The sequence below is a fragment of the Roseovarius sp. PS-C2 genome (assembly GCF_018862045.1).
Classification (GTDB): domain Bacteria; phylum Pseudomonadota; class Alphaproteobacteria; order Rhodobacterales; family Rhodobacteraceae; genus Roseovarius.
In genome coordinates, this window is sequence record NZ_JAHKSQ010000001.1 from 228,612 (window position 1) to 340,323 (window position 111,712).

Sequence of the window (111,712 nt, forward strand, 5' to 3'; positions counted from 1 at the left end):
GCTTTCAAGATAATAGAGCCCGCAAATCCGGTTGCCGACGCTTTCCGCCTTGCGCACCGCATCGGCCACGCAATCGGCCACCCAGCCCGCCGCGCCGTGGCGCACCAAGGCCGCCCTTGTCACCCGTTCGATCTCGTTCAGCGCAACGTCAACCATCCGTGCCCCCATCCGTTTCAAATGTCGCGGCACATTGATCAGGGCCATGCTTCAGGTCAATTCAAACCTTCTGAACGGAATTTCAGTTTCACAGAACCGCGCCCGGCCCTCTCAGCCCGCCACCACCTGCCCCTGATCCAGCCGCACCACGCGATCCATCCGCGCCGCCAGATCGAGGTTATGCGTGGCGATCAGCGCCGACAGCCCGGTTTCGCGCACCAGCACCATCAGCGCCCCGAACACCTGATCCGAAGTCGCCGGATCGAGATTGCCGGTCGGCTCGTCCGCCAGCAACAGGCGCGGCTCGTTGGCCAGCGCCCGGCAAAAGGCGACCCGCTGCTGCTCGCCGCCCGACATGGCCGAGGGCCGGTGATCGGCCCGCGCCCCGATCCCGACCCGCGCCAGCAGGTCGGCGGCACGGGTCTGCGCCTCGCCTTTCGATATGCCATTGGCAAGCTGCGGCAGCACGATGTTCTCCAGCGCCGTGAACTCGGGCAGCAGATGGTGGAACTGATAGACGAACCCCACCTCCTGCCGCCGCGCCACCGTGCGGCGGCGGTCGCTCAGCCCGGTATAATCCGTGCCGCCGATCCGCACCGTCCCGCTATCGGGCGTGTCCAGCAACCCGGCGATATGCAACAGCGTGGATTTCCCCGCCCCCGACGGCGCGACCAGCGCCACCATCTCGCCCGCGCGCACCTGCAACGCGGCCTCGTCCAGCACGCGCACCTCGTTTTCGCGACCCTTGTTGTAGGTCTTGGATACGCCCTCCAGCGCCAGCATCGCCTCACTCATAGCGCAGGGCCTCCACCGGGTTCATCCGCGCCGCGCGCCGCGCCGGAAAGATCGTCACCACGAAACTCAGCCCCAGCGACAGCACCACCGCCGACATCACGTCGCCGAACTGCAACTGCGCGGGCAAATGGTAAATGCCGCGAATGGACGGGTCCCACACCTGCCCCCCCATCATCATGTTGATGAAGCTGAAGATCGGGTCGATATAGATCGCGAACAGGCAGCCAAGGATCACCCCGCACACCGTGCCGATGATCCCGGTGAACGCCCCGCAAATGAAAAACACCCGCAGCACCGATCCTTCGGTCAGGCCCATTGTGCGCAAAATCCCGATATCGCGCCCCTTGTTCTTGACCAGCATGATCAGCCCGCTGGTGATGTTCATCGCCGCGATCAGAACGAGGATCGACAGGATCACGAACATCACGTTGTCCTCGACCTCCAGAGCGCGCAGGAACCCGCCGCTGGCGTCCTTCCACGTCCAGACCTGCGCCCGCTCGCCCGCCGCCTCTATCAGCGGCAGCGTCATGGCGTCCACGCCATCCGGGGCGGTCACCATCACCTCCAGCTCATCCGCACGCCCCTCACGGTTGAAAAACCCCTGCGCCTCCTCGAAGGGCAGGTAAACGCGCACCCGGTCGATATCGTAGCGCCCGGCGCTGAACACATAGACCACGTCATAGGCATTCACCCGCGGGCTGGTGCCAAAGGCCGTCTTGACCCCATTGGGCGAAATCAGCTTGATCCGGTCGCCCACGCTCACGCCCAGCTCCCGCGCCACCCCCGAGCCAATGGCGATCCCGCTCTCGAAGGCGTCGATATCGCCCTGCGACGTGTCCGGGTCGGCGATGCGCGGAATGCCCTTCAGGTCGTCGGCCCGGATGCCGAAGACCTGCACCCCCGCGTTTTCCTGCCGGGCATTGGCCATCACCTGCCCCTTGATCAGCGGCGCCACCCGCGTCACGCCCTCGACGGTGCGCACCCGCTCGGCCATGGCCTCGTAATCCGCGATGGTCCGGTCCAGCCGCCCGGTCTGCGTATCGACCTCGCCCATGCTGTAGACCGTGACATGCGCATTCGCCCCGAGGATCGTATCCACGAACTCGGCCCGGAACCCCGAGCGCACCGCCAGCGTCGCCACCAGCGCGAACACCGCCAGCGTGATTCCGATCAGGCTGATCCAGGTCATAACGCTGACCCCGCCCTCGGCCCGCTTGGCCCGCAGATAGCGCCAGGCGATCATCCATTCAAAAGGTGCGAAGGGCGCGGTGGTGCCTGCCATGTGTCAGCCTCTGCTCAATCTCTCGGGATCGGGTTCGCGCGGACAGTGGGGCTTGCGCCCGGCAAGGTCAAGCCGGGGGCGGCGATTGCCGCCGAACGCGCCCCGCCAATAGCACCTTTCATCCCCGACTTGAGTCCATGATGGACGCAAATTTCGGGGGGCGGTCCGGTTTTCGTACAAAACCCGCGTACGCTTCGTACGTTTTGTACGAAACTACGCGGCTGACGCCCTGCGCCTGCGTCCCAGCCGCGACAGCCCGCCGATCAGCCCCGCCAACAGGCCATACCCGGCGACGAACCCGAGCCCGGCCAAACCCAGCCCCTCACCCGTGACCGGCACGGCGGGCTTGAAATCTGCCCATGCCTTCCGGGCCAGATCGACATCCGTAAAACGGCCTGCATTCAACAGCTTAGCAAGCGGAGTTGAGTCCGTTATCGCAGCCAGATCGGCGCTCAGCCTCTGGTGACGCGCCAATACATGCCCCATGGAAATCGCCCGGGCCTCTCCCATCCGGCTGCCCTGCCGCAGGTCACGCAGCGCGGCCTCCCGGCTCAGACCAAGCCCCGCCGCATCCGCATCGAACTGCGCCACCACCGCCGAAAGCTCCTCGACCGCACCTGAAAGACGCTGCGTATATTGTTGAGAATACTCAGGAAATTGCGACAGCCCGACCGCACCGGCCAGGCCGCCCGCCATGGCGATTGCCTTGATAATCATCTGTCCTGCCTCGTTTTTTACGGGCAGTATAGCAACCTTACAGCCAGGTATGGAACGAGCGTTTCGCCATCGGCTCGGCACGCGCAGCGGCGTGATGAGCGGCATAGATTTTCGCAACCTTTTCAACGGCTTGCTCGGGCGGCAATTCTTCGCTTGCGCCGGTACGACGGCAGGTCAGTTCGACCACCCCGTTCTTAAGCCCCCGCGGCCCCACCGTGATCCGCCACGGCAACCCGATCAGATCCTGCGTCGCAAATTTCGCCCCCGCCCGGTCATCGGTATCGTCGTAAAGCGGCTCCAGCCCAAGGGCCTCGATGGACTTATAGATCGCCTCGCAGGCCGCGTCGGCCTCGCTATCCCCTTGTTTCAAATTGACAATTCCGACATGGAAGGGCGTCACGCCTTCGGGCCAGATGATGCCCTTGTCGTCATGGCTGGCCTCGATGATCGCCCCCACAAGGCGGCTCACCCCGATCCCGTGGCTGCCCATATGCACCGGCACCGGCTTGCCGTCCGGCCCCTGCACCGTCGCGCCCATCGGCTCGGAATACTTTGTTCCAAAATAGAAAATCTGCCCCACCTCGATTCCCCGCGCCACCCGGCGGCGCTCTTCGGGAACCTGGGCAAAGACAGCTTCGTCATGGGTTTCGTCCGTCCGGGCATAGCGCGAGGTGAACTCCTCCAGCACCGCCTGACACTGAGCGACATCGTCATAGTCGATCTCACGGTCGCCAAAACGCAGATCGGTGATCTCGCTGTCATAGAACACCTCGGACTCGCCGGTTTCGGCCAACACCAGGAATTCATGGGTATAATCGCCCCCGATCGGCCCGCCATCGGCCCGCATCGGGATCGCTTGCAGCCCCATCCGCTCATAGGTCCGCAGGTAGCTGACCAGATGACGGTTATAAGCGTGCAGCGCGTCTTCCTTGGTCAGGTCGAAATTATAGCCGTCCTTCATGAAAAACTCGCGCCCGCGCATCACACCGAACCGGGGGCGGATCTCGTCCCGGAATTTCCACTGGATATGATAGAGCGTCAGCGGCAGATCCTTGTAACTGCCCACATGCGAACGGAAAATATCGGTGATCAGTTCCTCGTTCGTCGGGCCATACAGCATGTCACGGTCATGCCGGTCGGTGATCCGCAGCATTTCCTCGCCATAATCGTCATAGCGCCCCGATTCACGCCACAGGTCCGCCGATTGCAGCGTTGGCATCAGCATCGGGATATGGCCCGCGCGCATTTGTTCCTCGTGAACGATGTTTTCCAGCTTGCGCAGCACCTTGAAGCCAAGCGGAAGCCAGGAATAGATGCCGGCGCTGGCCTGCTTGATCATGCCGGCCCGCAACATCAGGCGGTGGCTGGCGATCTGCGCCTCGGCAGGCGTTTCCTTGAGCACGGGCAGGAAGTAACGGGACAGGCGCATGTTGGACCCTCGCGGCAAATTTGCGTTTCGCCCCGTTTATGGCTTTGCGCCCTGGCAGACAAGCCATCGCAAGCCGTTTTCGCGCCGCCCGCCCTTGCAAGCCCGGCCCGCTTGGGCGATGTCTAAGGGCCAACAACCACCGAGGCGCGCATGGCTTTGCCAGTCAGGACACAGATGAAATACTGGGGCATCGCGTCGGCGGTGTTCCTGATCGTGCTGTGGTTTCTGGGCGACGTGATCCTGCCCTTCGTTCTGGGCGGCGCGATTGCTTATTTCCTTGACCCCGTCGCCGACCGGCTGGAGCGCATGGGCGCCACCCGCGCCGTCGCGGTGACCGTGATCACGCTGGTCGCGCTGATGATTTTCGCGATCATGGCGCTGCTCGTGGTGCCGACGCTGATCGAACAGACGGTCAGCCTGTTCGAAACCGCGCCCAAGCTGTTCAACAGGTTCCAGGAAGCCCTGACCCAACGGTTCCCCTCGATCGTCGATCAGGAATCGACCCTGCGCAAATCACTGATCGCCCTCGGGGAAACGATTCGGGATCGCGGGGGCGAGGTTCTGCAATCCGTGGTCAGTTCGGCGGCATCGCTGATCAACGTGATCCTGCTGTTCGTGATCGTGCCGGTCGTGGCATTCTACCTGCTTTATGACTGGGATCGCATGGTGGCGGTCATCGACGACCTGCTGCCGCGCGACCACGCGCCGGTGGTCCGCAAACTGGCCGGGGAAATCGACAACACGCTGGCCAGCTTCATCCGGGGCATGGGCACGGTGTGCCTGATCCTCGGCACCTATTACGCCGTCGCGCTGATGGCTGTGGGGCTGCAATTCGGCCTTGTGGTCGGGGCGCTGGCCGGGCTGATCACCTTCATTCCTTACGTGGGCGCGGTGGTGGGCGGCGCCCTGGCCATCGGGCTGGCGCTGTTCCAGTTCTGGGGCGACTGGCTGTCGATCGGCCTTGTCGCGGGTATCTTCGTGCTGGGGCAGGTGATCGAAGGCAACGTCCTGACCCCCAAGCTGGTCGGCAGTTCGGTCGGCCTGCACCCTGTCTGGCTGATCTTCGCGCTGTCGGTCTTCGGCGCGCTCTTCGGCTTCGTGGGGATGCTGGTGGCCGTGCCGGTGGCCGCTTCCATCGGGGTTCTGGCGCGCTTTGCGATCAGCCAATACACCAACAGCCGCCTCTATCGCGGCCTGTCGCAAACGGACGACTGATGGCCGAACAACTCAGCTTTGACCTGCCCGTGCGCGAGGCGCGGGGCCGCGAGGATTTCTTTGTCTCTCCCGCCAATGCCGAGGCCGTGGCGATGATCGAAGGCTGGCAGGGTTGGCCTTCGCACAAACTGGTCCTGACCGGCCCGCCGGGGTCGGGAAAGACGCATCTGGTCCATGTCTGGGCCGCGCTGTCCGGCGCGCGCATCGTCTCTGCGGCAGATCTGCCCGAGGCCGACATTCCCGATCTGGCCAGCGGCCCTATCGCCATCGAGGATTGCGACGCCATCGCCGGGAACCGCCCCGCCGAAGAGGCCCTGTTTCATCTCCACAACCTCGCGCTGGCCGAGGGGCGTTCGATCCTGTTCACCGCCGAAAAACCCGCCAACCTGTGGAACCTCACCCTGCCCGATCTGGCCAGCCGGATGCAGGGCACCCCCGCCAGCCCGCTGCACGAACCGGACGACACCCTGCTCGGGGTCGTCCTGATGAAACTGCTGGCCGACCGGCAGTTATCGCCCACCCCCAACACGGTGCCCTATCTGGTGCGCCGCATCGACCGCTCTTTCGCCGCTGCGCGCGACGTGGTGGCCCGGCTGGATTCTCTGTCCCTGTCCACGGGCCGACCGATCAACCGGGCGCTTGCGGCAAAGCTGCTGGACAATGCCTGAAACCGGCGGCAGACTCGGTCATCTTCCCGTTACATGACACCGCCATAAGGCCCGCATGACACAAGCAGATTTCCTCAAATCCCCGATGCCCGAAGCGACCGAAATGCCCGACCTCGATCAAGAGGGGCCGGGACGTTTCTATAACCGCGAACTCAGCTGGCTGGGGTTCAACTGGCGCGTATTGGAAGAAGCGCAGAATATGCGTGTTCCCCTGCTGGAACGGCTGCGTTTCCTGTCGATCTCGGCCACCAACCTGGACGAATTCTACAACGTGCGCGTGGCCGGTCTGCGCGAGCTGGCCCATGCGGGCAACACCACCCCCGCCGCCGACGGGCTGACCCCCGCCGAACAGCTTGTGCTGATCAACGAGGACGCGCGCAAACTGCTCGAAGCGCAACAGGACACCTACGAAACCTTGCGCCGCGAGATGGAGGACGAGAACATCTCGATCCTCGACAATACCGGCCTGACGGCGGATGACCGCACCTATCTGGCCGATGTCTTCCTGAACAACGTGTTTCCGGTCCTGTCGCCCCTGGCGATCGACCCGGCGCACCCCTTCCCCTTCATTCCCAACCTCGGCTACTCGCTCGCCCTTCAGCTCGAGCGCAAGTCCGACAAGCGCCCCTTGCAGGCGCTGCTGCCCATCCCGCAACAGATCGACCGTTTCGTCAGCCTGCCCGCCCCGCAGGGCATGCATCGGGTGATCCCGCTGGAGGAAATGCTACTGGTGCATCTCGACAGCCTGTTCCCCGGCTACAAGTACAAGGGGCACTGTTCCTTCCGGGTGCTGCGCGACAGCGATCTGGAAGTCGAGGAAGAGGCCGAGGATCTGGTGCGCGAATTCGAGGTCGCCCTGAAACGCCGCCGCCGCGGCGAAGTGGTGCGCATGAAGATTTCCTCAGACGCCCCCGAGGCCCTGCGCCGCGTCATCATGGACGAACTGCACGTCAACCCCGACGAGGTGGTCGAGGTCGAAGGCATGATCGGGCTGGCCGATCTCAAGGAACTGGTGCTGGACGAGCGCCCCGATCTCCTGTGGCCGTCCTTCACGCCGCGCGTCCCCGAACGGGTGCAGGACCATGACGGCGACATGTTCGCCGCGATCCGGCAAAAGGACATGCTGCTGCATCACCCTTACGAAACCTTCGACATGGTGGTGCGGTTCCTAGCGCAGGCCGCGCGCGACCCCGACGTTGTGGCGATCAAGCAGACGCTTTACCGCACGTCCAAGGACAGCCCCATCGTCAGCGCCCTGTGCGAAGCCGCCGAAGACGGCAAATCGGTGACCGCGCTGGTCGAACTGAAAGCCCGTTTTGACGAGGCCGCCAATATCCGCCAGTCCCGGCGGCTGGAGCGGTCGGGCGCGCATGTGGTCTATGGGTTCCTCGATCTGAAAACCCACGCCAAGATTTCCACCGTGGTCCGCCGCGAAGGCGATCAGTTGGTGACCTACACCCATTACGGCACCGGCAACTATCACCCGATCACCGCGCGCATCTATACCGATCTCAGCCTGTTCACCTGCGATGCCGCGCTCGGGCGGGACGCGACCAAGGTGTTCAACTACCTGTCGGGCTATGCGCAGCCCGAAAGGCTGGACAACCTTGCGATCTCGCCGATCACGCTCAAGCCGTGCCTGCTCGAAATGATCGCGAACGAGGCCGAGAACGCCCGCAACGGCAAACCCGCCGCGATCTGGGCCAAGATGAACGCGCTGATCGAACCCGATGTGATCGACGCGCTCTATGCCGCCAGCCAGGCGGGCGTGAAAATCAGCCTCGTGGTGCGCGGCATCTGCGGGCTGCGCCCCGGCGTCAAGGGGCTCAGCGACAATATCCGCGTCAAATCCATCGTCGGGCGGTTCCTTGAGCATTCGCGCATCGTCTGTTTCGGCAACGGGGCCGACCTGCCCTCGAAAAAGGCACGGGTCTATATCAGTTCGGCCGACTGGATGGGCCGCAACCTGAATCGCCGCGTCGAAACGCTGGTCGAAATCCAGAACCCGACCGTCAAGGCCCAGATCGTCAGTCAGGTGATGGCCGCCAACATGGCCGACATCGCGCAAAGCTGGGTCATGGCCCCCGATGGCAGTTTTACCCGCGCCGAACCACCCGAGGGCGCGTTCGCTTTCAACTGTCACCGCTTCTTCATGGAGAACCCTTCATTGTCCGGGCGCGGATCGGCCGGGGCGTCGGACGTCCCCAAACTGACCCACACCGAAGATTGACGGCCCCGCCCTGCTATCGCATACAGAACACCCGAAGCGACCTGAGGGGCAAATGGACGGCACCAACGATCCGGCGCAGGAAGATGGCGGGCCTTTTGGCCGCCCCCTGTTCGACAAACCCTCGGCCCGCGCGCTCAGCCGCGTGGGCGTGGTCGATGTCGGCTCCAACTCGGTCCGGCTGGTGGTGTTCGACGGTGCGGCGCGCAGCCCGGCCTATTTCTATAACGAGAAAATCATGTGCGCGCTTGGTGCCGGCATGTCCGAAACCGGACGCCTCAACCCCGAAGGGCGTGTTCGCGCACTGGAAGCGCTCAAGCGGTTCAAGCTGTTGGGCGACGGGATGGGCACCGGGCCGCTGGTCGCCGTCGCCACGGCTGCGGTGCGCGACGCCGAAGACGGCCCCGAATTCCGCGACGAGGTCGAACGCGAAACCGGCATCCGCCTCTGGGTGATAGACGGTCGCGAAGAGGCGCGCCTGTCGGCACAGGGCGTATTGCTGGGCTGGCCCGGCTCTTATGGCCTGGTCTGCGATATCGGCGGCTCTTCCATGGAACTGGCCGAAATCAACGGCGGCACGGTGGGCAAGCGCATGTCGTCCTCGCTCGGGCCGCTGAAACTGCGTGACCTCAAGGGCGGCAAGAAGGCCCGCAAGGCACAAATCCACGACACCATCGCGCGGATGCGTGAGGAACTGGGCGAACAGAAAAACCGCCTGTTCCTCGTGGGCGGCTCGTGGCGGGCCATCGCCAAGATCGACATGGAACGCCGGGGCTATCCGCTGCATGTGCTGCACGAATACCGCATGACCCCCAAGGCCGTGCGCGAGACCGCCAAGTATATCGAAAAGAACGATCTCGAAGAGCTGCGCAACCGCGCGGATGTGTCTTCGGCCCGCGCCGCCCTTGTGCCCTACGCCATCGAGGTCCTGCGCGAGGTGGTGCGCACCTTCAAACCCCATGACATCGCCGTATCCAGCTATGGCATCCGCGAGGGGCTGCTTTACGAACAGATGCCCCAGCAACTGCGCGATCGCGACCCCCTGATCGAATCCTGCCGCTTTGCCGAGGCCAAGGATGCCCGCATCCCCGGATTTGGCCGTGTGGTCTATGACTTCATCGAACCGCTTTTCAAATCCGCCAAACCCGACCGCCGCCGCATCATCAAGGCGGCCTGCCTGCTGCACGACGTCAGCTGGCGCTCGCACCCCGATTACCGCGCCGAGGATTGCTTCGACAACGCGACCCGCGCCAACCTTGGCGGGCTGAAACATTCCGAACGGGTCTATCTGGGGCTTGCCTTGCTACACCGCTATTCCAACAAGCGCGAAGGCACCCGCTTTGCGGATCTCTACGACCTGATCAGCGAGCGCGACGCCCAACAGGCCGAGGTTCTGGGCAAGGCGATGCGCTTTGCCGCCATGCTGTGGCTGCGCAAGGACGCGAAACTGGGGCAGATGCGCTGGTATCCCAAGAAAAAACAGCTCGAACTCAGCCTGTCCCCCGAAGCCGCGCCGCTGTTCGGCGAAGTGGCCGAAGCGCGGTTTCAGTCCCTCGCCGCCTCGCTCGGGGCCGAGCCTGCCATCAGGACTGCGCGAAAGTAGCCCTCAAATCTCGATCTCGCCATCTTCGAGCGGCGGCGCGGTGTCGGGCTCTTTCGGTGTCTTGCGGCGCAGGATGATATCGCCGTTGGGCAGCATTTCGGGTGGGTGATAGGCGTTCAGATCGTCGATCTTGCCCATCAACTCGCCAAAGGCCGGGCCCATGTCCTCGACAAAGCGGCGCAGTTCCGGCACCATGGTTTCGGCCAGCCCCTTCAGGTCGTTCACCGCCGGCTCCATCTCGCGCATGATCCCTTCCAGAAACATCTGTGCGCCGCGCTCCATCAACGAGGGGCCGGTCTCGTCCTCGTCGTTTTCCTGCGCATGAAGCGGCAGGGCAAGGCACAGGGCTGTCGCCGATATCAGGGCAAAACGTGTCATACCGCCAATATAGGCGCAGCCGGTGACGAATTTAAGTCACAACCCGATATCCATCGTCACCGGGAAATGATCCGACGCGGTGATCAGCGCCTCGCGCAGTTCCGGCACCTTCCAGCAGCCGGGATCGTCGAACGGATGCCAGATGCGCCAATCCGGGCCTCTGGCCGCCAGATCGGGCGACACCATGATGTAGTCCAGAAGCGCCTGCAGGTACCGTTTTTCGCTGGACAGGTAGAACCGCGCGGTCGTGTTCACCGCCCCGATCCGCCGCGTCAGCGCACGATGAGCATGCGGATCGCTCAGGCGATACGCGCCACCATCCCCCTCGCCCATGATGATCTCGACCGACGAGCGCCCGAACAGGTGTTCGTATTCGTCCAGCCCCGGACCGTCATTCAGATCGCCCAACACGATCAGCGGCTCGCCGGTCTTCAGGTGCTCCTCGATCCGGCGGCGCAGCCAGACCGCCTGCGCCTGTTGCTTGCGCCGGTTGGCGATGGCCATGCGCATGATCTGATCGCGGGTCCGTGCCCCGTGCGGCGCCTTGGATTTCAGATGCGCGCCGATCATGCGAAACGCGAAACCGTCAGCGGTTTCGCAGGCCAGTTCCAGCGGCGGCTTGGAAAACTCCACCCGGTCCTCGGTATCGTCGATATCCAGGTCGATCCGGAACACCCCGTCAAAGCGCGGCGCGTCACCACTCCTTTTCTCCGGCGTCAGCACGCCCAAGGGGTCGTGGCGGCAACTCAGAACATCGGGATCATAAAGCAGCGCAATCTCCTGCTGGGTGTCATTGGTGAACCCCACCACCGCCTTGCGCGCCCGGATTTGCGCAAACGCGGCAAAGGTCTCGAGTGCGGCAACGGTCGTCCGCTTGCCATTGTGATCGGGCGCTTCGATCACCATCACCGCGTCGGCATCGAGCGCGGTGAACACGATCCCGAGCGCCGCCAGCTGATCGGCCCGCGTCACATCGTGACGCCCCGACCACTCCCCATCGGCCAGCAACTGACCGGCATCATCGAACAGGGCATTGAACCACTCGACGTTATAGGTGGCGATCCGCATGATGCTCTTTCTGGCTGATCTCTTCCCAGGCCCGGTTGATATCGACCATGCGCTTCTCGGCCAGCTTGATCGCCTCCTCGGGAACCCCCCGCGCGATCATCCGGTCGGGGTGGCTCTCGCGCACATGCTTCTGCCAGACCTTCCGGATCTCGCGGAGATCCATATCCGGGCTGACGCCCAGAACGTCATAGGGGTCCGGCTCGGCATCCGTCACGAAGCGGCTGCGCAACCGGCGGAAATCGCCCTCTTGCAGGCCGAAAATCTCGGCCACCCGGCGCAGGAAATCGTCCTCGTTCGGATGATACTGACCATCGGCCATGGCGATATGAAACAGCCCCTCCATCAGATCGCACAAGGTGCCGTCCTGCCCGTCGAACATGCGCCGGATGCGCGTGGCATAGTCCTCGAACCCGGCCACGTCCTGCCGCGCCAGGTTGAACACCCGCGCCGCGCCCGCCTCGTCCTCGCGCGCGATCTGGAACACCTCGCGAAAGGCCGTCACCTCGTCACGGGTCACCAGACCGTCGGCTTTGGCCATCTTGGCCCCAAGCGCGATCACGGCAATGGTAAAGGCCACGCTGCGCTCGGGCGGGCTGCGCAGCCTGTCGAAAACAGCGCTCAGCCCCTCGCCCTTGGCAAGGGCCGACACGGCTTCGGTTATGCGGGTCCAGATCGACATGGGCGGCACCCTAGAGCGTTTCGCGGGGCTTGTCAGCGCAGGCTCAAAGACATTTCTGCAAAAGGATCAGGTCCATCCACCGGTCGAACTTCCACCCCACCTGCGGCAGAACGGCCACCCGCTTGTAGCCCAGCCTTTCATGAAACCCGACCCCGCCGGGGTTTTCACCGCTGACTCCCGCGATCATCGAATGCATCCCGCCCGCCTTTGCGTGATCCTCGAGCGCCCTCATCAATGCGCGCCCCACACCGCCCCCACGCGCGCCGGGGGCCAGCATGATGCTATGCTCGCCGGTGCGGGCATATCCCGGCCCGCCGCGAAACTGCTTATAACTGGCAAAGCCCAACACCCGCCCATCCTCTTCGGCCAGCAGATAGCCATGTCCCTCGGCCCGCCGTTCGGCGATCTCGGCCCTGACATCCAGTGCCGTCTTTTCCTGACTGTTGAAGGTGATCGCCGTGTCCCGGATCACCGGGTTCACGATATCCACAATCGCCTGCGCATCCGCATCCCTTGCCGCGCGCAGGATCATTCCAGCACCCGCATACCGCCGGGCGTGGCGATCTCGGCGCGCAGCCCCGGCACCCCCCGTTCGAACTGCACCCGATCTTCGCGCAACACCGGCCCCAGCAGATCGGCCAGTTCCCCCGCCTGCGGATGGCTGACAACCAGCCGCAACAGGCTACAGCCCGAGGCCGTCAACCGCTCGGCCGGATGGGCCGCGCAATCCCACTGGATCAGCGCCGGAAACAGGTTGTCATAGGGCAGGATACCGTCGTCGGGCACCGCCATGCGCCAGTTCAGATCGCCCCGCGACAGTGCCACGGGCTGCCCGGCCTGAGGAAACCGCACCACCTCACCGGTCAAGTCGTCCGACCGGCAAATCCACGTATTCAACCGCGGCGACCCGTCGAAACGGTCCAGATCGAACCACCGCGCATAGTCCGGTGGCGGTGCATCCGGGTCGATCGCGATCACCTCGAGGTAAAGACCGTCCTCCAGCCCCAGCAACAGGTTATGCGTGGCGAAATGCGGATGCCGCCCGCCCCCCTGCAAGCGCACGCCAAGCGCCCCTTCGACCGCTGCGCGCCCTTCTTCCAGCGTGCGCGCCGCCACCGCCAGATGATCCAGTTCCAACATGCCCGTTCTCCTAGCCAATTCCACCCGCCAGGCGCCAGAGCGCCCAGAGCGCCACCAGAACCGTCGGCCAGAACGTGGCCGCAAACCCCGCCACCCGCAACACTGGCGCGCGATGATATCCCACCCAGAACACCACCCGCGCCAGCGTAAATCCCGCTCCGAGCGTCACGATCACGCCCGGCCCGACCTCGGCCAGCAATACCGCCGCCGCAGGCCAGATGCACAGCGCCAGAACCAGTTGCTCCACCGTATTCTGCAACACCCGCTGATCCACCGCCGCCGCACCGTGCAACGCGCCACCGGCCAGCATCTCCTCGTCGCCCAGGCGCCGCGTGGCCACCCGCATCACCATCGCCGCCGTCACCAGCCCCGGCGCCAGAAACGCCGTCATGATCGTCGGCATCAGGGTAAACACCGGCAGGCGCACAAACTGGGCCGCGCCCCACAACAGCGCCAGCGCCCATAAAAACCCCACACCCGAGGCCGCCATCACACCTGTCCGGCTGCTCATGCCCGTCCCCTTCATCTTTCCCGAAATACTCTGGGGGTGAATTGGCCGCAGGCCAAGAGGGGGCAAGGCCCCCTCCCGCCCTCGTGATCAGCCCCGCGCCTCGCGGATCAGGCGCAGGATGTCCTGTGCCGCCTCAGGAATATTGGTGCCGGGGCCAAAGATCGCCTTGACGCCCGCTTTTTGCAGGAACTCGTAATCCTGCTGCGGGATCACCCCGCCGCAGATCACGATGATATCCCCGGCATCCCTGGCCTTCAGCGCCTCGATCAGTTGCGGCGCCAGCGTCTTGTGCCCGGCGGCCTGGCTGGAAATGCCGACCACATGCACGTCGTTGTCAACAGCGTCCTGCGCGGCCTCTTCCGGGGTCTGGAACAGCGGGCCCACGTCCACGTCGAAGCCGATATCGGCAAAGGCCGTGGCGATCACCTTGGCGCCGCGGTCATGCCCGTCCTGCCCCATCTTCACCACCAGCATCCGCGGGCGGCGGCCCTCGGCCTCGGCAAATTCGTCCACCGATTTCTGGATCGCGGCGAACCCCTCGTCGCCCTCATAGGCCGCGCCATAGACACCGGCCAGCGTTTTCACTTCGGCGCGGTGACGACCGAATTCCTTTTCCATCGCCATGCTGATCTCTCCCACCGATGCGCGTTGACGTGCGGCCTCGACCGCCGCTTCCAGAAGATTGCCGCCCTCTTTGGCGCGGCGTGTCAGTTCGCCCAGGGCCGCCTCACAAGCCGCCTCGTCACGTTCGCTGCGGATTTTCTCCAGCCGCGCGATCTGGCTTTCACGAACCTTGACGTTGTCCACGTCGAGAATGTCGATCGGGTCTTCCTTGTCCTTGCGGTACTTGTTGACGCCCACGATCACCTCGTCGCCCCGGTCGATCATCGCCTGACGGGTGGCGGCGGTTTCCTCGATGCGCAGTTTGGGCATGCCGGATTCGACCGCCTTGGTCATGCCGCCCATCTCCTCGACCTCTTCCATCAGGGCCCAGGCCCTGTCGGCCAGATCCGCGGTCAGTTTCTCGACGTAATAGGACCCCGCCAGCGGATCGACCACATGGGTCACGCCGGTTTCCTCCTGCAGGATCAGTTGCGTGTTGCGCGCGATGCGGGCGCTGAAATCGGTGGGCAGGGCGATCGCCTCGTCCAGGGCATTGGTGTGCAGCGACTGCGTGCCGCCCAGAACCGCGCTCATCGCCTCATAGGCCGTGCGGATCACGTTGTTATAAGGGTCCTGCTCCTGCAGGCTGACGCCGCTGGTCTGGCAATGGGTGCGCAGCATCTTCGAGCGCTCGTTCTTCGCGCCGAATTCGGTCATCACCCGGTGCCACAACAGGCGCGCCGCGCGCAGCTTGGCCGCCTCCATGAAGAAATTCATGCCGATGGCGAAAAAGAATGACAGCCGCCCGGCGAACTTGTCCACATCCATCCCCGCCTCGATGGCCGCGCGCACGTATTCGCGCCCGTCGGCCAGCGTATAGGCCAGCTCCTGCACCAGGTTCGCCCCGGCCTCCTGCATGTGGTAGCCCGAAATCGAGATCGAGTTGAAGCGCGGCATCTCGTTGCTGGTATATTCGATGATGTCGCTGATGATCCGCATCGACGGTTCGGGCGGATAGATATAGGTGTTGCGCACCATGAATTCCTTGAGGATGTCGTTCTGGATCGTGCCCGACAGAACGCCCTTGTCATGGCCCTGTTCCTCGCCCGCGACGATGAAACTGGCCAGCACCGGGATCACCGCGCCGTTCATCGTCATCGAAACCGACACCTTGTCCAGCGGGATACCGTCGAACAGGATCTTCATGTCCTCGACGCTGTCGATGGCGACGCCCGCCTTGCCGACATCGCCCACCACGCGGGGGTGGTCGCTGTCATAGCCCCGGTGCGTGGCCAAGTCGAAGGCCACCGACACGCCCTGCTGACCGGCGGCCAGGTTGCGGCGGTAAAAGGCGTTCGATTCCTCGGCGGTGGAAAACCCGGCATATTGCCGGATGGTCCAGGGACGGCCCGCATACATCGTGGCGCGCGGCCCGCGTGTGAACGGCGCCTGTCCGGGGATCGACCCCAGATGCTCCAGCCCCTCCACATCCTCGGCGGTGTAGAGCGGCTCGATCTCGATCCCCTCAAGAGTTTTCCAGTTCAGATCCTCCAGCGGGCGGCCCTTCAGCTCGCCCTCGGCAATCTTACGCCATTCGTCTTTCTTCGTCGTCATTTTCGTGTCCTCTTGTCGTCTGGCCGGTCGGCGGATGTTCCCCCGCCTGTCCCGGCCCGTTTTCCTCGATCAAAGTCGCCAGGCCATCCGCCCCGGCCCGCAGCCAGAACAGATCGTCCGCATAAGCCTCGCGCAGCGCGGCGGTTTGCGCGCTGTCGAATGGGTGCCAGCGCCCTTCGCCGCCGCCCAGCCGGTCGGCATCGCCGCCCCGTTCGGTCACGATCCCGCGCAATGCCTCCAGCGTCGGGGCCCGGTTCAGCCAGGCGCGCGCCTGTTTGCGCGGCAGGCCAGCGCGGCCCGTCATGACCTCCAGCTTGCGCTCCGGCAGGCCGCCGAACAGCTCGTAGGGCAACACCTGAAGGTCGGCGTGCGGAAAGGCGCAGGCCACATCGGCGATCACGTCGCGCCAATGGCGGTTGGAGGTCACCAGCCGGTCCAGATCGTCAGGGCGCGGCACACGATGCCCCCGCGCCACCGCAAATCCCGATACCGAGGTCCAGTAACTCTCCTGCCCGCGGATCGACAGCACCACCCGCGTCACCCGGCCGCCGAAGGCCTGCGCGAACCGGGCCATGCGCTCCCCCGCGTCGCCATACAGCGCGCTTTGGCGCAGGTTGCGGCGCGGGGCACCCAGCATGTTTTCATCGCTGACCAGCAGTTGCGTGAACCCGTTCTTCTGCGCCGTGACGGCGGCAATCGCGATCCGTCCCGCCGCGCGTTTCAACTGCTGCCCGGATGAACGCGCCCCCGGCACCGGAACAACCCCGGTCAACAGCCCATCCCGTGTCCGCAGCGGCCCCCATACCCCGATACCAAGCCCCGACAACGCATCGGAATTGCTCCGCAGGTAGTGCTGAAAACTGGTCGAGGCCGTTCTGTGCGCTCCGATATGCAGTATGATCTCCATCGTCTTGCTGGCCCTTCGCCGACTGGCCGCGCTGTGCGGGTTTGGAAATTGCGTCACGCTCATGCTGTCCCCCGAAAGCTGAGGAAGGGCTTAACGCTAAAATTTTCCCGGCCTCGCAGGCATTCAGCCTTCGCAATTGGCCCCGGCCCGCCTATATCTTGCCAGACAGGTGAGATGATGAAGAAGTTATTTGTCCTTTTTTTCATGGCTCTGGCCGCGTTTCCCGCATATGCGCAGGACAGCGCGGAACGTGATCCATCGGTTGATCCTCCGATTATTTTCGACGGGGTCCAGACGGATTTGAACGAATTTCTCTGGATAAAACGCCCGCTGATCGTCTTCGCCGACGCCCCGGCCGATCCCCGGTATGTCGAGCAGATGCAGGTCCTCACCGACCGGCTGGAGGCGCTGGATGCGCGCGATGTGGTGGTTCTGACCGATACCGATCCCGGCGCGCGCAGCGAGTTGCGCCAGCGGTTCCACCCGCGCGGCTTCATGCTGGTGTTGCTGGGCAAGGACGGCACCATATACCTGCGCAAACCGTTCCCGTGGGATGTGCGCGAAATCAGCCGCGTGATCGACAAACTGCCCACCCGCCAACGCGAGATGCGCGAAAATTCCGGCGGCAGTTGACCCGATACCGCCATCACCGCGCCCCCACCGACACGACCAACACCCCCGTGGCCGGATCGAGGATCATCAGGCTGCCGCTGTCGCGATCAAAGGCCAGCACGCTGCGCGGCTCCTCCAGTGCATAGCGAAAGGCGCTTTCCACGGTGTCGTCCATGCAGGCCCGCCCCTCCAGCGCGGCGCGGCGGATCTGCATGCCGGTGGCGCGGTCGCGGTTGATCAGCGCGACCAGCCCGGCATCGGGCGGTTGTGCGCGGTCATCCAGCGCGGCACGCCCGGACTGTCTTAGCCTCAGCAGCATCTCGCCAGCCCCCGAGGTCACTGGCATCGCGGCCTTGATCGACGGATCGACCAGCCGGAACACCCCGGCCGCACATTCCTGCGTGGCCGAAAACCCCACGCTCTCGCCCAGGGAAAACCACTGATCCAGCCGCGCCCGCATCGCGGGCTCGTCATCGCGGGCACAGGCCGCAGTCAGGCTCAGGGCGGCCAGCACCATCGGCACCCGCCCCCTGTTCCCGATATGCCCCGCGGCCCGTATCATTCCCTTATTCGAACTCCATGATCACTTCGTCCACGGCAAGGCTGTCGCCCGGCCCGGCATTCACCTTGGTCACGATGCCCTTGCGCTCGGCGCGCAGGATGTTTTCCATCTTCATCGCCTCCACGGTACACAGCGCCTGACCCTCCTGAACCTCGTCGCCCTCTTCCACGTTGATCGCGACGATCAGGCCGGGCATCGGGCACAGCAGCATCTTTGATGTATCAGGCGGAAGTTTCTCGGGCATTAATTCGGCCAGTTCCGCCTGGCGCGGGGTGCGCACATGCACCTTGAGGTCCGCCCCCCGGCTGCGGATGCGGAAGCCCCCCGACACCTTGCCGACCTTCAGAACCAGCGGCGCGCCATCCACCGTCAGATGCGCCAGTTGGTCGCCCGGCGTCCAGTTGCTGGTGACACGCTGCGTATCGCCATCCCCGAAGGTGACGGTCGATCCGTCCCTGTCCGCTGCGATCCGCACCGGGAAACGATGCCCCTGCAGGGTAACCACCCAATCCTCGCCGACATGGCGTTCGTGATTGTCCATCCGCCCCGACACACGGGTGCGCCGGATTTCCGCCACCCGGTGCATCGCCGCACAGCTGGCGGCGATCCGGCGCAGGGCGTCCTCGCCCAGCTCCACGCCTTCGAACCCTTCGGGGTATTCCTCGGCGATAAAGGCGGTGGTCATGTCGCCCGAGACGAACTTGGGATGATCCATCACCGCGCTCAGGAACGGCAGGTTATGCCCGATCCCCTCCACCTCGAACCCGTCCAGCGCGTTGCGCATCCCTTCGATGGCTTCGGCGCGGGTATGACCCCAGGTGCACAGCTTGGCGATCATCGGATCGTAATACATGGAAATCTCGCCGCCCTCGTAGACGCCGGTATCGTTGCGCACCACCGCGCCTTCGACATCCAGTTCCTGCGGCGGGCGATAGCGCGTCAGACGGCCGATCGACGGCAGGAAGTTGCGATACGGGTCTTCGGCATAGAGGCGGCTTTCCATCGCCCAGCCGTTCAGCTTGATGTCGTCCTGGCTCAGCGTCAGCTTTTCGCCATAGGCCACGCGGATCATCTGTTCGACCAGATCGACCCCGGTGATCAGCTCCGTCACCGGATGTTCCACCTGCAAACGGGTGTTCATTTCGAGGAAATAGAAATTCCGGTCGCCATCGACGATGAATTCCACCGTTCCCGCGCTGGCATAATTCACCGCATGCGCCAGCTTCAGCGATTGCTCGCCCATCGCCTTGCGGGTTTCCTCGTCCAGAAACGGGCTCGGGGCCTCTTCGATGACCTTCTGGTTGCGGCGCTGGATCGAGCATTCCCGCTCGCCCAGGTAAACGCCATTGCCATGCCCGTCGCACAGCACCTGGATTTCAATATGGCGCGGCTGCGTGACGAATTTCTCGATGAAGATCCGGTCATCGCCGAAACTGCTGGCCGCCTCGTTCTTCGAACTCTGGAATCCCTCGCGCGCCTCTTCGTCGTTCCAGGCGATGCGCATGCCCTTGCCGCCGCCCCCGGCGCTGGCCTTGATCATCACCGGATAGCCGATCTGCTGGCTGATCTTCACCGCCTCGTCGGCATCCGCGATCAACCCCATCACGCCGGGCACAGTGGACACGCCCGCATCCTGCGCGATCTTCTTGCTGGTGATCTTGTCGCCCATCGCCTCGATCGCGCCCTTGGGCGGCCCGATAAAGGCAACGCCCTCGGCCTCCAGCGCCTCGGCGAATTTGGGGTTTTCCGACAGGAAGCCATATCCGGGATGCACCGCCTCGGCGCCGGTCTGGCGGATCGCCTCCATCACCTTGTCGATCACGATATAGGATTCGTTCGCGGGTGGCGGGCCGATATGCACTGCCTCGTCGGCCATCTGCACATGCAGCGCCTGCGCGTCGGCATCCGAATAGATCGCCACCGTCTGGATGCCCATCTTGCGGGCGGTCTTGATCACCCGGCAGGCGATCTCGCCACGGTTCGCGATCAGGATCTTCTTGAACATGCTGTGTCCCTTCTTCCGGTTCCGGCCCCCGCGGGGGCCACATCAAAAAGACCACCGGCGCAAGGCGCACCGGTGGTCCTGTCAAAATCGTTCCGTATCCGCGCGACAGGCGCGGAGGTTTTCAGATCAGCGGCAACGGCCCGGATAGGCCTTGCAATAGGCGACATTGCCCGCCGCACCGACAAGCGCGCCCGCGCCGATGCTGCCATTGAGCACCGCCGCCGTGCCCGCCCCGGCCCCGGCGCCCAACAACGCCTGCTCGGGCAGGGTGTCTCCGCAAGCCGCAAGCCCAAGCAACCCGGCCCCGGCCAATAGTGTGATGAAACGCTTACGCATGATAATCCACCCTTCTCGATTTCCGTTTTCTCTCTACGGGATATCTGGGGCGGCTCCGCCGCCAGGTCAAAGCCCAGGGCGCATATGCGGCCATGATCGGCGACTTGCCGCCGGTCACGCATCCGCGCCAACATATCGTTTTTCCGAGAAAAAAAGGACGGCCCGCACGAAATGGTGCAAGGCCGTCCACTAGGGGAAGGGTAACGGATAAGACGTCGCGTCTCGACCCCGTGGGGGCGGGGTATCGTTACGAACAATTCAACCGTCGCGCGATAATCGCCCAAACCCAAGCCACCCCGCACGGACCGCCCGAAATCGGCTGTTCTTTGCGTAAAATCCGCCGCACTCGGCAAAAAGACGCCAGTCAGTCGCAGATTCCGCGCCATCACCATCCCTCGTCACCGTCGAAGACCTCGGGAAAGGCGGCGCGGGCGGCCTCGACATCCAGCATCAGCAATGCCTCGTAACTGGCCGGATCGAACGGATCTTCCGCGGGAATCACCTCGCGCCCGAACAGCCAGCTCAGGCGTCCGGCATCCAGATTGCCCCGCTCGAACGGCTGATCGCCGAACTGCTCCCACAGCGCGCGCAAAAAAGCGCTGTCGGCGCGGCGGTCGGCGGGCTTGCGGTCACGGTAGCGTTCGCGCCGGGTGATCGCCGTCACGCCGCGCGGATTGGCCCGGCGAATGGTGAACTGAAAATCCGTTCCCGGCATACGGCTGGGAAAGCCACGATGCTTCAGCATGGCGCACCTGCCGAATCCCGGCGCAGCGCAAGGGGCCGTAGCCCGCCGAAAACCAGTGTTTCAAGGGAAATGAGAGGCGCACCAGCCCTGTTCAGGCGGCGCGTGCAGACCTGGCGATGTCGGAATATGCGCCCTCTGGCGCGACAGGCCAGCCCGGACATCCTGTCCGCTGCGCTGGCAGGTGTCGGGACAGGCCAACCGGCCTGCCCCCGGTAAACCGCTGACGGCTTACTTGTACTTACCGGTGTAGACCGGCTCTTGGCTGACGGGCTCGGGCTCGACGACCACGAACTCTTCTTCAGCCTGCTGAGCGCAAGCAGCTGCGAAAGCGACCAGGCCGAAGGCCAGAATGCTCTTGATGCTGTTCGACATTGTATGTGTCTCCTGTCATTTTTCACGGGCAAACGCAGCGTAAACCGCCCCACCTGCCCCAGTTCCGAGGTATGGGTTACTTGGGTGCAACCGTTTGGCACCATAGCGGAAATTCCGGCGGTTGCATACGCGGCATACGCGAACAGCCGCCGATGTGGCGTCAAAGCCTCATACCCGCCACCGGCATGACCGTTCCGGGCTATATCTTGTGGCCACATCAGAACATCTCCCAGATACAGGTGCCGTTTTCGACACGATATGCCTCGAAAACCTGCGTTACCGTAGGGTCAATCACCCCGAATTCGGTTTCCCGGTCGGACAATGAAATCACGACCTGACGGGGCATCGGCCCGACATTCGACACATGCGGAATCGCATAACTGTTACACAGGAATTCCAGATCGCTCATGATCGTGTCGAACTCTTCCTCTCCGGTGAACCCGGCAGCCACGAATCGGAACCGGTAGGTCAGGCCCTGTCCGGGCTGATTCCACACCATTTCCTGCAACACCGCCTCCAGCCCCGAGGGCAGGGCAAGGCGCTCCTCCTTCGCCTCGCCCTGCTCTGCCGCGCCGGCCTGACCGATGGTCAGCGCCAGCAGCGCGGCGGGGATATGCAGGCCTCTCGCCCTCACAGCGCGCCGCGTCTCACAACGGGATATTGTCGTGCTTTTTCCACGGGTTGCTCAGCTTCTTGTTGCGCAGCGCGGCAAAGGCGCGACTGACGCGCTTGCGGGTGCTGCGCGGCTGGATCACCTCGTCGATAAAGCCGCGTTCGGCCGCCACGAAGGGATTGGCAAAGCGGTCTTCGTAATCCCTGGTATGCGCGGCAATCTTGTCGGCATCGCCCAGGTCGGCGCGGTGGATGATCTCTGTCGCGCCCTTGGCGCCCATCACCGCGATTTCCGCCGTCGGCCAGGCATAGTTGAAATCGCCGCGCAGGTGCTTGGAGGACATCACGTCATAGGCCCCGCCATAGGCCTTGCGGGTGATCACCGTGACCTTGGGCACCGTCGCCTCGCCATAGGCGAACAACAGCTTGGCGCCGTGCTTGATCACCCCGCCATATTCCTGGCTGGTCCCCGGCAGGAACCCAGGCACATCCACCAGCGTCAGGATCGGAATCTCGAAGCAGTCGCAGAACCGCACGAAGCGCGCCGCCTTGCGGCTGGAATCGATATCCAGACAGCCCGCCAGAACCATCGGCTGGTTCGCCACCACGCCCACGGTCTGCCCTTCCAGACGGATAAAGCCGGTGATGATGTTCTTGGCGTAATCTTCCTGAATTTCATAGAAATCGCCCTCGTCGGCGACCTTCTCGATCAGTTCCTTCATGTCATAGGGCGTGTTCGGGTTGGCCGGGATCAGGGTATCCAGGCTTTCCTCCACGCGGCCCGGCTCGTCGAAGAACGGGCGCACCGGGGGCTTTTCACGATTGTTCAGCGGCAGGAAATCGACCAGCCGGCGCACCTCGGCCAGCGCCTCGACATCGTTCTCGAACGCCCCGTCCGCGACCGAACTCTTGCGCGTATGGGTCACCGCGCCGCCCAGTTCCTCGGCGGTCACCTGTTCGTTGGTCACGGTTTTCACCACATCGGGGCCGGTCACGAACATGTACGAGCTGTCCTTGACCATGAAGATGAAGTCCGTCATCGCCGGGCTGTATACCGCACCGCCCGCGCACGGGCCCATGATCACGCTGATCTGCGGGATCACGCCCGAGGCTTCGATATTGCGCTGGAACACCTCGGCATAGCCCGCAAGGCTGTCCACGCCTTCCTGAATGCGCGCCCCGCCCGAATCGTTCAGGCCGATCACCGGCGCACCGTTCTGCATCGCCATATCCATGATCTTGCAGATCTTCTCGGCATGGGTTTCCGACAGTGACCCGCCGAACACGGTGAAATCCTGACTGAAGACATAGACCATCCGGCCATTGATCGTGCCCCAGCCGGTCACGACACCATCGCCATAGGGGCGCTCTTTCTCCATGCCGAAATCGGTGCAGCGATGCGCCTTGAACATGTCGAACTCTTCAAAGCTGTCCTCGTCCAGCAACAGTTCGATCCGCTCGCGGGCGGTCAGCTTGCCCTTGGAGTGCTGCGCGTCGATCCGTCTCTGCCCGCCGCCCAGCCGGGCCTCGTCGCGGCGATCCTCGAGTTCCTGAAGGATATCTTTCATGTCGGTCCCCTTGCGATTTTGCGCGACCATAGGCAATGCAGGCGCTGTCACAAAGAAGAATCCGGCAAATTTGCAAACCAAAGCAAAACACGTTCTGCATAACTGCAAAACTGCAAATTCCGCCACCGCGCCGCAATCACGACATCACGCGCTGACGACTCGGGGGTCACACCCAGGCATCACACAACCGGAACGCGGACGAGATCACTTCCTTTTCTCCCGCAGCGGTGCTACCACCGCCCGCAAAAGTTGCGTAGCGGGTACAGACAGAGGTCAAACATGGCAATCAATCTCGACACCCTTGCCGAGGAAATGCAGTTTTCCTTCATTGCGGACAAGGACCCGTACTCAACCGTATTACTGACATACTCGTTTGCCGAGTGGTCGCAGCCTGCCGACCTCCCCACCAGCGGAAGCTATACGGGATGGACGCCGTTCACCGAAGCGGAACAGGACGAAGTCCGCCTGATGCTTGAACATATCGAGACCTTCCTCGACGTCCACTTCATGGAAGTCCCAATCGGGACGGTAGAACCGGACCTCAATTTCGGCAAGGTGGACATGCCGTTCTACATCGCGGGCGAAGGCGGCCCGTCGATTTCCTATATCGGAACAGAAATTCTCGATTGGGACGGGTTCGCCGTCTTCAATAACACGCTCGACCTCGCCAGCGGTCAGCGCGGCTTGATCCTCCACGAAATCGGCCATGCGCTCGGGCTGAAACACTCGTTCAGCTCCCCCGCCGTTCCGGACGAGTACGAGAACAACAAATTCACGCTCATGTCCTATACCGTCAACCCCGATACCGGGGTTGATGCCGACGCGATGCAGGTCTTCGACATCTACGCATTGCAGGATATCTGGGGTGCGAACACGACCCACAACTATTTCGAGGACACCTATACCGGCAGACGGACCGCCACGACCGACGTGATCTGGGATGCCGGCGGGACCGATGCGCTGGACGCCAGCGCGGACCCGGACGGCGCGATCCTGGATTTGCGACAGGGCGAATATTCCACGTTCGGCGCCTATCAGGATGTGGCCATCGCCTATGGGACAGTGATCGAAAACGCCATCGGCAGCGATTTCGCCGATACGATCACCGGCAATGACGGCGACAACGCCATTTGGGGCAATGACAAAAACGATTACATCGACGCCCTGGACGGTGATGACGTGGTCTGGGGCGGACGCAACAACGATCAGATATTGGGGCGAAACGGCGACGATACGCTTTATGGCGACAAGGGCGCCGACAGGCTTCAGGGACAGAACGGCAACGATGTCCTGTACGGCGCTCAGGGCCGGGACCGGCTGTACGGCGCCAATGATGACGACAAACTGTTCGGCGGCGGCGGCCAGGACCTGTTGCTCGGCGGAAACGGGCGCGACAGCCTGACCGGGGGATGGGGCGACGACACGCTCGAAGGCGGCGCCGACCGGGACACGCTCATCGGCGGTCAGGGCGAAGATATCCTGCACGGTCAGGGCGGGCGGGACAGGTTGGTCGGCGGCACGCAGGCCGATACCTTTATCTTCGCCCTGGGCGACAACCACGACACGATCGTCGACTTCGAAGACGACATCGACCTGATCCAGTTCATCGGCCTTGGGTCCGAAGCCGAGATCCTGAACCTGGCGGAACAGGTTGGCAACGATGTCCGATGGGATTTCGGCCAGGACGACAAGCTTGTCGTCCTCGACACCACGATCGCCGACGTGTGGGACGATATCGCGATCGTCACGGTCTGATTTTTCATGCGGGGTCTGACCGGCCCCGCATACCGCATCTGTGCATTTCGCCACAGATCCTTGTGCATGGACAAAACCGCAGGGCAGGCCTAACCCTGTTCCATGACCGACATGCATCCCCCCCGATTTCTGGATCGCGCCTCGCCGCCGCATATCGCCACGCTGATCCTGCTGGCGGGGATATCGGCGCTGGCCATGAACATCTTTCTGCCCTCCCTGCCGGGCATGGCGGCCTATTTCGACACGGAATACCGGGTGCTGCAACTTTCGGTCGCCCTGTATCTGGGGGTAAACGCGGCACTTCAGATCGTCATGGGGCCGATCTCGGACCGCCTCGGCCGCCGCCCCGTGATCCTCGGCGGGCTGGCGATTTTCCTGATCGCCACCCTAGGCTGCATATTCGCCACCAACACCCTGATGTTCCTGACATTCCGCATGTTTCAGGCCACCGTCGTTGTGGCGATGGTGCTCAGCCGCGCCGTGGTGCGCGACATGGTCCCCGAAGACCAGGCCGCCAGCATGATCGGCTATGTCACGATGGGCATGGCGGTGGTTCCGATGATCGGCCCGACCATCGGCGGGGCGCTGGATCAGATGTTCGGCTGGCAGGCCAGTTTCTGGGCTCTGTTCCTCCTCGGAGCGATGGTCACATGGCTGACATGGCGCGACCTCGGCGAAACCGCGCCGCAGTCTGGCCAGACCCTGCGCCAGCAGATCGCGGACTACCCCGAGCTTCTGACCTCGCCCCGTTTCTGGGGCTACGCGATGGCCACGGCGCTGTCCTCGGGCGCGTTCTTTGCCTATCTGGGCGGCGCACCCTTCGTGGGCGACCGGGTCTTCGGGCTCGATCCGGCGGTTCTGGGGCTCTATTTCGGAGCGCCCGCCGTCGGCTACATGCTGGGCAATTTCATCTCGGGGCGCTTCTCGACGCGTCTCGGCGTCAACCGCATGGTCCTGTGGGGCACAGTGATCAATGCCGTCGGAATTGCCGTCAATCTCGGCCTGTTCTACGCAGGCTTCGGCACACCGCTCACCTTCTTCGGACTGATGACGATGATGGGGCTCGGCAACGGCATGGTCATTCCCAACGCCACCGCCGGGGCGCTGTCGGTGCGCCCGCACCTGGCCGGCACCGCCAGCGGGTTGTCCGGCGCGCTGATGATCGGCGGCGGCGCGGCGCTGTCGGCCCTGGCCGGGCTGCTCCTCACCCCCGGCTCCGGGGCCTACCCGCTCCTGTGGATCATGCTGACCACCTCCTTGGCCGGGATCGCCGCCATCGTTCTGGTCATCCGGCGCGAACGCCGCCTGTCCCTGCCCTGAGCCTTTACGCCCCCCGGTCCCGCAGGCATGATCGGGGCCATGATGCGTGCGCCCCTTACCCTTTTCGCCTGGATCGCGATGGCCCTGCCCCTCGCGGCACAGCCTGCCGAAGATTGCGCGTCCCCGTCGCCACCATCACCGGACCTTATCCGGGACCTGACCCGCTGGATCGGCACGCAAACTGATTACGACATCACCCGAACGCTGCAGGACCCGCCCGAAATCAGCTTCTGCCAGACGGGCGAGATCATCACCTACGAGGGGCACAACCTGCTGGTCGACCCCACGCTGCGCGCGGCCTATGACCTGTCCGCGCGCCATATCTACCTTGTCCTGCCTTGGAATGCCGAAAACACCAGCCATGTCTCGGCCCTGCTGCACGAACTGATCCACGACGTGCAAATGGCCAACCGCGACTGGCCCTGCATCGGCGCGCCTGAATGGCAGGCCTACAAGTTACAGGAAGAATGGCTGCTGGAACGCGGGATCGACCCTGAATTCGACTGGATGTCGATCTACATGTGGTCGCGCTGCCCCCGCGACGTGCACCCCGATTAGGCCAACCCGCCTACCCCGCCAACAACTTGGCGGCAATCGCCCACATGGTCGCCCCCACCACGGCATCCAGCACCCGCCAGCTGACGGGGCGGCGAAACAGCGGCGCCAGCCCCCGCGCGCCAAAGCCAAGCCCGAAGAAGAACACGAAACTCGCCAGAACCGCCCCGGCGGCAAAGCCGAACTTATCGTCGTATTGCGCACTGACCGAGCCCAGCAGAACCACCGTATCCAGATAGACATGCGGATTGAGCCATGTCAGAGCCAGACAGGTCAGCAGCGCCCGCCGCAGGCTGGCGGCGCCCTCGCCCGCCTCCAGGCTCTCGCCACCGCGCCACGCGGCGATGAAATTGCGCGCGCCATACCAGATCAGGAATGCCGCCCCGCCATAGCGCATGACCCCCTCCAGCCCCGGCACCGCACGGGCCAGCGCGCCAAAGCCCAACACCCCCGCCGTCACCAGCACCGCATCCGACAGCGCACAGATCAGAACCACGGGCAGCACATGCTCGCGCCGCAACCCCTGCCGCAACACGAAGGCATTCTGCGCTCCGATGGCCAGGATAAGAGAAAACCCAAGGGCGAACCCCGCGCCCATCGCCTGCGTCATACCTGCCTCCACAATCCGACAGGGGCTTGCCTAACGGTCCGCGTCACATTACTCAAATTAAAGCTCATGCCCCGGCATCAGGATTGCTAATGCATCTCGACCCCGCCCAGCTTGCCGCCCTCTCGGCCATCCTTCGCACAGGCGGCTTTGCCGCCGCGGCGCAGGATCTGGGCGTCACCCAATCCGCCATCTCGCAACGCCTCAAGACGCTCGAGGATCGCGTCGGCGCGCAGCTCGTGACGCGCGGCCAGCCCTGCACCGGCACCGAAACCGGACGCCGCCTTGCCGCCCATGCCGAACAGGTCGGCCTGCTCGAAGCGCGGCTTGCCCGCGACATCGGCGCGCTCGCCCCCGCCCCCGACACCCGCCTGCGGATCGCCGTCAACGCCGACAGCCTTGCCACCTGGGTTCTGGACGCGCTCGCTCGGGTGCCGGACCATACCTTCAGCCTGGTGATCGACGATCAGGACGTATCCGCCGAATGGCTCCGCCGGGGCGAGGTCGTGGGCGCGGTCACCGCCAGTTCAACGCCGGTCGCCGGATGCGATGCCACACCGCTCGGCACCCTGCGCTACATTCCCACCGCCAGCCCCGCCTACATGGCCCGGCATTTCCCCGACGGCCTGACGCCCGAGACCATCGCCCACGCCCCGATGCTGCGCTTCAACGCCAAGGACCGGCTGCAACACCGCTGGATCGCGCGCTACATGGGGCTGCAGGCCAGCCCGCCCTTTCACGATATCGCCTCCTCGCAGGCCTTCGTGCGCGCCGCCTGCCTCGGGCTCGGCTGGGGCCTCAACCCCGACCATCTGGTGCAGGCAGACCTGGCGCGCGGCACGCTCGTGCCGCTCCTGCCCGACAGCCCGATGGACACGCCGCTCTACTGGCAATCCTCGCGCCTGCTCGGCCCCGCCCTCGCGCCGCTCACCCGCGCCATCCGCCACGCCGCCCGCACCTGCCTGCACCCGATGGAGGGATAGCCGGACAGCCCGGTTTGCGTCCATCATGGACGCAAATTTAATAGCACCCCCCGATTTCCGTACAAAACCCGCGTACACTTCGTACGTTTTGTACAAATTCTTATTCCCTCCGGCGAAACGAAAAACGGCGCCCGTCAAGGCGCCGCTTTCAAACCATATGACTGCCGCGTTACTCCGCCGCCAGCTGGTCCATCACCTCGTCGGAAGCTTCGAAATTGGCGGTCACGCGCTGCACGTCGTCGTCATCTTCCAGCGCGTCGATCAGCTTCATCAGCTTCTGCATGCCGTCCAGATCCATATCGGTCGTGGTCGTCGGCTTCCACACCAGCTTGGTCGACTCGCTTTCGCCCAACTCGTTCTCAAGCGCGCTGGACACGTCGTTCAGGTCGGTATCGGCGCACCAGATGATGTGGCCGTCCTCGCTGCTTTCCACGTCCTCGGCCCCCGCCTCGATTGCGGCCATCATCACCGTGTCGGCATCGCCCACCTCGGCGGGATATGTCACCTCGCCCTTGCGCTCGAACATGAAACCGACGCTGCCGGTCTCGCCCAGGTTGCCGCCGTTCTTGGTAAAGGTCGACCGCACGTTGCTGGCGGTGCGGTTGCGGTTGTCGGTCATCGCCTCGACGATCACCGCCACCCCGTTCGGGCCGTAACCCTCATAGCGGATTTCCTCGTAATCCTCACCCTCGCCCGCCGAAGATTTCTTGATCGCGCGGTCGATCACGTCCTTGGGCACCGAATTGGACTTGGCCTCTTTCACCGCCAGACGCAGGCGCGGGTTTTTTTCGGGGTCCGGGTCGCCCATCTTGGCGGCAATGGTTATCTCTTTGGAAAGCTTCGAGAAAAGCTTGGACCGCGCAGCGTCCTGACGCCCTTTGCGGTGCTGAATATTTGCCCATTTGGAATGGCCGGCCATACGTGTCTCCGATTGGAATGTCCCTGATTTCGGCCTGATATAGGACAGGCCAAGCCCCTATCGCAACCCGCTTGCGCCGCGCCGCCCAATCGGGTTGGCTGAACGAACGAAACCGGAGAGCGTCATGAATGTCGATCAGATCATCCTGTTTTCCCTGTTCGGAGCCTTGTTCACCCTGCTGATCTGGGGCCGCTACCGCTATGACCTCGTGGCGTTTGCCACGCTGCTCTGCGCCGTGGTTCTGGGCGTGGTGCCCGCCGAAACGGCCTTTACCGGATTCGGCCACCCGGCGACGATCATCGTGGCGCTGGTGCTGGTCGTGTCGACGGGTCTGGTCAATGCGGGCGCGGTTCAGATGATCACCCGCACGGTGGTGGACGGCGGGCGCAGCCTGCACTCCCATATCGCGCTCCTCGGGGGGATCGGTGCGGTATTGTCCGGCTTCATCAACAACGTGGCGGCCCTCGCCCTGCTCATGCCGGTCGACATACAGGCCGCCCGCAAGGCCAATCGCGCCCCCGGCCTTTCTCTGATGCCGCTCAGCTTCGCGACGATTCTGGGCGGCATGGTCACCCTGATCGGCACGCCGCCCAACATCATCATCGCCTCGATCCGCGAGGCCGAACTGGGCCGCCCTTTCGAGATGTTCGATTTCGCCCCGGTCGGGGTGGTGACGGCACTGGCCGGTATGGCCTTTGTCACGCTGGTCGGATGGCGGCTGATCCCCGAACGCGCCGCCACCCGTGACCCGGCCGGAGCGCTGCAGGAAACCTCGGCCTACCTCGCCGAACTCTCGGTGCCCGACGACAACGACATCGTCGGCAAACGCCTGTCCGACCTCGATGAAACCGCCACGAAAAGCGATGTGTCGATCCTCGGCCTGATCCGTGACGGCACCCGCCGCTACGGCAGTTCGCGCAACACCGCACTCAAGGCCGACGACATCCTCGTGCTCGAAGCGCAGCCCGACGCGCTCGACGATTTCCGCGCCGCGCTCGGGCTGGCCTATACCGATGCCGACCGGCGCGAGTTGATCGAGGGCGAAACCGACGGGCTGACCCTGATCGAAGCCGTCGTGCCCCGCGATGCGCGCATCGCGGGCACCTCGGCGCAGGCCGTGGGCCTGCACTGGCGGCAGCGCTCGGTCATCGTCGGCGTGTCACGTCAGGGGCGGCGCATCACGCAGAACCTGCGCCGGGCCGAAATCAGGGCCGGTGACATCCTGCTGCTGCTGACCCCCGCCGACACCGGGGCGCAGGTGATCCGCTGGCTGGGATGCCTGCCACTGGCCGAACGCGGCCTGTCGATCACCCAGCAACACAAAAGCTGGCTGGCCATCGCCCTGTTCATCGCCGCCGTCGGTGCCGCAACCGCCGGGCTGATCCCGCTCTCCATCGGGCTGGGGGGCGTGGTGGTGGGTTATGTTCTCAGCGGGATCGTGCCGCTGCGCGAACTTTACGATCAGATCGAATGGCCCGTGGTGGTCCTGCTCGGCTCGCTCATCCCCCTGGGCGAGGCGCTCAACGACAGCGGCGGAACCGAGCTTCTGGCCTCGCAATTGGTCGGGCTGACCGGCGACCTGCCGGCATGGGCCATCCTCGCGGTGCTCATGGCCGTGACGATGACCCTCTCGGACGTGCTCAACAATACCGCCACGGCGATTGTCGCGGCCCCCGTGGGAATCGAGATCGCCAACCGGCTGGATGCCGCGCCCAATGCCTTCCTGATGGCGGTCGCGGTCGGGGCCTCCTCGGCCTTCCTCACCCCTATCGGACACAAGAACAACACGCTGATTCTCGGGCCCGGCGGCTATCGCTTCGGCGATTACTGGCGCATGGGCCTGCCGCTCGAACTGATCGTCATCGCCGTGTCGGTGCCGATGATCCTGCTGGTCTGGCCGCTCTGAGCGCCGCTCACAACGGCCAAATCAGCGGAATAAGCGCACTGGCCAGCAACCCCACGCTCAGGTTCAGCGGAATACCGACCTTCATGAAATCGGTGAACTTGTACCCGCCGGGGCCATACACCAGCGTGTTCGTCTGGTATCCGATGGGGGTCGCGAAACTGGCCGAGGCCGCGACCATCACCGCCACCACCAGCGGGCGCGCGTCGATCCCCATGACATCGGCCAGCCCGATGGCGATCGGCGTGACCACCACCGCCACCGCATTGTTGCTGACAAGCTCGGTCAGCACCGAGGTCAGCAGGTACACCGCCCAGACGATCATCACCGGCGGCAGGGCCGACAGGACCGGTGCCAGCGCCTCGACGATCAGGCGCACCGCGCCCGACGCCTCCAGGGCCGCACCAATCGCCAGCATGGCGAAAATCAGCGCCAGCAACCGCCCGTCGATAAAGGAAAACGCCTCGTCCGCGTCGATGCAGCGCGTCACCAGCACCACCGCCACCGCGACAACGGCCAGCGCCAGAATGGGCGCGACGCCAAAAGCCGCAAGCGCGACGATCCCGGCCAGCGCGGCCACCGCCAGCGGTGCATGCCCCCGCCGGAACGCCCGCGCCGAAGGTTTCGAGACATCCACGAGGTCCATCTCGCGCGACAGGCGCTGAATGTCCTCGGGCGCGCCCTCCAGCAGCAGGGTATCGCCCACCCGCACCACCAGATCGTCCAGTTGCCGCCCGATATTCTGGTTCCGCCGGTGCACCGCCAGCGGATAGACCCCGAACCGCCGCCGCAACCGCATCGACCCCAGGGTGCGCCCCACCATGCGGCATCCCGGCGTGATCAGCACCTCGACCGTGGTGGTTTCCACCGCCGACACCTGATCGACCCGCTTCAGGCTCTTGTTGCGCTGAAGGCTCAGAAGTTCGGTCATCTGCGTGCGCAGCACCACCCGGTCGCCCACCTGCAACTGCACGCCTTTCAGGTTGCGCCGCAATGACAGATCGCCCCGGATCACGTCGATCAGGCGCACACCCTCACGCTTGAACAGCTGCACACCCGTCACCTCGCGCCCGATCAGGTTGGAATCCGGCGGGATGACCGCCTCGGTAAAGAATTTCATCCGCGAGCGGTCCGACAGCATGTCGGCCATCGACGCCCGGTCCGGCAACAGGTGCGGCCCGACGAAGCGCAGATAGAGCGCGCCCCAGATCACCAGCACGATAGCCAGCGGCGTGACCTCGAAGATGCTGAACGGCTCCATCCCGTGGGTGCGCGCCACACCATCCACCAGCAGGTTGGTCGAGGTCCCGATCAGCGTCAGCGTCCCCCCCAGGATGGCGGCATAGCTCAGCGGAATCAGTAGCTTGCTGGCTGGCATCCCCAGGGTGCGCGCCAGTTGCACGAAGACCGGGATCATCACCACCACCACCGGCGTATTGTTCATGAAGGCCGATCCGGCCAGAACGCAGACGAACAACAGCACGATGGCCACCCTGGGGCGTTCCTTGGCCTCCCGGTCCGCCAGAGAGGTCAGCGCATCCAACGCCCCGGTGCGCACCAGCGCCCCCATGATGATGAACAGCATGGCGATGGTCCAAGGCGCCGGGTTGGACAGCACATCAAGCGCCGCGCCATAGGGCAGCACCCCAAGCGCCAACAGCAAGGCCGCACCGCTGATCGCCACGACCTCGGTCGGATAGACCTCGCGGATGAACAGCACGAACATCGCCGCGACGACAATCAGGGTCACAACCGCCTGTCCCGTCTGGGAAAACTCGAAAACGTCCATCATACCTGCCTGTTGCAAAAAATGGCTGCCGGGCATTTTCGCCGATGGCGCGGGGCGCGGCAAGCGCCATCGCGACAGAGCGTTACGGCGCGGCCTGTTCCAGCCGCCCGCCCTGCCGGACCATGGCACAGCGCAGGGCCTTGCCGGTCTTGTCGTCGGTCTCCACGAACAGCCCCGACAGCGTGACATCGCCCAGGGCGGGCTGGAACCGGCCCTTGCTCATGCCGGTCACGAAGCGGCGCATCGGCTCGGCCTTTTCCATGCCGATGACCGAATCGTAATCGCCGCACATGCCCGCATCGCTCTGGAACGCGGTGCCGCCCGGCAATACCTGTGCATCCGCCGTAGGGATATGAGTATGGGTGCCCACGACGACGCTGGCGCGCCCGTCGCAGAAATGGCCCATCCCCACCTTTTCGCTGGTCGCCTCGCAATGCATGTCGATCAGGGCCGCCTGCACCGCCCCGCCGCGCGGATGGGCGCGCAGCACCGCATCGGCCGCCGAAAACGGATCGTCAAAGCAGCGCTTCATGAACACCTGCCCCAGCACCTGCGCCACCAGCACCTTGCGCCCGCGCGCATCGGTGAACACCCGATGCCCCCGCCCCGGCGCATCCTTGGCAAAGTTGATGGGCCGGATGACGCGCGGCTCGGTCTCGATGAATTGCAGCATGTCGCGCTGATCGAAGGCATGATCGCCCAGGGTCACGCAATCCGCACCCGCATCCAGAAGCAGCTTTGCGTGATCCCCGGTCAGGCCCATTCCGCCCGACGCGTTTTCACCGTTGACCACGACAAAATCCAGCCGCCACTCGTCTCGCAGCCGCGGCAGGGTATCGGCCACCGCACGCCGCCCCGCCCGGCCCACGACATCGCCCAGAAACAGAATTCTCATGAGCGGATTGGTAGGCCCGGCCACGGCCAAACGCAAGACCCGCCACCGCGCCCGGCGCACCGCCGCCCGCCCTGCGGGACGACAAAACGCCGCTGCAAATTCCCGCCTGCACGGCCAAGGAATGCTTGCTGCAGGGCCTCAGCTTGCTATGTATTGGGAGCAAACGCGCGTTCGACAACCATTATAACGAGGTCGGAATGAAAACTCTCATCACAGCAACCGCCGCCATGTTGGCCCTCGCCGCTCCGGCGCTGGCCGAAGGCGACGCAGCCGCCGGCGAAAAGGAATTTCGCAAGTGCAAGTCCTGCCACATGATCGAATCCCCCGCAGGTGAATCGATCGTCAAGGGCGGGCGCGTCGGGCCCAACCTTTACGGGATCATCGGGCGCACCGCAGGCACGGTCGAGGATTTCCGCTATGGCGAAGCCCTCGCCGCCAAGGGCGAAGAAGGCCTTGTCTGGGATCAGGAAAACATCGTCGAGTACATGAAAGACCCGGCCGAATTCATCGGCGGACGCTCGAAAATGACCTTCAAACTTCGCAAGGGCGGCGAAGACGTTGCGGCCTACCTGGCGACATTCTCGGAATAAACACCGAAAAATCAACGCATTACACAAAGCCGCGCGGCCTTTGCCGCGCGGCTTTTCCTTTGGGCCGCCCCACGCCAGGGGGCCACGATTCCCGCGCTTCCGCCCGGTCACCCGTCAAGAGGGTGCGACAAAATTATTTGATCTGGGTCAACTTCTCGCATTGCCCCCTTGGTTCCACCATTCTAAAACCTGAATGGATATGGGGGCCGACGCAGAGTCGCGCGCCCGGAAATTTACCAGCAGGAGGCAGACAATGGCAGACGCAGCCATTCACGGCCACGAACACGAAGATCAGCGCGGGTTCTTTACCCGGTGGTTCATGTCCACGAACCACAAGGACATCGGTATCCTTTACCTGGTCACTTCGGCAGTCGTCGGCCTGATCTCGGTGCTCTTCACCGTTTACATGCGGTTGGAGCTGATGGAACCCGGCGTTCAGTACATGTGCCTGGAAGGCGCGCGCTTCACCGCCGCGGCCGCGGGCGAATGTACCCCCAACGGACACCTTTGGAACGTCATGATCACCTATCACGGCGTCCTGATGATGTTCTTCGTGGTGATCCCGGCCCTGTTCGGCGGCTTCGGCAACTACTTCATGCCGCTCCAGATCGGCGCGCCCGACATGGCCTTCCCGCGGATGAACAACCTCAGCTACTGGCTCTACGTGGCCGGGACGTCCCTCGGCGTCGCCTCGCTGCTGGCGCCGGGCGGCAACGGTCAGCTCGGCTCGGGCGTGGGCTGGGTGCTGTATCCGCCGCTCTCGACCAGTGAAACCGGCATCTCGATGGACCTGGCGATCTTTGCCGTGCACGTATCGGGCGCCAGCTCGATCCTGGGCGCGATCAACATGATCACCACCTTCCTGAACATGCGCGCGCCCGGCATGACCCTGTTCAAGGTGCCGCTCTTCGCCTGGTCGATCTTCGTCACCTCCTGGCTGATCCTTCTGTCGCTGCCCGTTCTGGCCGGCGCGATCACCATGCTGCTGACCGACCGTAACTTCGGCACGACCTTCTTCGACCCGGCCGGTGGCGGTGACCCGATCCTCTACCAGCACATCCTGTGGTTCTTCGGCCACCCCGAGGTGTATATCATCATCCTGCCCGGCTTCGGCATCATCAGCCACGTGATCGCCACCTTCGCGCGCAAGCCCATCTTCGGCTACCTGCCGATGGTCTGGGCCCTCATCGCGATCGGCGTTCTGGGCTTCGTCGTCTGGGCGCACCACATGTACACCGTCGGCATGTCGCTGACCCAGCAAAGCTACTTCATGCTGGCCACGATGGTGATCGCGGTGCCGACAGGTGTGAAGGTGTTCAGCTGGATCGCAACCATGTGGGGCGGCTCGATCGAGTTCAAGACCCCCATGCTGTGGGCCTTCGGCTTCCTGTTCCTGTTCACCGTGGGCGGCGTCACCGGCGTCGTGCTCAGCCAGGCAGGCGTCGACCGCGCCTATCACGACACCTACTATGTCGTGGCGCATTTCCACTACGTGATGAGCCTTGGCGCCATCTTCGCGATCTTCGCCGGCATCTATTTCTACTTCGGCAAGATCACGGGCCGCCAGTATCCCGAATGGGCTGGCAAGCTGCACTTCTGGGCGATGTTCGTCGGGGCCAACCTGACATTCTTCCCGCAGCACTTCCTGGGCCGTCAGGGCATGCCGCGCCGCTATATCGACTACCCCGAGGCCTTCGCGGTCTGGAACTACTGGTCGTCGATCGGTGCGTTCATCTCCTTCGCGTCCTTCGTGTTCTTCTTCGGTATCGTCATCTACTCGCTGCTCCGCGGCGCCCGCGTGACGCAGAACAACTACTGGAACGAATACGCCGACACGCTGGAATGGACCCTGCCCAGCCCGCCGCCCGAACACACGTTCGAGCAGCTGCCCAAGCAGGAAGACTGGGACAAACAGCCCGCCCACTGACCAGCGGACCAGACAGAAACCCGAAAAGGCCCCGGACATCTCCGGGGCCTTTTTTCATCCCCACAACGGGCGCCGTGCCGCCTCTGCGCGCCAGCCCGTCGCATTCTCCCTTCCCCCCTGGTCCGCGCACATGCTATCCCCCGTCCACTGACCACCCGGAGGACGCATCATGTCCAACGAAATCCGCCTCGCTTTCGAGCACCCCTCCGCCCGCGCGGACGCCACCGCCCCCGACGGCCCGCTGGATCGCATCTCGCTGCGCGATCACATCGTCGCGGTCGAGATCGGCGCCTTCCAGGCCGAGCGCGGCGTCACCCAACGGCTGTGTTTCAACGTGGTGGTCGAGGTGCGCCCGATCACCGACCCGCTGGAAGACGACGTGGATCGCATCCTCAGCTACGACCGCGTGACCGAGGCCATCGCCGCCGAACTGGCCGAAGAACGCCTGAACCTGCTGGAAACGCTGGCCGAACGCATCGCCGAGCGCATCCTGTGGGAGCCGCAGGCCGTGCGCACCTTCGTGCGGATCGAAAAGCTCGATCGCGGCCCCGGCGCGCTTGGCGTCGAAATCGTCCGCTCGGTCGACGATCTGGCAACCAAACCCGTGGGCAGCCACCCCGACACCACGCCGCACCCGCATCTGGTGTTCCTGACCAATACCGCGATCCGGTCGCCCAATCTGGGCCGCTGGCTGGACCAGCTGGAAAAACGGGCCGAGCCCGTGATCCTCTGCGTCGGCCTCTCCGACACCCCCGCCCCGCAAACCGGCCACAGGATGACACAGCGCCGTGTGGACCTGTTGGCCATCGAACAGAACGCCTGGGTGCTGGGCGGGCGTGACGACCGCTGCGTCGTGGTCAGCACCCGCACCGAACTGGACTGGGCCATGAAGAACGGCCAGATCAGCGTCTGGGCTCCTTCCAAGATCGTGCTCGATGCCGTCGATGGCCCCTCGACCGGCCCGGATGACCCCGTGGCGCTGGCCGCATGGTTCGCAGGCCACATGGAGGCCTCGGACCTCCTGCTGATCGGCGAAGCCCCGCCAAGGAACGCCCCCGTGCCCGTCCTGATCCAGGACATCGCGCAATCGGGGCTCTGATCCGCCGCGCCGCGGGCTTGACCCGGCACGCCTGCCGTCAATATAGGGGCACCCCCTTGCTGAAACGGATCGCATCATGGCCGCCTATTACCGCCCCGTCGCCCGCTTTGATCATGCCCGCCCCGACGCGGCGCTGCCGCTCGCCGGTGGCGCGCTCTGGTTCGATACCGTCGAAGAGATGCACCGCGACGCGCCTTCGCGCCTGATCCCCGCCGCACAAGCCCCGTCCGAGGCGCTCGACCGCCTGACCGCGCCGCGCGCCCCGGTGGCCGGGCTCGATATGTCCCGCGCGCAGATCATGGGCATCCTCAACGTCACCCCCGACAGTTTTTCCGATGGCGGTCTGCATTTCGATCCCGGCTCGGCCCTCGCCCACACACGCGAGATGATCGGCGCGGGGGCCTCCATCATCGACGTGGGCGGCGAATCCACCCGTCCCGGCGCGCAGGAAGTTCCGATTGACGAGGAAATCCGCCGCACCGCCCCGGTGATCGCCGCCATCCGGGGCGAAACCGATATTCCAATCTCGATCGACACCCGCAAGGCCCCCGTCGCCCGCGCCGCGCACGAGGCGGGCGCAAGCCTGATCAACGATGTTGCGGGGTTCACCTTCGATCCCGATCTCGCCCCCTACGCCGCCGGGGCCGGTCTGCCCGTCTGCGTCATGCACGCCCAGGGCACCCCCGAGATCATGCAGGTCGATCCGCGCTACGACAACGTGTCGCTCGATATCTACGACTACCTGTCCGAACGGGTCGAGGCCCTGACCGCCCTCGGCATCCCGCGCGATCAGATCGTCGTCGATCCCGGCATCGGCTTCGGCAAGACGCTCGATCACAACCTGACCCTTTTGCAAAATCTCTCGCTCTTCCACGGCCTCGGCTGTCCGGTCCTGCTCGGCGCATCGCGCAAGCGCTTCATCGGCACCCTCGGCGGCGTCGAAGAGGCCCGCCACCGCGCTCCCGGTTCCATCGCCGTGGCCATCGCAGGTGTCGCGCAGGGGGTGCAGATGCTGCGCGTCCATGATGTGCGCGAAACCGTCGAAGCGCTGCGCCTGTGGCAGGCCGCGACCCTGGGGAACGCGGATTAACCGGAACGCCGCGTGCGATCCGGCCACGGCCCATTGCGTCCATCATGTAGACAAATCAACATAATCACGCCGAATTTCGTACAAAACAGCGGTACACTTTGTACAAAACGTACAAAACTCACACCCGCCGGAACAACCGGCTCAGCGCGCCGTATTGGCTCAACCCGACGCCGCACAGGATCAGTGCCAAGGCCGACATAAGGCTGGGCGGCAACGGTTCCGACAGGATCAATGCCCCCAAGACCACTGACCAGACCGGAACCTGATAATTGACCAGTGTCATGAACACCGGCCCCGCCGTGCGGATCACCAGAACCCGCAACAGGCTGGCGCCCGCAGTCGGAATGAGGCCCAGAAAACCCAGAACATACAATGTGTTACGGTCGATTTCCGGCGGCGCCCCCTCGATACTCAAGGCCGCTGCAAACACGATGACGCCTCCGATCAGCAACGTCACGGTGTTCAGCCCGATAGGGTCCACCTGCGGCAGCAACCGCGTCTGCACCGAACTCAGCGCATAACAACTTGCCGCCCCCAAACAGGCCAGACGCCCAAAACTTTCAAGGGTTTCCCCTGTTGTTTCAAAGGCTTGCCCACCGATCAAAACCACGACACCTAAAAATCCTATCACGAATCCCGCAATCCGCCGCAGGGTCAGGCGCTCACCCGGCACCAGAAAATGCGCCAGCGGAAGGACCAGCAACGCCACAGCCGCCATCGACACTCCGGCAAACCCCGAGGTGACGTATTGCTGCCCCCAGCTCAACAGCATGTAGGGCACCGCCGAAGACAGAACACCAATCATGACAAGACGGATAAGATCAATATTTCCAACAGGTTGCGCAAACAATCTAAAACCCCGGAACGCCCAGAAAGCCAACATCAGAAGCGTTGCAAATGCGATCCGCGCCGCTGCCAGCCAGAATGGTGTGATCCCTCGCAACGCGATTTCCATAAATAGAAACGTACCGCCCCAGATCAGCCCAAGAGCGGCCACCATGATCCAGCTTTTTCCCGTAATCTCAGGCATTTGCGCGCGCTTTCTCATTCGGTCAAAACGAAAAGACCCCAGCCGCTGGCCGGGGTCAATCCAATATCGCTCAGGCTGTGGCGCCGATCAGTTCTTTTCCTGATCCACCAGCTTGCCCGCGCTGATCCACGGCATCATGTCGCGCAGCTTCTTGCCCACTTCTTCGATCTGGTGCGCGTCATTCATCCGGCGCGTCCCTTTGAAGAACGGCTGACCAACCGCGTTTTCCTGCATGAAATCACGCACGAACTTGCCGGTCTGGATATCGTGCAGGATCGCCTTCATCTCTTTCTTGGTCTGCTCATACGGCAGAACCCGCGGACCGCTGACATATTCACCATATTCGGCCGTGTTCGAGATCGAGTAGTTCATGTTCGCGATGCCGCCTTCGTAGATCAGGTCGACGATCAGCTTCACTTCGTGCAAACACTCGAAGTAAGCCATTTCAGGGGCATAGCCCGCTTCGACCAGCGTCTCGAAGCCCATGCGGATCAGTTCCACCAGACCGCCGCACAGCACCGCCTGCTCGCCGAACAGGTCGGTTTCGCATTCTTCCTGGAAGTTGGTTTCGATGATCCCGGAACGGCCGCCACCGATGGCCGAGCAGTAGCTCAGGCCGATTTCCAGCGCCTTGCCCGAGGCGTCGGTGTCAACGGCGACAAGGCAGGGCACGCCGCCACCCTTGACGTATTCACCGCGCACGGTGTGGCCGGGGCCCTTGGGCGCCATCATGATCACGTCGACGCCCTCTTTCGGCTCGATCAGGCCGAAATGCACGTTCAACCCGTGGGCAAACGCAATCGCCGCGCCCGGCTTGATGTGGTCATGCACGTATTTCTTGTAGGTTTCGGCCTGCAATTCGTCGGGCATGGTGAACATCATCACGTCGCACCATGCGGCGGCTTCGGAAATCCCTTTGACTTCAAGACCTTCCGCTTCGGCCTTCTTGGCCGAGGCCGAGCCTTCGCGCAGCGCGACACAGAGGTTCTTGGCCCCCGAATCCCGCAGGTTCAGCGCGTGGGCGTGGCCCTGGCTGCCATAGCCCAGAATGGCCACTTTCTTGTCCTTGATCAGGTTGATATCGCAATCGCGATCGTAATAAACGCGCATGTCGCACTCCTTTGCTTGCAGATTACCGGCAGATTACGCCGAACCCGGAAAAAGAGCATTCAAAACGCATATATTTCCCGAAACAATCGTGGTATTCATTCTCAAAATGACTGCTATGTAAAAATATCATGCTCGACGATATCGACCGGCGCCTGCTGCGCCACTACCAACACGACGCCAGCCTCGGCCCCGCCGACCTGGCGGACCTCGCCGGATTGACCCCGGCAACCTGCGCACGCCGGCTGGAAAAGCTTCAGGCGCAGGGCGTCATCCGCGCCAATCGCGCAGTCATCGACTGGCGCGCGCTCGGGTATGAGGTGGCGGTGTCGCTGCGTGTCACGCTGGACAAGACCCAACCCCGCGCATTCGACGATTTCATGCAGGCCGCGCGCCAGGTGCCCGATGTGGTGGAAATCCAGACATTCCTGGGCCGTGTCGATGTGCGCCTGTCCATCATTGCCCGCGACATGGCGCATTATCAGCAGGTCTATCGCAGCGCGATCCTGACCCTGCCCCATATCGCCGATATCGAGGCTCTGATGCATGTGGCCCAGATCAAATCCGACGAGGTTCTGCCCCTGTGATCGAACTGGACACGACCGACCGCCTGATCCTGCGCGAACTGGTGCAGGACGCCACCCAAAGCGCCAGCGCATTGGGGCGCAAGCTGAACCTGTCGCAACCCGCCACCTGGCGGCGCATCAAGCGGCTGCGCGACAGCGGCGTGATCAAGGGACAGCGGCTGGATCTCGACAAGGAAAAGCTGGGCTTTGGCGTGTCGGTGTTTCTGGGTATCAAATTGGCCACCAAGGGGCGCGTCAGCCTCGAGGATTTCGAACGCGCGGTGTCTGCCATCCCCGAAGTGCAGACCGTGGAACATATCCTTGGCCTTTACGACTATCGCCTGCGCATCGTGGCCCGTGACATTTCGGACTTCGAACGTGTCTTGCGGCGCAGGATCATGACCCTGCCGGGCGTGGGCGATGTCGAGGCGAACGTGCTGATGAGCGAAGAACGCCGCCCCGGCCCCATCGGTTAAGCCGACTGGGCAAGAATCGCGCCCGCTCCGGCCCCCTCCCGATCCGGGCTTTGCCATCGCCGGCCCGACAGGCTAGCACTATGACGAAACCTGCAAGGAGATTCCGAATGACCGCATTGCTCGACACAGTGGACCCGGACGGGCTGCTGGAATTCTCGGTGGTGTTCACTGACCGATCACTCAATCACATGAGCCAGAGCTTTCAACAGGTGATGCGCGACATCTCGGGCATGCTCGGGGATGTCTACAAGGCCGATGCGGTCGCCCTCGTGCCCGGTGGCGGCAGCTATGGGATGGAGGCGGTCGCGCGGCAGTTCGGCACGGACGCGCACGCGCTGATCGTGCGCAACGGCTGGTTTTCCTATCGCTGGAGCCAGATTTTCGACGCCGGAAAATTCGCCGCCGACACGACCGTCTGCATGGCTCGCCAGACCGGCAATGGCGCCCAGGCCCCTTTCGCCCCGGCCCCGATCGACGAAGTGACCGCGAAAATCCGTGAAACCAGGCCGGATGTCGTGTTTGCCCCGCATGTCGAAACCTCGGCAGGGCTGATCCTGCCCGATGAGTATGTCACCGCCCTGGCCGATGCCGCGCATGAGGTCGGCGCGCTGCTGGTGCTGGATTGTATCGCCTCGGGCTGCGCATGGATCGACATGAAGGCGACCGGCGTCGATGTGCTGATCTCGGCGCCGCAAAAGGGCTGGTCGGCCTCGCCCTCGGCGGGGCTTGTCATGATGTCGAAACGCGCGGTCGAGCGGCTGGAAAACACCAGTTCGAACAGTTTTGCAATGGACCTCAAGAAATGGCGCGACATCATGGCCGCCTATGAAAACGGCGGTCATGCCTATCACGCCACCATGCCCACGGATGCGCTGCGCGCCTTCCGCGATACCATGATCGAAACCCGCGACTATGGCTTTGACAAGCTGCGCGATGCGCAATGGGAGCTGGGAAACAGCGTCCGGGCCTTGCTGGCCGAAAAAGGCGTGAAATCCGTTGCCGCCGAAGGGTTTGGCGCTCCGGGCGTCGTGGTCAGCTACACCGACGATCCCGACATCCAGAACGGCAGCAAATTCGCCACCGAAGGCATGCAGATCGCGGCGGGCGTGCCGCTGGCCTGCGACGAGCCCGAGGGCTTCCGCACCTTCCGGCTGGGCCTGTTCGGACTGGACAAACTCTATGACGTGCCCGGCACCGTCAGCCGTTTGAAAACCGTGCTCGACAAAGTTCTCTAGACGCCAGCACGCACGTCAGGTGGCGGGGCGGTTCAGCCCCGCGCGCCAAGCCCGAGCTGCATCAGCGTCTTGCGCACCGGGGCCAGCGAATAGATCGCGTTCAGCGTCATGGCGCGCGCATCCCGCAAGGGCTGCGCATGCATCATCGACGCACGGTTCAGCAGGTCGATCCCCCGCACCCGCGCAGTCACCTCCCAATGGCGGCGGCGGTGATAGCTTTCCAGCATCGCCAGATCGCCCAGCCGGTCGGGCGCGGCCTCGGCCAGTTCCAGCAGAACGCGCATATCGCCAAGCGACATGTTCAGCCCCTGTGCCCCGATCGGCGGCACCACATGGGCGGCCTCGGCCACAAGGGCCACGCGCTCGGAATACATCTGGTCGGCCTGCTGGCTGATGATCGGCCAGACCGTGCGCCGCGAGGCCAGCGTCAGGGGGCCGAACAACCGGCAGGACCGCTCGTTCATGGCCGCTTCGAACTCGGGGACGGGCAGCGCGGCAAGGCGTTGCACCTCGGGGCCGTCCTCCATCCAGACGATGGCCGAACTGGGCCGCCCCTCATGATCGGGCAGCGGCACCAACGTGAAAGGCCCGCCCGTGCGGTGAATTTCAGTGGACACGTTTTCATGCGGGATCGGATGAGTCACCGCAAAGGCCAGCGCCTTTTGCCCATAACGCATTGTTTTCACGCCAATCCCGGTCGCCTCGCGCACGGGCGAATTGCGCCCGTCGGCGGCAATCACCAACCGGCACCGCAGCTTCGTGCCGTCACTCAGCCCGACGCGCGCCTCGGCCTCGCGGGTAAAGAGCGAGGCAAAGCCGGTGCCGGGGCGGAACGCGACCGTGTCGAGACTTTCCAGATGCGCGACCATCTCGCGCCGCAGCAACCAGTTGGGCAGGTTCCAGCCAAAGGGCCGGTCCGAAATGTCCGAGGCGTCGAATTCCTTGGTCAGCCGCGGCTCGGCCAGTTCGCCGCCCGCATCGACGATGCGCATGATCTGCAGATCGGCCGCATGAGGCGCCAGACGCGCCCATAACCCGGCCCGCTCCAGCAGCGCCTGCGCCGGTTGCAGAAAGGCCGTCGTGCGCAGATCGGCCCCCTTGGCATCGCGGTCCGTCACCGGAGGGGCGGGATCGACGCACAGCACCGAAAACCCGGCGTTCCCGAACACCGCCGCGGCGGTCAGCCCCGCCACGCCGCCGCCTGAAACGACAATATCGAAATCCGGTGCAGTCATGGCCGGGCCCTCCTGCCGCGCAGCATAGGCCGGGCCGCCGGGCTATGCCAGCGGCCTATTTGCCTCAGCCCCGCGAAATCCAGATCAGCAGCCCCATCATCACCGGCACCAGGGCAACCGCCGGAATATATAGGCCGGGGATGCCCCACATCACGACACTGCCCGCCCAAGCGGCCAGCAGGACAAATACCGTCAGCAGGATCGGGCCGGCGATGGCAACGTCGGGGTCATGGTGGGACGCCTGGCTGTCTTGTGCGATGTCACGGGGTGCGGTGTTCGATGGGGTCATTGCGTTTCCTTCAAAGATTGTTTTGCTTCGGGGCATAGATATGACCGCCAACCGAACCGCAAAGACACATTTCGCCGCATGCGACAGATCAGACCAGTTGCGCCAGAAAGCCGCTTAGGTCATCGGTATGGTAGTGGATATGATCAAGCGCCGCTCGCTCGGGTGCCACATGAACTGTACGCATCCCCATGGCGTGCGGCGCGGCCAGGTTGCGCGGATCGTCTTCGAACATCGCGGCTTGCTGCGACACGATCCCGTCGCGCGCAAGAACCGCATCAAAGGCGGCACGCTCGGGCTTGGGCCGGTATTCCGCATGTTCGACCCCGTAGACGGCATCGAACACCCCCGACAGGCCGCGCCGCGCGATCACGCGCTCGGCATATGGCCCGCTGCCATTGGTATAGACGATCCGCCGCCCCGGCAGCGCCGCGATCCGGGTGCGCAACTCTTCGTCCGGCTTCAGGGCGTCAAAGGAAATGTCATGGACCTCGACAAGATAGGGATCGGGGTCGATTCCGTGTTCGCGCATCAGCCCGGCCAGAGTCGTGCCGTATTCGCGCCAATAGTGATCGCGCAAACGGTTGGCCTCGCTGCGGTCCACATGCAGCGCCTCCATCACGAATTGCGTCATGCGCTGTTCGATCTGGTCGAACAGCCGCACCTGCGGCGGATAGAGCGTGTTGTCCAGATCGAAGACCCAGCTTCGAACATGCGAGAAATCCTGCTTTGGCATGGCGTCAATCTAGGTTGCCGCGACAATGGGTGCAATCGCGTTGCACTTGATTGCGGCCCCCTTCCCCGCTTAGTGTCGCGCAAATCAATAAATGACAGGGACAGACCGCGCTTATGAAAACGCCCCCGAAAGATGCCTATACGTTGATCCTCGAAGCGATCGACATGGGGCTGTACAAGCCCGGCGACCGCCTCGTCGAAAGCGATCTGGCCGAACGGTTCGGCGTATCGCGCACGCCCATCCGCGAGGCGTTGCAGCGGCTCGAAACGCAATCCCTGCTCACCCGCGACGGGCGCAGCCTGATCGTGGCGTCGCTCGATCACAACCAACTGGCCGAGCTATACGTGGTGCGCGCCGAACTGGAGGGGCTTGCCGCCAACCTTGCCGCCCGCCACGCCACCGACGAAGAGGTGCGCGTGCTGCGCGACATGGTCGAGGACGACCGCGCCCTGCTCAATGATCCGCAGGCCATGGCCCGTGCGAACCGGCGCTTTCACAAGCAAATCCATCTCGCCTCGCACAACCGATTCCTCGTGCAGCAACTGGACCTCGTGCACCGGTCCATGGCGCTGATGGCCACCACCTCGCTGGCGGCGCTCGGCCGCCCCGAGGATGCGCTGAAAGAACATGACGCCATCGTCGTCGCCATCGAGGCGCGCGATTCCACCGCCGCTGGCGAGGCCCTCAAGGCGCATATTTCCAAGGCTTTCGTGACTCGCCTGAAGCTGGATTCAGGCGAGGTGAACGCCATCGCCTGACACGGCCCGTCCCGCTGGCGACGCGGCCTCCGGCAACGAAAGCCCATGCGCGGTCTTGTCCCAGAAGAACGGTTTCAGGATCAGCTCGTACAGCGCCTTGTAGGCGGCGATCGCGCCAAGCGGGGCGTAGAAATGCATCAAGGGCACCCATGGCAACAGATGCCGGTGCACCGGGTCGCGCACCGCGACGGCGTGAATCACGATATTGATCGCCTCGACCATCAGGAACAGGCTGGCGAAACCGACAAGAACCTCCCGCGGCAGGACCGTATCCAGCGGGTGCGGCACCCCGAACAGGATCAGCCAGAAAGACCACAGGAACGGCGCCAGCACGAATTGCGACAGGGCCGTAACGAAATGCGCCTGAAACCCCCAGAATTTCCACGCGCCCAACTGGCGGTACAGTACCGAAGGCCGCCGCATATGCACCAGATAGGTGGTCATATATCCCTTGAGCCAGCGGGATCGCTGCTTAATCCAGGGCCATAGCCTGCAATTGGCCTCTTCCCCGGTGACGGTGTTCAGCATCTCGGTCCGATAGCCGTGCCGCGCCAGCCGAAAGCCCAGATCGGCATCCTCGGTCACGTTATGGGCATCCCATCCGCCCAGTTTTTCCAACACGTCCCGGCGAAAATACAATGTCGTCCCGCCAAGCGGGATCGCGAACCCCAGTTTCGCCATACCCGGCAGGATCATGCGGAACCACGTGGCGTATTCGATGGTGAAACAGCGCGCCAGCCAGTTCTGACGCGGGTTGTAGTAGTCCAGCACCCCCTGCAGGCAGACCAGATCGGGCGGTGCCTGCTGAAAGCGGCGCGCGACTGCGGTGATCTGATCGGGGTCCGGTGCATCCTCGGCGTCGAAAATTCCAATGATGTCGCCCCGGCAGAAATCCAGCGCATAGTTCATCGCCCGCGGCTTGGTGCGCGGCTGTCCATCGGGCACCACAACGGCGCGAATCCACGGCGGAAGGTCGATCTGGGCCAGCGTCTGTCGGGTCAGGTCGTCTTCTTCTTCCAGCACCAGCACCACATCGAGCAGGCATTTTGGATAGGTCAGACGCGACAGGCGGGCGATCAGGTGATGGGCGATCTCGGTCTCGCGAAACAGCGGCACGAGGATTGACACCTTGGGCAAAGGTGCCTTGCGGTCAGGCGCGGGGGGCATGGGCAGCGCATCGTCCCCCACCGCCATGCGCGCCACGAATGCCGTGGTTTTCATACCCGCCGAAACAATCAGGGTGAATGCGGCCCAGCCCACGAACACACCGAACACGGCAACCGGAAACGTCAGCGACAAAACCGCCAGAACCGCAAGGAAGGTCAGCGTCAGCCCAAGCCGCAGGCCAAAGCCCGCACCCCATGTGCGGCAGCTTTCCGCCTCGGGCACGCGGGCCTGCGCCGAGGCGGTCAATACCTCCCGGTGGCGAATGGCGACAGCCTCCTGCACTGCGTGCCGCGGTGCCAGCAACAGCCGCGCCGGCGTGACCTCTTTGGGGAGTTCGTCGTGCAGAATGCCGGTTTCCGGCAGGGTATCCGTGATGATCGCGGGCCGTCCATCATGGTCCATGACCGGCAGTATCGCATTCTTTATCAGTTTGCGGGGATCGACGCCGCTTTGATAGTCGGGCAGTCGCGTCAGGTCAGCGACAGTTGCGCGCCGCGCACCCAACCGCGCCGCATGAGCCGCAAGCAACCGGTCCTCGTCGGCCAGGCCTTCGGCGCGCAGGATATCGTCCAGTCCGGCATCGCAATGCCGCTGCACGATCCGGGCAAGCGCCAGATCAGAGGACGAGACCACCCCCCGCCGCACCAGATCGGTTCCGGCTGCCTCCCGCGCATCCGCAAGGACATCGCCGCGCGCGCCAAGCTGGCGCAGTTCCGAAATTCCCATGCGGCCCTCCTTGCCCATGCCGTGCTTTCGCACAATGGGTCAGGAAGGTTAATCAGAGGTAAACCAAGTGTTAACAGGATGTTAACGCTTGAGAATCACCCTGCCATCGACGCGGCGAAACGCTCGAACAGGTAGAAACTGTCCTGCGGTCCGGGGCTGGCCTCGGGGTGATGCTGAACGGAAAACACCGGGCGGTCGGTCATGCGAATACCGCAGTTCGAGCCGTCAAACAGCGACACATGCGTTTCCACGACCCCCTCGGGCAAGGTCTGGCTGTCCACCGCGAACCCGTGGTTCATCGACGTGATCTCGACCTTGCCGGTGTCCATGTCCTTGACGGGATGGTTCGCGCCGTGATGGCCGTGGTTCATCTTGACGGTCTTCGCCCCAAGCGCGAGGGCCAGCATCTGGTGGCCAAGGCAAATGCCGAACACCGGCAAGCCCTTGTCCAGAACGCCCTTGATCATCGGAACGGCATACGCGCCGGTCGCGGCCGGATCGCCGGGGCCGTTGGACAGGAAAACCCCATCGGGATTCAGTGCAAGAACATCCTCGGCGGTGGCGGTCGCCGGCAGGACCGTCACCTCGCAACCGGCACTCGCCAGACAGCGCAGGATGTTGCGCTTGGCGCCATAGTCGATCGCGACGACCTTGTGTTTCGCATCCGTCTGGCGGCTGTAGCCCTCGGGCCAAGCCCACCGCATTTCGTCCCACCGATAGGACTGCGCACAGGTGACACGCCGCGCCAGATCCATGCCTTCCAGCCCGGCGAAGGCGCGCGCCTTTTCCACCAGGGCGACGGTGTCGAAATTGCCCTCCGGGTCATGCGCCAGGGCCACATGCGGCGCGCCCTGCTGGCGGATCGCACGGGTCAGGCGGCGGGTATCGACCCCGCCGATGGCGATGCGCCCGCGCTTGGCCAGCCAGTCGGCCAGCGTTTCGGTGGCCCGCCAGTTGCTGGGTGCGGTCGGGTCCCACTTGACGACCATGCCCTCGGCCACCGGATCGGCGGTTTCATCGTCCTCGGGATTGACGCCGACATTGCCGATATGCGGGAAGGTAAAGGTGACGACCTGCCCGGCATAGGACGGGTCGGTCATGATCTCCTGATATCCGGTCATCGCCGTGTTGAAACACAGCTCGGCCGTGGTTTCCCCCGCCGCGCCAAAGCCTTTACCGTAAAACAACGTCCCGTCGGCAAGGGCCAGGCAGGCGGTCGGGCGGTCTTGGGTCGCATGAGCCATGGGGCGAGTCTCCGGATGTGGGCAAATTGGCGGATATGTAGGAGCCTGCCCCGACAGGGTCAAGTCACAAGATCGCCATGCCTAGCGGCCCCTGCGGCGCGGCGAACACATACGGACGTATGGTTGTCACCGCAGTTCGGGTTCTGTATTGTCGCGAACTTGTGACTTTGAAACGGGATAGACCGGAATGAACTTGCGAGAGCGTGTGAACACGGCCCTCAAACAGGCAATGAAAGACAAGGATGCAGCCCGCCTTGCAACCTTGCGGCTGATCAACGCCGCGATCAAGGATCAGGATATCGCGCGCCGCGGTGGCGATGGCGATCAGGGCGTCGACGATACCGACATCCTCGCGATCCTCGGCAAGATGACCAAGCAGCGTCAGGAAAGCGTCCGCGCCTATGAAGAAGGCGGGCGTCTGGACCTGGCCGAGCGCGAGCGTCAGGAAATCGCCGTGATCGGGGAATTCCTGCCCCGTCAGTTGAACGACAAGGAAACCGAAGCCGCCATCGACGCGGCCATTGCCGAAGTCGGGGCCGGTTCGATCCGCGACATGGGCAAGATCATGGGCCGCCTGAAAGAACAGTATACCGGCCAGATGGATTTCGGGGCGGTCGGCCCCCGGATCAAGGACAAACTCAGCTGATCGCGCGGCACCGCCCCGCCTACTGCGCGGGGTCCGGCGCCGCCGCGGAACGCAGCGCATCGACGATCTCGCCATAAAGCGCCCTGCGCTCGTCTTCGGACAGGAACGCGCCGATCTCGACCTCACGCTCGGCCCCGCGCAGGGTGATGTAATGGCCCACCGGCCCGCCGGTGGGGTGCATCTGCGCGCGCGCCCAATAGCTCAGGCATTCCCATTCCTGACGCACCCCGCCCGGATTGATGCGCACAAGGTGAACCTGCTCGGGGTCGATGGTCAGTTCCTCGGAAATATCGCCGTCGCGATAGGATTTCTCCAACGCCCACCAGATACCGGCCACGGCCAGCAACATGAACGGCAACAGCCCCCACAGGACAACGGTGCCCAACAGCGGATAGAGCGGCACGGTGATCAGGGTGAACGTGCCCAGGATGAACGCGGCAAAGCCCTTGCGGGGCAACGACCGGTGCGGCCAGAGCCTGAGGCGCGAAACACGCGCCCCGCTCGTTTCGGAAGACCATTCATAGGGCATGAGCCGCATTCTAACGCGACCTGGCCGCGGGGAAAGCCCGCACTCCACCCGTGCGGCAAAAAACATGGCCGCAAGAGCGGAACGATCAGAATATCGGCGCGGAAGGCCTGTAAGCCGGATTCTGTCCACCCCGGATCGTGATCCGGGGCTGGATGACCATTCCTCTGGATGCCGTGTTGCCACGGCACCTCAAGCTGCCAACCCGGATCGCCGGGGCAAGACGTCCCTGCGGGCGGTATCCCGAACCGAGGTCCGGGACCGGCCCCCGCGCGCGATCCCTATTCGGCATTGCTCCCGGTGGGGCTTGCCGTGCCGGGACTGTTACCAGCCCCGCGGTGGGCTCTTACCCCACCGTTTCACCCTTACCGCGCGAAACGCGGCGGTCTGTTTTCTGTGGCGCTTTCCCTCGGGTTTCCCCGGCCGGGCGTTACCCGGCACCGTTGCCTTGTGGAGTCCGGACTTTCCTCGGGGCGCGAACCCCGCGGCCATCCGGCCTTCCGCGCAAGGGGTATCTAGGCATCCCTCGCGGCGCGGTCAACGGGGAAGCGCGCGGCAAGATCGGCCATCAGCACCCGGTCGGTGGCGTCCAGCCCCCCGTTCGCCCAGGGACGAAACCGCTGGCGAAAGGCGGGCAGGATCAGATCCAGCGCCGCATCGCCATCCATTCCGTCGGGAACGGCATAGCCGAACCTCACCGCGTCTTGCAGGAAATCCCCCGGCTCGCCCCCGCTCCGGGGCCAGATGGACAGCCCCCGAAGCGCCAGTCGCTGCCAGTCGAACCGTGGGCCGGGGTCGGATTTGCGATCCGGCGCCATGTCGGAATGGCCGATGATGCGCGTGGCCGGGATGCCCCAGCGGCGCATGATCCCCTGCAAAAGCGCCTCGAGCGCCCGCATCTGCGGTTCGGGAAACGGATGCGCGCCTGTATTGGCCAGTTCGATCCCGATCGAATGGGAATTGACGTCCCGGACATCGCCCCACTGCCCGGCCCCGGCATGCCATGCGCGCTGCGCCTCATCGACCATCTGCCAGACGGTCCCCGCCTCGCAAATCAGGTAATGCGCCGACACCTCGGCAGCCGCGTCGCACAGCCGCGCAAGCGCGGTCCGGGCATTCTCCATCGCGGTGTAATGCAGAACGACCATATCGGGCCGCGCGCCCTGGCGGCGCGGCCCGAAATTGGGGGATGGGGTCGGAACGATATCGGACTGCGCAACCGCGCCGGACATATCAGCCGCCGACGGCCTTGCGAAACGGGCGCGGGTCCCAGTCACAGGCATATCCGTCGCCATCCGGGTCCAGCCCCAGACGGTCACGCTGCGGCCCGCCCTTCGACAAAAAGTCGATCTGCGCCTGATCGGACGAGGCGTAGGCGGCGCAGTTACGGCGGAACTTGGACTCCTTGTTCACGCCCGGACGGCTGAACACCTGCGTGCCTCGGGGGTGATTGCTCTGCAAGGCGTACTGCACGACATTGGGCTCGCTCGTGCCGCTGCGCGCCGGCAGCGCCTCGGGCGCGATCACCTTGTAACGCGCCCGGTTGCGTTCGATCAGCGCGGCGTCGCTTTCGATGGAGCGTTCCGAACTCACGGCTTCGAAATTGGTTTCCTCCGACATGCCGTTGGCCGTGGTCACGGTTTGCGGCGGCGGGTTGGAGGGATCGGCATGGACCACCGTCTGCCCGGAATTCGCGGCCTGCTCCCGCAAGGCGGCCTGCGTTTCCGCAGCCAGATCAGCCGCATCGTTCCCCTGCCCGCCGGCCGGGACAGCCGCACCGTCCAGCGTCTCGGACGACACGGCGTTCGGGGCCGGTATGCTTGTGCCCGCAAGCTGCGTCTCACGCGCCTGCCGTTCGGCCTGATATTGAGTATAGTCGCCAAACCCCACGCCGGCCCCGCTGTCGGGAACCGTCGGAGCACAGGCCGTAAGGGCCGCGAGGGCCGTTGCACCAAGAATAATACGCATCTGCTTTGTCCTGCCGTCGGAAGCTTTTGATCGGTTGCTTACCACCATTTGCCGGGTTTGGCCACAAAACCGGCAGCCTGTTCAAGCGCATAGGCTGTATTCAGCAAATCGCCCTCTTCCCAGGGCCGCCCGATCAGTTGCAGCCCCAGGGGGAGGCCCTGCTTGTCCAGCCCCGCAGGCACCGCAATACCCGGCAGCCCGGCAAGGTTCACGGTGACGGTGAACACGTCGTTGAGATACATCTGAACCGGATCGGCATCCTTCATCTCGCCCAAACCGAAGGCCGCCGACGGGGTTGCCGGGGTCAGGATCGCGTCCACACCATCGGCGAACACCTGCTCGAAATCGCGCTTGATCAGGGTGCGCACCTTGCGGGCACGGTTGTAATAGGCGTCGTAGAACCCGGCGGACAGCACATAGGTGCCCACCATCACGCGGCGCTTGACCTCGTCGCCAAAGCCCTCGGCACGGGTTTTCTCGTACATCTCGGTGATGCCGTCGCCCTGCTCCAGCTTCGCGCGGTGGCCATACCGCACCCCGTCATAGCGCGCGAGATTCGAAGACGCCTCGGCGGGGGCGATCACGTAATAGGCGGGCAAGGCATATTTCGTGTGCGGCAGGGAAATGTCGCGGATTTCCGCACCCGCGTCCCTGAGCATCGCCGTCCCGTCCGACCACAGTTTCTCGATCTCTTCGGGCATGCCCTCCATGTGGTATTCACGGGGAATGCCGATCACCTTGCCCTTGACGTCGCCGGTCAGCATCGCCTCGAAATCCGGCACCGGAATATCGACCGAGGTCGAATCCTTCGGGTCATGGCTGCACATTGCCTCGAGCATGATGGCGGCGTCGCGCACATCCTTGGTCATCGGACCCGCCTGATCCAGTGAACTGGCGAAGGCCACGACCCCCCACCGCGAACAGCGCCCATAGGTCGGCTTGATCCCCGTGATGCCGGTGAAGGCCGCGGGCTGGCGGATCGAGCCGCCGGTATCGGTGCCGGTCGCCGCAAGGCACAGATCAGCCGCCACGGCACTGGCCGAGCCACCGGACGATCCGCCCGGCGTCAGCGCCGCCTCGTCATTGCCACGCCGCCACGGGTTCACCGCGTTGCCATAGCACGAGGTTTCGTTGGAACTGCCCATGGCGAATTCGTCCATGTTCAGCTTGCCCAGCATCACCGCCCCGGCATCGAACAGGTTCTGCGTGACGGTCGATTCATATTCGGGCCGAAAGCCGTTGAGGATGGCGCTTGCGGCCTGGCTGGGCACACCCTTGGTGCAGAACAGATCCTTGATGCCAAGGGGGATGCCGCACATATCCGGCGCATCGCCGCCCTTGATACGTTCATCGGCGGCTTTGGCCTGTTCCCGCGCCAGATCGGGCGTGTGGTGAACGAACGCGTTCAGCGCGCCCGCACCCTCGATGTCCGACAGGCAGGACTCGGTCAGCTCGAGGCTGGTCACGTCGCCCTTGCGCAGCGCGTCCCGCGCGGCAGAGATGGTCAGCTTGCTCAGTTCAGACATTATTCCACCACCTTCGGCACTGCAAAGAACCCCTCGCGCGCATCGGGCGCGTTCGACAGGATCTTGTCGGGCATGCCGCCTTCGGTCACCACATCCTCGCGCCGCTTCAGGCGCATCGGGGTGACGCCGGTCATCGGCTCGACGCCCTCGACATCGACCTCGGCCAGTTGCTCGATAAAGCCGAGGATATCGTTGAATTCCTGCGCCAGGGCCGGCAGCGCGTCTTCTTCGACGCGAATGCGGGCCAGCTTGGCCACCTTGGCGGCGGTGTCCTTGTCGATCGACATGCATCAATCTCCGTTTTCCATTCGCACCAGCGTTTAGCGCCCGGATACGGGCGGCGCAAGCATATGGCGGGCCTTTTCCCCCGCCGCAGCCATGCTAGGGTGAGATCGGACAACAATAGGAGACGGACATGAAACTCACATGGCTTGGACATGCCTCCTTCCGGCTGGAAATCGGCGGGCTGGTCCTGCTGATCGACCCGTGGCTGACCGGCAATCCGATGCTGGAGCCGGATCAGCACAAGGCCGCGCTCGACGGGGCGACGCATATCGTGCTGACCCATGCGCATTTCGACCATGCGGGCGACCTTCCCCGACTGTCGAAAGAGCTCGGCGTGCCGGTGGTCGGCCAGTTCGACCTGATGTCGCATTGGGAAAAACATGCCGGGATCGAAACCGTGGGCTTCAACAAGGGCGGCACGGTCGATCTGGGCGGCGTGATGCTGACGATGGTGAACGCGGTGCATTCCAACTCGGTCGGAACCGAAAACGGCCCGCAGGTGATGGGCACCGAATGCGGCTACATGATCGCGGGCGAAGGGCACACGATCTACCTGTCCGGCGATACCGACGTGATGGCCGACATGAAGGTATTCAACGACCTGCACCACCCCGATATCGGTATCCTCTGTGCAGGCGGGTATTTCACCATGGACATGAAACGCGCGGCCTATGCGGCAAAGACGTTCTTTGATTTCAAGACGGTCGTCCCATGCCATTACAAGACCTTCCCGATCCTCGAACAATCCGCCGAGGAACTGGCGCGCGCCCTGCCCGGCGTCGATGTGATCGAACCGGAGGTGATGCAGGCGATCGAGCTTTAGGACGGGGGCGCTGCCCCCGCCGCCGCAAGCGGCGACTCCCCCGGGATATTTCCGGCAAGAAGAAGCAGGGGCCGCGGCCCCTGTTTTTTTTGCCATCGCGCACCGGCGGAATACCGACACGATACCGACGTGATACCGGCGCGCCGGACGGCGAAAATATTTTGATCAAATTATTGTGGCATCCCGGCGCACCCTGGGCTAGCCTTTGCGCGATCCCGTATCAGGAGCCGCCGTAATGGAACTGTCAGACTATCCCACGATCCGTGTCGCCGCCTGCGACCTGAACGGACAGATGCGCGGCAAGCGTGTGCCCGGCGACTATGCCGCCAAGCTCGACAGCGGCGCGGTGCGCATGCCGCTTTCGGTTCTGAACGTGGACATCTTCGGCGCGGATATCGAGAATTCGCCGCTGGTCTTCGAAACCGGCGACGCCGATGGCGTGCTGCGCCCCACCGGGCGCGGGCCGGTGCCCCTGCCCTGGTTGAACGCGCCGCAGCCCCTGATCCCGATGACCATGTATCACGAGGACGGCACGCCGTTTGACGGCGACCCGCGCCATGCGCTGGAGGCGGTGCTGGATCGCTATGCCGCGCGCGGCTGGCAGGTGATGGCCGCGACCGAACTGGAATTCACGCTGGTCGACGACAGCGGCGATGCGCTCAAGCATGTGCGCAGCCCGCGCTCGGGGCGGCGGCTGGATGCGCCGGGCATCCTGTCGATGTCGCAGATGGACTCCTTCGACGATTTCCTGACCGCGCTGTACGAGGGCTGTGCGGCCATGGGCATCCCGGCCCAGACCGCCACGATCGAGGCCGGAATCGGCCAGTTCGAGGTCACGCTCGATCATCAGGACGCGCTGCGCGCCGCCGATGACACTTGGCTTTTCAAGGCCTTGATCAAGGGGCTCGCGCGCCGCCACGGCTTTGCCGCGACCTTCATGGCCAAACCCTTCGATGAGGATGCGGGCAACGGGATGCACATGCATTTCTCGGTGCTGGACGGCGACGGGCGCAACGTGTTCGACGATGGCGGCCCGGCAGGCACCGACACCCTGTGCGCCGCCGTGGCGGGATGCCTTGCGGGGATGCCGCCCGCGACGCTGCTGTTCGCGCCGCATGCCAACAGCTATGACCGGCTGGTGCCCGGCGCCCATGCCCCCACCGGCGCGGCCTGGGCCTATGAAAACCGCACGGCGGCCATTCGCATCCCCGGCGGGCCACCCGCCGCGCGGCGCATCGAACACCGCGTCGCGGGCGGCGACATCAACCCCTATCTCAGCTTCGCCGCCATCCTCGGCGCGGCCCTGGCCGGGATCGAAGACGCCATGACACCCCCCGCCCCGATCACCGGCAACGCCTATGACCTGAACCTGCCCGGCCTCGCCGCCGACTGGCAAACCGCCATCGACCGCTTCGAAGCCTCGGACCTGATCGCGCGCATCCTGCCGTCGGGCCTGATCCGCAACCTGGTGATGACCAAGCGGCAGGAACTTTCCGCCATGTCGAGCATCCCGCACGAGGCGTGGTGGAAAACCTATCTGGAAACGGTGTAACCCCTTGCCTTCGGGCCACCGCCACGCTGAACTGAAAGGGCTTGCCGCGCCCGCCGCGCTGCGCTAGCCTTAATTTGATCAAATTATGGAGACCCCATGAAGATCGGCATCCTTCAAACCGGCCACGCCCCCGATATCGTGCTGGGCGAACTGGGCGATTACGACACCATGTTCGCGCGCCTTCTGGATGGGCACGGGTTCGACTTCGCCACATGGAGCGTGGTCGACAACGAGTTTCCCGACAGCCCCGATGCGGCGGATGGCTGGCTGATCACCGGCTCCAAACACGGGGCTTACGAGGATCACGACTGGATCGCGCCGCTGGAAGAGTTCATCCGCGCCGTCTATGCCGACGGGCGGCCCATGATCGGCGTCTGCTTCGGCCATCAGATCATCGCGCAGGCGCTTGGCGGCAAGGTCGTCAAGTTTCCCGGCGGCTGGTCTGTGGGCCCGACGGAATACCGGATCGAGGGCCGGACGCTGCCGCTCAACGCCTGGCATCAGGATCAGGTCGTGGACCTGCCCGAAGGCGCACGCGTCGTCGGCTCGTCCGATTTCTGCGAAAATGCCGCGCTGATCTATGATGATCGGATCTGGACGATCCAGCCGCACCCCGAATTCACCGCGCGCATGATCGAACAACTGATCGACCACCGGGGCCGTGGCGTGGTGCCCGATGCCCAACTGGACGCGGCCCGAAACCGCCTGTCCGACCCAATCGCCAATGACGCCATCGCCGCGCGCATGGCCGCCTTTTTCAAGCGGGAGTCCTGAAATGTCCGACTGGATCAACACCCTGCCCGACCCGGCGCAGGCCTATCTCGAAGGCCGCCGCCTCGACGAGGTGGAATGCATCGTCGCCGACCTGCCCGGCATCGCCCGCGGCAAGGCCGTTCCCGCCAGCAAGTTCGCGCGCCAGCAGCATTTCCACCTGCCCGATTCGATCTTCTACCAGACGATCACCGGCGACTGGGGCGAAGCCGCGGGCGAAGAGGGGTTCATCGAGCGCGACATGATCCTGCGCCCCGACATGACCACCGCCACCGCCGCGCCGTGGACCGGCGACTGGACGCTTCAGGTGATTCACGACGCCTTCGACCGCGACGGCAGCCCCATTCCCTTTGCCCCGCGCAACGTGCTCAGGCGCGTGGTCGAGATGTACCACGAACGCGGCATGAAACCCGTGGTCGCCCCGGAAATGGAATTCTTCCTCGTGGCCCGCAATCTGGACCCGGCCAAGGAAATCGAGCCGATGATGGGCCGCTCGGGCCGCCCCGCCGCGGCGCGTCAGGCCTATTCGATGACCGCCGTCGACGAGTTCGGCCCCGTCATCGACGACATCTATGATTTCGCCGAGGCGCAGGGCTTCGAGATCGACGGCATCACGCAGGAGGGCGGCGCAGGGCAGTTGGAAATCAACCTGCGCCACGGCAGCCCGGTCAAACTGGCTGACGAGGTGTTCTTCTTCAAACGGCTGATCCGCGAGGCGGCCCTGAAGCACGACTGTTTCGCCACCTTCATGGCCAAACCGATCGAGGACGAACCGGGCAGTTCGATGCATGTGCATCACTCGATCCTCGACGCCAAGACCGGCGAGAACCTGTTCTCGGACAAGGACGGCAACGAAACCGAGATGTTCTATCACTTCATCGGCGGGCTGCAGAAACACCTGCCCGACGCGATCGCCGTGCTCGCGCCCTACGTCAACTCGTACCGCCGCTACGTCAAGGACCACGCCGCGCCGATCAATCTCGCCTGGGCGCGCGACAATCGCACCACCGGCATCCGCGTACCGCTCGCCCCGCCCGAAGCGCGCCGCGTGGAAAACCGCTTGGCCGGGATGGATTGCAACCCGTATCTGGGGATCGCCGCCAGCCTGGCCTGCGGCCTTCTGGGCATCATGAACCAGGAAACCCCGGACGGGGAATTCAAGGGCGATGCCTATGCGGGCGAGGCCGACATTCCCCGCGTTCTCGGCACGGCGCTCGACATGTTCGACAACGCCACCGACCTGCACGATCTTCTCGGACCGGACTTCGCGCGCGTCTATGCCATCGTCAAACGCGCCGAATACGAGGAATTCCTGCAGGTCATCAGCCCCTGGGAGCGCGAGCACCTGCTGTTGAACGTCTGAACGGGCCATACGCCCGCACCACCGCAAGTCTTTTGCCGGGACAAAGCCATGAACCTGCTCTTCGCCAATGACCGTCAGGGCCGGTATCCGCCCAGTTGGTACGCCGCCACCGCCAACGACCTGCCCGCCTTCGCCCCCCTGCGCGGGCAGGAAAAGGCCGATGTCTGCATCGTTGGCGCGGGCTATACGGGGCTGTCGGCGGCGCTGCATCTGGCCGAACGCGGCTATGACGTGGTGCTGCTCGAAGCGCATCGCGTGGGCTTCGGCGCGTCGGGGCGCAATGGCGGTCAGTTGGGCTCGGGGCAGCGGATGGAACAGGACTGGCTGGAGCGGCTTGTCGGCCCCGACGATGCCGCGAAACTGTGGGATCTGGCCGAGGACGCCAAGGATCTGGTCAAGTCCCTGATCGCGAAACACGCCATCGACTGCCATCTGAAACCCGGCATCGCGCATATGTGCTTCACCCCGCGCGAGGTCGAATCCGAACACGCCTATGCCGATCATCTGGCCGCGCGCTACGGCTATACCGCATTGGAAAAGCTGGATCGCGACGCGGCACAGGCGATCTGCCCCTCGCCGCGCTATGTGGGCGGCACGCTCGACATGACGGCGGCGCATCTGCACCCGCTGAACTACGCGCTCGGGCTGGCCCGTGCCGCGCGCGATGCGGGGGTGCGGATATACGAAAACACGCTGGTGGCGCAGGTCAACAAGGGCCAGCCCGCCCGCGTGCAGGCCGACAAGGGCGCCGTGACAGCCGATCACGTCATTCTGGCCTGCAACGGATACCTCGGCGGTCTGGATCGCAAGGTCGCCGCCCGTGTCATGCCGATCAACAATTTCATCGCCGCAACCGAACCATTGGGCGAAGACACCGCCCGCGTTCTGGCCCGCGACATCGCCGTGGCCGACACCAAGTTCGTGGTCAACTATTTCCGCCTCAGCCACGACAATCGTCTGCTCTTCGGCGGCGGCGAAAGCTATGGCTACCGCTTTCCGTCCGACATCGGCGCGACCGTGCGCAACCCCATGAGCCAGATTTTCCCCCACCTGCGCGACGTGCGTTTCGACTACACCTGGGGCGGCACCCTTGGCATCACCATGAAACGCATGCCCTATCTGGCGCGGCTTGGGCCCAACATGCTGTCGGCCTCGGGCTATTCCGGGCACGGTGTGGGCACCGCAACCCATGCGGGCAAGCTGATGGCCGACGCCATCGCCGGACAGGCCGAAGGGTTCGACACACTCTCGCGCGTGCCCGCCCCCCGCTTTCCCGGCGGCAGCGCCCTGCGCTCGCCGCTGCTGGTGCTGGCGATGACATGGTACGCGATGCGCGACCGGATGGGCGTCTGAACCGCCCCAAATCACTCCGCCGCGCCCGTTTCCGGCCCGCAAAACAGGCTCACACCGCGCTCTCCGCCTCGTGTCCGCCTTGTGTTTTCCCGGCCCGTATGTCCTGAAAACCCGCACGGGCAAGCGGCCCGCACCTCAGGGCCGCGCGGCGAAATCCCTTGCCTGCCTGCATCCGGCCACGGCCCGCCCTCCCCCACGCCCCGTTCACGCATCGGAGAGCGCAGGAACGATCACGCTCTCTCTCACCGGCGCGTGTATGAGTTGTGTTTTGGCATCGGACCGGAACATTCGTAGCTAACCGTCATCGAAACCGAAAAGGAGACCGACATGACCAACGCAACACTCACCCCGACCCGCCGCTTCCTTGGCCTGATCATTGGCGCCACCCTGACCGCAGCGGCCCTGCCCGTCAGCGCGATGGAGCGCATCGAGGCCCAGAACCTGCCTCGCCAGATCAGCAAGGCCAGTTTCCAATCACTCAGCGCGGCGGAACTGCACGAAATCGACGTGGCCCAGAAACTGGGCCACCAGGTTCTGATCGGTGACTACGGCCCGTCCCAAAGCCGCCGCGTTGTTGACGAGGCGTTGAACACTGGCCGCAACGGCGGCGTGTCGCGCAATGCGATGATCTCTGATTTCTTTCTGGGGTCGTCGCCCCAAACCCGCTAAGTGACTATTTCAATGACATAAATCACCACTTGCGAACTCCACGGGCGCCCCTATTTCGGGCGCCCGTGCCCATCAGGCGCGTCAGCCTGTCACAGAATTTTCGCTTTGGAATTACCCTCTTTTGTTTTAGGTTTTCCGAAAAGACACTTCAGGAAAGCCGAAGAAATGACCCTGCCGCCCAATGTCTATGACGCCGAAGCCATCCCCGAAGCCGCCCGCGCCGAAATCGACCGGATGCTGCAATCGGGCGATCTGTTCCGCTATACCGCGCCGGAAAACGCCCCCGTCACATTGCTCGAGCAGGAGTTCGCCGATCATCTGGGCAGCAAATACGCGCTGGCGGTCTCGTCCTGTTCGGCGGCGCTGTTCCTGTCGCTCAAGGCGCTCGGCCTGCCGCGCGATGCACGGGTATTGATCCCCGGTTTCACCTTCGCCGCCGTGCCGTCCTCGGTGGTGCATGCCGATTGCATCCCGGTGCTGTGCGAAGTGGGCGAGAATTACCGCATCGACATCGACGATTTCACCGCCAGACTGGACAATGTGCAGGCGGTCATCATCAGCCACATGCGCGGCCATACCAGCGACATGGACGCCATCATGGAGCTGTGCACCGCCCGCGACATCCCGGTGATCGAAGACGCCGCGCATTCACTCGGCACCACATGGGCGGGCCGCAATATCGGCACGATCGGCAATATCGGCTGTTTCAGCTTCCAGTCCTACAAGCTGGTCAATGCCGGTGAGGGCGGGATCATGGTCACCGACGATGCCGATCTGATCGCCCGCGCCGTCATCATGTCTGGCGCGTATGAACATAACTGGTCCAAACACATCAAGGGCGGCGATAACGCCCTGCGTGCGGCTTTCGGCACATGGCAGAACCGGTTGCCGCTCTATAATCTGCGCATGAACAATCTCAGCGCCGCCATCATCCGCCCGCAGATTGCCGAAATCCCCCGCCGGGTCCGCGACGGGCGCTCGAACCACGATTATGTCGCGGCGCAACTGAATGCCTCGCCCTGGCTGAACATCCCCGACAAGCTCACCCCCGAAGAGCGCGCACCGGATTCGATCCAGTTCAACCTCGTGAACATGAGCGATGAGGACACACGCGCCTTTGCCGCCGCCGCCGCCGAACGGGGCGTCAAGGTGCAGGTGTTCGGGCTGTCCACCGACAACGCACGCGCCTTCTGGAACTGGCAGTTCCTGCCCGAAGCGCCGGGCGATCTGCCCCGCACCCGCGCCATGCTGATGCGCGCCTGCGACGCCCGCCTGCCCGCACGCCTCACCCGGCCCGAACTGGACCTGATCGCCGATGCGCTGGTCCAGGCGGCAAACGACGTGATGGGCGAAACGCTGGCCTACGGCACCTGAAACAGGCGCATCACAGCAGCGTCAGGCTGTCGGCCAGAAACGGGTGCGTAGCGATGGCGGGGGTCACGATCCGCTCTTGCAGGATGGGTCGCAAGGTACCGGCGACCTGCGCCGGCATCTCGCCCAGAATATCCTTGCGCGCCATCAGGCTGATCGTGCGGGTCAGCGGTTCGAACGGCAGTTCCATCACGTCGATCTGATCGGCAAAGCGCTGCGCCCGCATCAGCGCCAGCGGCGGCAGGATACTCCAGCCCGAGCCTTGCCCCACCAGCGCCAGCGTCGCGTGATAGCTGTCGATCTCGAAGCGGTGGCGCAAGGTCAGATTCTGCCGCGTCAGATGCGCGCTGACCAGTCGGCCCATGTAATGGCGCTGCGTGTATTGCACCAGCGGCAGGCGCTTGAGCTGGCGCAGCACGTCGCCCCCCTGGTCGATCGCCCCCTTCGGCACGGCCGCCACGAACCCCTCGCGCAGCAGCGCATGCACCTCGGCCCAATCGCTCCCCGCCCCCAGATCGGCGGCCACGATCACGTCGAGCGCGCGCTGGTCCAGCAGATCGTACAGGTAATGGCTGGCCCCGGTTTCCAGCAGGAACTGGCAGCCGCGCAATTCGTCGGCCATATGGGTCAGCAGGCGCGGGGTCACGTCGGCCTCGAAATCCTCGATCATGCCAAGGCGGAACCGCGTCAGCATCGACAGGTCCGACATCGCCAGTTCGGCGCGGGCCTGCGTGGCCTCGTTCAGGATCACTTGCGCGTGGCGCTTCATGATCTCGCCCGCAGGCGTCAGGCGCACGGGCCGCGCGTTGCGCTGCAGCAACGTGGCCCCGACCGCGCCTTCGAGATTGGTCAATTGCTGGCTGACCGCCGAAGGACTGGCCCCCAGACGTTTCGCCGCCGCCGAGATCGAGCGTTCATCCGCCGCGGCCATGAACACTTCGATCCCCCACAGGGTTATCCGGCCCGGACTATCGACCATGCCGGCGTTACTTGTTCATCTTCGACAGCTTGTCCTGCAACTCCGACAGCTGCTTGCGAATGGCGTCGAGGTCTTCCCGATCCTCGTCCTTGGCCTCGTCCTCGCGCGCAGGGGCGCTCGTCATGCCGCCGAACCCTCCGGTCATCGCCTTCAGAAAGGCTTCCTGCTGGGCGCGCATGGCGTCCATGCCCGGCATGCTGGCCAGCGGGTTGCCCTTGGTCATGTTCTCGACCATGGCCGATTGCCCCTCGCGCAGCATCTCGAAACTGGCAGCCAGGAAATCGGGCACCACGCTGGTGGCCTGATTGGTGTAACTGCGCACCAGATCGGTCAGCACGTTGATCGGCAGGACATTGTCGCCCCGGCTTTCGTGCTCGGCGATGATCTGCAACAGGTATTGCCGGGTCAGGTCGTCGCCGGATTTGAGGTCGATGATCTGCACCTCGCGGCCCAGCCGGATGAACTCGGCGATATCGTCCAGCGTCACGTAATCGGACGTTTCGGTATTGTATAAACGCCGGCTGGCGTAGCGTTTGATCAGCAACGGCTTTTCGGTGTCGGCCACGTCGCGATCCTCCCATGTTTCAGCGCTGCAGCATAGCTTATGCCAGTGCAGCACAAAAAGAAAGGGCGGGCCTCTATGGGCCCGCCCCTGTCATACCGGCCGATCAGGGAGGATGGATCGAACCGTATGTTCACACCACGCTTACTTGGCGGCGGTGGCTTTCTTGGCAGCCGCCGTTGCGTCGTCGGTGGCTTTCTTGACGGCCTTTGCGGCGTCTTCCTGCAGGTCTTTGCCGGCAGCCATCATCAGTTCGACGGTGTCCATCTGAACTTTCTTGGCGATTTCGGCAAAGGCAGCCATGTTTTCGGCAGCCACTTCGGCGTTGGCCGATGCGAAATCGGTCATCGCTTTGGCATAATCGGCAGGCTCTGCCTTGGCTTTGGTCATGTCCGACATCTTCGCCAGGGTTTCCTTGGTCCATTTGCTGGACAGTTCAGCCGACTTTTCAGCGGCGTCCAGGGCAACACCCGACAGCTTTTCGCTCAGGGCGGCCTGGTTCTTGAACGCGTCTTCCATCGCCTTGGTGTCGACGGGGAATGCGCCCATGATGTCTTTCATGACGGTGGTGAAATCTTGTGCTTTGGCCATTGGTAGTTCCTCGGTTTTGCTGGTCCACGGGAGGATCCCGCTTTTCTGCATCTGCGAGGAATATGCATGCTGCACCGCAGAAAATCAACCCTCTTTTTCTGCGGTGCAGCATTTTTCTGGAAATGCCCCGATATCAGACACTTGCCTTCTTTCGCACATAGGTTCCCGGCGCGGGCGCCAATGGCGGATGCTGCGAATCGCCGGGTTCCCTAGCGTCAACTTTCTTGCCCGACCGCTTGCGCAGCCAGGCCTCCCACCGGGGCCACCACGACCCTTCGTGAAACTTCGCGCCCTCCATCCAGGCGGCGGCGTCGCCGCTCAGGTCGGCGTTGGTGTAATGGCCGTATTTCTTTTTCGACGGCGGGTTCACGATCCCGGCGATATGGCCCGATTGCGATACGATGAATGTCCGGTCCTTCGCCCCGGTCTGCCGGAAGCCGCGATAGCAATCCCGCCACGGCGCGATATGGTCGGTCTCGCAGGTCACCGACATCAGCGGGATCGTCACATCGCTGATATGAAGCCGCTCGCCGCAAAATTCGACCCCGCCCTCGATAAAGGCGTTCTGCTGGCACAGCAGGCGCAGATATTCGACCGTCATCCGCCCCGGCAGGTTCGACCCGTCCCCGTTCCAGTAGAGCAGATCGAAGGCGGGCGGCGCCTCGCCCATCATGTAGCTGCGCACGGCGGGCTGATAGACCAGATCGTTCGAGCGCAGGAACGACATCGTGCGCGACATGATAAAGGATCGCAGCACCCCCTGTTCGGCCACCTCTGCCTCGATCCCGTCGACGAAATCGTCCTGCAGGAACGGCGTGAACTCTCCCTGTTCGGAAAAATCCGTGAGCGCGGTAAAGAACGTGGCGGATTTCACCGACTTGTCGCCGCGCTTGGCCATCAGCGCCAGCACCAGGTGCAGGGTGGTGCCCGCGATGCAATAACCCACCGCATTCACCTGCTTGACCCCGCAAATCGCCTTGACCTCGCGGATCGCGGTCAGGAACCCCTCTTCGATGTAATCCTCCATGCCCACATCGGCATAGGACGCATCCGGGTTCACCCAACTGACCACGAACAGGGTATAGCCCTGCTCGGTGACCCATTTGATCAGGCTGTTCTGCGCCTTGAGATCGAGAATGTAGAACTTGTTGATCCAGGGCGGGAAGATCACGATCGGCGTCGCATGCACCTGTTCGGTGGCCGGGGCATACTGGATCACTTCCATCATCCGGTTGCGGTACACGACCTCACCGGGCGTCGTGGCGATGTTGCCTCCCAGTTCGAACGCCTTGTCGTCCGCCAGGCGCACCAGCATTTCGCCGTTATTGGCCTCCAGATCGGCCACGAGGTTTTCCAGCCCCCGCACAAGGCTTTCGCCCTCGGTCGCGACCGCCTTTTCCAGCGCATCCGGGTTCGTGCCCAGAAAATTCGTCGGGCTCATCATGTCGATGATCTGGCGCGAGAAATACTCCAGCCGGCGTTTTTCCACCGCGTCCAGATCGTCGATCTCCTGCACCGCCTCCTCGATGGCGCGGGCATTCAGGGCGTATTGATGCTTGATGTAATGAAAAAACGGATGGGTCTGCCACAGCGGGTTGGAAAACCGCTTGTCGTCCTTCAGCGGATCGTCCTCATCCTGCGGGGCGGTTTCGGCGCCATGCCCCTGAAACATCTGCTGCTGCGCCTCCATGAAATGGCGCACCGACTTGCCCCAGTATTCCAACTGCCTTTCATAGATACGGCCGGGATTTTCCAGCATCTCCGACCAATAGGACGTGGCCGCCTTGGCGAACAGATCCTGCGACGGGCCACCCAGCGTGGGATTAGCCGGATTGCGCTCCGACAACACACTGATCAAACGCTGTGACAACTCCTCCACGCGGGCCAAATTCTCGTTCATCCGTTCAAGATTTTCACCTGCGACCTCCTCTTTTGTTGCCATATGCTTAAATCCCTTCTAAGTTTCTGCTGTGCAGCATTGCGCCGCCAACCGGAGGATAAAAGTGGCGCAATCGACCGGAAAGCCCGGTGTAACAAGGAGATTACGATGCGCCACATGATGAATTACGACTGGATGGAAACCCTCCGGAATGCCAATCAATGGATGGGCGCATCGGCCCTGTCCTTTGCATCCTATCCCGTTTTCGCGATGACGCCAAACCCTGCTTTGCAATGGATGGCCGCTTGGGGCGAAGTGACAGAACGCACCTTTCAGCGCATGGTCACCAAACCCGACTGGGGGATCGAATCGATCACCGGCGAAGACGGGCGCGACCACCTGGTCAATGTCGAAACCGTGGTCGAACGCCCCTTCGGCGACCTGATCCATTTCGACGTGATGGGCCGCGATGAAATGGACCGCCGCGTGCTGCTGGTGGCGCCGATGTCGGGGCACTACGCCACGCTCCTGCGCTCGACCGTGCGCTCGCTCCTGCCCGATTGCGAGGTCTATGTCACCGACTGGCACAACGCCCGCGACATTCCCGTATCGGCGGGCAAGTTCGATATCGAGGATTACACCCTCTACCTGATGGATTTCATGCGCACACTGGGCAGCGACCTGCACGTGATCGCCGTCTGCCAGCCCGCGCCGCTGACGCTGGCCGCCACCGCCTACCTGGCCGAGCTGGAACCCGAGGCGCAACCCCGCTCGCTGACCCTGATCGGCGGCCCCATCGACCCCGACGCCACCCCAACCGACGTTACCGATTTCGGCAATCGCGTGACCATGGGCCAGCTCGAGGAAACCATGATCCAGCGCGTCGGTCACAAATACAAGGGCGTGGGGCGTCAGGTCTATCCGGGCCTGTTGCAACTGTCCTCGTTCATCTCGATGAACGCCGACCGCCACGCCAAGGCGTTTTCGGACCAGATCATGCGCGTCGCCCGCGGCGAAGCCAGCGACCGCGACCCGCATAACAAGTTCTACGACGAATACCTCGCCGTGATGGACATGACCGCCGAATTCTACCTTTCCACGGTCGAGCGTATCTTCAAGGGGCTGGAAATCGCGAAGAACGAATTCGTCGTCAACGGCCACAAGGTCGACATGGGCGCGATCACCAGCGTCGCGGTCAAGACCGTCGAAGGCACCAAGGACGATATCTCGGCTCCCGGCCAATGCGTCGCCGCGCTCGACCTGCTGACCGGCCTGCCCGACGAGAAAAAGGCCAGCCACCTGGAACCCGACGCCGGCCATTACGGCATCTTCGCGGGCCGCAGCTGGCGCAACAACATCCGCCCGCTGGTGCTGGATTTCATCGACGCCAATTCCGAAGCCCCCGCCGCGCGCAACCGCACCAAGCCGCGCAAGGCCAAGGACAAGGCCAAGAAAGCCGCCAACAAGAACGCCGCCGCCTGACGCATTACCCTGACGGGTGGGCATAAGGGGCCCCTGCCCCCACCGCCCTTTGGGCCTGTCCGGGGCTCCGCCCGTTCGGGGCTGAAACGATCCACCGGATCGTTTCCGGGACGCTCTTCACCCCCCGGATATTTCCGGCAAGAAGAAAGGCAGCGGCGGGCGCGAAGCGAAGCTCACTCTCGTGGCGGTGTTCCGCCTTTGCGCCGCCCCCGCAACCAGCGCCAGACCGGCACCACATCCAATGCCGCCACGGCCATGCCGAGCGGGAACATCCAAAATCCCACCACCGGCAAAAAGCCCAGAACGCCCCCGGCCATCAATACAAGCCCGGCCAGTAGCCGCACTCCGGGCGGCAGGTTGCGCCCGGTCCAGATCTGCACCTTGCGGCGTATCCGGCGCAGCCGCACCAGCCAGTCCGCCGGTGGTTCGGTGTCAGGCATCGGCACGGGTTTGCAGGACATAGGGCTGTTTCAGCCAGCCCTCCAGCGCCGCGATGGTGGCCGCCGGGGCCTCGAGCGGCGGCAAATGCCCCGCGCCGTCGATCACCTCCAGATTGGCATAGGGGATCAGGTCGGCCAGGAAACTGTGCCGTTTCACCGGGGTCAGCGCGTCCTGCGCGCCGCACAGCACCAGCGCGGGCACCTTGCAGCGGCGCAGAACCGACTGGTAATCGCGCCGCCGCTGCAACGCCCGGATCTGCCGGATGATCGCCGTCTCGCCCACATGATCGGCCATATCCAGGACCATCGCCATGATATCCGCCCGGTCCGGCCCATCGGCCAGCGCCTCGGGGGGCAGCAGGGCCTCGACCGCCCCGCGCAACTGCCCCGAGCGCAGCTTGATGATCGCCGGTTCGTAATTGGCCGCCGTTTGCGGGGTTTCGGCCAGTGAGTTCGTGTCCATCAGCGCAATCCGCGTCACCCGTTCGGGCGCGCGCCGCAGAACCTCCATCGCAACGATGCCCCCCATCGACAGCCCCGCCAGCGCGAATTTGCGCGGCAGCAGGTCCAGCAGCCCCGAGGCGATCTCCTCGATCCGCTCTCCCCCGGTCACCGGCGCCACCGTGATCGCGCAATCGGTGCTCAGCGCCGCGATCTGCGGGCCGAACACCCGTGCGTCGCACATCATCGCCGGCAACAGCACCAATGGGTCACTCATGTTGCAATCGTCCTTTCCCACCATGCGGAACGTGCCCGCCACCGCACATTGCCACAGCCCCGCTCAGGGTCAAGCGCCGCTCAGCCCCGCGCCCCGGAACGGGCCAGGACCTGCCCGACCGCCTCTTCGATCAGGGCCAGGCAATCGGGATCGGAAAACCGGTGATCGGCCCCGTCCACCAGCGTCAGGCGCATATCGGGGCCTTGCGCATGCTCCAGCAGGCGCAGCGCCACGGACATCTCCACGTCCTCGTCCGCCGTACCCTGAAGGAAGCGCACCGGAAACGGCAGCGGCAGGGGATCGCGCAACACCAGATGGTTCCGCCCGTCCTCGATCAGCCGCCAGGTGATGACATAGGGCTCGCCATAGTCACTGGGCAGCGCCACTTGCCCCCTGTCCTGCAACTCGGCGCGCTGCGCCTCGTCGAAGCCCGCCCACATGGAATCTTCGGTGAAATCGGGGGCGGCGGCGATGGTCACCAGCCCGGCAACCTTGTCAGGCATCTCCCGCGCGCACAGCAGCGAAATCCAGCCCCCCATCGACGACCCGACCAGCACCTGCGGCCCGTCCGTCAGATCCCGAATGACGCTCATCGCATCCTCGGCCCAATCGCCGATACAACCGTCGACGAACGCCCTGGACGATTGCCCATGCCCGGAATAGTCGAACCGCAGGAAAGCCCGCCCCGTGCGCCGCGCCCAGTCCTCCAGGTGAACCGCCTTGGTGCCCTCCATGTCGGATTTGAACCCGCCAAGGAACACCACACCGGGGGCCTTCCCCGCAGTCTGGTGATAGGCCAGTTTGCGGCCCTGTTGCGTGGTCAGAAAATCGGTCTGCCCCATCTTGCCTTGCCCCTGCTTGAAAACTCGGGGGCAGACTCGCCGAAAGCGGGGGGCAGATGCAAGCCGCGAATGCGGCTCAGGCCACCGAGCCGATACGCGCCTCGATCCGGCGCAGGGACCATTCGGCCTCGGCCCGCTCCGGGGTCGCGGTGTCGGCGGCGTCATTCGATATTAATGGTTCGGCCAGACGTCGGGGACAGGTCTGGCTCAGGGTGACATATTGCTCGGTCAGCATGGAATCGTGTTGTGAACGGGCCATCTTGGGGCTGATGCCTTTGTCGCTGTTGGTTCGGTCGTGGTCGCGGGCCTGCCGCCCCTCCAGCGTTAACCGCCTGAGAGAAAAAGAAAAATATCTTTTTGTGTCAGACTGTTACAGTGAACAAAAGCATACTTCGGCGCACCATCGAATACCGTCCGCGGTCATGGCGCACCGGCACTCCGGTCGCATGGGCCCCCAGACCCTCCTCACCCGCCGATATAGGGCTGCGCCTGCGGGCGATAAAACACCTTCTGATTATGCAGACGGCCCAGCAGGTCGTGAATCCGGCGCACCGATTGGTCGATCTGTTGAATCTCTTCGTTATCGGCCTCATCCGCCTCGACCAGCTTGCCTGCCAGATCACGCTTGGACTGGCGCAGGGCGGTCTCGATCAGGTCCAGGTCTTCAACCGACAATTCGAAATTCTCGTTGTAACGCGGCATGTGCAGTTCCTCGGGTGAAAGTTGCTGACGATGTATCGGAAACGATGATAAACGACAATACAGGCATCATTTACGACAGGCGATATTTTTTATCGTTCTGCGTCAATGTGTTACGCCCCGTTTTGGCATACAATCGCACACCGTCGCGACGCACCGCCGCATGTCCGGTGTAAAATGTCCTCAGTCGGCCTTGCCATCGTCACATCGTGCCGTTTGCGTCCCTCGTGGACGCAAATTTCCCCAACCACCCCGATTTTCGTACGAAACCCGCGTACACTTCGTACGTTTCGTACAAAATGCCACGCTTGACTTGGGCCGGGACACGGGGCAGAACGCGGCCCTGAACCATATACCCGCAACCGGGCGTTCCGTGGGCGCCAAACTGACGAGGAGCGACAGGCCGATGGCCCAGATTTCCCTTGAATTTCCTGATGGTAACAAACGGCCTTACGAGGCCGGCATCACCCCGGCCGACGTGGCCGCCGACATTTCCAAATCCCTGGCGAAAAAGGCGATCTCGGCCACTGTGAACGGCCAGCACTGGGATTTGCAATGGCCCATCGAATCCGATTCTTCCATTGCGATCAATACGATGAAGGACGAAGCTCAGGCGCTCGAACTGATCCGCCATGACCTTGCCCATATCATGGCCCGCGCCGTGCAAGAGCTCTGGCCCGACGTCAAGGTCACCATCGGCCCGGTGATCGAGAACGGCTGGTATTACGATTTCGACCGCGCCGAGCCTTTCACCCCCGAAGATCTGGGGGCGATCGAGAAAAAGATGAAGGAAATCATCAACCTGCGCGATCCCGTCCGTACCGAGATCTGGGACCGCGCCCGTGCGGTCAAGCACTACGAAGACAATGACGAACCCTTCAAGGTCGAGCTGATCGACGCCATCCCCGGCAACGAACCGCTGCGCATGTACTGGCACGGCCCCTGGCAGGATCTCTGCCGTGGTCCGCACCTGCAACATACCGGCCAAGTGCCCGCCGACGCGTTCAAGCTGATGTCGGTGGCCGGGGCCTATTGGCGCGGGGATTCCGACCGTCCGATGCTGCAACGCATCTATGGCGTGGCCTTCACCGGCAAGGAAAAACTCAAGGAATACCTGCACTTCCTGGAAGAGGCGGAAAAACGCGACCACCGCAAACTGGGCCGCGAGATGGACCTGTTCCACATGCAGGAAGAGGCGCCGGGACAGATTTTCTGGCATCCCAACGGCTGGACCATCTACACCACGCTGCAAGACTACATGCGCCGCCAGCAACGTCGCGGCGGCTATGTCGAGGTGAACACCCCGCAGGTCGTGGACCGTAAACTGTGGGAGGCTTCGGGCCACTGGGACAAGTATCAGGAAAACATGTTCATCGTCGAAGTCGACGAGGAACACGCCCGCGAAAAGGCCATCAACGCGCTCAAGCCGATGAACTGCCCCTGCCATGTGCAGATTTTCAACCAGGGCCTGAAATCCTATCGCGACCTGCCCCTGCGCATGGCCGAGTTCGGCAGTTGCAACCGCTACGAACCCTCGGGCGCGCTGCACGGCATCATGCGCGTGCGCGGCTTTACGCAGGACGATGCGCATATCTTCTGCCGCGAAGATCAGATCGGCGCGGAAACCGAGAAGTTCATCGGCTTCCTGTCGAAAATCTATCGCGACCTCGGGTTTGAATCCTTCAAGGTCAAGTTCTCGGACCGCCCGGAAAAGCGCGCCGGCAGCGACGAGGTCTGGGACAAGTCCGAAGAGGCGCTCAAGACCGCAACACAAGCCGCCGGATGCGAGTTCACCCTCAACCCCGGCGAAGGCGCGTTCTATGGGCCCAAGCTGGAATTCGTGCTGACCGATGCCATCGGGCGCGACTGGCAATGCGGCACGCTTCAGGTGGATTTCGTGCTGCCCGAGCGGCTGGACGCCACCTATATCGCCGAGGACGGCGCCAAACACCGTCCCGTCATGTTGCACCGTGCCGTTCTGGGCAGCTTTGAGCGGTTCATCGGCATCCTGATCGAGCAACACGCCGGCAAGCTGCCCTTCTGGATGGCGCCCCGTCAGGTTGTGGTCGCCTCGATCGTGTCCGAGGCCAACGATTACGTGCAACAGGTGGTCGATCAACTGGTCGCCGCTGGCGTGCGCGCCGAGGCCGACATTCGCAACGAAAAGATCAACTACAAGGTCCGCGAGCATTCGGTCGGCAAGGTTCCGGTAATCCTGGCCTGCGGCCTGCGCGAGGTCGAGGAAAACACCGTTTCGGTCCGCCGTCTTGGTGAAAAACAGACCAAAGTCGAGGTGCTGAATGACGTGATCCCGGCCCTTGCGCATGAGGCAACGCCGCCCGATCTTCTGTAACAATCGGCACTTTTTCAGAGCGCGGCGCGTGTAACATTTGACACGCGCCGCTCTTTCTTTTGCAAAAATTTATTTTGAATCAGAAACTTACGCCTTCCCATCCTCCTCACGCGGTTTAACGCGTTCGTGTCTGACGGGCTCGTGAATGGCCGCGTGATCGCCCTCGCGCTTACCCTCACCCTGTCGCTGATACTGGCGATGTAACCAGAGGGAGAGACCCGATGTCGAAAACGATGAAGACCATGGCGATTGCTGGCGCGATGACCGCCGCGCTTGCCGCACACACCAATATGGCCAGTGCCGAAGGCGCCAAGGAAAAATGCTTTGGCGTGGCCATGGCCGGACAGAACGACTGCAAAGCCGGGGCTGGCACCACCTGCGCGGGCACGTCGACCGTCGACTATCAGGGCAACGCCTGGTCGCTGGTCGATGAAGGTACCTGCGCCGAAATCGACCTGCCCGACATGGCCGACGGCTCGCCGCGTATGGGCAGCCTCGAAGAACTGGATCGCGACCTGCCGTCCTGATCCTTACCTGGGATGCGCGGGCCCGCCTGTGCATCCCCATCCGCCACCCTGTCGCCATGAGGTCCACCATGCTGGACAATACCCGCCCCCGTTCGCATCTGCCCGCCGCCCCCGGCGTGGGCTACAAACCGCAGCATTTCGCCGACATCATCGCCGATGCCCGGCCCGTGGAGTGGCTGGAAATCCATGCCGAGAATTACATGGGCGACGGGGGACGCCCGCTGGCGCAACTGCGCCACCTGTCCGAAAGGTTTGCCGTATCCGTCCATGGTGTAGGTTTGTCGATCGGGGGAGAAGGACGGCTTGACCCCGATCACCTGTCCCGGCTCGGACACCTGTGCGACTGGCTGCAACCGGCCAGCTTTTCCGAACATCTGGCCTGGTCCACCCATGACAGCCATTTCCTGAACGATCTTCTGCCCATGCCCTACACGCAGGCCACGCTGACGCGCGTCGCCGATCACATCGACGAGGTCCAGGAAACACTTAGCCGTCCCATGCTGCTGGAAAACCCCTCGAGCTACCTGGCGTTCGACGAAAGCACCTATGCCGAGCCCGAGTTCCTGTCGGAGATCGCCCGCCGCACCGGCTGTGGCCTGTTGCTCGATGTGAACAATGTCTTTGTGTCCGCCACCAATCTCGGCCGCGATCCGCTCGCCTATATCGATGCCTTCCCGCTCGAGCGGGTGGGAGAAATTCACCTTGGCGGGCATGACAAGGATCACGACGATCATGGCGCGCCCCTGCTGATCGACAGTCATGGGCAAGAGGTGGCCGATCCGGTCTGGGCGCTGCTGGACTACACGCTGGACCGCATGGGCGGGCGCCCCCTGCTGATCGAATGGGACGCCAACGTGCCGGACTGGCCCGTTCTGGCCGCCGAGGCGCAACGCGCCGCCGATGCCCTCGCAAAGGTGCCCGCATGAGCGTGACCCAAACCCGTTTCCACCATGCGCTGTTGACCGGCGCGCAGTCGGTGCCCGACGGGCTGAGCGACGGACAGGGCCGACCGGCCGGACGCCGGTTTGACGTCTATCGCAACAACGTGGCCGTCAGCCTGACAGAGGCGCTTGAGCAGGGATTTCCCGCCGTGCGAAACCTGATCGGGCCCGACAGGTTCAAATCCATAGCAGGCCGGTTCCTGCGACAACACCCGCCGGAAACCCCCATGATCATGCAGTATGGCGCGGCCTTCCCCGCCTTTCTGGAAGCCGCCGAACCGCTGGCGCATATCGGGTATCTCGGCGACGTTGCGCGGCTTGAGCAAGCCCAACGCGAAGCCTATCACGCGGCGGATGCCACCCCCGTCGACGCCGCAACCCTCTCTGCCTTGCCGCCCGGCGATCTGGTGCAATCCCGCGTGCGATTTGCCCCCGCGCTCCGCATGGTGCGCTCGGCCTGGCCGGTGCTGGCGATCTGGCGCTATGCCACGCAACCCGGTGCGCCCAAACCCGCCGCCATCGCTCAGGATGTCCTGATCACCCGCCCGGAATTCGACCCGGAACTGACCGACCTGCCCCGAGGGGGTGCACGCTTCGTCACGGCACTCATGAACAACAGCACGCTGTCCGCCGCGCTGGACACGGCACTGACCGATGCGCCGGACTTCGACCTGCAAAACATGCTGGGCCTGTTGCTGCAACGGCAGGCCATAACCGCCATAACCCCGTCGGAGTGACCCATGAGCGCCCTTCTGAATCTCTATCACGATATCGCCTCAAGGCTTGAAAGGGCCGACTGGCTGTTGCCGCTGCTGGCCCGCTTCCTGTTCGCTGCCATCCTGACGGGATATTTCTGGGCTTCGGGCCTGACAAAGCTGGGCTCTGGCCCATTGGGTTTTTTTCGCCCCGGTACAGGGGCTTACGCGCAGATCTTCCCCCGCGCGATGGAAGCCGCGGGATATGACATCTCGCAACTCGGGCCCTATCACGGCCTTGTCGTTCTGGCCGGAACCTGGGCCGAATTCATCCTGCCCCTGCTGATCGTGATCGGCCTGTTCACCCGCCTCGCCGCGCTTGGGATGATCGGTTTTGTCACCTTGCAAAGCCTGACCGATCTCTATGGGCACGGCGCATTGTCCGATCCGCTGACCCTGGGCGCATGGTTCGACAAGGCACCCGACGGGATCATCCTCGATCAGCGGGCTCTGTGGGTGTTCCTGTTGCTGGTACTGGTGGTCAAGGGGGCGGGGGCGGTTTCGGTCGATCGCGCCCTGCTCAGAAATGCGCCTTGGGCTCGTCCGGTTTCCCCGCAGCCAAGGCCAGAAGACCGCCAAGCGCGGTACAGCCGATCGGGAACATGGTGAACACGCCGAAATCGAAGGCGTAGAACATCGCGCCCGCCGAGAGCAGCATCAGCACCCCGCCCCAGAGGGCGCGAATTCTGGCCATGGCGCCCCCGGCGATGGCCAGAAGCGGCGCAAAGAAGCTGACGAAGCGAATCAACCCGACACGCTCCACCTGCGTGGCCAACCCTTCTATCTCACCGTATTCATTGATGAATTCGGTATAGCCATAGCTGAAGAACCCCACCAGCATGGCGAAAAGCCCGCCGATTATTCCCAGGACCAGGGCCGCGTTGCGCATGTCGCTCTCCTTGTTGCTGACGTCCAGATAGGCACCGGGCGGCGATTATCCAAGCAGGGCGGTCTGAACGTCCTTGCCCCAGCCGAGATACAGGCGGCCCTGCGATTCGATCAGGGGGCGCTTCATCAGGGTCGGGTGATCCGCAAGCAATTTCAATGGGTTACGCTGTCTTTCCGCGTCATCCAGCCCGCGCCATGTGGTCGAGCGGGTGTTGAGCAGAGCCGCCCCGAATTGCGCGTGCGCGGATTTCAGCACGTCTTGCGGCACCCCGTCGGCGCGGACATCCACGAACTGGGCATCCGGCAATGATTTCAATGCCTTGCGGCAGGTATCGCAGGTTTTCAAACCATACAGAATCATGGCGTTCCCCCTTTTGGGTGCCTGATTAACGGGCAGTGCGGCGCAGGTCACGTGAGTTTTGCTTGCTTTTTACATGACCCGTGTAATCATCGTTTTCGCTGCATTGGTCAAACCCTGTCCGTCTTCGAATTTTCGCAGTTGGATCAAAGGCTTGCCCGGTCGGCATCATGGCCCGGCATACTTCCGGGGAAGCGAAGTGAAGAAGGAGAGACGGCATGCCAACAGGCACCGTGAAATGGTTCAATACCACCAAAGGCTACGGATTTATCGAGCCGGATCAAGGCGGTAAGGATGTTTTCGTCCATATTTCGGCGGTCGAACGCTCGGGGCTGACGGGCCTCGCGGACAATCAGAAAGTGGGCTACGAACTGCAAGAAGGGCGTGACGGACGCGAGATGGCAGCCGATCTCAAGCTCCTGTAATCACAAGACATTTTCACACCGACGCGGCGGCACAGGCGATTGTGCCGCTGCAATTGCGTGTGGATCAAATCCCGCGCGCGCCCTCTGAAACGGGCGTTTCAAAGCGGGGTCGGCCACGGCCCCCCGATGGCGTAGAGTTTCGTACGTTTTGTACGAAGTGTACGCGTGTTTCGTACGAAAATCGGGCGGGCCCGGAAGATATGCGTCCATTATGGGCGCAAACCGGGAATTTGGGCCGGATGGTGAGGAGCCCCCCCTGCTCCCGAGGCACAACGAAGGGCCGCGCCCGGCCCGAGGGTGGGCGCGCGGGACAGACTTATACAAAGCACCATGGCATCACAGCTACGGCGTTTAGCAAATAAGCTATGACAAATTCAGTAGCGAGTGGAGTAAAGTCTGAGAATGCGAAGCAACTTGTTCGGCATTTCTAATTGCAAACTCATTTACTTGACGAACATGGTCACGCGGTTCGTCAACAATTAACGGAATTTTTCCGTTTTTATCACGCACCAAAACTAGCGCCCTTTTAGGCGAAATAGGAAGCCAAATTTCCATTTCGGGATTGCTAAGTCCATTGTGACCGCCATTACCTATGCGATAGGCAGTTTGACTAGCTAATACAAAGGAATGTTTGCCGTTGATGATGGCAAACCTAACAACGAAATCTTCAAGAGTTTCTTCAACTCGTTTCGAAGGTGAGGACTGGGCCTTGACTCTGACTGAGCGCCCCATATTTCGCAGTCCCGAGGCATCCCCAAGAATAGCTCTTAAATCACTAATGTCTGTGTCGGAGATGCCATGTTTAATGGCTTCTGAAAGCGTTGCTTCAGCAATCTCTCTCCCAATCGCAACATCATCATATTGGTTTTTGATGAAGTCTGGTGTCCGAGTTATCAAATGATACACTACCCGCCTCAGGCTTGAAAGAGCGTCACCTGAGACAACGGGAGTCATTCCTTTGTCTAACGTGTCATGCACTTCGTTTAAAAACTGGGCTAAGAAATTGTCTAAAGTACCATAGAATTGCCTCTCAACTATATCTGACAGCTTTCCATTTTCGAGGATGGTATAGAAATCTCTTAGTTTGAAAGTCGAAGACGTATTTCGCAATTCAGGCACTGAGAACAAACCATCATTATTCCGTTCAGAATACCACAGTTGTCCACATTCACCACAAAAGGGCCGCTGCAACGCCTGCGGCAAAAAATGATGTTTTCTTGCTCGTTGCTTGACGCCTCTCTTCATCTCAAACCCGCATTATGAGTGATGAAGAAGTGGTGCGCAAGACTGCGCACCCTACCCTTCGATCACCCCCTGAAACTCGCGCCATTCGCCCTTGGACATGCCCGAGCTTTCCTGTGTCACCTCTTCGCCTTTCAGCATCCGGCGGACGCAGTCGAGCGCGGAGGAGGAGAGCGTCGCGCCGCCCATGCGGTAATCCTCGAACGCCTTGTAGGCGGCGGGCACCCAGTCGGCCACGATGTTGCAGATCGCGTCGGCATAGACGCGGATCTCGTACTGGGCGTGGGCATCGGCGCGCAGGCGCAGGAAGTGCAGCAGGTTGTGCAGATCGACCTTCCAGTACCATTGCGTATAGACATTGGCGGGCAGGTTCATGCGCGCCAGTTCGCGGGCCAGCCCCTGTTGGCCGTCCTCGGAAATCATCTGTTCGTAATGGTCATAGCAGCGCATGGCGTCATCCTGCAGGATACGCAGCACACGTTCGGCCTCATCGCCCTGCAGCGCCTCGCCCCGGCCCTGATTGTTGGTGGTGGATTGCGCGGCCAGCGCATCGGGCGCGGGAATGTAGAATTCGCGATCCAGGATCGAATAGCGCGCCGAGTATTCGTTGACATTGGCGGTGCGGTGGCGAATCCACTGGCGCGCGACGAAGACGGGCAGTTTGACGTGCAGCTTGACCTCGCACATCTCGAACGGGGTCGAGTGCCAGTGGCGCATCAGGTAACGGATCAGCCCCTCGTCATTGCTGACGGATTTGGTGCCCTTGCCATAGCTGACGCGCGCGGCCTGACAGATGGCGGCATCGTCGCCCATGTAATCGACCACCCGCACGAAGCCGTGATCCAGAACCGGATGCGCGGTGTAGAGGTGGCGCTCCATCCCCGGCGCGACGGTGCGCAGGGTTTCCTGCGGCTGGCTGCGCAGGGTGTCGATTTCGGCCTGTTGCTCGGGCGTGAGGGGCATGGCAAATCCTTTCGGTGCGTTCGGTGCGTCGCGAGTCGAAGCTTACTATATCTTGCGTTGCCGCCCAGAGGAAACGCCAATATCGGGTGGGATGTGCGCCAATTGGCGCGGGTGGCTCGACATGGGCCCTGACGGGCCTATGGTGACAGGGAGCGACATGAACGGAGGCACGCGATGCGCATCAGGTATCTGCATACGATGGTCCGGGTGAAGGACCTTGAGGAAAGCATGAAATTCTATGGCCTTCTGGGGCTGAAGGAAACCCGGCGGATCGACGTGGAGGCCGGGCGATTCACGCTGGTGTTCATGGCCCCCGACGGGCAGGAGGAATGCCCTGTCGAACTGACCTGGAACTGGGACGGGGATGAGGGGCTGCCCTCGGACAGCCGCCATTTCGGGCATCTGGCCTATGAGGTCGAGGATATTTACGCCATGTGCCAGCATTTGCAGGACAACGGCGTGGTGATCAACCGCCCGCCCCGCGACGGGCGGATGGCCTTTGTGCGCAGCCCCGACAACATCTCGATCGAGCTGTTGCAGCAGGGAACGGCGCAGGAGCCGCAAGAGCCCTGGGCCAGCATGGAAAACACCGGCCATTGGTAAGGCTGGCGGCACTGGCCGGGCTGGTCTGGGCCTGTGCGGCGGTTTCGGCGGGGGCGGCCTGCCGGCTGGCGCTGGTGCTGGCGCTGGACGTGTCCTCGTCGGTGGACGAGATGGAATACCGGCTGCAACGCGCGGGGCTGGCGGCGGCGCTGAATGCGCCGGATGTGCGCCATGCGGTGTTGCAGGGCGGTCAGGGGCATGTGGCGCTGGCCGCCTATGAATGGAGCGGGCGATACCGGCAGCGGGTGTTGCTGGACTGGCGCGCGCTGCATGGGCCACACGATATCGACCTTGCGGTGGCGGCGCTGGCGCGGGGCGAGCGCGAAGAGCGGATGCATCCCACGGCGATGGGCTATGGCCTGGGCTATGCGGCGACCTTGCTGGAGCGTGCGCCGGACTGCGCGCGGCGCGTCATCGACGTGTCGGGCGACGGGGTGAACAATGACGGGTTCGGCCCGCGCCTGGCCTACAAGCATTTCCCGCTGGGCGGGGTCACGGTGAACGGGCTGGTGATCCTCGGGCATGACCCCGAGGTGGAGGCGTTCTATCGCCGGGAGGTGATCCGCGGGCGCAATGCCTTTGTCGAAGTGGCGCGGGGGTTTCAGGATTTCGAAACCGCCATGACCCGCAAGCTCTATCGCGAACTGAGCGACATCATGCTGGGCGCCCTGCCCGACACCACGCCGCCGGGCCAACGATACGCGCTGGTCAGTAGATATAGCGAATCTGATCCGTCCAGTAGCGTTCGACCCGGCGCAGGGCCGCGGTGATCTGGTCGATCCCGTCGGCCCCCAGCACACCCTTGCCCTGGAGTCCGTCGGCATGGCGGGCGAACAGCCCCGCGACGATATCGCGGATTTCGCGCCCCCGCGCGGTCAACCGCACCCGGACCGAGCGGCGGTCGATCTCGCAGCGCTGGTGGTGCATGTGGCCCATCTCAACCAGCTTCTTGAGATTGTAGCTGACATTGCTGCCCTGATAGTAGCCACGGGTTTTCAATTCGCCCGCCGTGACCTCGTTATCGCCGATATTGAACAGCAACAGGGCCTGAACCGCGTTGAGTTCCAGAACGCCGACGCGTTCGAATTCGTCCTTGATGACATCGAGCAGCAGGCGGTGCAGCCGTTCGACCAGTGACAGGGCATCGAGATACCCCATCATGAACCCCTGCTGATCGGCCGTGGCCAGTGGTGTGTGCAAACTCATTTCCGTCTCCGTGCGATGCTGTTGGCAGCGACACTGAGCGAAAATGCCGAAAAATCGGTAAATCCCGCCAAAGACCGATAAAATGCGTTCGATTTTACCGCGAGGCGTCGGATTCCTGCGCGATACCGGCGATCAGGCTGGCAAAGGGATCGGGTGCGGGGGCCTGCCCCGTCACCCATTGATAGAGGTCCTGATCGTTTTCCGACAGCAGGCGGTCATAGACATCCAGCTGCTCGGGCGTCAGGGACTCGAGCCGTGCATCGGCATAGCGGCTGAGGATGATGTCCATTTCCTTGATGCCGCGCCGCATCGAGCGCATGCGCAGCCGCTTGAGCCGGGTCTGGCGGTCTTCAGGCACCGGCCTCGTCCTTGAGCTTGGCGCGCAGGCTTTTCTCCAGCCGGCCCAGACGGTCGGTATATTGCGCCAGATGGGTGCGGATATCGCGGATCTCGGTCAGCATCTCGATCACGTCCGAGGACAGTTCGCCCGCTTCGTTGGGGCCGTCGGGGCCTTCGCCCTCACCGGAAAGGAGCCACAAAAGGGAAACGTTCAGCAGCCCCGCCATCATCGACAGCTTGTTGGCACGCGGCTCGCTCAGGTCGTTTTCCCAGCCCTTCAGCGTCTTCAGCTTGACGCCGAGGCGCTTGGCCAGTTCGACTTGGCTCATGCCGGCCTGTTCGCGGGCACCGGCGACGCGGTCGCCGAATGTCGTGGCCTCGGGGTCGAACCAGCCGTCGTTGGCTTCTGTGTTCATCTTCAATCCTTTCCGGTCATCCGTTCAGAATGGTTGATCCGTCTCGGGGCAGACCCTAAGACATTCGGTAAAGCAATACAAACCGGAGCGCGCCATGAACCCTCTTTCCGCGACACTATCTCGCGTCAAACCGTCCCCGACCATCGCCGTCACGTCGAAGGCGGCGGAAATGCGCGCGGCGGGGATGGACGTGATCGGCCTCGGCGCGGGCGAGCCGGATTTCGACACGCCCGACAATATCAGGGCCGCAGGCATCCGCGCCATCGAAGAGGGCAAGACGAAATACACCGCCCCCGACGGCATCCCGGAACTGAAAGAGGCGGTCTGCGCCAAGTTCAAGCGCGACAACGGGCTGGACTATACCCCGGCGCAGGTCAGCGTGGGCACGGGCGGCAAGCAGATTCTCTACAACGCGCTGATGGCCACGCTGAACCCCGGCGACGAGGTGATCATCCCCGCCCCCTACTGGGTCAGCTACCCCGACATGGTGCTGCTGGCGGGAGGTGAGCCGGTGGTGGTGCCTGCGGGTATCGAAACCGGCTTCAAACTGTCCCCCGAAGCGCTGGAGGCCGCGATCACGCCGAAAACCCGTTGGTTCATCTTCAACTCGCCCAGCAACCCGACCGGCGCGGGGTATTCGTGGGACGAGCTGAAGGCGCTGACCGACGTTCTGATGCGCCACCCGCATGTCTGGGTGATGACCGACGACATGTACGAACACCTGGCCTATGACGGGTTCGAATTCTGCACGCCCGCGCAGGTGGAACCGGGGCTGTATGAGCGCACGCTGACCTGCAACGGCGTCAGCAAGGCCTATGCCATGACCGGCTGGCGGATCGGCTATGCCGCCGGGCCCGAGGTTCTGATCGGGGGGATGCGCAAGATCCAGTCGCAATCCACCTCGAACCCCTGCACGATCAGCCAGTGGGCCGCGATAGAGGCGCTGAACGGGCCGCAGGATTTCATCGCCACGAACAATGCGGTCTTCGTGCGCCGCCGCGATCTGGTGGTGGAGATGCTGAACGCGATCGAGGGTGTGGACTGCCCGGTGCCCGAAGGGGCGTTCTATGTCTATCCCTCCATCGCCGGGCTGATCGGCAAGACCAGCAAGGGCGGCACGACGATCACCGATGACGAAGCCTTTGCCACGGCCCTGCTGGAAGAAACCGGCGTGGCGGTGGTGTTCGGCGCGGCCTTCGGGCTTTCCCCGGCGTTCCGCGTCAGCTACGCTACGTCCGACGAGGCCCTGAAAGAGGCCTGCGGCCGGATTCAGACCTTCTGCGCCGCGTTGACGTAATCGGGGGCGGTAACGATGGCCGGAGACCTGCCGGACTATTATTTCAGGGTACGCGAGAACGGCGCGTTCGTATTCCGCGTGGACACGGAAAACCGCCAGCGGCGCATCGACATGGACCAGATCGCGGTGGTCAACATCCGCAACGGCCAGATCAAGCCGCATGGCGAGCGGGACCTGACCGACGAGGATTTGCAGGTCATCAAGGACTGGATGGAAGACCGCGCCGCCCTGCTGGCCGAGCGCGATATCGACGACATCCACCGGGCGGTGGATTACCTGAACCAGACGACCCACTGGGCGCAATCGCGCGCCAGTGACGAACAGTTGGAAAACGTCACCGACGCGCTGTTGCTGGCGATGCACGACCTGCGCACGGTTCTGGTGCGCAAGAAGGCCGACCGTCTGCTGAAAGGCGAGTGAGGCGCGCGCCCCGTTCAGGGCAGGCCCGCCTCAAAGCGCCTCGCGCAACTGGGCGGCCAGGGTCATCGGATCGAAGGGTTTGGTGATCACCTTGAGAGCGCCCTCCAGCAGGAGGGTTTCCGAGAATGCGTCCTCGGCCTTGGCCGTCACGTATATGGTTCCCACATTCTCCATGCCGGGCATATCGGAAATGGCGGCGCGCACTTCCCGGCCGGACATGTCGGGCATCATGAAATCCAGCAAGAGCAAATCCGGCTGAAACATCTGTGCCGCTTCGATGGCCGACGGGCCGTCATGACATTGCCTGAGTTCGAAATCCTCGGCGAAGGACAACGCGATATCAACGATCGTCCGAATATCCTCGTCATCTTCGACGTGAAGAATCTTGCGCATTACCGTAACCTGCCTCTCGTCGTGCGACCGGCTCATGTTGCGCACATGCGGCCGGGGCCAGATGTCTGTTGTCTCAAGGTTTCGATCTACCACATCACCATTAAACCCGTCCTTAACAGCACCGAACCGCCTTGATTATTTTTTTGTTTTGCGATTTCGGCGCGACCACCGGCCCGGTTGGCCGGTGGTCGGGATCATTTATCATTCGTGTCTCGGTCGCGGCATCCCGCCCATCGGCATCGGGCGCCTCATATCGCGTCCTGATCGAGCACGACCTCCATTTCGTCCAACAAAGCCTCGACCCTTTGCACCACGGATGCGGGACTGGCCGATGTGTCCCCCGCAATCGTTTCCGCCTCGCGGGCGGCGTCACCAATCGCGTCGAACCCCAGGGATGGGGCGACCCCTGCAAGGTTGTGCGCCTTGCGGGCGATTTCCTGAAAGGCGCGGCTTCGGTTTTCGGCGGTCCGGCAGTATTGCAGCAACGCCTCGATATCCAGAATACGCTCTTCCAGCGTATCGACGAACTTGATCCTCAGCGTGGCAATCGCCTCGTCGATCCTCTGCCGTTCCTCGAGTTGCAGGTCATGCGACATGGATCGCACCCTTGATCCTGATGGCTTCGTGGCGGTGCGTACCGGCGTCCTGCGCCGATTGCATGGCGGCGAACAGCATCGCGGTCGGATCGCGGAACAGGCTCAGGCCACTGGATTTGGGCGCGCCGACGGCGACCGACGGCACCAGCGCGGCATCATCCGACAGCAGGCCCGCGACCTGGGAAATCTTCCAGCCGATATCGGTTTCCAGCGTGTCTGAATCCAGCCGCGCCATACGAGAGACCAGGGCGCAGAAATTTCCGCTGCCGAAATAGGACAGAACGCGCAATCCGCCATGCAGCGATTCACCGATGGACCGCGCCACCTCGGCCATGGTGTCGGCGAATTCCAGACCCGAGGAATGGACAAAGATGTCATCGGCGTTGCGGACATGGAAGCCGACGGCGACCGTCGTCATCAGGCGCACGCCCCCCATGCGCAGCACATAGTTTTCAAGGCTGCTCGAGGGGATCAGGAAACTGGAATCGGCGATGATATCTGCATCTTCGAAGCCATGCGTCTTGCCGAAGGCCTGTTCCGTTTCGGTGAGTTGCGACGATATCTGGCTGTACTGGCGCCGTTCGCTGGCAAGTGCCTCGACCATGCGCATGCGCGCCTTGACCTCCATCGCGTCCACCGGCTTGTTGATGTAATCGCTCGCCCCGGCGTCGAAGGCGGCATCGACATATTGCCTGTCCGTCATGGACGAGACCATCACGATCGGCGTCTTGTCGTAGCCGGGCTTGTTCCGGATCGACGCGCACAGGTCTATCCCGCTCATGCCGCCCATGTTGACGTCGAGGAAGAAGCAATCGAACGGTGCCTGCGATTGTGAGATGACATCGAGCGCCTGATTGCCGGACTCCGCGAACTGCAGGTCGTCATATCCGTCGCTTTGAAGAACCTGCATCAGCAGGTCGCGAAAAATGGGCTCGTCATCGACGATAAGTATCTTCATTCTGTGTGCTCACGTTTCCAGATGAGAGGTACAGGATTACTGCTGAGCACTCTTTACGCTTAATTGTTAATGCAACTTTCTTACTACTCTTGGAGTTGAGTGCGGCCAGAATGTGGCAACAATATGGCGATCTGCTAAAACTGATGGAAAATGAGCGGGATGCGCCGGGGTGCCGCCCCGGATTCAAGCAGGCGCCCCCTTCCCCCGTGTCAATGCCGCAAGGCGTTGATCGGGTCGAGCCGCGCCGCCCTGCGCGCCGGGAAATATCCGAAGATCACCCCGACCAGCGCCGAAAAGACGAAGGCGAGCAGAACGATCTGGATGTCGATCACGAACGGGACATTCAGCATCCGCGTCCCCACCGCCCCGAACGCCAGCCCGAGCAATATGCCCATGATCCCGCCCAGACCGGACAAGACCACCGCCTCGACCAGAAACTGCATCAAAACCTGACGCGCCTGCGCGCCGACCGCCATGCGTATGCCGATCTCGCGGGTGCGTTCGGTGACCGAGACCAGCATGATGTTCATGATGCCGATCCCCCCCACCAGCAGGCTGACCGCCGCCACCGCCGACAGAAGGCCGGTCAGCACATCGGTTATCCCCGTGAGCATCGAGGCCAGTTGCTCCATGTCGCGGATCGTGAAATCGTCCTCTTCGCCCGGACCGATGCGCCGGGTCTCGCGCAGCAGCGCCGACAGGTCGTCAATCGCCCGAGAGGTCGAAAACCCGTCGCGGGCCGAGACATAAATGAGCCGGACATCCGACGTGCCTGCGATGCGGCGGGCGAAGGTGCGGAACGGGATCATGACGATATCGTCCTGATCGGTGCCGAAGGACGATGCCCCCTTGGCTTCGAGAACCCCGGTGACCGTGCAGGAAATGGGCCCGAGGCGCAGTTTCTCGCCAAGCGGATCGGTCATGCCGAACAACTCGTCGCGCACCGTCTTGCCCAGAATGCAGACCGGCTTGCCAGCCTGTTGCTCGGCTTCGGTGAACCCGCGCCCCTGGGCGATATCCCAATCCGTCGCCAGCAGGTACTGGTTCGTCGTGCCGCTCACGCTGGTGCGGTAATTCTCGTTGCCGAACACCGCGACCAGCGACGAAGAGCCCATCGGCGCGGCGGTTTCGACGCTGGCAAGCTGATCGGTGATGGTTTGCACGTCCCTTTCGGAAAAGGCGCGTGCGCTGCCCGAATTGGCGCTCGGCCCGAACCGGCTCTGACCCGGCGAAAGCATCAGCAGGTTGGCGCCCAGCTTTTCGACATCGCTTGTCACCTGCACGGTCGATCCGCGCCCCAGTGTCACCATCGCGATCACCGCGGCCACGCCGATCACCACGCCCAGAACTGTCAGGAAGGACCGCGTGGGATTGCGCAGGATCGCCTGCAGCGCCAGCCTGACCGTTTCCAGGAACATCAGGCGGCCCCTTTACCGGTGGGCCGGTCGGATTCGATACGTCCGTCCACCATCCAGATCAGCCGGTCGGAAAACGCGGCCATGTCGTCTTCGTGCGTGACCATGACGATTGTCAGGTTTTCGTCGCGATTGAGGCTTTTCAGAAGCTCCATGATCTCGATGGAGCGCGTGGTATCGAGATTGCCTGTCGGTTCGTCGGCCAGGATCACGCTCGGCTGACCGGCCAGCGCGCGGGCGATGGCGACGCGTTGCTGCTGACCGCCCGAAAGTTCCGAAGGATCGTGATGCGCGCGGTTGCCCAGGCCGACCTTTTCCAGCGCGGAAAGCGCGCGCGCCTCGCGCTCGTCACGGGACATGCCCTTGTAGATCAGCGGCAATTCCACGTTCTGAAGCGCCGTCGTGCGCGGCAGAAGATTGTAACCCTGAAAGATGAAACCCAGATAGTGCCGCCGCAACAGGGCGCGCTGGTCCTGCGTCAGATCCGCAACCTCGACGCCGTTGAACAGGTAATGCCCCGAGGTCGGCCGATCGAGGCACCCCATCACGTTCATCGCGGTGGACTTGCCCGACCCGGACGGCCCCATGATCGCCACGAATTCCCCCTGCGTGATGGTCAGGGTGACCCCGGCCAGCGCGAAAACCTGCGCCTCGCCCTTGCCGTAAACGCGGGTGATGTCGCGGAAGTCTATGACGGGACGGGCAGGATCAGTTGTCGTTGAAGCGGTCTGTGATGACACGGTCGCCCTCCTTCAGGTCGCCGGACCGGACAATCGTGACCAAACCGTCGGTTTCGCCCGTTTCGACGGGCACTTCCTCGGCCTGCCCGTCGCGCAGCACCCAGACCGATTTGCCCGCGTCAGCCGCGCCGCCGCTTCGGCCCTGACCCGGCCTTCGGGACATCATCAGCCCGACCAGGCCGCTGCCGCCCCGGTCGTCGTCGTCTTCGACCTCGACGGGCGGGGTATAGCGCAGCGCCGCATTCGGCACGAGCAGCGCATCCGCGACCGAGGTCACGACGATATCGGCGGTCGCGGTCATACCCGGACGCAGCGCCATGTCGGAATTGTCGAGCGTCAGAACACCCTTGTAGGTCACCACGCCATCCACGGTTTCGGGCGCGAAATACAGCTCGGTTATCTGCGCGGGGAATACCCGCTCGTCATAGGCATCCACGGTAAAGCGGGCGGCCTGCCCCACGTCGACCCGGCCTATGTCGGCCTCGTCGATGTCTATCTGAAGTTCCATCCTTGCGATATCCTCGGCCACCGTGAACAGGACGGGTGCCGACAGCGACGCCGCCACGATCTGTCCGACATCCACGGCACGGTCCAGCACGACCCCGTTGACCGGCGAGCAGATGCAGGATTTCGTCAAATCCACTTTCACGACCTCGAGATTGGCCTTTGCAAGATCGCGGTTCGCGATGGCCGCCTGCAGTTCGGCCTTGGCGCGTTCGTACCCGGCCTCCTGCGCGATGAAGGTCTGTTCGGCGGCCACCCCCCGGCGCGACAGTTCCAGGCCGCGCTCGAAGGTCTTGCGCGCCTCGTCCAGCGACACCTCGGCGATGGCGACCCTTGCTTCGGCGGCGGCAAGCGATGCCTCCTGCACGGCAAGCTGCGCCTCGAGTTTGCTGGTATCGAGCGTGGCCAGCACCATGCCCTCTTCGACCGTGTCGTTGAAATCGGCGTGCACGGCGGCGATGGTGCCGGACAGTTCGCTGGAGATATCGAACAGATCCGTCGGCTCGACCGAGCCGGTCGCCGAGACCGTGACCTCAAGACCTCCGCGCCGCGCCTCTTCGGTGACATAGCGCATCTGCTCGCCGGTGGTGGCGCCACGATAGAACAGGACGGCAGCCACCAGCAGGATCGCGCCCCCGGCAACTGCAATCCAGCGCCACGCGGCACGGCGCCGCCGCCCGATCCCGAGCGTTTCGGCGATCTCTTCCTGTTCGGCTGCCATGCGTCGACCTTTCCCGATTTCGGAACCCTGAAAAAGAATAACGCAACAGCAACGGTTTTCCGTCGCGAAACGTCAGGGTTTTTTCGGTTGCCTGTCCGGGATCATGCAGCACAAGAGCGCGCCGGAGTCAAAGCCCCGCGCGCTCCGACACGCAAAACCGGCGGGCCGCGCCCGGTTCCGACCGGGGCGGATCGCCCCTAGCTGACGGACAGGACGATCTTTCCCACATGGCCCCCGGCCTCAAGCTCGGCATGGGCATCGCAGGCCCGCTCCAGAGGGTGCACGGAGTTGATGACGGGCCGGACCGTGCCGCTTTGCAGCAGCGGCCAGACATGCCGGTGCAGATCGCGCGCGATCACCCCCTTTTCCTGCGGCGTCTGCGGGCGCAGGGTGCTGCCGCAAAGGGTCTGGCGTTTGCGGATCATGGATTCGATATCCACCTCCGTCTTTCCGCCTCCGAGAAACGCGATGATCACCAGCCGCCCGCCCACGGCGAGAGACGCGAGATTGCGCTCCAGATACTCGGCGCAGATCATGTCGAGAATGACATCGACACCGCGCCCCTCGGTCAGCCGGGCGATTTCGGTCTCGAACCGCTCTGTTTTGTAATTGATCGCCTCGCTCGCGCCCAGGTCCGTGCAGGCCCGGCATTTCTCGTCGCTGCCCGCCGTGGCGTAGACCGTCGCGCCAAGCGCGCGGGCCAGTTGGATCGCCGTTGTGCCGATGCCGCTGGCGCCGCCGTGGATCAGAACGGTATCGCCCTCGCTCAGCCGCCCGATGCGAAACAGGTTGGTCCAGACGGTGAAATAGGTTTCCGGAATGGCCGCGGCTTCGAGTGCCGACAGGCCGGTGGGCCACGGCAGAACCTGTTCGACCGGGGCAACGCAATATTCCGCATAGCCCCCGCCCGCCACGAGGGCGCAGACCTTGTCGCCGGGCGCGTAACCCGTCACGCCAGCGCCGCAAGACACGATCTCGCCCGCCACTTCGAGGCCCAGAACCTCGGTCACACCAGGGGGCGGCGGGTAGCCGCCCTTGCGCTGGCGCAGGTCGGGGCGGTTGACCCCCGCCGCCGCCACGCGGATCAGAACCTCGCCCGCGGCAGGATCGGGCACGGGAATCCGGCGCGGCTCGAGAACCTCGGGACCGCCCGGTTCGGTGGCGAAGATGGCCTGCATCGTCTGGGTCATGTGCTCTTACCTCTGTAATGAAATGAAAACCGCCGTGGCGCAGAACAGCCCGACCGCCAACAAGGCCAGCACGGTCAGTTTCAGGTTGCCCCTGCGCACCAGGTGCCCCCCGTCCAGACCCATGATCCGGCTGGTGATCAGCACATTGGCGGTAAAGGGCGAGGACGACGCCGTGATGCCCCACCCCATGATCGCCGCCAGCGCCAGCCAGATCAGCGCGGGCTCAGGCACGAGCGGATGAAGGACGCCCAGCAGGATGCTGGCCGACACGATGGGATTGACGGCCCACAACCCCGCGCCGACCATTCCCACCGGCACTAGAGCCACGATCACCGGCAGAAGGATGTCGGGCGGCGCGGCAATCGCCCCGCCAAACGCCGAAATGGTTTCGGCGATCACCGCCCCGAGGAACCCCGCGCCCGAGACGATGACGATCTCGTTCACACTGTTCTCGGCTGTCGCGGCAAGTTCGTGATGCAGCCGGGGCGCGGCCCCGGCCAATGCCTGCACGCCCCACCATGCCAGCGAAAAGCAAAGGACCGCCACCAGCACCGACGCGGGCATCGACAACCCCGCCAGATGGTGCAGCCCGAACGCGACCGCCACCAGCAGAACGACCCTGAGAACCACGCGCGCCAGCACCAGCTGCTCGGGCCAGGACGGCAACGCGCGCGTCAGATCGGCATCATGCGAGGGGCCTTTCGACAAAAGGTAGCCCGCCCCGGCATAGAGCATCGCCGCCGCAATCCCGTAGGGCAGCACCTGAAAATAGCCGACCTCGGGCAGGATCGACAGGGTGATGATCGTCGACAGCGCCAGCGGCGACCACATGGGCATCGCCGCGAACCCGCGCAGCATGGCCAGGGTCAGATCCTCGACCGCGTTCTGCCGCACGAGCGTGTCGCGGCTTTGTGCAAGAAGCGTCGCCATCAGGGCCGCCGCGCCGAAATTCAGGAAGATCGCAAAGACATGCGTGCCGAACATCACGAACAGATACCGCGCCCCGCGGGGACGGTTGGCGACGATGGATGCGGCGCGCCGGACGTCCTGCGCGCGCGAGGCCGCGCGGCTGAGGATGCCGAGCGCCATCAGCAAGGCCCCGAGAAAGATCACGCGGGGCATCGCGTCCGGCGAGGCGAACCAGCCCGTCATCCAGCCGCCGAAAAACAGGACCATGACGATGACACCGATAATCCGTGCGGGCCGGTTGAGCCGCTGCTGGTTCAGCACGGCCAGAACGATCAGCGCAAAGGCCACGGGCACTTCGGGCAGCGGCACGAGGATCGAGGCCGCACCGGCACACAGCAGGCACAGCGCGACAATAGCATTGATCGTGTCCTTCGGGGACATCGGCCTCGCTGCGGGGTCAGCCATCCAAGGCCTGACGAACGCTTGCCGACAAGCCACCGTCGACGATCAGTTCGGTTCCCGTGATATAGCCCGCCCTGTCGGAGGCCAGGAAAACCGCCGCCTCGGCGATATCCCAGGCGCTACCCATGCGCCCCAGCGGGCATTGCCGGGCGCGGGCCTCGCGCATCTGTGCCTCGGTCCTGTCGCCATAGCTTTGCGCAAGGGTGATACCGATCCGGGGTGTGTCGATCAGCCCGGCGATGATCGCGTTGACCCGGATGCCATCCGGCGCCAGCTCGACCGCAAGGGCGCGCGCGAACTGGTTCGCCCCGGCCTTGGTGGCCGAATAGGCCAGATGCGGAAAGCCCGTATGCCGGATCGAGGCAATCGACGAGGTCACGGTGATGACCCCGCGCCCCTGCGCACGCATCATCGGCAGCGCCGCCTGCGCCGCAACGTGCAGCGAGGTCAGGTTGGCGTCGCTGATACGCCGCCACTCCGCCGGGCTGGTCCGGTCGGACGGCCCGCTTTTGCCAAGCCCCACATTGCAGTGCAGGATATCGAGCCGGCCATGCCCGGCCTCCACCGCGCCGACAAGCTCTGTCACGCTGGTATCGTCGAGCACGTCCACGCTGCGGGCTTCGCCCTGGCCGCCCTCGTCGCGGATCAGGGCGACGGTTTCCTCGGCGGCGGCCAGATTGCTGTCGGCGGCCACCACATGGGCACCCGCACGGGCCAGGCAGATGGCGATGGCGCGGCCAATCCCGATGCCCGTGCCGATCGAACCAGCCCCGATCACGAGCGCGACGCGCCCTTCGAGTTCGGATCGGACCGGCGCGTTCATGGCGCACCTCCCGCGCGGATCGCATCGCGCTTGGCGCGTGTCACGCGCAACTCCCGCCGGATACCGACATACAGCGACAGGATCGTGATCGCGATGAAGATCCAGCAGATCGGGCTTCTGAAGAAGATCGTGATATCCTCGGAGATCAGGAAGGACCGGCGCAGGTTGTCCTCGAACAGCGGCCCCAGAATGAACCCCATCAGGAACGGCGCGGCGGCCATGTGGATTTTCATCATGACATAGCCAAGCGCCCCGAAGGCCAGCATCACGCCGACGTCGAACATCTGGCTTTGCACCGCATAGCTGCCGAAGACGCAGAACATCAGGACCACCGGCAAAAGGATATGGCGGGGGATATCGGCGATCTTCGCGAAATACCGGATGGCAAGCTTGCCCGAGCCCAGCAGCACGACGGAACTCAGCATGATGCCAATGAAAATCGCGTAGATGATGGTAATGTTGTCCTGAAACATCAGCGGCCCCGGCGTGAGCCCCTGCAGCATGAACGCCCCGAGGATCACCGCCGTCACCACGTCACCGGGAATGCCCAGCGCCAGCAGCGGAATGAGCGTGGCCCCGGCCACACCGTTGTTTCCGGCCTCGGAGGCCGCGACGCCCTCGATATTGCCCTTGCCGAAGGTTTCCGGCGATTTCGAGGTCCGGCGCGCCTCGCCATAGGACAGGAACGCCGCGGCGGTAGCCCCGGCGCCGGGAATGGTGCCGATGATGACGCCGATAAAGCTGCCGCGGATGATGGACGTCAGGCTGCGCTTGAATTCCTCCAGCGTGACGCGGCTCTTGTCGGCGGTCTTGACGGTGACGGGCGCGACCTTGCGCACGTAGAAATCAATGACTTCGGGCAGCGCGAAAAGACCGATAAGCAAGGGAATATAGCTGACACCCCCCATCAGGTTGAAATTGTCGAAGGTGAAGCGCTGCGTGCCATAGACCAGATCGAGCCCGATGGTCGAGGTCAGAAGCCCCAGCAGGCCCGAGATCAGCCCCTTGGTCAGCGACGAGCCCGAGATCGAGATGACCACCGTCAGCGAGAAACAGATCAGCCAGAAATACTCCGGCGGGCCGAAGGCCAGCGCCAAGCCCGCGATCAGGCTGGCGAAGAAGATCAGCGACAGGTTCGACAGGAAATCCGCGATGCAGGATGCGTAAAGCGCCATGTTCAGCGCCTTGCCCGCCTGCCCCTTCTGGGCCAGCGGATACCCGTCGAGAATGGTGCAGGCCGCCGCCGGAGTGCCCGGCGCACGGATCAGGATGGCGGTGATCGACCCGCCGAACACCCCGCCCTTGTAGACCCCGACCAGCAGAAGGATACCGGTCACCGGATCGAGATTGAAGGTGAAGGGCAGCGCAAGCGCCACGGCCATCGTGGCCGTCAGCCCCGGAATGGCCCCGACAACCACCCCCAGGCAAACGCCCGCGGTGATCGCCATGAGATTTCCAAAGGTGAAGAACAGTTCGAACCCGGTTGCGATGTTTTCAAACATGAATCACATCCAGTCTTCGAAAATGCCCGTCGGCAGGGGCACCTGCGCGACATGGGCGAAAAAGAGATAGACCAGCAGCGGCACGGTGATCCCGACCCCCAGCAGGATGACCAGACGCCGCTCGCCGCCGATGGCAAGCAGGGCGACGGTGACCAGAACCGAGGTCAGAAGCATGCCCAGCCGGTCGGGCACCAGGAGATAGACCAGCAGCAACGCACAGAGCATCAGCAGGCGGCTTTTCCATCTGGGGTGAACGCCCGACATCATGTCTTCGTCTTCGCCGGGGATATGCGGGGCAAAGATCGCTTCGAGCATGTGGATCAGCGCGAACAGGCCGATGGCGATGGTCAGAAGATACGGCAGAAAGGCCGGCGACAGCGGCAGGTGCTTCACCGAGGACGGCGTCGTGACCCCGGTCGGTATGACGATCAGGGCGAACAGCACCGACGCCGCAAGCGTGAGGGCCGCAAAGACGATCTCGCGGCGGCGGCCCTTGTGGGCATCGGTCCGGGTTGTGTTTCCGCTCATGGCTGACCCTCCTCCTGTGGTGTCAGTCGGCGGTGGCGGCCCGTCGGGGGCCGCCACGCATGATGATATCGCAGTGTTACTCGACGGTCACGCCGGCCTCGTCCACGACGGTTTTCCAGCTCGACAACTCGCTGGCGATGAAGTCGCTGAACGCCTCGGGGCTGCCGCCCTCGATCTGTGCGCCGCGCGTATCGGCGAACTTGACGAACCCGTCGCTGGCGATGACCTGATCAAGCGCATCGGACAGTGTGGCGACAATCGCCTCGTCCGTCCCCGCAGGGGCCAGCAGGCCGAACCACGACCGCGCCGCGAACCCGTCGAGTTCGGGAATGTCCAGCTCATCCAGCGTCGGCACGTCGGCCAGCTTGTCCGAGCGCTCCGGCGTGGTCACCGCCAGGGCGCGCAGCGCCCCCGACTGGATATGCGGCATGGCCGACGGCAGGTTGTCGAACATCACGTCCACATCCCCGGCCAGCAACGCGGGCACGGCCTCGCCGCTGCCACGGAACGGCACATGGGTCATGTCGGCCTTGGTGCGGGACTTGAACATTTCGCCCGACAGGTGGATCGAACTGCCCACACCGGACGAGCCGAAGGTCTTGCCCTCGGATTGCGCCGCGGCAAGGAATTCGGCGGCGGTCTGGTAGGGGCTGTCCTTGTTGACGACCATAACGTTGGGGATCGACATCAACAGCTTGATCGGCGCGAAATCCGCGACCGGATCGTATTGCAGGTTCTTGTAGACCGCAGGCGCGATCCCGTGCGACGACACCTGCCCCATGAAGAGCGTGTAACCGTCGGGGCGGGCCTTGGCCGCCTGCGTGGTGCCCAGGGTCGCCCCGGCGCCGGGGCGGTTTTCGACCGTCACCGTTTCATCCAGCACCTGGCTCAGGCCATCGGCCACCTGACGGGCCAGGATATCGGTCGCGCCACCGGCGCTGTAGGGCACGATGATGGTGATACGCTTGCTCGGGTAATCCTGGGCCATGACCGATGTGCCGAGGGCCAGCATCGAAACGGCGCCGGCCGCAGCGATGATCGTTCTTCTGGAAAGTGTCATCTTCTTCTCCTCCATTGGTGAAAACTCCTGTTTTCCGGGTTTCCGGATGCTGTTCAGGCAGATCCGATCGTCATACCTCCGCAGACGAACAGAACCTGCCCCGTCACGAATCCCGATCTCTCCGAACAAAAGAACGACACGGCATCGGCCACATCTTCGGGGTTTCCTGTGCGCTTGACCGGAATGGACTGGATGATCCGGTCCGTGCGCGGGTCACCGGGCGGGTTGACCTTGTTGAAAAGTTCGGTGGCGATCGGCCCCGGACCGACGGCATTCACCGTGATCCCGTGCTGGCCGAGTTCGAGCGCCCATGTTTTCGTCATCCCGTGCAGCCCGGCCTTGGTTGCCGAATAGGCCGAGCGCAGTTCCTTGCCCAGCGCCACACGGCTCGAGATGTTCACCACCCGGCCCAGCCGGGCCTCCTTCATCGCGGGCAACACCGCCTGCAGGCACAGGAGCGGCGCACGCAAGTTGACCGCGGCGACCCGGTCGACCGAATAGGGATCGGTCGATTCCACGTCGGCCGGCTCGACGATGCCCGCATTGTTGACCAGCCGGGTCACGCGCCGCCCCTTGCAGAAGGCCCCGAGCGCGGACTGAACCGCCTCGACATCCGACAGGTCCAGTTCCAGAACCTCGTCGGCGACATCGTGTTCGGGGCGGACCCGGTCCACCACTGCGACACGCAGCCCGTCGGCCTTCAGCCGTTGGGCCACCGCCGCCCCGATCCCGCGGGCTCCGCCTGTGACGATTGCGAAATCCTGCATTGGCTCAGCTTTCAAAGGGCATGGCTTTGTCGATCGTCTCCCAGATGAAACGACCCGACGGTTTGCGCTGTTCTTCGGCGATATGGGCGACAAGCCCCGCAGCGCGGGAAATGACGGCGAAACCGCGCATCAACTCCACCGGAATGTCCATATCCCCGAGCAGGGCCGCCGTCGCGCCGGTGGCGTTGATGGTGATGTGGCGCTGGAATTCGGCATCCACCGCAGCCGACAGGGTCCGAAGCGCCGTCAGGTAGCGGGGCGTTTCGCATTCGGCCTCGCCGATCTCCAGGAGCCTCAGCGCACGCGGATCGTCGGGCGTGTGCAGGTGATGGCCGAACCCCGGCAGATGCGCCTTACGGGCGCGGTGCTCGCGCACGATCTCGGCGGCGCGGGCCGCCTGGGCGTCGCCCTCCAGATCGACCAGTTCCGCCAGAACGCGCGCGTTGTTCTCGATGGTGCCGACAAACTGGCTGCCGACCGCAAGAAGGCCCGCGGCCACCGCGCCCTGAAGGTTCTCGGGGGCGGACATGTAGATCGAGCGGGTGGCGATGGCGCTCGGCGTCAGCCCGTGCTCCATCATGGTGATCAGGATCGCATTCATTACCCGTTTCTGGGCGGGCGGCACATCGCGCCCCAGGATGTGCTGCATCATGACGGTCACGAAATCGCTGTCGCCGGTCAGCAGCTCATCGACCAGGTTGCGGTCGCGATAGAAAATCTCGGTATCGGTATACCGGCAGAGCGATGTGGTCGGAGCGGATTTTGACATGATTAACCTTCCTTGAGTGCATCGGCGCTCTGCGCCATGTGCTGTTCGGCAAGCTGCGTTTTCTGGAGCTTGCCGATCGCGTTGCGCGGCAGGCTCTCGACGAAGCGGACGGATTTGGGCGTTTTCACCGGCCCCAGCCGTTCGCGGATGAAGGCGATGATCTCGGCCGGGGTGACGGATTGCGCGTCGCGCACCTGCACGGCGGCATGGACGGATTCGCCCCATTTGTCGTCGGGAACGCCATAGACCGCGCAATCGATGATATCGGGATGCTCACCCATCACCGTTTCCACATCGGCGGGATAGACATTGAACCCGCCGGTGATGATCATCTCCTTGGCGCGGCCGCGAATGAACACATAGCCGTCCTCGTCCTTCAGCCCCAGATCCCCGGTATGCAGCCAGCCGTCCACAAGGGTCTTGGCGGTCACCTCGGGCTGATCCCAGTAGCCGGTCATCAACAGGTCGCCGCGGATCACGATCTCGCCGGTTTCCCCGACGGGCAGGATGCGCCCCTCGTCATCCATGATCTCGACCTGCGTCAGGAACGTCTCGCGCCCGACCGAGGCGCGCTTTGCCGGGTTCTGCAACTCTTGCGCGGAAATCATCGTGGCGATCTGCGGCGCTTCGGTCTGGCCGTAGGTCGAGGCAAGGCACGGGCCGAAAATGCCCTGCGCCCGCTCGATGGCGTCGGGGCGCATCGGACCGGCCCCGTAGATCAGGTTCCTGAGATCCGCGTAATCGGACTCGCGCACGTTCTCCAGCTCCATCAGCATATAAAGAACGGTGGGCGGCACGAAGGTGGTGGTGATCCCGGCATTTTGCAGGAAATCCAGCGTTTGCTCGGGGCGCGGCCTGTCGAGCAGAACCAGCGTGCCCCCCGTGGCCAGCGTCGGCAGGATGTAGGTCGAGGTGCCATGCGTGATCGGAGCCGCCGCCAGATAGCGCTGCCCCTCGGCAAGCGACCAAGCCGAAATCTGGATCGCGATATTCGTGTTCCAGGCGCGATAGGGTTGCATCACCCCCTTGGGCAATCCGGTGGTGCCGCCGGTGAACTTGATCGCCTGCGTGGCGCTCAGCGGCATATCCGCACTCTCGGGCGCCTGCCCCATGTGCTTTTCGCACAGCGCGATCGTGGTCTCGGGGCCGCCCGCCGGATCGGACATCAGGAACCGGGTCTCGGCCCCGGCCAGCTTGTCCACGGTCTCGGGCTGGGCGATGACGATGCTGGCGCCGGTGAATTCGACCGCGCGCACCAGTTCGGCCTTGGCGTTCATCGGCTGAAGCGGCACCCAGACCTTGCCGGCGGCCAGAACGGCCAGCCAGCTGATCAGGTGATCCACAGAGTTGTAACAACAGATCCCGACCCGCGAGCCGAACGCGGGATCGAGCGTCTGCAACCCCGTGGCCAGCGCCTGAACCCGGTCGTGAAGCGCCTTGTAGCTCAGCGCCTCGTCGCCGCGTTCAACGGCGATGTGATCCGGCCAGAGCCGTGCTGCGCGATCGAAGAAATGGATAGGATACATGCTTGTCTTGCCTCAGGTCTTGAGCCCGGCGCGGTTGAGCGCCTGTTCCATCACGGCCACGATTTCTTTCCGGCGCTGAGGGCCCATGCGCGACTTGCGCGCCGAAACCGACAGCGCCGCCAGAAGGCGGTCGGAGCCATCGAACACGGCCACCGCAATCGCGCTCACATCCGGGATGATGATCGAATTGTTCACCAGATACCGGTGCTTGCGCCAATGCCGCACCATGGATCGGACCTCGGCCGTGGAGAGGTCGCCATAGCGTCCGTAAACCTCGCTGTTGGAGCTGATCAGGCGGTCGCAGCTGTTCTCGGGCAGCGCCGCCAGAATCGCCGCGCTACCGGCCCCCACGCCGAGGGGCCGCCGGGACCCGACCTGCAGCGTATTCGCCCGTAGCGGGGTGGTCCCCATCACCGCGTCGATGCACAGGGCCTCGTCGCCGAACGGCACCGTCAGGTAAACGGTTTCGCCCGTGACCGTGGCGGTTTCGGCCAGCGCGGGATGCAGTTCCATGCGCACGGCATCGAACTGCCGCGGCGATCCCGGCGCACCGGCGAGATCGAACAACCCGATGCCGAGCGTGTATATCTTGGAATAGGGATCGAAGCTCAGAAGCCCGCCATCGACAAGCCCCTGCAACAGCCTGCGCGCCGTCGCGGTCGTGAGGTTCGCCTTGCGCGCCACCGTCGACAGGTTGACGCCCGTCGCGTTGCGTTCCGCCACGATGGGCAGCAGCCGAATGGCTTTGGCAAGCGACGTCTCGGCGCGCTGGCCGGAATCTGCGTCCAGTGTGGGCAATGGCCCCTCCCCCTTCAGGACAGGCCAATCGAATGGCCCTCAAACAGGGATGAAACTTGTCCGGCAGGCCGCGAGAGTCTATCAAATTTTTATCATATATCGAATTTCTTTTATCATATGTTGATATATATTTTTTTATACAATTGTTTTATATAGTTTATTTTATCATGAAAATCAGGGGCGCACTATCCCAAAAACCGGCTGCCCACCCCTTCCGTCCCCGGCAAATGACGAAACATCCGCCGCCAGCCCTGTCATGAATCACATCGTTGCGGGAAAACCGGCGTCCGCTCCCGGTCTGCCGAAAGACGCAGGATTCCGACAGGCCCGCCGGGCGCTTTGGATATGGAGTTGAGTTCTCTTACCCCCCTGCTAAAGTATAGGGTGTCTTTTCATCGGTTCGTTGCTCATGCGGTTTTTATTTTTGCTCTTTCTCGGCATGTTTATTGGCATACAGCCCGCTCAGGCTGACTGGACCCTCGCGCCGAATGGAAACTGGATATCCCAAACCCCCACCGCCATTGGCGTTTCGGTGGATGGCGTCAAAGCGCTGTCGCTGACATGCGCCAACGGATCGCCGCTGATCTACACCAGCGGCTATCCGGTGACACCGGGCCAGAACCGTCAGGACAGTTTCACCGTCACCGTCGAAGGCCGGGATTTCCCGGTAACCGGCGAGCATTCACCGCCCGATGGCCTCTGGACGGGCATCCCCCCGGCGGGGCTTGTCGACGCCCTGAAAAAGGGGCGGGTGGCGGATATCCGGCCGCCCGGTCAGGGCAAGGCGCGCATGTCGCTCAAGGGCTCGTCGAGGGCGATTGATGCGGCGCTGGCGGGATGCATGCCCGTGGCCGATCAGGCCTCCTCCTCGCCAACCGGCGGCGGAACCGGCCGTATCGTCCTGACCGGCGCGCTGATCGCCGAGGCCTGCGGCGGCGCGTTCGACATCGCCGAAGGGGCCGAACTGACGGGCCTTCTGGATGGCGACGACAAACCCGATATCGTGCTCGACTGGGCGGGCGTGACCTGCGCCGACAGGTCCAGGGGGCGCGGCGCCGGGCGCTGCGGCATCAACATGTGCTCGGTCGAGGTGTTCTTTACCCAGACCCAGAGCAGCCAGCAATTGTTGGGCTTGCAGCCGCAAATCGTGAACCGCGCCTTCGGCAAATCCGCGCTGCGCACGCTGGCGCTCAGGCCCTCCTGCCCCGACGGTGCGCTGGAATGCGTGGTCGACTGGCGCTGGACCGGCACAAGGCTGGAGCCCGCGCAATGAGGTGGCTCGCCTGTCTCCTGGCCCTGTCGCTGGCTCAGGGGGCTGCGGCGCAAACCGAACTCGATCTTTTCGGCGCGATGGTCCAAGGCCCGGACGGCGCGGCGCTGGCCACGGCGACCAGCGTCGGCGGCGCCCCGATGGACCTGCCCGGCCCCACGACCCCGCAAGGCGGACCGCTCGGGGACACCTGCGGCCCATAGACACGACGGAAAAGGAACATGACGATGATCTTTCGGACAGTCTTGGTGATCCTGATCGCCCTCGGCACCGCAGCCCAGGCCCAGATGGCCGACAAGACCGAAATCGCCCGCACCCTGTTCCTCGAGGCCATCCGCGCCGCGCCTTCGCTGGCCAATGAAACCGATCCCCGGCGTTTTGCCCTGATGACCTATGTCGATCCCGGATCGTCCAAGACCTTCGGGCAACTTCCCACCGCCGAACAGCAACAGAAACTCGACGCCGCCGGGGCCTGGATCAGGCAGCAACTGCAACAGCCCCCGGCCCTCCCGCTGAAGATCGAGGTCGCCCTGCCCGCCGCGATTGAGGTGAACGACGACGGCACGGTGCGGCTCAGGGCCGGCAGCGGCAAGCAGCCCAAAATCGTGTCCGGCACGCTCGACGCGCTCAAGGTTCAGGCGCCGCTGCAATCGCCGGGCGTCGAAATCTATCCGGTTCAGCCGTTCGACCTGAGCGCGTTACGCCCGCCCGCCGCCGTGCAGGACCGGCTCGAGGGCCTTGCGCGCTCCCGTCAGGGCGTGATGATCGTCGCGCAGCTCACAATCACCCGCATCAATCCCACCGTGCAAACCCGCGTCACCAGCGCCGCCGGACGGGTCGAAACGCTGGCCATACATGAAATGACAGCCGTGAACCGCGAGGTGGTGCCGGGCAACCTGATCTGGACCCTCCCGGCACCAGAGGCCGACGCCGACAGCGTGACGCTGGCCAATGTCGAACAAGCGCTGCGCCTGCGTTCGCGCGACGGGCGGTATCTGGACGAACGGCAGGGCGGGGCCAGCGCGCTCAATCAGCTGATGCAATGGCGCGCCCTGACCGCCCTGCCCATCGAAGAGGTCCTCTCCCGCCGCCTCAGCCCCGAGCTGTTCTGGCAGGCCTATCTGCAAATGGCCCCGCGCGCCCTGCAAGACAGGCTGATCTCCCCCGACAAGCTGTCTCCGGGCCGGGATCGCTTCGCCCCGCATATCAACGACATCGAACAGCGCAACCTGGAAGACCGGACACTCCGCGCATTGCTGCCGCAGATCGCCGCCGTCCTGCCGCAAGACCCGATTGCCGTCACCTCGACCGTCGCCGTTCCGATGTCGGATTACGATTTCGACAAGGGCGGCTTTGCCGTGACCTTCCGCGCCGGTGGCTGGCTTCTGGGAACGCAGTATCCGGTCGTCAGCGGGCTGCCCGATTTCTTCAGGATCGGCCAGAACGAAGCCACCCAGATCCTCGACCGGATGGCCATGATCGACGGGCCGGGGCGGAAATTCCTGACCCTTTATGCCGAACTGGGCCTTCGCGCCCGCGAAACCGTCTTTGCCCCGGACGGCCCCATCGGCCTGCCGCGCATTACGCCGGGGTTCGATCTGAGCGCCCTCAGCCTCCACGCCGGGTCGAACCACCCCGATCACGACTCGTTGCAGACCAACAAGCTGCTCGATCTCGATCCGCAAGACTATCGCGGAGCGGAACAGCCGATTGCGGATCGCGACGAACTGGCCCTCTGGGGCGAACTGTCCGGTGATCCGGGCGCGCGGGGCGAGGATCTGATCGCCGCCGCCCTGCAGGTGGCCGAAGATCGGGCCGCCTTCGCACAGGCGATGAACCGGCGCGGACAGGCCGATGACCCGCTGGCCGCCGCCCAGGCACTGGCCATGCCCGACCCGCCCGTCCTGACCGGCACGATGACATTCGTCAAACAGGGCACGGGCTGGAGCGCGAACGGCTTTCGCTGGACCTACCGGAGCAACGAAAGCGGCCTCGACGCGCCGCAGGTCGAACTGGCCGATACCGCCATCCTGACCAATCTGCCGCTGAGCGACGCGCAGGACAGCGCCATGCAGGCAATCGGCGGCTCCGTGCAATACCGTGCGCTGTTCACCCCCGTCACCACCGCCATCAAGGGCGGGCGGCCCACCGTTTTCGTCCGCCTGCAGGAAATCGCCCTGTTTTCGCACCAGAAGGACGAAACCGGCCTGCCCCTTCTGCGCGTCATCCTCAAGGAAGCGCCCGGAACCGCCCAACCCGAAACACCGCAAAGCGCGGAATTGCCGGACCGGCCCGAAATCGTGATGCTGGATCACGATTTTCTCGATCTGCTGCAGGTCCGCGAAACGGGAGACTCGCTGGACGAGGCGACGCTGGACCGGATGTTTCTGGATCGCTTGCACCGCGAATTGCGCACACAAAACGACGCCGACCTGCCCTGGGGGCGGTTTTTCGATCCCATCCCGCAGCGCCTGAACCGGGTCGAACGCGCCGCGCTGCTGCCCGCCTTCCAGGCCTGGCAGACGGCCCGCGCCGCCGCCCTGCCCGAGCGAGTCATGCTGCGGGTGGCGACCAACCCGATTTCGGCGGGTTGCGCGGCGCTGAGCTATGCCCATCCCTCGCAGGTCAACGGGTTTTCGCCCGGTGTGAAAACGATGCTCGAAGGGCTCGATTACGCCGCGTTGGCGCAATCCGTCGGGAATACGCTCGGCATGCTCGAAAAGACCGCGCAGAAAATCCCCGAACGCAAACCCGTTCTGGCCGACACCCGCCTGACGCAGATCGGCGGGCGGCCCATCTATCAGCTCTATCGCACGGCCCGCCATCCCAGCGTTTCCGCCTGCGTCGGGCAAGAGCGCCTGGATGCCGTGACCGACGGCTTCGATCCCGCCGCCAGCCAGACGACCGATGCCGTCATCGTTCTGAACCACCCGATCCTGATCGCGAACGAGCGCCGTCAGGTGGTTGAAACCCGCCATCTGGCCCGTCTCGCCGATATCGCCTTCGTGCCCGGCACACCGGCAGGACCCGGGCCGCAAAATGCGGGCACCTTCCGCATCGACCTCGACGTGACCGACAGCATATTCTACGGACAGGACGCGCTGCCGCAGCGCCATATGCCCAACCCCACCGGCAAACCCGTGCGCCTGTCGGTTGCGCAGGTCGAAAGCCTCCGCGTTCCGGCCCCGCAGGTGAGCGACATCAAGGGCATGGGGCTGGAGACATCGGCGGAAGACATGGAAATCGCGCTGATCGCCAACGGCACGGGGCAACGCGCCTATGCGCAGAGCTTTGCCCGCCAGATCTCCCCCAAACCCGTCCCCGGATCGGGCACCCTGCCCGCCACCGAGGCGATCACCGATGCAACGATGCTGATCGACCTGCCCGAACACGAGGCGATCCTGTCGCTCTCCGACAGCCGGACCGGAACACCGCGTCTCGGGCTGGGACGGATCAAGCTGTACGATCCCGCCGCCGTGACCTCCGACGGGCTGGCCGGGGCGCTCATCAAGAAATACGGCGAGCCCCGCTTTGCCGAAGCGGACCGCCGGGGTGGCCGCCAGCTCAATCGCTATATCTGGGGCTATCACCCGGCCATTTCCATGCCCTACTGCCTGCCGCAGATGAATGAAACCGCCGGTCGCCAGATGCGGGACACCTTCAGGATCGACAACGACGAAGACCGCCGTTTCCTCGATCTCGCCAATGCCCTGACCTGGCCGCAATTCGGGTCGCTGACCCAGGCCGGTCCGGATTTCGGCCTGTGCCAGCCGATCGTGATTGCCGAAATCTCGACCCATGCCGACAAACTCAGCCTCAGCACCTGGGTGATCGACCCGGCAGTCCTGTCCGGGCTTGAATGGGGTGGTGACGACGACACGCCCAAAACCGCCGGGGAGTTGGCGAAGGAAGCCGCCGATATCGACCTCTGAATGCACCGCCTGACTCGGGCACTTGCGTCCATGTTGGACGCATGTGTTCCGGCAGGCCCCCGGTTTCGTACAAAACCCGCGTACACTTCGTACGTTTCGTACAATTTCCACGCCCGGTTTCCCCGCCACACCGCACCAAAGAGTCCCAAGAATCTTCTGGCGCGGCTTGACCTGACAAAAACACTAGGATAACGCGTCGCCAGAACAGCCAGACGCCGTGCAACCCCGTGCGCTCCAGCCAATTTCATAATATTTCGCTGAGGGACACACATGACACGGATCACCAAGGGGCTGTTGCTCCTGTCTGCCTGCGGTTGGGCGGGCACAGTTCACGCACAAGACGGCACGGCCTTCGATCTCGGGACCATCCGGATCGACGCCAACGAGGCCCAAGCCCTTCTGGGCAATGAAGAAATCGACGCCGAAGACCTTGAAAACAGGAACCCGGCCACCACCAAGGACGTGTTCGCCGGTGAGTCCTCCATCACCGCCAGCGGCGGCGCCTCCATCGCGCAAAAGGTCTATGTGAACGGGATCGAGGAAAGCCTGCTCTCGGTCACCATCGACGGCGCGCGCCAGAACAAGTCGGCGTTTCACCACACCGGCAACGTGCTCTTGGACCCCGCATTGCTGAAACGGGTCGAAGTCAGCGAAGGCATCGCCCCCGCCGACGCCGGCCCCGGCGCACTGGCAGGCCAGATCGCCTATGAAACAAAGGATGTCGGCGACCTTCTGGACGACGGCGACAGCTTCGGCGGATTCTCCAGCGTGACGGGTGGCACCAACGGTTATGGCGCGCGCGGCACGCTGACATTGTTCGGCCGTCAGGGCGGCTTCGAATGGCTGCTCAGCGGCACCCGTCACAAGGGCGACGATTACGATGACGGCGCGGGGCAGACCGTCCCCGGCACCGAGGCCGACCTGACCGACTACATGCTGAAACTGGCCTATACCGGCCAGGGCGGCGGGCGGCTGGAATTCTCGGCCTCGCAAACCGAAGACACCGGCACCCGCTCGGCACAGGCCGGACCGGGCGGCCTGCTGTACACGCGGCCGGATTTCGCAGCGGTGGTCGGGCGCAACACCTCCTTCGTCGAGGCCCTGTCAAAGCGGAACTCCTACACGCTGACCTATACCGACGAAACGCCCGAAGGCTGGCTCGATCCGACGGTGCAACTGTCTTATAACGAACAGGAAATCGACGCCTCCGGGGTCTGGGGCCTGAACACCAGCCTCAGCGGCACCGTCAAGAACGAATGGGCCATTGGGAACGGAACGATCACAGCCGGGTTGGATTTCTTCGATGAAGAAGCCAAAGGCCACAGCCGTGTTCCCGGCTCTCTGACGGGCAAGGAAAAACTCAGGAATTACGGCCTGTTCGTGCAAGCCCGGCAGGATCTGAGCGACCGCGTATCGGTATCCTACGGCGCGCGTTTCGACACGCAGCGGTTCACGGCGGCCAATGGCATGGTGTTCAAGGATAACGGCATGAGCGCCAATGGTGCGGTGGATATCATCCTGTCCGACAGTTGGACCCTGAACGCCGGCGCCGCGACCAGCTGGGGCGGGTACGAACTGGGCGAAGCGGCCCTGATCGATCCCACCGCCTGGACCTATGCGGGCTTTACGTCGTCACGCGCGAACTCCGCCCGCGCCGGTCTGCGCTATGCCCGCGGCCCCTGGGAGGTCAGCGGGGCGCTGTTCTATACTGAGGTGAACGACGTCAACGCCGTCCTGCCCACCGCCGGCAATCGCGGCGCGACAAGCGATCTGGTTTCGCAAGGCTTTGACGGGTCCGTTTCCTATCGCGGCGCGCAAGGGTTCGTTCGTATGAACTACACCTATGCCGACGTGGAACTCGACGACACGGCCATCGGCTCGACCGCCTATTACCTCGGGCGTCCGGCGGGCCATATCATCGGTCTGGAAGCGGGTTATGACATCACGCAGGAATGGCGTGTTGGCGGCAACGCGCAGATCGTTCTGGAAAACGACGATATCACACCGTCCCTGCCCGCCTATGAAACGGTCAACCTCTATACCAGCTACAAACCGGCCACCCTCGACGGGCTGGAATTGCGGCTGGACGTGTATAACCTGTTCGATCAAACCTATGCCGCGCGCAGCTCGGACGGGATCGACATCCCCTCGCGCGTCGTTGCCCTGAACGAACCGGGGCGCACCTTTGCGCTGACGGCCAGGCTGAATTTCTGATCGGCGAATACGGAAAACCATCAGGGCGCGCCGCGATATCGGCGCGCCCTGTCGTATTTACCGGGCCTGCCAGCCCATTCCCTTGAACGCCTCGCGAAACGCAAACCGTTCGAGATGATCGTCGATGATATGCCGGGCAGCTTTCAGCCCCGCCTCATCCGGTGCGCAAATCTCGACCCGCAGTTCGCTTGCGGTCGCCCTCAGCCGCGCAGGCCCCGGCGGCAGCGCGGCTTCGCCACTTTGCGCGTCATAGCGGACCTCGACCTTGTGGGCGAAATGCTTGCACAGTTGTTGTAGGTATTTGCTGGCGTTTTCGGTCGCGAAAATCCCGATTTCAGAGTACATTTTTCCGGTCACATCCAATTCCTGACTATTTTAGGTCAATTAAGCCCTTGCAGTCGCCCGTTGCAAGGGCGTATTGCAACCGCAACACCGCGCCGCCAGCCCACGCCAGCCCCGCGCCCACTCACCTTGACCAAAGGATGATCCGATGCGTGATCTGTTCGCGATGGCTGCCGCGTTTGCCTTTTGCTGCGTCTCCGGCGCGCTGGCCCAAACCCTGACCGTGGACACCGCCCGTGGCGACGTTGAGGTGCCCTCCGCCCCCCGGACCATCGCCGTGTTCGATGTGCCCGCAATCGACACGCTCGAGGCACTCGGCGTAGCGATCGCAGGGGTGCCCGCGCCGCTCTATCTGCCGTATCTCGACGATGTGGCTGCCGAAGCCGAACAGGTCGGCACCCTGTTCGAACCCGATTACGAAACGCTGGCGACCATGGCCCCCGACCTCATCATCGCGGGGGGGCGCAGCTCAGAGCAGGTGGACACGCTGGCGCGGATCGCTCCGACCATCGACATGACCATCTGGGGCGGTGACATGGCCGCGCAGGCCGTGGCCCGCACCACCGCCTACGGCACCATATTCGACCGTCAGGACCAGGCGACCGCGCTCAACGCGGCATTCACGGCCCGGCTGGCCGAAGCGCGCGAGGCCGTCGCGGGCAAGGGCAACGCCCTGATCCTGCTGACCAATGGCGGCAAGATTTCCGCCTATGGAGACGACAGCCGCTTTGGCTGGTTGCACAGCGCCACCGGCCTGCCCGAAGCCTATCCCGGCGTGTCCTCGCAAACGCATGGCGAGGCGGTGTCGTTTGAATTCGTCGCCGATCTCGACCCCGACTGGATACTGGTGATCGACCGCGGCGCAGCCATCGGCGCGGCGGGTCAGGCCGCGGTGGCGACGCTGGACAATCCGCTGGTTCAGGGCACCACCGCCGCGCAAAGCGGGCAGATCGTTCATCTCGATGCCGGCCCGATCTATATCGCGGGCGGCGGGATGCAGTCGATGATGCACACGCTGGATGAACTGATCGCCGCCTTCCGGGCCTCCGGGGGCTAAGCCCGGTGCGACTGCCGCTGATCATTGCGCTCGTGCTGGCCGCGCTCGTGACGGCCAGCCTGTGCATCGGTGCCGCCTCGCTGTTTGCCGGGGATCTCGACGCAGGCTTCCTGATTGCGACCAGCCGTTTTCCCCGCACCGCCGCCGCGCTGCTGGCGGGCATGGGGCTGGCGCTGGCGGGGGTCGTGGTACAGCAATCGGTGCAGAACCGTCTTGTCGAGCCCAGCCTGATCGGCACCCCCGAATCCGCCATGCTGGGCTTGCTGGCGATCACGCTGACATGGCCCGGTGCTCCGATCTGGATCAAGATGTGCAGCGGCGCGCTGGCGGCGCTGGCGGGCATGGCCGGATTCCTTGGCCTTGCCCGCGCCCTGCCCCGGCACGATCCGATGCTCTTGCCCATCGTCGGCATGATCTATGGCGGCATCCTGATGGCAGTCGGACTGTGGCTGGCATGGGTCACCGACCTGATGCAGTACCTGGGCACATGGCGCCTGAGCGAATTTTCGGGCGTGGTGCAGGGGCGGTATGAGCTGCTCTGGGGCATCGCCGGGCTGGCGGTGCTGCTCTATCTGGTTGCCGACCGCATCACTCTTCTGGGCCTCGGAGAGACACAGGCCCGCAGTCTCGGCCTGAACTATGGCCAGACCCGCGCGCTCGGGCTGGGCATCGTCGCGACGATCATCGCGCTGGTGGTGGTGACCGTGGGCACCCTGCCCTTTGTGGGGTTGGTCGCCTCGAACATCGTGTCGCGCTGGCGCGGCGACAACCTGCGCGCCAACCTGCCGGTGATCGCGGCCTTCGGGGCGGGCGCGGTGCTGTCCGCCGACATTCTGGGGCGCCTCATCCGCTATCCCTATGAAATTCCCGCCGGAACGATCTTTGCCGTGGCCGGGGCGGGCATCTTCCTGTGGCTGCTCAATGCCGCCCCGGCGCGCGCCCATGATTGAACGGCGGGTGACATGGCTGGCGCTGGCGATGCTGGCGCTCTCGGCGGGCTTCCTGCTGTGGCAACTCAAAGAGCCCACCGGGTTCATCCTGACGCTCAGGGGCACCAAGCTGGCCACGTTGGTCATGGTCGGCGCGGCCACCGGCGCGGCGACCATCCTGTTTCAGACGGTCGCCGCGAACCAGCTCCTGACACCGGGGCTGGTCGGGTTCGATGCGCTCTACGTGTTTCTGCAAACCCTGCTGGTGTTCCTGCTGGGCGGTGTCGGCTATGCCGCGATCCCCGCGGCAGCGGGGTTCCTGGCCGAAGCCGGCCTGATGATGCTGGTCGCCGTGATCGTCTTTCGCCTTTTGTTTCGCAATGGCGGCGATGACGTTATCCGCATCCTGCTGACCGGCGTCATTCTTGGGATCATGCTGCGCGGGCTGGCCGAATTGCTGCAACGCCTGCTGGACCCGGCGGAATTTTCCGTCGTGCAACAGGCCAGCTTTGCCAGTTTCAGCGCGGTCAGTCCCGCGCAACTGGCCATCACCGGGACGGCACTGAGCATCACCCTGTTTCTCTGTGTGCGCATGGCACCCCGGCTTGACGTGGCGGCGCTTGGGCGCCCCGTCGCGCGCGGCCTCGGGCTGGACTACGACCGGTTGATCATGCAGGCACTCGCGCTGGTGGCGGCGCTGGTGGCGATCTCGACCGCGCTGGTCGGTCCGCTGACATTCCTGGGGCTTCTTGCCGCCAGCCTTGCACGCGAACTGGTGCCCACGCATCGCCACGCATGGCTGATCCCCGCCGCCGCCCTCACCGGGGCGCTGATCCTCGTTGCCGGGCAATTCGTGTTCGAGCGCCTTCTGGGCCAGCAATCCACCCTGTCGGTGATTGTCGAATTTTTCGGCGGGCTGCTGTTCATCGCCCTGATCATCAGACGGAGAACCCTATGATCGAGGTGTCCAACCTGTCGTATTCCGCCGGTCAGGCGCAGATCCTGCGCGACATCAGCCTGACCATCCCGCAGGGCGGGATCACGGCCATCATCGGGCCAAACGGTGCGGGTAAATCCAGCCTCCTGCACTGCATCGCGGGCCTGTTGACGCCATCGTGTGGGCAAGTGCGCATCGACGGCCTCGACCCGTTTGATGCCCCGCACCGGGACCGTGCCCGCGCCGTCGCTCTGTTGCAGCAGACTCCGCGCATTGCCACACGCCTGCGGGTCCGCGAGCTGGTCGCCTTCGGGCGCTGGCCGCATCACGGAGGCCGCCCCGGCCCCGAGGATACGCGCCTGACCGAAGAGGCCCTCGCCACCTTCGACCTGACCCCGCTGGCCGAACGGTCACTCGACACCCTCTCGGGCGGGCAACGTCAACGCGCGCTGGTTGCCATGACATGGGCACAATCCGCGCCATGGCTTTTGCTGGACGAGCCGCTCAACGCGCTCGATCCGAAATATGCCCGTGACCTGATGGAACGCCTCCACGATCTGACCCGCCCCGCCCCCGAACAACGCAGCGTCGTTGTGGTGATCCACGACATCAACGCCGCCGCCGGCTGGGCCGATCATGTAATCGCCCTCAAGGATGGGGAAATCGGTGCCAGCGGCCCCTGCAACGACATCATGACCCCCGCGACCCTGAACGCGGTATTCGGCATGGCGTTCGATGTCATCGACCACAATCAACGGCCCGTCGTGGTTGCGCGGTGAGCGGGCCGGTTCGGCCTTGCCCCACTCGATGCGCAGCTAAGTCGAACAGACCTGCCAGCAGCATTTTCTCTGCGCTAAGTGATTATTCAAGCAGGCGAACGAAATAGACTTTCGAAACTCAAGGCGTCCCAAAGAAGAACAATTCCCGCGAAAACTGACTGCAATGCAGACAGCCCAAAACGAGAGGGCGATGCAGGACTGTTCCCCCGACCTAAAAACTGACAAGATTTATGGAAGATGCATTTTTGGCACGATTCTTGCTATGTTAATTATTCACAAGCCCGCTCTATCCGGACGAGGAGGGACGGAGAGCGGCGCAGGCAAATCTGGGGGGAGAAAGCATGCACCTGCAAGCGACTCAAAACCTGAGCCAGTCTCAGTCTTTGAAAATCACGGCGCAGGCGATTCAGTCGGTCAAGATATTGCAACTCGGCAGCCAGGAACTCAACGAACTCCTGCGCGATGAGGCGGAAAGCAATCCGTTGCTGGACGTGCAGTTTCCCGATGCGCATTCCCGGTCTTCCGACGAAAAATGGCGGCCCGCCGATACATCGGCGCGTCCATCCACGTCAGGGGACAACATATCGGCAACGGATATCCCCAGCATTGCCGACACTCATGCCCACCATGTCAGCCTGCGAGAACACCTGCATCAACAGGCAGCGATCACGTTCCATAAAAAACACGACAGGACCATCGCCTTCGAAATCATCGAGTCGATCGAACCGGACGGATATTTTCGACGAACCGCCATCGAAATCGCCGACACCCTGAAAACAAGCGAACCGCGCATCCTTCAGGTTCTCGGCAAAATACAGGAGTTTTCACCGTGCGGCGTCGGCGCGCGCGATCTGGCGGAATGTCTGCGCCTGCAACTGACCGAACGCGGGGAACTGACCCCGAAAATAAGCTGTTTTCTTGAAAACCTTCCACTTCTGGCCAATTACGAGGTCGACAAACTCGCCCGGAAATGCGGCTGTGACCGGGGGGGCGTCATCGAAATAATCGAGC

General features: G+C 63.7%; 115 protein-coding genes and 1 other RNA gene (2 of these 116 only partly in view). 46 read left to right on the top strand and 70 right to left on the bottom strand.

The window, feature by feature from the left end; all coding sequences use genetic code 11:
• The 5 genes from KPG71_RS01105 to proS all read right to left on the bottom strand — a co-directional run.
• Window positions 1–156: the 5' end (the start) of an Ldh family oxidoreductase gene (locus tag KPG71_RS01105; RefSeq protein WP_216336695.1), read on the bottom strand. Its footprint begins 834 nt before the window's first position; the window shows 156 of its 990 coding nt (coding positions 1–156); it begins with the start codon at window positions 154–156; the stop codon falls past the left edge of the window.
• A 111-nt stretch (window positions 157–267) separates the two neighbouring features.
• Window positions 268–951, bottom strand: coding sequence for an ABC transporter ATP-binding protein (locus KPG71_RS01110; protein ID WP_216336119.1), 684 nt, complete (start codon window positions 949–951; stop codon window positions 268–270).
• The gene (locus KPG71_RS01115; RefSeq protein WP_216336121.1) at window positions 944–2,233 is read right to left on the bottom strand and encodes a lipoprotein-releasing ABC transporter permease subunit; all 1,290 of its coding nucleotides are present in this window, start codon (window positions 2,231–2,233) and stop codon (window positions 944–946) included. Before KPG71_RS01115 ends, KPG71_RS01110 begins: the two co-directional genes overlap by 8 nt.
• Window positions 2,234–2,446: 213 nt before the next feature.
• Window positions 2,447–2,950: a DUF2937 family protein gene (locus KPG71_RS01120; protein WP_216336123.1), complete on the bottom strand. Its 504-nt coding sequence runs from the start codon at window positions 2,948–2,950 to the stop codon at window positions 2,447–2,449.
• 37 nt (window positions 2,951–2,987) lie between these two features.
• Window positions 2,988–4,379, bottom strand: a complete 1,392-nt coding sequence (proS, locus tag KPG71_RS01125; RefSeq protein ID WP_216336125.1) for a proline--tRNA ligase — start codon at window positions 4,377–4,379, stop codon at window positions 2,988–2,990.
• Window positions 4,380–4,529: 150 nt separating this feature from the next.
• Here proS and KPG71_RS01130 point away from each other — a divergent pair, with 150 nt between their 5' ends.
• From KPG71_RS01130 to KPG71_RS01145, 4 genes are read left to right on the top strand one after another with little or no spacing between them, the layout of a single operon-like run.
• A complete protein-coding gene (locus KPG71_RS01130) occupies window positions 4,530–5,594 on the top strand; it encodes an AI-2E family transporter (RefSeq protein ID WP_216336127.1) in 1,065 nt (354 codons plus the stop codon).
• Window positions 5,594–6,262, top strand: a complete 669-nt coding sequence (locus tag KPG71_RS01135; RefSeq protein WP_216336129.1) for a chromosomal replication initiator DnaA — start codon at window positions 5,594–5,596, stop codon at window positions 6,260–6,262. The genes KPG71_RS01130 and KPG71_RS01135 overlap by 1 nt, the downstream gene beginning before the upstream one ends.
• 55 nt (window positions 6,263–6,317) lie before the next feature.
• Complete coding sequence (locus KPG71_RS01140) at window positions 6,318–8,492, top strand: RNA degradosome polyphosphate kinase (RefSeq protein WP_216336131.1); 2,175 nt, start codon at window positions 6,318–6,320, stop codon at window positions 8,490–8,492.
• 52 nt (window positions 8,493–8,544) lie between these two features.
• The gene (locus tag KPG71_RS01145) at window positions 8,545–10,092 is read left to right on the top strand and encodes a Ppx/GppA family phosphatase (RefSeq protein WP_216336133.1); all 1,548 of its coding nucleotides are present in this window, start codon (window positions 8,545–8,547) and stop codon (window positions 10,090–10,092) included.
• Window positions 10,093–10,095: 3 nt separating this feature from the next.
• Here the strand turns inward: KPG71_RS01145 and KPG71_RS01150 are convergent, their stop codons facing one another.
• From KPG71_RS01150 to KPG71_RS01185, 8 genes are all read right to left on the bottom strand, one after another.
• A complete protein-coding gene (locus KPG71_RS01150) occupies window positions 10,096–10,470 on the bottom strand; it encodes a hypothetical protein (protein WP_216336135.1) in 375 nt (124 codons plus the stop codon).
• Between the two features lie 36 nt (window positions 10,471–10,506).
• Window positions 10,507–11,538, bottom strand: a complete 1,032-nt coding sequence (locus tag KPG71_RS01155; protein WP_216336137.1) for an endonuclease/exonuclease/phosphatase family protein — start codon at window positions 11,536–11,538, stop codon at window positions 10,507–10,509.
• A complete protein-coding gene (locus KPG71_RS01160) occupies window positions 11,519–12,217 on the bottom strand; it encodes a molecular chaperone DjiA (protein WP_216336139.1) in 699 nt (232 codons plus the stop codon). Before KPG71_RS01160 ends, KPG71_RS01155 begins: the two co-directional genes overlap by 20 nt.
• 43 nt (window positions 12,218–12,260) lie before the next feature.
• A complete protein-coding gene (locus tag KPG71_RS01165) occupies window positions 12,261–12,749 on the bottom strand; it encodes a GNAT family N-acetyltransferase (protein WP_216336141.1) in 489 nt (162 codons plus the stop codon).
• Window positions 12,746–13,357, bottom strand: a complete 612-nt coding sequence (locus tag KPG71_RS01170; RefSeq protein ID WP_216336142.1) for a VOC family protein — start codon at window positions 13,355–13,357, stop codon at window positions 12,746–12,748. The genes KPG71_RS01165 and KPG71_RS01170 overlap by 4 nt, the downstream gene beginning before the upstream one ends.
• A 10-nt stretch (window positions 13,358–13,367) precedes the next feature.
• On the bottom strand, window positions 13,368–13,868 hold the full coding sequence (locus tag KPG71_RS01175; RefSeq protein ID WP_216336143.1) for an MAPEG family protein: 501 nt from the start codon (window positions 13,866–13,868) through the stop codon (window positions 13,368–13,370).
• A gap of 87 nt (window positions 13,869–13,955) precedes the next feature.
• Window positions 13,956–16,085, bottom strand: a complete 2,130-nt coding sequence (gene scpA / locus KPG71_RS01180; protein ID WP_216336144.1) for a methylmalonyl-CoA mutase — start codon at window positions 16,083–16,085, stop codon at window positions 13,956–13,958.
• A complete protein-coding gene (locus KPG71_RS01185) occupies window positions 16,057–16,992 on the bottom strand; it encodes a hypothetical protein (protein WP_216336145.1) in 936 nt (311 codons plus the stop codon). The genes scpA and KPG71_RS01185 overlap by 29 nt, the downstream gene beginning before the upstream one ends.
• Window positions 16,993–17,166: 174 nt before the next feature.
• On the opposite strand from KPG71_RS01185, the gene KPG71_RS01190 reads away from it, so the two are divergent.
• Complete coding sequence (locus tag KPG71_RS01190) at window positions 17,167–17,625, top strand: DUF4174 domain-containing protein (RefSeq protein WP_216336146.1); 459 nt, start codon at window positions 17,167–17,169, stop codon at window positions 17,623–17,625.
• 13 nt (window positions 17,626–17,638) lie between these two features.
• On the opposite strand, the gene KPG71_RS01195 is transcribed toward KPG71_RS01190, so the two are convergent.
• The 7 genes from KPG71_RS01195 to KPG71_RS01225 all read right to left on the bottom strand — a co-directional run bounded on the left by KPG71_RS01195 (window position 17,639) and on the right by KPG71_RS01225 (window position 23,804).
• Complete coding sequence (locus KPG71_RS01195) at window positions 17,639–18,166, bottom strand: hypothetical protein (protein ID WP_253195998.1); 528 nt, start codon at window positions 18,164–18,166, stop codon at window positions 17,639–17,641.
• Between the two features lie 4 nt (window positions 18,167–18,170).
• Entirely contained in the window at window positions 18,171–20,171 is a 2,001-nt protein-coding gene (locus KPG71_RS01200) for an acetyl/propionyl/methylcrotonyl-CoA carboxylase subunit alpha (protein ID WP_216336147.1), read from the bottom strand.
• Between the two features lie 126 nt (window positions 20,172–20,297).
• Window positions 20,298–20,507 carry a hypothetical protein gene (locus KPG71_RS01205; protein WP_216336148.1) on the bottom strand — a complete coding sequence of 70 codons (210 nt, stop codon included), beginning with the start codon at window positions 20,505–20,507 and terminating at the stop codon, window positions 20,298–20,300.
• Between the two features lie 385 nt (window positions 20,508–20,892).
• Window positions 20,893–21,252, bottom strand: a complete 360-nt coding sequence (locus KPG71_RS01210; protein ID WP_073032638.1) for a hypothetical protein — start codon at window positions 21,250–21,252, stop codon at window positions 20,893–20,895.
• Window positions 21,253–21,480: 228 nt separating this feature from the next.
• On the bottom strand, window positions 21,481–21,624 hold the full coding sequence (locus tag KPG71_RS01215; RefSeq protein ID WP_188744964.1) for a hypothetical protein: 144 nt from the start codon (window positions 21,622–21,624) through the stop codon (window positions 21,481–21,483).
• A 217-nt stretch (window positions 21,625–21,841) separates the two neighbouring features.
• On the bottom strand, window positions 21,842–22,258 hold the full coding sequence (locus KPG71_RS01220) for a DUF6497 family protein (protein WP_367397291.1): 417 nt from the start codon (window positions 22,256–22,258) through the stop codon (window positions 21,842–21,844).
• Between the two features lie 13 nt (window positions 22,259–22,271).
• Window positions 22,272–23,804, bottom strand: a complete 1,533-nt coding sequence (locus KPG71_RS01225) for an acyl-CoA carboxylase subunit beta (RefSeq protein WP_216336150.1) — start codon at window positions 23,802–23,804, stop codon at window positions 22,272–22,274.
• 279 nt (window positions 23,805–24,083) lie between these two features.
• Here KPG71_RS01225 and KPG71_RS01230 point away from each other — a divergent pair, with 279 nt between their 5' ends.
• The 3 genes from KPG71_RS01230 (at window position 24,084) to KPG71_RS01240 (ending at window position 27,437) form a co-directional block, all read left to right on the top strand.
• Window positions 24,084–25,559 carry a M10 family metallopeptidase C-terminal domain-containing protein gene (locus tag KPG71_RS01230; protein ID WP_216336152.1) on the top strand — a complete coding sequence of 492 codons (1,476 nt, stop codon included), beginning with the start codon at window positions 24,084–24,086 and terminating at the stop codon, window positions 25,557–25,559.
• Window positions 25,560–25,661: 102 nt separating this feature from the next.
• The gene (locus tag KPG71_RS01235) at window positions 25,662–26,879 is read left to right on the top strand and encodes a multidrug effflux MFS transporter (protein WP_216336153.1); all 1,218 of its coding nucleotides are present in this window, start codon (window positions 25,662–25,664) and stop codon (window positions 26,877–26,879) included.
• A gap of 39 nt (window positions 26,880–26,918) precedes the next feature.
• On the top strand, window positions 26,919–27,437 hold the full coding sequence (locus KPG71_RS01240) for a DUF6647 family protein (RefSeq protein ID WP_216336154.1): 519 nt from the start codon (window positions 26,919–26,921) through the stop codon (window positions 27,435–27,437).
• Between the two features lie 10 nt (window positions 27,438–27,447).
• On the opposite strand, the gene KPG71_RS01245 is transcribed toward KPG71_RS01240, so the two are convergent.
• Entirely contained in the window at window positions 27,448–28,044 is a 597-nt protein-coding gene (locus KPG71_RS01245) for a LysE/ArgO family amino acid transporter (protein ID WP_216336155.1), read from the bottom strand.
• A gap of 89 nt (window positions 28,045–28,133) precedes the next feature.
• Here KPG71_RS01245 and KPG71_RS01250 point away from each other — a divergent pair, with 89 nt between their 5' ends.
• Window positions 28,134–29,024 (top strand): LysR family transcriptional regulator ArgP, encoded by an 891-nt coding sequence (locus KPG71_RS01250; RefSeq protein WP_216336156.1) that lies wholly within the window; start codon window positions 28,134–28,136, stop codon window positions 29,022–29,024.
• A gap of 169 nt (window positions 29,025–29,193) precedes the next feature.
• Here KPG71_RS01250 and KPG71_RS01255 read toward each other — a convergent pair whose 3' ends face one another.
• Window positions 29,194–29,943, bottom strand: a complete 750-nt coding sequence (locus KPG71_RS01255) for a YebC/PmpR family DNA-binding transcriptional regulator (protein WP_216336157.1) — start codon at window positions 29,941–29,943, stop codon at window positions 29,194–29,196.
• 124 nt (window positions 29,944–30,067) lie between these two features.
• Between KPG71_RS01255 and KPG71_RS01260 the strand changes: the two genes are divergently transcribed.
• Window positions 30,068–31,849, top strand: a complete 1,782-nt coding sequence (locus KPG71_RS01260; RefSeq protein ID WP_216336158.1) for an SLC13 family permease — start codon at window positions 30,068–30,070, stop codon at window positions 31,847–31,849.
• 7 nt (window positions 31,850–31,856) lie between these two features.
• On the opposite strand, the gene KPG71_RS01265 is transcribed toward KPG71_RS01260, so the two are convergent.
• A complete protein-coding gene (locus KPG71_RS01265) occupies window positions 31,857–33,635 on the bottom strand; it encodes an SLC13 family permease (protein ID WP_216336698.1) in 1,779 nt (592 codons plus the stop codon).
• Window positions 33,636–33,717: 82 nt separating this feature from the next.
• Window positions 33,718–34,530, bottom strand: coding sequence for a TIGR00282 family metallophosphoesterase (locus KPG71_RS01270; RefSeq protein ID WP_216336159.1), 813 nt, complete (start codon window positions 34,528–34,530; stop codon window positions 33,718–33,720).
• 197 nt (window positions 34,531–34,727) lie between these two features.
• On the opposite strand from KPG71_RS01270, the gene KPG71_RS01275 reads away from it, so the two are divergent.
• The 4 genes from KPG71_RS01275 to folP all read left to right on the top strand — a co-directional run bounded on the left by KPG71_RS01275 (window position 34,728) and on the right by folP (window position 39,236).
• Window positions 34,728–35,120 (top strand): cytochrome c family protein, encoded by a 393-nt coding sequence (locus KPG71_RS01275; RefSeq protein ID WP_216336161.1) that lies wholly within the window; start codon window positions 34,728–34,730, stop codon window positions 35,118–35,120.
• Window positions 35,121–35,373: 253 nt separating this feature from the next.
• On the top strand, window positions 35,374–37,047 hold the full coding sequence (ctaD, locus tag KPG71_RS01280; RefSeq protein ID WP_216336163.1) for a cytochrome c oxidase subunit I: 1,674 nt from the start codon (window positions 35,374–35,376) through the stop codon (window positions 37,045–37,047).
• 169 nt (window positions 37,048–37,216) lie between these two features.
• Entirely contained in the window at window positions 37,217–38,146 is a 930-nt protein-coding gene (locus KPG71_RS01285; protein WP_216336166.1) for a dihydroneopterin aldolase, read from the top strand.
• Between the two features lie 76 nt (window positions 38,147–38,222).
• Window positions 38,223–39,236, top strand: a complete 1,014-nt coding sequence (gene folP / locus KPG71_RS01290; RefSeq protein WP_216336169.1) for a dihydropteroate synthase — start codon at window positions 38,223–38,225, stop codon at window positions 39,234–39,236.
• 118 nt (window positions 39,237–39,354) lie between these two features.
• Here folP and KPG71_RS01295 read toward each other — a convergent pair whose 3' ends face one another.
• Together KPG71_RS01295 and ilvC are read right to left on the bottom strand one after the other, a co-directional pair.
• Window positions 39,355–40,266: a DMT family transporter gene (locus KPG71_RS01295; protein WP_216336171.1), complete on the bottom strand. Its 912-nt coding sequence runs from the start codon at window positions 40,264–40,266 to the stop codon at window positions 39,355–39,357.
• Window positions 40,267–40,353: 87 nt separating this feature from the next.
• Window positions 40,354–41,376 carry a ketol-acid reductoisomerase gene (gene ilvC / locus KPG71_RS01300; protein WP_216336172.1) on the bottom strand — a complete coding sequence of 341 codons (1,023 nt, stop codon included), beginning with the start codon at window positions 41,374–41,376 and terminating at the stop codon, window positions 40,354–40,356.
• A 128-nt stretch (window positions 41,377–41,504) separates the two neighbouring features.
• Here ilvC and KPG71_RS01305 point away from each other — a divergent pair, with 128 nt between their 5' ends.
• From KPG71_RS01305 to KPG71_RS01315, 3 genes are all read left to right on the top strand, one after another.
• The gene (locus KPG71_RS01305) at window positions 41,505–41,960 is read left to right on the top strand and encodes an Lrp/AsnC family transcriptional regulator (protein WP_073032680.1); all 456 of its coding nucleotides are present in this window, start codon (window positions 41,505–41,507) and stop codon (window positions 41,958–41,960) included.
• Entirely contained in the window at window positions 41,957–42,415 is a 459-nt protein-coding gene (locus tag KPG71_RS01310) for an Lrp/AsnC family transcriptional regulator (RefSeq protein WP_073032682.1), read from the top strand. Before KPG71_RS01305 ends, KPG71_RS01310 begins: the two co-directional genes overlap by 4 nt.
• Window positions 42,416–42,522: 107 nt before the next feature.
• Window positions 42,523–43,650, top strand: coding sequence for an aminotransferase class V-fold PLP-dependent enzyme (locus KPG71_RS01315; RefSeq protein WP_216336173.1), 1,128 nt, complete (start codon window positions 42,523–42,525; stop codon window positions 43,648–43,650).
• 32 nt (window positions 43,651–43,682) lie between these two features.
• Here the strand turns inward: KPG71_RS01315 and KPG71_RS01320 are convergent, their stop codons facing one another.
• The 3 genes from KPG71_RS01320 to KPG71_RS01330 form a co-directional block, all read right to left on the bottom strand.
• Window positions 43,683–44,885: a UbiH/UbiF family hydroxylase gene (locus KPG71_RS01320; protein ID WP_216336174.1), complete on the bottom strand. Its 1,203-nt coding sequence runs from the start codon at window positions 44,883–44,885 to the stop codon at window positions 43,683–43,685.
• A 64-nt stretch (window positions 44,886–44,949) separates the two neighbouring features.
• Window positions 44,950–45,174 (bottom strand): hypothetical protein, encoded by a 225-nt coding sequence (locus tag KPG71_RS01325; protein ID WP_216336175.1) that lies wholly within the window; start codon window positions 45,172–45,174, stop codon window positions 44,950–44,952.
• Window positions 45,175–45,262: 88 nt separating this feature from the next.
• A complete protein-coding gene (locus KPG71_RS01330; RefSeq protein ID WP_216336176.1) occupies window positions 45,263–45,907 on the bottom strand; it encodes a pyrimidine 5'-nucleotidase in 645 nt (214 codons plus the stop codon).
• 113 nt (window positions 45,908–46,020) lie between these two features.
• Between KPG71_RS01330 and KPG71_RS01335 the strand changes: the two genes are divergently transcribed.
• A complete protein-coding gene (locus KPG71_RS01335) occupies window positions 46,021–46,665 on the top strand; it encodes a GntR family transcriptional regulator (RefSeq protein ID WP_216336177.1) in 645 nt (214 codons plus the stop codon).
• On the opposite strand, the gene KPG71_RS01340 is transcribed toward KPG71_RS01335, so the two are convergent.
• Window positions 46,639–48,558 (bottom strand): glycosyltransferase, encoded by a 1,920-nt coding sequence (locus KPG71_RS01340; RefSeq protein WP_216336178.1) that lies wholly within the window; start codon window positions 48,556–48,558, stop codon window positions 46,639–46,641. The two genes, KPG71_RS01335 and KPG71_RS01340, sit on opposite strands and share 27 nt — an antisense overlap.
• Window positions 48,559–48,653: 95 nt before the next feature.
• Entirely contained in the window at window positions 48,654–49,802 is a 1,149-nt protein-coding gene (gene carA / locus KPG71_RS01345) for a glutamine-hydrolyzing carbamoyl-phosphate synthase small subunit (protein ID WP_216336180.1), read from the bottom strand.
• Window positions 49,803–49,989: 187 nt separating this feature from the next.
• On the opposite strand from carA, the gene KPG71_RS01350 reads away from it, so the two are divergent.
• Window positions 49,990–50,448 carry a GatB/YqeY domain-containing protein gene (locus KPG71_RS01350; protein ID WP_216336182.1) on the top strand — a complete coding sequence of 153 codons (459 nt, stop codon included), beginning with the start codon at window positions 49,990–49,992 and terminating at the stop codon, window positions 50,446–50,448.
• Window positions 50,449–50,467: 19 nt separating this feature from the next.
• On the opposite strand, the gene KPG71_RS01355 is transcribed toward KPG71_RS01350, so the two are convergent.
• The 6 genes from KPG71_RS01355 to gatC all read right to left on the bottom strand — a co-directional run bounded on the left by KPG71_RS01355 (window position 50,468) and on the right by gatC (window position 54,755).
• Complete coding sequence (locus KPG71_RS01355; protein WP_216336184.1) at window positions 50,468–50,977, bottom strand: DUF2244 domain-containing protein; 510 nt, start codon at window positions 50,975–50,977, stop codon at window positions 50,468–50,470.
• A gap of 94 nt (window positions 50,978–51,071) precedes the next feature.
• An RNA gene (gene rnpB / locus KPG71_RS01360) (RNase P RNA component class A) lies at window positions 51,072–51,478 on the bottom strand.
• Between the two features lie 11 nt (window positions 51,479–51,489).
• Window positions 51,490–52,206 (bottom strand): N-acetylmuramoyl-L-alanine amidase, encoded by a 717-nt coding sequence (locus tag KPG71_RS01365; RefSeq protein WP_253195999.1) that lies wholly within the window; start codon window positions 52,204–52,206, stop codon window positions 51,490–51,492.
• A gap of 1 nt (window position 52,207) precedes the next feature.
• Window positions 52,208–52,942, bottom strand: a complete 735-nt coding sequence (locus tag KPG71_RS01370) for a hypothetical protein (RefSeq protein WP_216336186.1) — start codon at window positions 52,940–52,942, stop codon at window positions 52,208–52,210.
• A 38-nt stretch (window positions 52,943–52,980) separates the two neighbouring features.
• Window positions 52,981–54,468 (bottom strand): Asp-tRNA(Asn)/Glu-tRNA(Gln) amidotransferase subunit GatA, encoded by a 1,488-nt coding sequence (gene gatA / locus KPG71_RS01375; RefSeq protein ID WP_216336188.1) that lies wholly within the window; start codon window positions 54,466–54,468, stop codon window positions 52,981–52,983.
• Window positions 54,468–54,755, bottom strand: a complete 288-nt coding sequence (gene gatC, locus KPG71_RS01380; protein ID WP_073032697.1) for an Asp-tRNA(Asn)/Glu-tRNA(Gln) amidotransferase subunit GatC — start codon at window positions 54,753–54,755, stop codon at window positions 54,468–54,470. Before gatC ends, gatA begins: the two co-directional genes overlap by 1 nt.
• A gap of 128 nt (window positions 54,756–54,883) precedes the next feature.
• Between gatC and KPG71_RS01385 the strand changes: the two genes are divergently transcribed.
• From KPG71_RS01385 to KPG71_RS01415, 7 genes are all read left to right on the top strand, one after another.
• Window positions 54,884–55,576: a metal-dependent hydrolase gene (locus KPG71_RS01385; RefSeq protein WP_216336190.1), complete on the top strand. Its 693-nt coding sequence runs from the start codon at window positions 54,884–54,886 to the stop codon at window positions 55,574–55,576.
• 235 nt (window positions 55,577–55,811) lie between these two features.
• Window positions 55,812–57,128, top strand: coding sequence for a glutamine synthetase family protein (locus KPG71_RS01390; protein ID WP_216336193.1), 1,317 nt, complete (start codon window positions 55,812–55,814; stop codon window positions 57,126–57,128).
• A 96-nt stretch (window positions 57,129–57,224) separates the two neighbouring features.
• Window positions 57,225–57,902, top strand: a complete 678-nt coding sequence (locus KPG71_RS01395) for a type 1 glutamine amidotransferase (RefSeq protein WP_216336194.1) — start codon at window positions 57,225–57,227, stop codon at window positions 57,900–57,902.
• Between the two features lies 1 nt (window position 57,903).
• Window positions 57,904–59,262 (top strand): glutamine synthetase family protein, encoded by a 1,359-nt coding sequence (locus tag KPG71_RS01400; RefSeq protein ID WP_216336196.1) that lies wholly within the window; start codon window positions 57,904–57,906, stop codon window positions 59,260–59,262.
• Between the two features lie 48 nt (window positions 59,263–59,310).
• Window positions 59,311–60,615, top strand: coding sequence for an FAD-binding oxidoreductase (locus KPG71_RS01405; RefSeq protein ID WP_216336198.1), 1,305 nt, complete (start codon window positions 59,311–59,313; stop codon window positions 60,613–60,615).
• A 327-nt stretch (window positions 60,616–60,942) separates the two neighbouring features.
• Window positions 60,943–61,284 (top strand): hypothetical protein, encoded by a 342-nt coding sequence (locus tag KPG71_RS01410; RefSeq protein ID WP_216336200.1) that lies wholly within the window; start codon window positions 60,943–60,945, stop codon window positions 61,282–61,284.
• Between the two features lie 165 nt (window positions 61,285–61,449).
• A complete protein-coding gene (locus KPG71_RS01415) occupies window positions 61,450–62,658 on the top strand; it encodes a DegT/DnrJ/EryC1/StrS aminotransferase family protein (protein ID WP_216336202.1) in 1,209 nt (402 codons plus the stop codon).
• A gap of 10 nt (window positions 62,659–62,668) precedes the next feature.
• Here KPG71_RS01415 and KPG71_RS01420 read toward each other — a convergent pair whose 3' ends face one another.
• The 4 genes from KPG71_RS01420 to KPG71_RS01435 form a co-directional block, all read right to left on the bottom strand.
• Entirely contained in the window at window positions 62,669–63,634 is a 966-nt protein-coding gene (locus KPG71_RS01420) for a LysR family transcriptional regulator (RefSeq protein ID WP_216336204.1), read from the bottom strand.
• 7 nt (window positions 63,635–63,641) lie between these two features.
• Window positions 63,642–64,199 carry a polyhydroxyalkanoate synthesis repressor PhaR gene (phaR, locus tag KPG71_RS01425; RefSeq protein ID WP_216336205.1) on the bottom strand — a complete coding sequence of 186 codons (558 nt, stop codon included), beginning with the start codon at window positions 64,197–64,199 and terminating at the stop codon, window positions 63,642–63,644.
• Between the two features lie 141 nt (window positions 64,200–64,340).
• A complete protein-coding gene (locus tag KPG71_RS01430) occupies window positions 64,341–64,787 on the bottom strand; it encodes a phasin, PhaP (RefSeq protein ID WP_216336206.1) in 447 nt (148 codons plus the stop codon).
• A 133-nt stretch (window positions 64,788–64,920) separates the two neighbouring features.
• Window positions 64,921–66,729 carry an alpha/beta hydrolase gene (locus tag KPG71_RS01435; RefSeq protein ID WP_216336207.1) on the bottom strand — a complete coding sequence of 603 codons (1,809 nt, stop codon included), beginning with the start codon at window positions 66,727–66,729 and terminating at the stop codon, window positions 64,921–64,923.
• 105 nt (window positions 66,730–66,834) lie between these two features.
• Between KPG71_RS01435 and phaZ the strand changes: the two genes are divergently transcribed.
• Complete coding sequence (gene phaZ, locus KPG71_RS01440; RefSeq protein WP_216336208.1) at window positions 66,835–68,148, top strand: polyhydroxyalkanoate depolymerase; 1,314 nt, start codon at window positions 66,835–66,837, stop codon at window positions 68,146–68,148.
• A gap of 173 nt (window positions 68,149–68,321) precedes the next feature.
• Here the strand turns inward: phaZ and KPG71_RS01445 are convergent, their stop codons facing one another.
• The 5 genes from KPG71_RS01445 to KPG71_RS01465 form a co-directional block, all read right to left on the bottom strand.
• A complete protein-coding gene (locus KPG71_RS01445; protein WP_216336209.1) occupies window positions 68,322–68,588 on the bottom strand; it encodes a hypothetical protein in 267 nt (88 codons plus the stop codon).
• The gene (locus KPG71_RS01450) at window positions 68,581–69,306 is read right to left on the bottom strand and encodes an alpha/beta fold hydrolase (protein ID WP_216336210.1); all 726 of its coding nucleotides are present in this window, start codon (window positions 69,304–69,306) and stop codon (window positions 68,581–68,583) included. Before KPG71_RS01450 ends, KPG71_RS01445 begins: the two co-directional genes overlap by 8 nt.
• 80 nt (window positions 69,307–69,386) lie before the next feature.
• Window positions 69,387–70,148 carry an alpha/beta fold hydrolase gene (locus KPG71_RS01455; RefSeq protein ID WP_216336211.1) on the bottom strand — a complete coding sequence of 254 codons (762 nt, stop codon included), beginning with the start codon at window positions 70,146–70,148 and terminating at the stop codon, window positions 69,387–69,389.
• Window positions 70,149–70,224: 76 nt separating this feature from the next.
• Complete coding sequence (locus tag KPG71_RS01460; protein WP_216336213.1) at window positions 70,225–70,407, bottom strand: hypothetical protein; 183 nt, start codon at window positions 70,405–70,407, stop codon at window positions 70,225–70,227.
• 206 nt (window positions 70,408–70,613) lie between these two features.
• A complete protein-coding gene (locus tag KPG71_RS01465) occupies window positions 70,614–70,850 on the bottom strand; it encodes a hypothetical protein (protein ID WP_216336215.1) in 237 nt (78 codons plus the stop codon).
• A 403-nt stretch (window positions 70,851–71,253) separates the two neighbouring features.
• Here KPG71_RS01465 and thrS point away from each other — a divergent pair, with 403 nt between their 5' ends.
• The 5 genes from thrS to KPG71_RS01490 all read left to right on the top strand — a co-directional run bounded on the left by thrS (window position 71,254) and on the right by KPG71_RS01490 (window position 76,032).
• Window positions 71,254–73,200 (top strand): threonine--tRNA ligase, encoded by a 1,947-nt coding sequence (gene thrS / locus KPG71_RS01470; RefSeq protein ID WP_216336216.1) that lies wholly within the window; start codon window positions 71,254–71,256, stop codon window positions 73,198–73,200.
• A 221-nt stretch (window positions 73,201–73,421) separates the two neighbouring features.
• Window positions 73,422–73,727 carry a DUF2282 domain-containing protein gene (locus KPG71_RS01475; protein WP_216336218.1) on the top strand — a complete coding sequence of 102 codons (306 nt, stop codon included), beginning with the start codon at window positions 73,422–73,424 and terminating at the stop codon, window positions 73,725–73,727.
• Window positions 73,728–73,795: 68 nt separating this feature from the next.
• A complete protein-coding gene (locus KPG71_RS01480; RefSeq protein ID WP_216336221.1) occupies window positions 73,796–74,653 on the top strand; it encodes a DUF692 family multinuclear iron-containing protein in 858 nt (285 codons plus the stop codon).
• Window positions 74,650–75,405, top strand: coding sequence for a DUF2063 domain-containing protein (locus KPG71_RS01485; protein ID WP_216336223.1), 756 nt, complete (start codon window positions 74,650–74,652; stop codon window positions 75,403–75,405). Before KPG71_RS01480 ends, KPG71_RS01485 begins: the two co-directional genes overlap by 4 nt.
• Before the next feature lie 3 nt (window positions 75,406–75,408).
• The gene (locus tag KPG71_RS01490) at window positions 75,409–76,032 is read left to right on the top strand and encodes a DoxX family protein (protein ID WP_216336224.1); all 624 of its coding nucleotides are present in this window, start codon (window positions 75,409–75,411) and stop codon (window positions 76,030–76,032) included.
• Here the strand turns inward: KPG71_RS01490 and KPG71_RS01495 are convergent.
• Window positions 75,944–76,312 (bottom strand): hypothetical protein, encoded by a 369-nt coding sequence (locus tag KPG71_RS01495; protein WP_216336226.1) that lies wholly within the window; start codon window positions 76,310–76,312, stop codon window positions 75,944–75,946. The two genes, KPG71_RS01490 and KPG71_RS01495, sit on opposite strands and share 89 nt — an antisense overlap.
• A 45-nt stretch (window positions 76,313–76,357) precedes the next feature.
• Entirely contained in the window at window positions 76,358–76,672 is a 315-nt protein-coding gene (locus tag KPG71_RS01500) for an ArsC/Spx/MgsR family protein (RefSeq protein WP_216336228.1), read from the bottom strand.
• A 215-nt stretch (window positions 76,673–76,887) separates the two neighbouring features.
• On the opposite strand from KPG71_RS01500, the gene KPG71_RS01505 reads away from it, so the two are divergent.
• Window positions 76,888–77,094: a cold-shock protein gene (locus KPG71_RS01505; protein WP_073032766.1), complete on the top strand. Its 207-nt coding sequence runs from the start codon at window positions 76,888–76,890 to the stop codon at window positions 77,092–77,094.
• 363 nt (window positions 77,095–77,457) lie between these two features.
• On the opposite strand, the gene KPG71_RS01510 is transcribed toward KPG71_RS01505, so the two are convergent.
• Complete coding sequence (locus KPG71_RS01510) at window positions 77,458–78,339, bottom strand: DUF4238 domain-containing protein (protein WP_216336230.1); 882 nt, start codon at window positions 78,337–78,339, stop codon at window positions 77,458–77,460.
• Window positions 78,340–78,390: 51 nt separating this feature from the next.
• The gene (thyX, locus tag KPG71_RS01515) at window positions 78,391–79,299 is read right to left on the bottom strand and encodes an FAD-dependent thymidylate synthase (protein ID WP_216336232.1); all 909 of its coding nucleotides are present in this window, start codon (window positions 79,297–79,299) and stop codon (window positions 78,391–78,393) included.
• Between the two features lie 174 nt (window positions 79,300–79,473).
• Here thyX and KPG71_RS01520 point away from each other — a divergent pair, with 174 nt between their 5' ends.
• A complete protein-coding gene (locus KPG71_RS01520) occupies window positions 79,474–79,902 on the top strand; it encodes a VOC family protein (RefSeq protein ID WP_073032770.1) in 429 nt (142 codons plus the stop codon).
• Window positions 79,896–80,672, top strand: a complete 777-nt coding sequence (locus tag KPG71_RS01525) for a DUF1194 domain-containing protein (RefSeq protein ID WP_253196000.1) — start codon at window positions 79,896–79,898, stop codon at window positions 80,670–80,672. The genes KPG71_RS01520 and KPG71_RS01525 overlap by 7 nt, the downstream gene beginning before the upstream one ends.
• Here KPG71_RS01525 and KPG71_RS01530 read toward each other — a convergent pair.
• The 3 genes from KPG71_RS01530 to KPG71_RS01540 form a co-directional block, all read right to left on the bottom strand.
• A complete protein-coding gene (locus tag KPG71_RS01530) occupies window positions 80,611–81,108 on the bottom strand; it encodes a MarR family winged helix-turn-helix transcriptional regulator (RefSeq protein ID WP_216336234.1) in 498 nt (165 codons plus the stop codon). The two genes, KPG71_RS01525 and KPG71_RS01530, sit on opposite strands and share 62 nt — an antisense overlap.
• 94 nt (window positions 81,109–81,202) lie before the next feature.
• A complete protein-coding gene (locus tag KPG71_RS01535) occupies window positions 81,203–81,466 on the bottom strand; it encodes a succinate dehydrogenase assembly factor 2 (protein ID WP_288942200.1) in 264 nt (87 codons plus the stop codon).
• Window positions 81,459–81,863, bottom strand: coding sequence for a helix-turn-helix transcriptional regulator (locus tag KPG71_RS01540; RefSeq protein ID WP_216336236.1), 405 nt, complete (start codon window positions 81,861–81,863; stop codon window positions 81,459–81,461). Before KPG71_RS01540 ends, KPG71_RS01535 begins: the two co-directional genes overlap by 8 nt.
• Before the next feature lie 94 nt (window positions 81,864–81,957).
• Between KPG71_RS01540 and KPG71_RS01545 the strand changes: the two genes are divergently transcribed.
• Both KPG71_RS01545 and KPG71_RS01550 read left to right on the top strand, forming a co-directional pair.
• Window positions 81,958–83,160: a pyridoxal phosphate-dependent aminotransferase gene (locus tag KPG71_RS01545; protein ID WP_216336238.1), complete on the top strand. Its 1,203-nt coding sequence runs from the start codon at window positions 81,958–81,960 to the stop codon at window positions 83,158–83,160.
• A gap of 15 nt (window positions 83,161–83,175) precedes the next feature.
• On the top strand, window positions 83,176–83,580 hold the full coding sequence (locus KPG71_RS01550; RefSeq protein WP_216336240.1) for a hypothetical protein: 405 nt from the start codon (window positions 83,176–83,178) through the stop codon (window positions 83,578–83,580).
• A gap of 30 nt (window positions 83,581–83,610) precedes the next feature.
• Here KPG71_RS01550 and KPG71_RS01555 read toward each other — a convergent pair whose 3' ends face one another.
• From KPG71_RS01555 to KPG71_RS01630, 16 genes are all read right to left on the bottom strand, one after another.
• A complete protein-coding gene (locus KPG71_RS01555; protein ID WP_216336242.1) occupies window positions 83,611–83,973 on the bottom strand; it encodes a response regulator in 363 nt (120 codons plus the stop codon).
• A 248-nt stretch (window positions 83,974–84,221) separates the two neighbouring features.
• A complete protein-coding gene (locus KPG71_RS01560) occupies window positions 84,222–84,569 on the bottom strand; it encodes an Hpt domain-containing protein (RefSeq protein WP_216336244.1) in 348 nt (115 codons plus the stop codon).
• A complete protein-coding gene (locus KPG71_RS01565; protein ID WP_216336246.1) occupies window positions 84,559–85,527 on the bottom strand; it encodes a two-component system response regulator in 969 nt (322 codons plus the stop codon). Before KPG71_RS01565 ends, KPG71_RS01560 begins: the two co-directional genes overlap by 11 nt.
• A 209-nt stretch (window positions 85,528–85,736) precedes the next feature.
• Window positions 85,737–86,945, bottom strand: a complete 1,209-nt coding sequence (locus KPG71_RS01570; protein WP_216336248.1) for an ABC transporter permease — start codon at window positions 86,943–86,945, stop codon at window positions 85,737–85,739.
• Complete coding sequence (locus tag KPG71_RS01575; RefSeq protein ID WP_216336250.1) at window positions 86,945–87,682, bottom strand: ABC transporter ATP-binding protein; 738 nt, start codon at window positions 87,680–87,682, stop codon at window positions 86,945–86,947. The genes KPG71_RS01570 and KPG71_RS01575 overlap by 1 nt, the downstream gene beginning before the upstream one ends.
• Window positions 87,651–88,907: an efflux RND transporter periplasmic adaptor subunit gene (locus KPG71_RS01580; protein ID WP_216336251.1), complete on the bottom strand. Its 1,257-nt coding sequence runs from the start codon at window positions 88,905–88,907 to the stop codon at window positions 87,651–87,653. The genes KPG71_RS01575 and KPG71_RS01580 overlap by 32 nt, the downstream gene beginning before the upstream one ends.
• 197 nt (window positions 88,908–89,104) lie before the next feature.
• Window positions 89,105–90,097 carry an NAD(P)H-quinone oxidoreductase gene (locus KPG71_RS01585; protein WP_216336252.1) on the bottom strand — a complete coding sequence of 331 codons (993 nt, stop codon included), beginning with the start codon at window positions 90,095–90,097 and terminating at the stop codon, window positions 89,105–89,107.
• 6 nt (window positions 90,098–90,103) lie between these two features.
• Complete coding sequence (locus KPG71_RS01590) at window positions 90,104–91,447, bottom strand: hypothetical protein (RefSeq protein WP_216336253.1); 1,344 nt, start codon at window positions 91,445–91,447, stop codon at window positions 90,104–90,106.
• A gap of 16 nt (window positions 91,448–91,463) precedes the next feature.
• Window positions 91,464–92,291 (bottom strand): SDR family NAD(P)-dependent oxidoreductase, encoded by an 828-nt coding sequence (locus tag KPG71_RS01595; RefSeq protein ID WP_216336254.1) that lies wholly within the window; start codon window positions 92,289–92,291, stop codon window positions 91,464–91,466.
• Window positions 92,288–93,793 carry a tripartite tricarboxylate transporter permease gene (locus KPG71_RS01600; protein WP_216336255.1) on the bottom strand — a complete coding sequence of 502 codons (1,506 nt, stop codon included), beginning with the start codon at window positions 93,791–93,793 and terminating at the stop codon, window positions 92,288–92,290. The genes KPG71_RS01595 and KPG71_RS01600 overlap by 4 nt, the downstream gene beginning before the upstream one ends.
• Before the next feature lie 3 nt (window positions 93,794–93,796).
• A complete protein-coding gene (locus tag KPG71_RS01605) occupies window positions 93,797–94,321 on the bottom strand; it encodes a tripartite tricarboxylate transporter TctB family protein (RefSeq protein WP_216336256.1) in 525 nt (174 codons plus the stop codon).
• 76 nt (window positions 94,322–94,397) lie between these two features.
• Window positions 94,398–95,381: a tripartite tricarboxylate transporter substrate binding protein gene (locus KPG71_RS01610; protein WP_253196001.1), complete on the bottom strand. Its 984-nt coding sequence runs from the start codon at window positions 95,379–95,381 to the stop codon at window positions 94,398–94,400.
• A gap of 53 nt (window positions 95,382–95,434) precedes the next feature.
• Window positions 95,435–96,148, bottom strand: a complete 714-nt coding sequence (locus KPG71_RS01615) for an SDR family NAD(P)-dependent oxidoreductase (protein ID WP_216336259.1) — start codon at window positions 96,146–96,148, stop codon at window positions 95,435–95,437.
• 4 nt (window positions 96,149–96,152) lie between these two features.
• A complete protein-coding gene (locus tag KPG71_RS01620) occupies window positions 96,153–96,917 on the bottom strand; it encodes a citryl-CoA lyase (RefSeq protein WP_216336261.1) in 765 nt (254 codons plus the stop codon).
• Window positions 96,918–96,919: 2 nt separating this feature from the next.
• Entirely contained in the window at window positions 96,920–98,443 is a 1,524-nt protein-coding gene (locus KPG71_RS01625; RefSeq protein WP_216336263.1) for a class I adenylate-forming enzyme family protein, read from the bottom strand.
• Between the two features lie 12 nt (window positions 98,444–98,455).
• Window positions 98,456–99,241, bottom strand: coding sequence for an IclR family transcriptional regulator (locus KPG71_RS01630; protein WP_253196002.1), 786 nt, complete (start codon window positions 99,239–99,241; stop codon window positions 98,456–98,458).
• 439 nt (window positions 99,242–99,680) lie between these two features.
• Here KPG71_RS01630 and KPG71_RS01635 point away from each other — a divergent pair, with 439 nt between their 5' ends.
• The 4 genes from KPG71_RS01635 to KPG71_RS01650 all read left to right on the top strand — a co-directional run bounded on the left by KPG71_RS01635 (window position 99,681) and on the right by KPG71_RS01650 (window position 106,657).
• Window positions 99,681–100,514 (top strand): hypothetical protein, encoded by an 834-nt coding sequence (locus tag KPG71_RS01635; protein ID WP_216336265.1) that lies wholly within the window; start codon window positions 99,681–99,683, stop codon window positions 100,512–100,514.
• Window positions 100,511–100,714, top strand: a complete 204-nt coding sequence (locus KPG71_RS01640) for a hypothetical protein (protein WP_216336267.1) — start codon at window positions 100,511–100,513, stop codon at window positions 100,712–100,714. Before KPG71_RS01635 ends, KPG71_RS01640 begins: the two co-directional genes overlap by 4 nt.
• 24 nt (window positions 100,715–100,738) lie before the next feature.
• A complete protein-coding gene (locus KPG71_RS01645) occupies window positions 100,739–104,443 on the top strand; it encodes a hypothetical protein (RefSeq protein WP_216336269.1) in 3,705 nt (1,234 codons plus the stop codon).
• A gap of 270 nt (window positions 104,444–104,713) precedes the next feature.
• Window positions 104,714–106,657 (top strand): TonB-dependent siderophore receptor, encoded by a 1,944-nt coding sequence (locus KPG71_RS01650; protein ID WP_216336271.1) that lies wholly within the window; start codon window positions 104,714–104,716, stop codon window positions 106,655–106,657.
• Between the two features lie 57 nt (window positions 106,658–106,714).
• Here KPG71_RS01650 and KPG71_RS01655 read toward each other — a convergent pair whose 3' ends face one another.
• A complete protein-coding gene (locus KPG71_RS01655) occupies window positions 106,715–107,002 on the bottom strand; it encodes a DUF2218 domain-containing protein (protein ID WP_216336273.1) in 288 nt (95 codons plus the stop codon).
• Between the two features lie 145 nt (window positions 107,003–107,147).
• On the opposite strand from KPG71_RS01655, the gene KPG71_RS01660 reads away from it, so the two are divergent.
• The 5 genes from KPG71_RS01660 to rpoN form a co-directional block, all read left to right on the top strand.
• Entirely contained in the window at window positions 107,148–108,056 is a 909-nt protein-coding gene (locus KPG71_RS01660; RefSeq protein WP_216336274.1) for a siderophore ABC transporter substrate-binding protein, read from the top strand.
• Window positions 108,057–108,061: 5 nt separating this feature from the next.
• The gene (locus KPG71_RS01665; protein WP_216336275.1) at window positions 108,062–109,006 is read left to right on the top strand and encodes an iron chelate uptake ABC transporter family permease subunit; all 945 of its coding nucleotides are present in this window, start codon (window positions 108,062–108,064) and stop codon (window positions 109,004–109,006) included.
• Window positions 108,999–109,943: an iron chelate uptake ABC transporter family permease subunit gene (locus KPG71_RS01670; RefSeq protein WP_216336276.1), complete on the top strand. Its 945-nt coding sequence runs from the start codon at window positions 108,999–109,001 to the stop codon at window positions 109,941–109,943. Before KPG71_RS01665 ends, KPG71_RS01670 begins: the two co-directional genes overlap by 8 nt.
• On the top strand, window positions 109,940–110,701 hold the full coding sequence (locus KPG71_RS01675; protein WP_216336277.1) for an ABC transporter ATP-binding protein: 762 nt from the start codon (window positions 109,940–109,942) through the stop codon (window positions 110,699–110,701). Before KPG71_RS01670 ends, KPG71_RS01675 begins: the two co-directional genes overlap by 4 nt.
• Before the next feature lie 341 nt (window positions 110,702–111,042).
• Window positions 111,043–111,712, top strand: the start of a protein-coding gene (gene rpoN / locus KPG71_RS01680; protein WP_301182879.1) for an RNA polymerase factor sigma-54. 713 nt of this gene lie beyond the right edge of the window; 670 of the gene's 1,383 nt are visible here — the first part of the coding sequence; it begins with the start codon at window positions 111,043–111,045; its stop codon lies beyond the right edge, outside the window.

What these genes read in the sequence shown, in the direction of transcription:
- KPG71_RS01110 (WP_216336119.1), bottom strand. Translation starts at nt 951, where the DNA reads ATGAGTGAGGCGATGCTGGCGCTGGAGGGCGTATCCAAGACCTACAAC.
- KPG71_RS01115 (WP_216336121.1), bottom strand. Translation starts at nt 2,233, where the DNA reads ATGGCAGGCACCACCGCGCCCTTCGCACCTTTTGAATGGATGATCGCC.
- KPG71_RS01120 (WP_216336123.1), bottom strand. Translation starts at nt 2,950, where the DNA reads ATGATTATCAAGGCAATCGCCATGGCGGGCGGCCTGGCCGGTGCGGTC.
- proS (WP_216336125.1), bottom strand. Translation starts at nt 4,379, where the DNA reads ATGCGCCTGTCCCGTTACTTCCTGCCCGTGCTCAAGGAAACGCCTGCC.
- KPG71_RS01130 (WP_216336127.1), top strand. Translation starts at nt 4,530, where the DNA reads ATGGCTTTGCCAGTCAGGACACAGATGAAATACTGGGGCATCGCGTCG.
- KPG71_RS01135 (WP_216336129.1), top strand. Translation starts at nt 5,594, where the DNA reads ATGGCCGAACAACTCAGCTTTGACCTGCCCGTGCGCGAGGCGCGGGGC.
- KPG71_RS01140 (WP_216336131.1), top strand. Translation starts at nt 6,318, where the DNA reads ATGACACAAGCAGATTTCCTCAAATCCCCGATGCCCGAAGCGACCGAA.
- KPG71_RS01145 (WP_216336133.1), top strand. Translation starts at nt 8,545, where the DNA reads ATGGACGGCACCAACGATCCGGCGCAGGAAGATGGCGGGCCTTTTGGC.
- KPG71_RS01150 (WP_216336135.1), bottom strand. Translation starts at nt 10,470, where the DNA reads ATGACACGTTTTGCCCTGATATCGGCGACAGCCCTGTGCCTTGCCCTG.
- KPG71_RS01155 (WP_216336137.1), bottom strand. Translation starts at nt 11,538, where the DNA reads ATGCGGATCGCCACCTATAACGTCGAGTGGTTCAATGCCCTGTTCGAT.
- KPG71_RS01160 (WP_216336139.1), bottom strand. Translation starts at nt 12,217, where the DNA reads ATGTCGATCTGGACCCGCATAACCGAAGCCGTGTCGGCCCTTGCCAAG.
- KPG71_RS01165 (WP_216336141.1), bottom strand. Translation starts at nt 12,749, where the DNA reads ATGATCCTGCGCGCGGCAAGGGATGCGGATGCGCAGGCGATTGTGGAT.
- KPG71_RS01170 (WP_216336142.1), bottom strand. Translation starts at nt 13,357, where the DNA reads ATGTTGGAACTGGATCATCTGGCGGTGGCGGCGCGCACGCTGGAAGAA.
- KPG71_RS01175 (WP_216336143.1), bottom strand. Translation starts at nt 13,868, where the DNA reads ATGAGCAGCCGGACAGGTGTGATGGCGGCCTCGGGTGTGGGGTTTTTA.
- scpA (WP_216336144.1), bottom strand. Translation starts at nt 16,085, where the DNA reads ATGACGACGAAGAAAGACGAATGGCGTAAGATTGCCGAGGGCGAGCTG.
- KPG71_RS01185 (WP_216336145.1), bottom strand. Translation starts at nt 16,992, where the DNA reads ATGGAGATCATACTGCATATCGGAGCGCACAGAACGGCCTCGACCAGT.
- KPG71_RS01190 (WP_216336146.1), top strand. Translation starts at nt 17,167, where the DNA reads ATGATGAAGAAGTTATTTGTCCTTTTTTTCATGGCTCTGGCCGCGTTT.
- KPG71_RS01195 (WP_253195998.1), bottom strand. Translation starts at nt 18,166, where the DNA reads ATGATACGGGCCGCGGGGCATATCGGGAACAGGGGGCGGGTGCCGATG.
- KPG71_RS01200 (WP_216336147.1), bottom strand. Translation starts at nt 20,171, where the DNA reads ATGTTCAAGAAGATCCTGATCGCGAACCGTGGCGAGATCGCCTGCCGG.
- KPG71_RS01205 (WP_216336148.1), bottom strand. Translation starts at nt 20,507, where the DNA reads ATGCGTAAGCGTTTCATCACACTATTGGCCGGGGCCGGGTTGCTTGGG.
- KPG71_RS01210 (WP_073032638.1), bottom strand. Translation starts at nt 21,252, where the DNA reads ATGCTGAAGCATCGTGGCTTTCCCAGCCGTATGCCGGGAACGGATTTT.
- KPG71_RS01215 (WP_188744964.1), bottom strand. Translation starts at nt 21,624, where the DNA reads ATGTCGAACAGCATCAAGAGCATTCTGGCCTTCGGCCTGGTCGCTTTC.
- KPG71_RS01225 (WP_216336150.1), bottom strand. Translation starts at nt 23,804, where the DNA reads ATGAAAGATATCCTTCAGGAACTCGAGGATCGCCGCGACGAGGCCCGG.
- KPG71_RS01230 (WP_216336152.1), top strand. Translation starts at nt 24,084, where the DNA reads ATGGCAATCAATCTCGACACCCTTGCCGAGGAAATGCAGTTTTCCTTC.
- KPG71_RS01235 (WP_216336153.1), top strand. Translation starts at nt 25,662, where the DNA reads ATGACCGACATGCATCCCCCCCGATTTCTGGATCGCGCCTCGCCGCCG.
- KPG71_RS01240 (WP_216336154.1), top strand. Translation starts at nt 26,919, where the DNA reads ATGATGCGTGCGCCCCTTACCCTTTTCGCCTGGATCGCGATGGCCCTG.
- KPG71_RS01245 (WP_216336155.1), bottom strand. Translation starts at nt 28,044, where the DNA reads ATGACGCAGGCGATGGGCGCGGGGTTCGCCCTTGGGTTTTCTCTTATC.
- KPG71_RS01250 (WP_216336156.1), top strand. Translation starts at nt 28,134, where the DNA reads ATGCATCTCGACCCCGCCCAGCTTGCCGCCCTCTCGGCCATCCTTCGC.
- KPG71_RS01255 (WP_216336157.1), bottom strand. Translation starts at nt 29,943, where the DNA reads ATGGCCGGCCATTCCAAATGGGCAAATATTCAGCACCGCAAAGGGCGT.
- KPG71_RS01260 (WP_216336158.1), top strand. Translation starts at nt 30,068, where the DNA reads ATGAATGTCGATCAGATCATCCTGTTTTCCCTGTTCGGAGCCTTGTTC.
- KPG71_RS01265 (WP_216336698.1), bottom strand. Translation starts at nt 33,635, where the DNA reads ATGGACGTTTTCGAGTTTTCCCAGACGGGACAGGCGGTTGTGACCCTG.
- KPG71_RS01270 (WP_216336159.1), bottom strand. Translation starts at nt 34,530, where the DNA reads ATGAGAATTCTGTTTCTGGGCGATGTCGTGGGCCGGGCGGGGCGGCGT.
- KPG71_RS01275 (WP_216336161.1), top strand. Translation starts at nt 34,728, where the DNA reads ATGAAAACTCTCATCACAGCAACCGCCGCCATGTTGGCCCTCGCCGCT.
- ctaD (WP_216336163.1), top strand. Translation starts at nt 35,374, where the DNA reads ATGGCAGACGCAGCCATTCACGGCCACGAACACGAAGATCAGCGCGGG.
- KPG71_RS01285 (WP_216336166.1), top strand. Translation starts at nt 37,217, where the DNA reads ATGTCCAACGAAATCCGCCTCGCTTTCGAGCACCCCTCCGCCCGCGCG.
- folP (WP_216336169.1), top strand. Translation starts at nt 38,223, where the DNA reads ATGGCCGCCTATTACCGCCCCGTCGCCCGCTTTGATCATGCCCGCCCC.
- KPG71_RS01295 (WP_216336171.1), bottom strand. Translation starts at nt 40,266, where the DNA reads ATGCCTGAGATTACGGGAAAAAGCTGGATCATGGTGGCCGCTCTTGGG.
- ilvC (WP_216336172.1), bottom strand. Translation starts at nt 41,376, where the DNA reads ATGCGCGTTTATTACGATCGCGATTGCGATATCAACCTGATCAAGGAC.
- KPG71_RS01305 (WP_073032680.1), top strand. Translation starts at nt 41,505, where the DNA reads ATGCTCGACGATATCGACCGGCGCCTGCTGCGCCACTACCAACACGAC.
- KPG71_RS01315 (WP_216336173.1), top strand. Translation starts at nt 42,523, where the DNA reads ATGACCGCATTGCTCGACACAGTGGACCCGGACGGGCTGCTGGAATTC.
- KPG71_RS01320 (WP_216336174.1), bottom strand. Translation starts at nt 44,885, where the DNA reads ATGACTGCACCGGATTTCGATATTGTCGTTTCAGGCGGCGGCGTGGCG.
- KPG71_RS01325 (WP_216336175.1), bottom strand. Translation starts at nt 45,174, where the DNA reads ATGACCCCATCGAACACCGCACCCCGTGACATCGCACAAGACAGCCAG.
- KPG71_RS01330 (WP_216336176.1), bottom strand. Translation starts at nt 45,907, where the DNA reads ATGCCAAAGCAGGATTTCTCGCATGTTCGAAGCTGGGTCTTCGATCTG.
- KPG71_RS01335 (WP_216336177.1), top strand. Translation starts at nt 46,021, where the DNA reads ATGAAAACGCCCCCGAAAGATGCCTATACGTTGATCCTCGAAGCGATC.
- KPG71_RS01340 (WP_216336178.1), bottom strand. Translation starts at nt 48,558, where the DNA reads ATGGGAATTTCGGAACTGCGCCAGCTTGGCGCGCGCGGCGATGTCCTT.
- carA (WP_216336180.1), bottom strand. Translation starts at nt 49,802, where the DNA reads ATGGCTCATGCGACCCAAGACCGCCCGACCGCCTGCCTGGCCCTTGCC.
- KPG71_RS01350 (WP_216336182.1), top strand. Translation starts at nt 49,990, where the DNA reads ATGAACTTGCGAGAGCGTGTGAACACGGCCCTCAAACAGGCAATGAAA.
- KPG71_RS01355 (WP_216336184.1), bottom strand. Translation starts at nt 50,977, where the DNA reads ATGCCCTATGAATGGTCTTCCGAAACGAGCGGGGCGCGTGTTTCGCGC.
- KPG71_RS01365 (WP_253195999.1), bottom strand. Translation starts at nt 52,206, where the DNA reads ATGTCCGGCGCGGTTGCGCAGTCCGATATCGTTCCGACCCCATCCCCC.
- KPG71_RS01370 (WP_216336186.1), bottom strand. Translation starts at nt 52,942, where the DNA reads ATGCGTATTATTCTTGGTGCAACGGCCCTCGCGGCCCTTACGGCCTGT.
- gatA (WP_216336188.1), bottom strand. Translation starts at nt 54,468, where the DNA reads ATGTCTGAACTGAGCAAGCTGACCATCTCTGCCGCGCGGGACGCGCTG.
- gatC (WP_073032697.1), bottom strand. Translation starts at nt 54,755, where the DNA reads ATGTCGATCGACAAGGACACCGCCGCCAAGGTGGCCAAGCTGGCCCGC.
- KPG71_RS01385 (WP_216336190.1), top strand. Translation starts at nt 54,884, where the DNA reads ATGAAACTCACATGGCTTGGACATGCCTCCTTCCGGCTGGAAATCGGC.
- KPG71_RS01390 (WP_216336193.1), top strand. Translation starts at nt 55,812, where the DNA reads ATGGAACTGTCAGACTATCCCACGATCCGTGTCGCCGCCTGCGACCTG.
- KPG71_RS01395 (WP_216336194.1), top strand. Translation starts at nt 57,225, where the DNA reads ATGAAGATCGGCATCCTTCAAACCGGCCACGCCCCCGATATCGTGCTG.
- KPG71_RS01400 (WP_216336196.1), top strand. Translation starts at nt 57,904, where the DNA reads ATGTCCGACTGGATCAACACCCTGCCCGACCCGGCGCAGGCCTATCTC.
- KPG71_RS01405 (WP_216336198.1), top strand. Translation starts at nt 59,311, where the DNA reads ATGAACCTGCTCTTCGCCAATGACCGTCAGGGCCGGTATCCGCCCAGT.
- KPG71_RS01410 (WP_216336200.1), top strand. Translation starts at nt 60,943, where the DNA reads ATGACCAACGCAACACTCACCCCGACCCGCCGCTTCCTTGGCCTGATC.
- KPG71_RS01415 (WP_216336202.1), top strand. Translation starts at nt 61,450, where the DNA reads ATGACCCTGCCGCCCAATGTCTATGACGCCGAAGCCATCCCCGAAGCC.
- KPG71_RS01420 (WP_216336204.1), bottom strand. Translation starts at nt 63,634, where the DNA reads ATGGTCGATAGTCCGGGCCGGATAACCCTGTGGGGGATCGAAGTGTTC.
- KPG71_RS01430 (WP_216336206.1), bottom strand. Translation starts at nt 64,787, where the DNA reads ATGGCCAAAGCACAAGATTTCACCACCGTCATGAAAGACATCATGGGC.
- KPG71_RS01435 (WP_216336207.1), bottom strand. Translation starts at nt 66,729, where the DNA reads ATGGCAACAAAAGAGGAGGTCGCAGGTGAAAATCTTGAACGGATGAAC.
- phaZ (WP_216336208.1), top strand. Translation starts at nt 66,835, where the DNA reads ATGCGCCACATGATGAATTACGACTGGATGGAAACCCTCCGGAATGCC.
- KPG71_RS01445 (WP_216336209.1), bottom strand. Translation starts at nt 68,588, where the DNA reads ATGCCTGACACCGAACCACCGGCGGACTGGCTGGTGCGGCTGCGCCGG.
- KPG71_RS01450 (WP_216336210.1), bottom strand. Translation starts at nt 69,306, where the DNA reads ATGAGTGACCCATTGGTGCTGTTGCCGGCGATGATGTGCGACGCACGG.
- KPG71_RS01455 (WP_216336211.1), bottom strand. Translation starts at nt 70,148, where the DNA reads ATGGGGCAGACCGATTTTCTGACCACGCAACAGGGCCGCAAACTGGCC.
- KPG71_RS01460 (WP_216336213.1), bottom strand. Translation starts at nt 70,407, where the DNA reads ATGGCCCGTTCACAACACGATTCCATGCTGACCGAGCAATATGTCACC.
- KPG71_RS01465 (WP_216336215.1), bottom strand. Translation starts at nt 70,850, where the DNA reads ATGCCGCGTTACAACGAGAATTTCGAATTGTCGGTTGAAGACCTGGAC.
- thrS (WP_216336216.1), top strand. Translation starts at nt 71,254, where the DNA reads ATGGCCCAGATTTCCCTTGAATTTCCTGATGGTAACAAACGGCCTTAC.
- KPG71_RS01475 (WP_216336218.1), top strand. Translation starts at nt 73,422, where the DNA reads ATGTCGAAAACGATGAAGACCATGGCGATTGCTGGCGCGATGACCGCC.
- KPG71_RS01480 (WP_216336221.1), top strand. Translation starts at nt 73,796, where the DNA reads ATGCTGGACAATACCCGCCCCCGTTCGCATCTGCCCGCCGCCCCCGGC.
- KPG71_RS01485 (WP_216336223.1), top strand. Translation starts at nt 74,650, where the DNA reads ATGAGCGTGACCCAAACCCGTTTCCACCATGCGCTGTTGACCGGCGCG.
- KPG71_RS01490 (WP_216336224.1), top strand. Translation starts at nt 75,409, where the DNA reads ATGAGCGCCCTTCTGAATCTCTATCACGATATCGCCTCAAGGCTTGAA.
- KPG71_RS01495 (WP_216336226.1), bottom strand. Translation starts at nt 76,312, where the DNA reads ATGCGCAACGCGGCCCTGGTCCTGGGAATAATCGGCGGGCTTTTCGCC.
- KPG71_RS01500 (WP_216336228.1), bottom strand. Translation starts at nt 76,672, where the DNA reads ATGATTCTGTATGGTTTGAAAACCTGCGATACCTGCCGCAAGGCATTG.
- KPG71_RS01505 (WP_073032766.1), top strand. Translation starts at nt 76,888, where the DNA reads ATGCCAACAGGCACCGTGAAATGGTTCAATACCACCAAAGGCTACGGA.
- KPG71_RS01510 (WP_216336230.1), bottom strand. Translation starts at nt 78,339, where the DNA reads ATGAAGAGAGGCGTCAAGCAACGAGCAAGAAAACATCATTTTTTGCCG.
- thyX (WP_216336232.1), bottom strand. Translation starts at nt 79,299, where the DNA reads ATGCCCCTCACGCCCGAGCAACAGGCCGAAATCGACACCCTGCGCAGC.
- KPG71_RS01520 (WP_073032770.1), top strand. Translation starts at nt 79,474, where the DNA reads ATGCGCATCAGGTATCTGCATACGATGGTCCGGGTGAAGGACCTTGAG.
- KPG71_RS01530 (WP_216336234.1), bottom strand. Translation starts at nt 81,108, where the DNA reads ATGAGTTTGCACACACCACTGGCCACGGCCGATCAGCAGGGGTTCATG.
- KPG71_RS01540 (WP_216336236.1), bottom strand. Translation starts at nt 81,863, where the DNA reads ATGAACACAGAAGCCAACGACGGCTGGTTCGACCCCGAGGCCACGACA.
- KPG71_RS01545 (WP_216336238.1), top strand. Translation starts at nt 81,958, where the DNA reads ATGAACCCTCTTTCCGCGACACTATCTCGCGTCAAACCGTCCCCGACC.
- KPG71_RS01550 (WP_216336240.1), top strand. Translation starts at nt 83,176, where the DNA reads ATGGCCGGAGACCTGCCGGACTATTATTTCAGGGTACGCGAGAACGGC.
- KPG71_RS01555 (WP_216336242.1), bottom strand. Translation starts at nt 83,973, where the DNA reads ATGCGCAAGATTCTTCACGTCGAAGATGACGAGGATATTCGGACGATC.
- KPG71_RS01560 (WP_216336244.1), bottom strand. Translation starts at nt 84,569, where the DNA reads ATGTCGCATGACCTGCAACTCGAGGAACGGCAGAGGATCGACGAGGCG.
- KPG71_RS01565 (WP_216336246.1), bottom strand. Translation starts at nt 85,527, where the DNA reads ATGAAGATACTTATCGTCGATGACGAGCCCATTTTTCGCGACCTGCTG.
- KPG71_RS01570 (WP_216336248.1), bottom strand. Translation starts at nt 86,945, where the DNA reads ATGTTCCTGGAAACGGTCAGGCTGGCGCTGCAGGCGATCCTGCGCAAT.
- KPG71_RS01580 (WP_216336251.1), bottom strand. Translation starts at nt 88,907, where the DNA reads ATGGCAGCCGAACAGGAAGAGATCGCCGAAACGCTCGGGATCGGGCGG.
- KPG71_RS01585 (WP_216336252.1), bottom strand. Translation starts at nt 90,097, where the DNA reads ATGACCCAGACGATGCAGGCCATCTTCGCCACCGAACCGGGCGGTCCC.
- KPG71_RS01590 (WP_216336253.1), bottom strand. Translation starts at nt 91,447, where the DNA reads ATGTCCCCGAAGGACACGATCAATGCTATTGTCGCGCTGTGCCTGCTG.
- KPG71_RS01595 (WP_216336254.1), bottom strand. Translation starts at nt 92,291, where the DNA reads ATGAACGCGCCGGTCCGATCCGAACTCGAAGGGCGCGTCGCGCTCGTG.
- KPG71_RS01600 (WP_216336255.1), bottom strand. Translation starts at nt 93,793, where the DNA reads ATGTTTGAAAACATCGCAACCGGGTTCGAACTGTTCTTCACCTTTGGA.
- KPG71_RS01605 (WP_216336256.1), bottom strand. Translation starts at nt 94,321, where the DNA reads ATGAGCGGAAACACAACCCGGACCGATGCCCACAAGGGCCGCCGCCGC.
- KPG71_RS01610 (WP_253196001.1), bottom strand. Translation starts at nt 95,381, where the DNA reads ATGACACTTTCCAGAAGAACGATCATCGCTGCGGCCGGCGCCGTTTCG.
- KPG71_RS01615 (WP_216336259.1), bottom strand. Translation starts at nt 96,148, where the DNA reads ATGCAGGATTTCGCAATCGTCACAGGCGGAGCCCGCGGGATCGGGGCG.
- KPG71_RS01620 (WP_216336261.1), bottom strand. Translation starts at nt 96,917, where the DNA reads ATGTCAAAATCCGCTCCGACCACATCGCTCTGCCGGTATACCGATACC.
- KPG71_RS01625 (WP_216336263.1), bottom strand. Translation starts at nt 98,443, where the DNA reads ATGTATCCTATCCATTTCTTCGATCGCGCAGCACGGCTCTGGCCGGAT.
- KPG71_RS01635 (WP_216336265.1), top strand. Translation starts at nt 99,681, where the DNA reads ATGTTTATTGGCATACAGCCCGCTCAGGCTGACTGGACCCTCGCGCCG.
- KPG71_RS01640 (WP_216336267.1), top strand. Translation starts at nt 100,511, where the DNA reads ATGAGGTGGCTCGCCTGTCTCCTGGCCCTGTCGCTGGCTCAGGGGGCT.
- KPG71_RS01645 (WP_216336269.1), top strand. Translation starts at nt 100,739, where the DNA reads ATGATCTTTCGGACAGTCTTGGTGATCCTGATCGCCCTCGGCACCGCA.
- KPG71_RS01650 (WP_216336271.1), top strand. Translation starts at nt 104,714, where the DNA reads ATGACACGGATCACCAAGGGGCTGTTGCTCCTGTCTGCCTGCGGTTGG.
- KPG71_RS01655 (WP_216336273.1), bottom strand. Translation starts at nt 107,002, where the DNA reads ATGTACTCTGAAATCGGGATTTTCGCGACCGAAAACGCCAGCAAATAC.
- KPG71_RS01660 (WP_216336274.1), top strand. Translation starts at nt 107,148, where the DNA reads ATGCGTGATCTGTTCGCGATGGCTGCCGCGTTTGCCTTTTGCTGCGTC.
- KPG71_RS01670 (WP_216336276.1), top strand. Translation starts at nt 108,999, where the DNA reads ATGATTGAACGGCGGGTGACATGGCTGGCGCTGGCGATGCTGGCGCTC.
- KPG71_RS01675 (WP_216336277.1), top strand. Translation starts at nt 109,940, where the DNA reads ATGATCGAGGTGTCCAACCTGTCGTATTCCGCCGGTCAGGCGCAGATC.